Raw genomic sequence first — 115,343 nt, 5'->3', positions numbered from 1 at the left:
GTCGCAATTAAAATAAACATTACCTTTGCCCTCCCAAATTGAGGGGTAATAAAGAAGAAGTTCATTGCATATGTCTCAGAGAATTAGAATCAAGCTGAAGTCCTACGATCACAATCTGGTGGATAAATCTGCCGAGAAGATCGTTAAAACCGTGCGTAACACGGGTGCCGTGGTAACAGGTCCTATTCCTTTACCTACAGAGAAGAAAATCTTTACGGTACTGCGTTCTCCGCACGTTAACAAAAAGGCGCGTGAGCAATTCCAACTGTGTACGCATAAGCGTTTGTTGGACATTTACACCTCTTCTTCCAGGACGGTGGACGCGTTGAGCAAGCTCGACCTGCCTTCCGGGGTTGAAGTGGAGATCAAAGCGTAGGAGAAAGGACCTCAGCAGGGTGAGCATCAGCAGAAGTTTCATTGATCCGCTAAAAGGGTGGATAACTGCGAGATAATAAGCCCGCCCGGGGTTGTTTTATGACGACAGCATCAACAATAGGCTACGCCTTCCGGGTAGCCGCCCAATAGCATTTAAACCGCTCATCCTGAGGATAGCTAGAGATCCCTCAGGCGCTGGGCTAAATTATATAACACAATGAAAGGTATTATTGGTAAAAAGATTGGTATGACCAGCATCTTCGAGGCCAACGGCAAACAAACAGCCGTTACCATTATCGAAGCCGGTCCCTGCGTGGTTACCCAGGTGAAATCCCAGAGCACCGACGGGTACGACGCTGTTCAGGTAGCATTTGGTGAAAAGAAAGAAAAGAACACCACCAAAGCAGAACAGAATCACTTCGCGAAAGCACAAACCTCCCCTAAACGTTACGTTACAGAATTCCGCAACCCGGATGCATCCGTGGCTAAAGCCCTGGGTGAAACTCTCACCTGCGAGATCTTCGCAGAAGGTGAGAAAATTGACGTTGTGGGTACTTCCAAAGGTAAAGGTTTCCAGGGTGTTGTAAAACGCCATGGTTTCTCCGGTGTGGGTGAAGCTACGCACGGCCAGCACGACCGTCAGCGCGCTCCCGGTTCCGTAGGTGGTTCTTCTTATCCTTCCCGCGTTTTCAAGGGCATGCGTATGGCTGGCCAGACCGGTAATGAAAGGGTGAAAGTGAAAGGTCTGAAGATCGTTAAGATATTCCCTGAGAAGAATTATATCCTGGTAAGTGGTTCCGTTCCCGGCCACATTGGTTCAATCGTTTTAATCCAGAAGTAACATGCAACTTGATATTTTAAATATAGAAGGTAAGAAAACCGGCAGAACCATCGAGCTCCCTGAAGAGATCTTTGGCGTGGAGCCGAACAATCACGTGATCTACCTGGCTGTTAAGCAGTATTTGGCTGCACAGCGCCAGGGTACTCACAAGGTGAAAACCCGTGCCGAGGTGAAAGGTGCTTCCCGCAAGCTGCACAAACAGAAAGGTACCGGCGGTTCCCGTAAAGGTAACATCCGTAACCCGCTCTATAAAGGCGGTGGTACCATCTTCGGTCCCAAACCTCACCGTTACGATATCAAACTGAACCGCAAGGTGAAAGACGTGGCGAAGATCTCTGCCCTGTCTACCAAAGCGAAGGAAAACAGCATCATCATCGTTGAAGATATCAACCTGGATGCTCCCAAGACCAAGCAGTTCCAGTCTATCCTGACGAAGCTGAACATCAACGTTGCCGGTAAGAAGACCCTGGTGGTGCTTCCCGAATACAACGATAACGTATACCTGTCACTGCGCAACATCCCGACTGTGGACAGCACTGTGCTGAGCGACGTGAACACTTACGATATCATGAACAGCAACTTCCTGGTGTTCACCGAGAGCGCTGCCAAGATCTTTACAGAAGAGGCAGACGTGGTTGAAGCGTAATTAAATTTAAAAGTAAACAAGCCGTGATGCGGGGTAAGACCCGGGGACGGCAATAACAATAAGAACAGATGAGACCGCGAGGTCCCATCAGTCCGATAACAAATCAAATAAGAGCTGATGAAACTGTCTGATGTTTTAATCAAACCGGTGATTTCGGAGAAGGTAAACAAAGCTACCGAGAAGTTCAACCGCTTTTACTTCATTGTTGACAAAAAGGCCAACAAACTGGAGATCAAGAAAGCTGTGGAAGATTTCTACGGGGTGACCGTTGCAGAAGTGAACACCATGGTAATGCCCGGCAAGAACAAGACCCGTTTTACCAAAGCAGGTTTTATCTCCGGCCGCAAGCCTTCTTACAAGAAAGCTGTGGTTACCCTGGCAGAAGGAGAATCCATCGATCTGTATGCTAACATATAATATACCAGTGCCGTTAGCGGCGTAAGCCGTTAACCTGGATGTATATACAGATCAAATTATAATAGTCTATTAAATCATTGAATTAAGTAGAAAATGGCACTGAAAAAGTACAAACCGATTACAGCCGGTACCCGTTGGAAGATTGGTAATGCGTATGCAGAGCTGACCACGGACACTCCTGAGAAGAGCCTGCTGGCTCCGGCACAGAGAACCGGCGGTAGGAACGCACAGGGCAGAAGGTCTATGCGTTACATCGGTGGCGGACACAAAAAACAATACCGTATCGTGGATTTCAAGCGCGATAAAGTAAACATCCCCGCTACTGTAAAAACTATTGAGTACGATCCGAACCGTACCGCATTCATCGCCCTGCTGAACTATGCAGATGGTGAGAAGCGTTACATCATTGCCCCGCAGGGCCTGCAGGTAGGTTCTACCGTATTGAGCGGACCTGAAGTTGCGCCTGAGCTGGGTAATGCGTTACCGTTGAAAAATATGCCCCTTGGTACCGTTGTTCACAACATCGAGCTGCAGCCTGGCAAAGGCGGTGCTATTGCACGCAGCGCCGGTGCTTATGCACAGCTGAGCAACAAGGAGGAAAAATATGCTGTTCTGAAAATGCCTTCCGGCGAGCTGCGCAAAGTGCTGAACACCTGCATGGCTACTGTGGGTACCGTTTCTAACTCAGACCATGCGCTGCAGTCTATCGGTAAAGCAGGTGCCAACCGCTGGAGAGGTATCAAGCCCCGTAACCGTGGTGTAGCGATGAACCCTGTGGATCACCCGATGGGTGGTGGTGAAGGTAAATCTTCCGGTGGTCACCCCAGGTCCAGGACAGGTAAATATGCGAAGGGCCTGAAAACAAGGAAATCGCATAAGAGCTCTGACAAACTGATCATCAGCCGCAAGAACGGTAAGAAATTATAATTACGTATAACAGGTTCAGCCCTGGGCAACCGGGGTTGATCTTAAATAAACAAACACATGGGTCGTTCCATTAAAAAAGGTCCTTACGTAGACTTTAAATTAGAAAAGAAGGTAGAAAAACAGAACGAAGGCACCAAGCGTACGGTTATCAAAACCTGGAGCCGCCGCTCTACGATCACTCCCGACTTTGTGGGCCACACTTTTGCCGTTCACAATGGCAACAAGTTCATCCCGGTTTACGTAACCGAGTTCATGGTGGGTCACAAGCTGGGTGAGTTTGCGCCTACCCGCAACTTTAAAGGACACGCTAACAAGAAAATGTAGTATCCGTTTTTAAAGTTTCCCGTTTTCGGTTCCGCTGAGACAAACAGTTAGGAGAAAAGAAAGCCACAGGAAACAGCGAGGCCGGAAGCTGAAACAAGAAACTTATATAACACAGAAACAAATAACAATGGAAGCAGTAGCTAAGCTGAACAATAATCCAACCTCCACCCGCAAAATGCGTTTGCTTGCAGACCTGATCCGCGGCCTGGATGTTGAGAAAGCTTTGAATATTTTGAAATTCCATCCTAAACACCCGAGCACTCCGCTGGAAAAGCTGTTGCTGAGCGCAGTGGCCAACTGGAAAGTGAAGAATGAAGGCGCAAGGGTAGAAGATGCCAACCTGTTCGTTAAGACCGTGTTCGTAGACGGTGGCCGCGTTCTCAAAAGGATGCGTCCGGCGCCGCAGGGCAGGGGTTACCGTATCCGCAAGAGAAGTAACCACGTAACAATTGTTGTAGACGGCCGTGCTGCACAATAAGGCAAACTGTAGGAAAAATTATATTTAAACTCATAGACAAATAAAACCAGAACATGGGTCAGAAAACAAATCCTATTGGTAACAGGTTAGGTATCATCAGAGGATGGGACTCTAATTGGTATGGCAGCAAAAAAGATTATGCTGTCAAGCTGATCGAAGATAACAAGATCAGGACTTACCTGAACGCACGTATCAACAAGGGCGGTATTTCCCGCGTGGTGATCGAGCGCACGCTGGGTAAGCTCATCATTACCATTCATACCTCCAAACCTGGTATCATCATAGGTAAAGGCGGTAACGAAGTGGATCGCATCAAGGAAGAGCTGAAGAAGCTGACCGGTAAAGAAGATGTTCAGATCAACATCCTCGAGATCCGTCGCCCTGAGGTGGATGCTACCATCGTTGCTGAAACGATCGCAAAACAGATCGAAAGCCGCATCAACTATAAACGCGCCATCAAAATGGCGATAGCTACCGCGCTCCGCATGGGTGCCGAAGGTATCAAGGTGAAAGTAGGCGGCCGTTTGGGCGGTGCTGAAATTGCGCGTTCAGAAGAAATGAAGCAAGGCCGTGTGCCCCTGCATACTTACCGTATGGACATCGACTACGCTTCCCTGTTCGCTCTCACCGTTTACGGTAAGATCGGTATCAAAGTATGGATCTGTAAAGGTGAAGTACTGGGTAAACGCGACCTGAACCCGAACGCAGTTTCCGGTAAGGAAGAAGGCGGGCGTACAGGCGGCGGCGAGCATCGCGGTGGCGATCGTGGCGGCCGTGGCGGAGAAAGAAGAGACAGGCCCGGTGGTGGTGACAGAAGAGGTGGTGGAGACCGTGGTCCGCGCAAATAATCACACAGCCGTTAGAAATATCATTTAAACAACTTTTTAACAACATAAACGATGTTACAGCCCAAGAGAACGAAACACAGGAAGATGCACAAAGGCCGCATCAAAGGTAACGCAAAGAGGGGCGCAGCTCTTTCTTTCGGTTCATTCGGCCTCAAAGCATTGGAACCTAAGTGGATCACAGACCGCCAGATCGAAGCTGCGCGTGTCGCTCTGACCAGGCATATGAAACGTGAAGGTAACGTGTGGATCCGTATATTCCCCGACAAGCCTATCACGGCCAAACCGCTGGAAGTGAGGATGGGTAAAGGTAAAGGTGCTCCTGACCATTGGGCAGCCGTAGTGAAGCCCGGTCGCATCCTGTTTGAAGCAGACGGTGTTCCCCTGCAGGTAGCTAAAGAAGCTATGGAGCTGGCGGCACAGAAACTGCCGATCAAGGTGAAATTCGTTGTGCGCCGCGACTTTGTTGCCTAATGCATGGTGGCCAACGCCTGATCAATTAAACAAACCTGATAACCAGAAACAAAATTTAATACAATGCCTAAAGTAGCAAAACTGGATCTTAAAAGCCTGAGCGACCAGGATCTGAAAGACAAACTGTCCGAAGAATCGCTGCGCCTGAAAAAGATCACGTTCAGCCACGCGGTTACACCGATCGAAAATCCCATGAGCATCCGTTTCATGAGAAGGGAGATCGCCCGTATCCAGACTGAAATTCGCAGAAGAGCGCTGGGATTCTAAGGGATCCTTGCCGGGAGGGGAGATAGTGATAGCTATTGCAACCAGCAAACAATAAACAATTTTATAGCCGCGTAACAGCGGTTTGGAGGTAAAATAACTTTCAAAATGACCGAAAGAAAATTAAGAAAAACCAGGATTGGCGTAGTATCCAGCAACAAAATGGATAAGACTGTTTCCGTAAGCGTTGAGCGTAAGGTGAAACACCCGATCTATGGTAAGTTCGTAAAGAAAACCACCAAATTCATGGCGCACGACGAAAAAAACGAGTGCAGCATTGGTGATACCGTACGGATTATGGAAACCCGTCCGCTGAGCAAGAACAAATGCTGGCGCATGGTGGAGATAATCGAAAAAGTAAAGTAATTATTCATTTGTTTCAAGCTGCCGGAGCCGTAAGGTACCTGTAGCCTCTGCCAAACAATTAACAAACGTATTACGATGATACAACAAGAATCAAGGCTGAACGTAGCTGATAACAGTGGTGCCAAAGAAGTACTCTGCATCCGCGTGCTCGGCAACTCCGGACAGGATTATGCCGGTGTAGGCGATAAGATTGTAGTAACGGTAAAAGATGCTATCCCCGGTGGTGGCATGAAGAAAGGCACCGTAACCAAAGCTGTTATAGTTAGAACGAAGAAGAAGCTCCGTCGCCGCGACGGTTCTTACATCCGCTTCGACGACAATGCCGTTGTATTGCTGAACAACTCCGACGAGCCCCGCGGTACCCGTATTTTCGGTCCGGTTGCCCGTGAGCTTCGCGATAAAGGATACATGAAGATCATCTCCCTGGCGCCTGAGGTGCTTTAAGGAGTCGATATAACGGTTTCGGATCTGGGATTCAAGTTGTGACGGTAAAGGGATTATGTATACAGAAAACCTTTATTTGAAAGCTGGAATTCAAGATCCGAAATCTTTGCATATCTTTGCAGCCCGTTTAAAAAACGACATAATATTAATCAAGCGGAGCAAAAGTTCTGCTTGGCGTTTAAACAAACAAACAGATGAAAACTAGATTTAAGCCTAAGTTCAACATTAAGAAAGGCGACCTGGTGGTGGTGGTAACCGGCGATGATAAAGACCGGACCAAGCCCCGCAAGGTGTTGGAAGTAATTACCGACAAAGCCCGTGTATTGGTGGAAGGCGTGAACATTATCACGAAACATACCAAGCCGACTGCCCAGAATACCAAAGGCGGTATTGTAAAGCAGGAAGCGCCGATCGCTATTTCCAACGTAATGTTGTGGGACGCTAAGGCTGGCAAACCTACTCGTGTGGCCCGCCAGAGAGAAAACGGTAAAGTAGTTCGTATCGCTAAAAAATCAGGGGAGGTAATTAAATAATGGCAAACACATCATATCAACCCAGGCTGCAAACCAAATACCGTGCAGAGGTAGTGAATGCTTTGCAGAAGAAATTTAACTATAAGAGCGTAATGCAGGTTCCCCGCCTTACCAAGATCTGCCTGAACCAGGGCATCAACGGTGCGGTGAGCGACAAGAAGCTGGTGGATATCGCAGTAGATGAAATGACCCGCATCGCCGGTCAGAAAGCTATCGCGACCATGTCTAAAAAGGACATCTCCAACTTCAAACTGCGTAAGAACATGCCGATCGGTGCACGTGTGACCCTGCGCGGCGTGAACATGTACGAATTCCTGGACAGGCTGATCGCCGTATCCCTGCCCCGCGTGCGTGACTTCAAAGGTGTGAACGAAAAAGCTTTCGACGGCCGCGGTAACTATACCCTGGGCGTAACCGAGCAGATCATCTTCCCGGAGATCGACATCGATAAAGTGACCAAGATCACCGGTATGGATATCACTTTCGTGACCACTGCCCAGACCAACGAAGAAGCTTACGAGCTGCTGAAAGAACTGGGTATGCCGTTCAAGAACATCAAAAAAGATAATCAATAATATCACATGGCAAAAGAATCCGTAAAAGCCAGACAAAGAAAGAGAGAGGCAATGGTAGCCAAGTTCGCTGAGAAACGCGCTGCGCTGAAAGCAGAAGGTAACTACGCAGAACTGGACAAACTGCCTAAAAACGCATCTCCCGTTCGCCTGCACAACCGTTGCCAGCTGTCCGGCCGTCCGAAAGGTTATATCCGTCAGTTCGGCATCTGCCGTAACATGTTCCGCGACATGGCGCTGGCTGGTAAGATCCCCGGCGTTCGCAAAGCTTCCTGGTAAGCAGTGCCGAAAGGCTCAAGTAGTATTTGATTTTCCTTTCTATATCGATTGGATATCGCATTGTAATAACTTATTGTAAACTAATTCAAACAATGGTTACTGATCCAATAGCAGATTTTCTTACACGTATCCGCAACGCCCAGATGGCAAATCACAGGATCGTGGAAATCCCGGCTTCAAAACTGAAGAAACGTATTACCGAAATCCTGTACGACAAAGGTTATATCCTGAAGTACAAGTTCGAAGAGGACAACAAACAGGGCCTCATCAAGATAGCGCTGAAGTATGACCCGCAAACCAAGGTGCCTGCGATCCAGGACCTGCAAAGGATCTCCCGTCCCGGTCTGCGCCAGTACTCCAAGCCCGGCGAATTCAAACGCATCAAGAATGGCCTGGGCGTGGCTATCATCTCTACTTCCAAAGGTGTAATGACCGACAAGGAAGCAAAAGCACAGAATGTAGGTGGCGAAGTAGTTTGCTACATATACTAATATATTTTTCCCGTCCCGGTTCAACCCGGGACGGGATACGGCATATCTGACAATTAAGCCTTCTATACGGGCTGAACACGGGATGCCGGAATCACAACAATAAAACTGACTGATTATGTCACGTATAGGCAGAGCTCCTATTAAATTGGCCAGCGGTGTTACCGTAAACGTATCCGCTGCAAACGAGATCACCGTGAAAGGCCCTAAAGGCGAACTGAAACAGGTGATCGACCGCGATATCAAAGTGGAAGTGAAAGACGGCGAACTGAACGTGATCCGTCCTACCGACCAGATCCGCCACCGCGCCCTGCACGGTTTGTACCGCGCGCTGATCTCCAACATGGTGACCGGTGTTACCGAAGGTTTCAAGAAACAGCTTGAACTGGTGGGTGTAGGTTACAAGGCTGCGAACGCAGGTCAGTTGCTGGACTTATCTTTAGGTTATTCCCACAACATCATTTTCGAGGTTCCGAAAGAGCTGAAAGTAACCACGCTTACTGAAAAAGGCCAGAACCCGAAGATCATGCTGGAAGGGATCGACAATCAACTGCTGGGCCAGGTTGCCGCCAAGATCCGCAGCCTCCGCAAACCCGAGCCGTACAAAGGTAAAGGTGTGCGTTACAGCGACGAAGTGGTACGCAAAAAAGCAGGTAAATCTGCCGGTAAATAAGCGTAGCCTCCGGCTGACACTAAACAGAATTATTAAACCAGCAGCAAATACCGGGATAGCAATATGCCGGTATTTGCTGAACATAGTCCCGGCAGCATCGGGCCTTAAATACACTTAGTAATGATTACAAGACTTAACAGAAGACAGAATATCCGCTACCGTATCCGTAAAAAGATCAGCGGAACTGCACAAAAGCCGAGACTGTCTGTATTCCGCAGTAATTCAGACATCTATCTGCAATTGATCGACGATACCAACGGCACTACCCTGGCAGCAGCCTCCACCCGTGAGAAAGCGATCGCCGGCGCAGCTGGTACCAAATCAGAGAAAGCCAAATTGGCGGGCGCAGCACTGGCTGCAAAGGCTGTAGCGGTAGGCATCACCACCTGTGTATTCGACAGGAGCGGTTACCTCTACCACGGCCGTGTAAAAGCAACTGCTGACGGCGCACGCGAAGGTGGCCTGATGTTCTAGTCCGGTAAAAAGGATTAGAAGAATAAACAATCTGATATCGTAATTCTTATTAAATAAAAATGGCAAAGAATTCATTCAATAAAGTAAAAGCTGGCGATCTGGAGCTGAAAGAAAAGGTTGTGGCTATCAACAGGGTTACCAAAACCACCAAAGGCGGCCGTACTTTCAGTTTCTCCGCGCTGGTAGTTGTAGGTAACGAGAACGGTGTAGTGGGTCACGGTCTTGGTAAAGCCAAGGAAGTGCAGGAAGCGATCACCAAAGGTATCGACGACGCGAAGAAGAACCTGATCAAGATCCCGGTACATCACGGCACTATTCCTCACGACCAGCTGGCGAAGGAAGGAGCTGCGAAAGTGCTGATCAAACCGGCTGCCCATGGTACCGGCGTGATCGCGGGTGGTTCTATGCGCGCTGTGCTGGAAAGCGCCGGCATCACGGACGTTCTGGCAAAATCCCTGGGTTCCGCTAACCCCCACAACGTGGTGAAAGCGACCTTCAAAGCCCTGGGCCTGCTGCGCGAACCGATAGCGATCGCTAAAACGCGTAACGTGTCCCTGAAGAAAGTATTCAACGGATAAGCACCTGATTCCAAATCCCGGTTCCGGCTGCGATGCCGGCGCACGGTATTCTTCATTGGAAATATTATAGAAAAAATGGCAAAGATCAAGATCACCCAGGTAAAGAGCGGTATCGATCGTCCGGAACGTCAGAAGCTGACCCTGTTGGCTCTCGGACTGAAAAAGATGAACAACACCGTAGAAGTGGAAGCTACCCCCCAGATCCTGGGTATGGTACGCAAAGTAAACCACCTGGTGAAGGTGGAAGAAGTGAATGCATAATGTAAAATTTTCATTTTTATATTGGCATCTTACTTTTTTGAATTATCATTGTAAAAGCGAGCGGTTGATTTCCGCGTAAGTAAAACAATTCAATCATGAACTTACAGAATTTAAGGCCTGCAAAAGGCGCAGTACATAAGGAAAAACGTTTAGGTCGTGGTGAGGCATCCGGTAAAGGCGGTACTGCTACGAAAGGTAACAAAGGTGCGCAATCCAACACCGGTTACTCCAGCAAAAGAGGCCACGAAGGCGGTCAGATGCCTATCCAGCGCCGTTTGCCCAAACGCGGTTTCATTCCCATCACCCGTACTGAATATAAAGTATTCAATGTTGGCCAGCTTGAGCAGATCATCGAGAAATACGGTATCCAGGAATTCTCCCTCGAAAACCTGTATATGAACGGCCTGATCAGCAAGACCAACAAGGTGAAAGTCCTTGGTCACGGAGAACTGAAAAGCAAAGTAACGCTGAAAGTGAACGCGATCAGCGAGAAAGCCAAATCAGCCATCGAAGCAGCCGGTGGATCTGTAGAACTGGTTTAAGAAATTACGATAGAGAAGGCGCCTACGGAGTAGTGCGTCTTTTCGAATTTTACACGCGTTATTAAACTCTTATCTTCCTGTGAAGAAATTTATCGAAACCATAAAGAACATCTGGAGCATCGAGGACCTGCGTAAACGCATTCTCACCACGCTGCTCCTGGTACTTGTGTACCGTGTGGGCTCCTATATCACCCTTCCCGGTCTCGATCCCAACCAACTGGCCAACTTTTCAGAAACATCCCAGAAAGGTATTCTCGGGCTCTTCAACATGTTCGCCGGCGGATCCTTCTCGCGTGCATCCATCTTCGCACTGGGCATCATGCCGTACATCTCGGCGTCCATTGCCATACAGCTGCTGACCATCGCTGTTCCCTACTTCCAGAAACTGCAGAAGGAAGGAGACAGCGGCCGCAAAAAGATCAACCAGTACACCCGCCTCCTCACCGTGATCGTAACCGCCTTCCAGGCCAGCGCATATGTTGCCTACCTGAGAACGCAGTCTGCCGCGGCGCTGATACCAGAATACGGCACGTTCCTGTTCTGGCTGTCCACCACGGTTGTGCTCACCGCCGGTACCCTGTTCGTCATGTGGCTGGGTGAAAAGATCACCGATAAAGGAATTGGTAACGGTACTTCCATCATCATCATGACCGGTATCCTTGCCCGCCTCCCCGAAGCGCTGCTCCAGGAGTTTACCCTGAAAACAACCGGCGCAGGCGGCGGCTTGCTCATCTTCCTCGTGGAGCTGGCATTCTTCATCCTGATCACCATCGGTCTCATCCTGCTGGTACAGGGCACACGCAAGATACCCGTGAACTACGCAAAACGTATTGTCGGAAACAAACAATATGGCGGGGTACGCCAGTTCATTCCCCTCAAGGTGAATGCAGCCGGTGTAATGCCCATCATCTTCGCACAGGCCATCATGTTCATCCCGGCTACCGCTATAGGCTTCGCCACTCAAAGTGAAAACGCATCCACCTTCATCCGCATCTTCAGCGACCATACCAATCCCTGGTACAACGTGATCTATGCAGTGCTCGTGGTAGTGTTCACCTTCTTCTATACAGCGCTCATCTTCAACCCCACGCAAATGGCGGATGAAATGAAAAAGAACAACGGCTTCGTGCCCGGCGTTAAACCCGGTAAAGCGACCGCGGACTATATCGGCGCTGTGATGGACCGCATCACCCTGCCCGGCGCGTTCTTCCTCGCCCTGGTAGGTATCATGCCCGGCATCGCCGCTGCGCTCCGTATCAACAGCAATTTCGCAACCTTCTTCGGTGGTACCTCACTGCTGATCATGGTAGGCGTAATCCTGGATACCCTGCAGCAGATCGAAAGCCAGCTGCTCATGCGCCACTACGATGGCCTGATGAGCTCCGGCCGCATCAAAGGCAGGACCACGCCGGCCAACGCTTAATAGCTTCTTACACAATATTGACAGCCATCCGGAACCAAAGTTTCAGGATGGCTGTTTTGTTATAAGGCATTCCGCGCCGCGGTGCCGTACCGAATCACCAATTTTACCTAATTTCGCGTGTTATGATCCATTATAAGACGAAAGAAGAAATAGAACTGATCCGTGAAAGCGCACAGCTCGTTAGTGCCACCCTGGCTGAAGTAGCCTCCAGGCTGAAGCCGGGCATGAGCACGCTGGATGTGGACGCCATCGCCGAAACATTCATCCGCGATCATGGGGCGGTGCCCTCATTCAAAAACTATAAAGGTTTTCCCAATACCTGCTGCATATCCGTGAACGAAGCCGTGGTGCATGGCATTCCCAACGCATACACGCTGCGGGAGGGCGACATCGTGTCCGTAGATGTGGGCGTGTACAAGAACGGGTTTCATGGTGACAGTGCGTATACCTTTGCCATTGGCGAAGTGCCCACACATGTGCAGAAACTGATGGCCGCTACGAAAACCGCGCTGGCCAAAGGCATTGAGAAAGCAGTGGTGGGTAACCGCGTGGGCGATATTGCCTATGCCATCCAGGAGTACGTGGAGAAGGAGAGGGGCTACGGCGTTGTAAGAGAGCTGGTAGGCCATGGCCTGGGGCGTAACCTTCACGAAGACCCGCAGGTGCCTAATTACGGCCGCAGGGGCAGTGGCGCGGTATTGAAAGAAGGGCTGGTGATCGCGATAGAGCCGATGGTGAACCTGGGCACCCGCGATGTGGAATACCTGGAAGACGGCTGGACGGTGGTAACGCGCGACCGCAAGGCGAGCGTGCACTACGAGCATACCGTGGCGGTAGCGAAAGGGAAACCTGATGTATTGTCAACCTTTGCCGAAATAGAAGTTGCCGAGAAGGCAAATGCTGCGTTATTTTCCGGGCATATAGCCGCGGCCGTGTCCTGATGCGGGCTGCATTTATGACAGGGAAATCGGTATATTTGCTGCCTGTTGGGGAAAAACGGGAGAAATACCGGGTGGGGCCCGGCCAATGATTATATAGTTTTCAACTTTATAACTATCTGGGACTGAATAACTTTTATCAAGTCTACAGGATAATTCTAAAAGTTATCCACATGGTTGGGCTTTTTAAAAGATTATTTCGGGTATTTTTTTCGGTTTCAGAAACTTTTATGGTATCTTTGCATTCCTAAAAATTTTTATGGCGAAACAGGCATTGATTAAACAGGATGGTATAATTCTGGAAGCCTTATCAAATGCGATGTTCAGGGTAAAACTGGAGAACGGACACGAGATATTGGCTACCATTTCTGGAAAAATGAGGATGCACTATATTCGCATCCTGCCGGGAGATAAGGTTGGCGTAGAGATGAGCCCTTACGATTTGAGCAGGGGTCGTATAATTTTCAGGTATAAGTAAAAAACAACTCTGGTAGATTTATAACTATTGACTCATGAAAGTAAGAGCTTCCATCAAGAAAAGAAGTGCAGACTGCAAGATCGTTCGCCGCAAGGGTAAATTGCTGGTGATCAACAAAAAGAATCCCCGTTTTAAACAACGCCAGGGTTAATCAGCATCTGTATCTCAATTAAACGAATAAAAACTAAACAATTAATATGGCACGTATAGCCGGTATTGATCTTCCTAAAAACAAAAGAGGTGAAATTGGTCTGACTTATATCTTTGGTATTGGTCACTCCACCGCCGTATATATCCTGGACAAAGCAGGCATTGATTTGAACAAAAAGGTGAAGGACTGGAATGACGACGAGCAAGCCGCCATCCGTAACATCATCAACAGCGAACTGAAAGTAGAAGGCCAGCTCCGTTCCGAGGTGCAGATGAATATCAAGCGCCTGCTGGATATTGCCTGCTACCGTGGTCTGCGTCACAGGAAAGGTCTGCCGGTTAGAGGCCAGCGTACCCGTACCAACAGCCGTACCAGGAAAGGTAAGCGTAAAACGGTTGCAGGTAAAAAGAAGGCACCGAAGAAATAGTAAGATCCCTTTGCCGGGTTTACTCTTTCCAGATCAGGGGAGTTGCGGCATAAAGGGTTTTTATATCAACGATCTGGAATTTCATAGTTGGAATTTTAACGAATTATGGCAAAAGCAACTAATACAAAAGCTGCCGCTAAAAAGAGGGTAGTAAAGGTGGACAACTTCGGGGATGTACATATCTCTGCAAGTTTCAACAACATCATCGTGAGCATCACCAACAAGCAGGGTCAGGTTATTTCCTGGTCTTCCGCTGGTAAAATGGGTTTCAAGGGTTCTAAGAAGAACACTCCTTACGCTGCCCAGCTGGCTGCATCCGATGCTGCTAAAACCGCTTTTGACGCAGGTCTGAAAAGAGCAGATGTATTTGTGAAAGGTCCCGGCGCCGGCCGTGAGAGTGCGATCCGCGCTATCTCCAATTCCGGTATCGAGGTAACCCTGATCAAAGACGTGACTCCGCTGCCGCACAACGGTTGCCGTCCTCCCAAGAAGAGAAGGGTATAGTCAACGCATTTTCTTGTACGAATTATCCGTTACAATGAACATTTGTATCGGGTAATTCGTATTCGTAATGAATAAGTAGTATATTTATTAATCACAGTGGGTGTGCGATCGAATTTTAAGATTTTTAAATGAGCGTACACCGGAACTAAAAATCTGAACCACAGAACATGGCAAGGTACACAGGTCCCAAGACCAAAATCTCCAGGATCTTCGGAGAGCCTATCTTAGGCAATGGCAAGTATTTAGGCAAGAACAGCAACCCTCCCGGTCAGCACGGCGCACAGCGCAAACGTAAGCAACTGGGCGAGTACGCGCTGCAGCTGAGAGAAAAACAAAAAGCAAAATACACTTACGGTGTGCTGGAAAAACAATTCCGCAACCTGTTCGAAGAAGCTAACCGCAGGAAAGGCGTTACCGGTGAGGTATTGATCAAACTGCTGGAAGCCCGCCTGGACAACACCGTATTCCGCATGGGTATCGCTCCTTCCCGCCCCGCAGCCCGTCAGCTGGTGGCTCACAAACACGTAACCGTGAACGGCGTGATCGTGAACGTTCCTTCTTATCAACTGAAACCCGGTGATGTGGTAGGTCTGAAAGAAAAGACCACCGGCAACACTTCCCTGACCAGCGCTATCCGCGGTAAAAACCCGAAATTCAGCTGGCTGGACTGGAATGAGAAAGATATGAAAGGTACTTTCATCGCGTATCCTGAGAGAGAAAGCGTTCCTGAGAACATCAAGGAGCAGCTGATCGTGGAATTGTACAGCAAGTAATAAGTTATAGCCACCTTAACGGGTGGCTTTAACCATATAACATACGTTAAAACTCAAAAATCAAGCATATCAATGGCAATTCTTAATTTCCAAAAGCCTGACAAGATCGTTTTGCAGAAGTCTACCGACTTTGAAGCTCAATTCGAATTCCGTCCATTAGAACCAGGTTATGGTGTGACAATCGGTAACGCGCTCCGCCGTGTACTGTTGTCTTCATTAGAGGGCTATGCCATTGTGGGAATAAAGATTGAAGGCGCCGATCACGAGTTTGCCACCCTGAAAGGGATCACGGAAGACGTGACTGAGATCATCCTCAACCTGAAACAGGTACGATTCAAAAAGATCGTAGAGAATGAAGTAAGCAGCGAAAAGATCCAGATCTCCATCAAAGGCAAAACCGAGTTCAGGGCTGATATGATCGAGAAAGCCACCAACTCTTTCCAGATCATGAACCCCGAACTGCTGATCTGCACCCTTGACCCTTCCGCTAAGCTGGACATTGAACTGACCATCGGCAAAGGCCGCGGTTATGTGCCGGCTGAGGAGAACAGGCCCAAAGATGCCATCTTCGGCTATATCGCTATCGACTCTGTATTTACGCCGATCAAAAACGTGAAATACAGCATCGAGAACACCCGTGTGGAACAAAAGACCGACTACGAAAAGCTGATCATGGAAGTGATCACCGACGGTACCATCCACCCGGAAGAAGCGGTAAAACAAGCTTCCCGCATCCTGATCCAGCACCTGATGATCATCACCGATGAAAACATCAGCTTCGATACGAAAGATGCTGAGAAAGAAGATGTGGTAGACGAACAGACCCTGCAGCTGCGCAAGATCCTGAAAACTCCCCTGGAAGACCTGGACCTGAGCGTACGCGCATTCAACTGTCTGAAAGCCGCCAAGATCAACTCCCTGAGCGAACTGGTACAGTACGAACAGGAAGAACTGATGAAATTCAGGAACTTCGGCCAGAAGTCCCTCAGCGAAATCGAACAGGTTCTGGGCGAACGCGGTCTGCACTTCGGTATGGACCTGTCCAAACTGAAACTGGACGAAGAATAGTAAACATATTATCCGGATCGCGATGCCGCATGGTGTCGCGATCCGTTTTTTAATAACAAGTACCTTGTAATTCCTGACACGGTGCAAGGGAACACAAAACAAATGTCATGCGTCACGGAGTAAAATTAAACAGGCTGAGCCGTACTTCCGCTCACCGTAAAAGCCTGATGAGCAACCTCGCCATCGAGCTGATCAGTCACAAACGTATTCAAACCACCCTGGCAAAAGCTAAAGCACTGCGCGTTTACATCGAGCCGCTGCTGACCCGCGCCAAAGTTGACAGCACTCACAACCGTCGTACCGTGTTCAGCTACCTGCAGGATAAAGAATCCATCCAGGAACTGTTCGGTACCATCAGCGAAAAGATCGCCAACCGTCCCGGCGGTTACACCCGCATCATCAAACTCGGCAAAAGGGTTGGTGACAACGCGGAAGTAGCCCTGATCGAACTGGTAGACTTCAACGAGATCTACGGTAAAACTGCAGCTGCCGAAAAAGCGCCTGCCAAGAAGACCCGTCGTGCAGGTGGTGCTAAAAAGAAAGCAGACGAAGCCGCCCCGGCCGCTCCCGCTGCTGAAGAAAAAGCCGCTGAATAGTTTATCTGAACGATATACAAAAGGGATAAAGCATGTGCTTTATCCCTTTTTTTATGTTATAATGTTGAGTTACAAAGCTTCCCGGAGAAAGAATGCTTTTCTTTCCCGCTTAAATGGATCATTACCTTAAAAGATATATCAAAAAATCGTAATTTAGCTTTGAGCATGACCAACACCTATACCCTATGTATTACCTGAAATGCAGTCATTGCGCGGAAATGAGCGCCATGAAATCCGAATACATCACCTTCTGCGACCACTGCGGCAAAAAGTTCCCGCTCACATATGCCGACTGGAAAGCCCAGCACCCTGATGGCACGGTTGACGGATACCGGCAGGAGCAGGGGATACCCGAAGAAAAATACCAGGCCATCCTGAAAAAGCGCCACCGCCACCGCTTCGACCTGAAAGGCAAAGCCGCGCTGATCACCGGCATCGCAGTGCTCATCGCCTGCGGCACCCTGAGTGCATTTTATGGTCCCGAACTGGTGAAGATGTTCCGCGAGCCGAAAGTATCGCAGGCTATGCTGGAGATGGAGAACTGGCGCACTTTCAGGGGCAATATCCTCCGCATCCAGAGCCCGTTGTCATTATCCCCCGCGTCAGTAAACGATGCGCTTAATATGCGCAAAAAGGCTTTTAAAGGCGGCAGCTACGCGGATGGGCTGGTGATCTCGATGGAAGAAGCAGTGCACCTTTCACAGTCACACCTTGAGCTGCAAACAACAGCGCAGGAAATAATGGTGGCGATGGAAAAAACAGCCGGCGTATCCCGGTTCAGCTATAAGGCCCGGGAACTGGACCTCAACGGCCAGCGCGCGCAGCTGCAGCAGGGCAGTTACATCCTCCAGCAAAATTCACCGATGGAATTCACCAGCCTGGTAGTGGTAAACGGCGGATCGCGCGTACAGCTGCTGGTGACGCACCCGGCTAACGATGAAACCGGCCGCCAGGTGGCGGAAAAGATCATGCGCTCCGCGCTGATGAATTAGATCGTAAAAACCTGTTCAAAATTCATAATCTTGCCCTAACTTTGCACAGTTTTAACCGTCCCTTCCGGGGACATAAAAAAAGAAAGGGTAAGAAGAAATGCCGCAGACTACCAGATCCACACAGCCGGCCATGCTGTTGTTAGAAGATGGCACCGTATTCCATGGCAAAGCGTTCGGGAAAGTTGGAACCGCAGCCGGGGAACTTTGTTTTAACACCGGGATGACCGGGTACCAGGAGGTATTCACTGATCCTTCCTACAAAGGGCAGGTGCTGATCATGAACAACTGTTACGTGGGTAACTATGGTACCAAAAATGAGGATGTGGAGAGCAGCAGTGTGAAGATCAGCGGGTTGATCTGCAAGAACATCGCCCATAATTTTTCCCGCAAAATGGCCGACGAATCGCTGGCCCAGTTCCTGGAAGAAAATAACCTGGTAGCCATCCACGAAGTGGATACCCGCGCGCTGGTTTCACATATCCGCAGCAAAGGCGCGATGAACTGCATCATTTCCTCTGAAATATTGGATGAGAAGGCGTTGCAGGCCAAGCTGAAAGAAGTTCCTTCCATGGAAGGGCTGGCACTCTGCGCGGAAGTATCCACCAAAGAGCCTTACTACGTAGGCGATCCGAATGCGGAGATCCGCATCGCGGTGATGGATAATGGTGTGAAGCGCAATATGCTGAAATGCCTGTCTGAAAAAGGCGCTTACCTGAAAGTACATCCCACGCAAACATCTTTCGAAGAGTGCGAAACGTTTAAACCGCACGCATACTTTATTTCCAATGGTCCTGGCGACCCTGCGCCGCTTACTTACGCGGTAAATACGATCAAAAAAGTGCTGGAAGCTGGACGCCCCCTGTTTGGCATCTGCCTGGGCCACCAGCTGCTGGCCATGGCCAATGGCATCCCTACTTACAAGATGCACCACGGCCACCGCGGTCTGAACCACCCGGTAAAGAACCTGCTCACCGGCAAATGCGAGATCACGACGCAGAACCATGGTTTTGCAATTGATGCAAAAGCTGTTGCATCATCTGAAAATGTTGAGATCACGCATGTGAACCTGAACGACCAGTCGGTAGAAGGTATCCGGATCAAAAACAAACCTGCGTTTTCCGTGCAATACCACCCCGAATCCACCCCGGGCCCGCACGATTCCCGCTACCTGTTCGATGATTTCTTTACGATGATCCGTGCGAACATGCCGAAATAAGAGGCAAATAATTCACAAATACATTTGAGAAAGGCTTCCGATGGGAGCCTTTTTTCATGCCCTGGAAGCCGCACGCACAAAGGTGTTTGAAAGAATTACCATCTTTTAAAAACGGCGAACGGTCCTGAGGAATCAGGACCGTGCATTTTAAAATTCCACGTTATGAAAACTAGCGAAAGGTACTATGCGGTTTAAGCACAATACCCACCTTGTCTTTTCATTACATGACAATAATATGAAAAAAATGGCGAGTTGCTCTTGCAAAAAGGGGGTAAGTTTTCTTGAAATAGAGGAATTACAATTGCAATCGGTTGGAAAATGAAATTAGTTGAGAAAGGAGGAAAAAAAATACGGCTCTGTGAACAGAGCCGTTTGCCTTTATAAATTCCACGTTATGAAAAACTGATACAAAAATATGTTGTTTAGCTAAAACGTTTTAGTTTGTCGCTGTATTTTTTACTTTCAATTGATAATGCAAAGGTCGTGTCATTTTCCCAATTGTCAAAATTCTACAAGTTAAATTTTTGCTAAGCAGGTTTAGATTTTTGCAGAACTTGTATGTTGTTTTTTCAGCATCTATTTCTTTTCTCACCTTTGCGTCCCGATTACACAGTAAAAATAGCTATAAAATTCAAATTACAAAACTCTATTTCTAAAAATTTAAGGCTTCAGTGTCTAAAAACATTATATAGAATTTTTTATAATGCGAATTCGTTGTATTGACAAGCATTCCAGCCTCCGATTTTGAAAACATGATTTTTGTCAGGTTTTGAAAGGGTAATGTTTTTTTAACATTATTTTAAAACTTTTTGCCGGGTTTATTGTACGCGGCCGGGGTATACTTCCAGCGCTTTTGCCAGGCATCCCATCGCTTTTGCGATATTTTCCCGGTTCAAAACGTAGGCAAGCCTTACTTCCTGCTTCCCGAGGCCGGGAGTAGCGTAAAAACCTGTGCCAGGAGCGAGCATCACCGTCTGCCCTTCGTGCGAAAAGCCCTCCAGCAGCCACTGGCAGAACTTATCCGCATCGTCGATCGGGAGCCGTGCCATCGCGTAGAAAGCGCCGCCGGGATTGGGGCAGAACACGCCCGGGATCTTGTTCAGCAGGCTCACCAGCAGGTCGCGGCGGCTCTGGTATTCTTCCTTGATCTCGTCAAAATAGTTGTCCGGCAGGTCCACAGCGGCTTCTGCAGCGATCTGCGCAAAGCTGGGCGGGCTCAGTCTTGCCTGCGCAAACTTCATCACAGCATCCAGGATGGCCCGGTTGTGGGTTACTACCGCGCCGATCCTCGCGCCGCAGGCGCTGTACCGCTTGGAAATGGTGTCGAACACCACGACGTTGTTGTCCAGCCCGCTGAGGTTCAGCGCGGAAATATTTTCCCCGTCGTACGAAAACTCGCGGTAGGCTTCATCGGAAAAGAGGAACAGGTTGTGCTTCAGGCAGATCTCTTTCAACACTTCCATTTCCGCGCGGCTGTAGAGGTAACCGGTAGGATTGTTTGGATTACAGATCATGATGGCCTTGGTCTTCGCCGTGATCAGCTTCTCGAAATCGCCGATAGGCGGCAGCGCAAAGCCGGATTTGATGCCGGAAGTAACAGGCACTACCTTCACTTCCGCTTCAACGGCAAAACCGTTGTAATTGGCGTAAAAAGGCTCCGGAACGATCACTTCGTCGCCGGGGTCCAGGCAGGCCATAAAACCGAACAGGATCGCCTCGGAACCACCAGTGGTCACGATGATCTCGGTATGGTCTACTGTAATGTCGAATTTCTTGTAATAACCGGTCAGCTTGCGGCGGTAGCTTTCATTGCCGGCGCTGTGACTGTATTCAAGGATCTTGAAGTTGGAGTTCCGTACCGCATCCAGTACGGGCTTGGGGGTTTCGATGTCTGGTTGGCCGATGTTAAGGTGGTAAACCGTAACTCCTTTCTTTTTAGCGGCTTCCGCATAGGGAACCAGCTTGCGGATCGGAGAAGGCGGCATTAGTTGACCACGTTCGCTGATGTTAGGCATTTTGCTGTCTTTTTTTGCGTTGCAAAGTTAAGGGAATGAAATGTTCTATAACAAAAAGGCCCCCCGATTATTGATCGGGAGGCCATTATGCAGAATTATTGTTCGCTTTAATTCTCTACTGTACCGGTGAGGAACAGTTCTTTTTCCTGGTCTACCCCTTTGAGCTTTACATAAACCGTTTTCATCGGTTTGCCCACCTGGTTGGCGCTGTAGGTCGCGGTGATCGTGCCGGTTTTGCCAGGCAGGATCGGCTCCACGGTCCATTTCGGAGTGGTGCAGCCGCAGCTGGGTTTCGCAGCTTCGATCAGCACGGGCTCTTTGGAGATATTCGTGAATTCAAAAGTTACGGTAACGGGTTTGTTGAACTTTGTTTTCCCGAAATCAACGGTTTCCTTTTTGAATTTCAGCTTGGCATCCACAGCGTTAGCTGCGCCGCCACCCTGAGCCTGTGCCCACACAGCGGTGGTTACCAGTAAAGTCGCAAATAGGGATACGATAAACTTTTTCATTTTCAATTGGGTTTTAAAACGATTGGTTAAAACGTGACGTTCTTTCCAGTTTCCAAAATCAAATTTACGGCCAAAAATTGATCCGTAGCTATCAAGATATTAAAAATTTCTTAAAAATTAATTATGAGCGGTTTCCGGGAGGCATTTACCCATTCATCAATTTCCCCTACATTTGTGCTTTAACACGGATGGCATGATCGAAAACAACGAATTAGCTATGAATTTGCAAAGCCAGTTATCATTTGAAGAGTTCCGGAAAGAGGTGCTGAATGATTTCCGACTGGCTTGCATCAGCAGGGAAGTAAGCCTGCTGGGCCGCCGGGAGGTACTCACCGGCAAGGCCAAATTCGGCATCTTTGGCGATGGAAAGGAAGTGGCGCAGATCGCGATGGCCAAATATTTTAAACCGGGCGATTTCCGTTCGGGGTATTACCGGGACCAGACCTTTGCCTTCGCCAGCGGCATCGCCACCGTGGAACAATTCTTCTCGCAATTATATGCCGACCCCAGCATTGAGAACGACCCGTTTTCCGCAGGGCGGCAGATGAATTCGCATTTCGCCACGCCAAATATTAATGCCAATGGCGAATGGCTGAACCTCGCTTCCATGAAGAACACCGCGGCAGACATGGCGCCTACCGCCGCACAAATGCCGCGCGCGCTGGGCCTGGCCTATGCGTCCAAGCTCTTCCGCGAAGTGCCGGAGCTGAAGGAATACCAGCATCTTTCCCACGAAGGCAACGAAGTTTGTTTCGCTACTATCGGCGACGCCTCTACGAGCGAAGGCCATTTCTGGGAAACCATCAATGCCGCCGGCGTATTGCAGGTGCCGCTGGCCGTTTTCGTATGGGACGATGGCTACGGCATTTCCGTTCCGAGAAAATACCAAACCACCAAAGGCTCTATCAGCGCAGCTTTGGAAGGGTTCCGCAAAACAGAGGGCACCAACGGTTTTGAAATATATAACGTAAAAGGCTGGGATTATGCAGGCATGTGCGAAGCATTCGAAGAAGGCATCCGCAAAGCCCGCGAAACCCACGTGCCAGTGCTTTTCCACGTGGAAGAGATCACACAGCCGCAGGGCCATTCCACTTCAGGCTCACACGAACGGTATAAAAGCAAAGAGCGCCTGGCATGGGAAAAAGAATTCGACTGTAACCTGAAGATGCGCCAGTGGCTGCTGGAGAACGCCCTGGCAGATGAAAAAATATTGCAGCAGATAGAAGCCGAAGCTAAAACTATCGCGCAGGACGGCCGTAAAAAAGCCTGGGAAAAATACATCGCGCCGATCAAAGACCAGGTGCAGGCTTTCCTCGGGCATTGCCAGCAGATCGTGGATGAAGGCCGCGGAGACGTTGAATTTGTGAACAGCGTGATGCAGGAACTTTCCGCCAACCGCGAACCGCAACGGAGAGACATCCTGAAAGGCGCTGCAGGCATACTTTTCCGGCACAAACGTAATTTCTCCGGCGCGCTGGATGAATTGCAGCTGTATTACGACAACCTGCTGCTGCTGGAAAAAGAAAATTACAATACCTACACATATGCCGCCGGCGCCAATTCAGCGCTGAACGTGGAAGAAGTGCCCGCTATTTATGCGGACGATGCGCCTGTTATCAATGGTTACGAAGTGCTGAACAAGTATTTCGACCAGCTGTTTACCCACCACCCGCTGGTATTCGCTTTCGGGGAAGATGTGGGAAAGATCGGCGACGTGAACCAGGGCTTTGCCGGGCTTCAGCAGAAACACGGCAAGCTGCGCATCGGCGATACCGGCATCCGCGAGCTTACCATCATGGGGCAGGGGATCGGCATGGCTTTGAGAGGTCTGCGACCCATTGCGGAGATACAGTACCTGGATTACCTGCTGTATGGCCTGCAACCGCTCAGCGACGATGTGGCTTCATTGCAATACCGTACCAAAGGCACGCAGTTTTGCCCGATCATCGTGCGCACGCGCGGCCACAGGCTGGAAGGCGTCTGGCATTCAGGCTCGCCCATGGGTATGATCATCAATTCCCTGCGCGGCATGCACGTATGCGTGCCCCGCAATATGGTGCAGGCTGCGGGCATGTACAATACATTACTGCAGGCGCACGAACCGGCGATCGTGATCGAATCGCTGAACGGGTACCGCCTGAAGGAAAAACTGCCGGAAAATCTCCACAACTTCACGGTGCCCCTGGGCATCCCGGAAGTGTTGCACAGCGGGTCAGACATTACGATCGTTTCCTACGGCTCCACCCTGCGCATCATCGAAGAAGCCATGCAGATCCTTGCCGTACAGGGCATTTCCTGCGAGCTGATCGATGTGCAGACCTTGCTGCCGTTCGACATAGCGCATTCCATCCTTGATTCGCTGAAGAAAACAAACCGCATACTTTTTGTGGATGAAGACGTACCCGGCGGCGGTACCGCTTACATGTACCAGCAGGTAATGGAGAACCAGGGCGGCTACCGCTGGCTGGACGTAGCGCCCCGCACGCTCGCGGCGCAACCGCACAGGCCTGCATACGGTTCCGACGGGGATTATTTCTCCAAGCCGAATGTGGAAGATGTGGTGAAAGTTGTAATGGAAATGATCAGGGAGTAGCCTCCTGCATATATTTTTTATGATGGCAGCGCCCCCTGTATAACCTACAGGGGGCGTGATTTTTTAACAAGCGCTTCAATTTGAGTGTTATTATAACAGGCATATGGAATACAAGGATTATTATAAAATACTGGGCGTAGATAAAAAAGCCAGCGCCGCCGACATCAAGAAGGCGTACCGTAAGCTGGCCGTGAAATACCACCCAGACAAGAACCCGGATGATAAAATTGCCGAGGAAAAATTCAAGGAGCTGAATGAAGCGTACGAAGTATTGGGCGATGACGAGAAGCGGAAGAAGTATGATGAATTCGGCGAGAACTGGAAGTATTACGAACAGGCGGGCCAGAACGGCGGGGATTTTGATTGGAACCGATGGAGGGCTTCGCAGGGCGGGCGGCAACAGCAGCAGTATGAAGACATGGAAGGCATGTTTGGCGACAGCGGGCAGTTCTCCGATTTTTTTGAGCATCTTTTCGGCGGCGGTTTTCGCAGCCGCGCGCAGCAGGGGAGGCCCAGGAGCCGCCGTGGCAGCGATCTTCAGGCAACCATGCAGGTAAGTCTTGACGATGTATACCTGGGCGCCACGCGGCAGATCGAAGTGAACGGCCAGAAGCTCAACCTGAAAATAAAACCCGGCACTTATAACGGGCAGGTATTGCGGTTGAAAGGAAAAGGGCGGCCGGGGCAGAACGGCGCTGAGGCGGGCGACCTGCTGATAGAGGTGGAGATAGCGCAGGATGCGCGGTATGAGCTGAAAGGGAAAGACATTTATATGGATGTGCCGCTGGACATGTATACGGCTGTATTAGGCGGCAAGCTGCAGGTGGCGGTGCCCGGAACCCCGCTGCAGTTAACGGTTCCGGCGGGCACAGACAGCGGGCGGCTGTTCCGGTTGAAAGGCAAAGGTCTTCCCGCGCCGGAAGGCAGCAGGGATGCGCCGGGCGACCTGTATGTGAAAGTGATGATCGCCGTACCGAAGAACCTAAGCGAGCAGGAGAAAGAGTTGTTTACGCGTCTGGCGGAGATGAGAAAGTAACCTGAAAATCTTACGCATATGTTACAGACTATCGATTACCTGGATGAGATCCTGGAGCGGCAGCACCGGGCGGCGGCGGAGATGGCGCCGGAGTTTTATGCCAGTGAGTTGCTGGAAGCGCTGGGTTACCGGCTGGCGGAGGCTTCGGGGGCGATAGAGCGGGCGATGCGGGCTTGCGCGGCATTGCATATCCCGGTGGAGTTGAATTTCAGGAGAACGTATTGTTGTAATGAGGGCGGGATGGAGGAGGATTGGTTATTGAGCGGGCTGGCGGGGTATTTCCTGGTGGTGAATTGCGATCCGCGGCACCCGGCTGTTGCGCGGGCTCAATTGCTCCTGCTTAATAGACGTTATTCATTTTAATTCGTACAGAATTGTTTTTCAATATATTGGTTGTTCATTTTACTACTAATGTTCATTCCCCGTTCATTGTACCGTCACACATCCGTGGGATACTGGAAAAGGATAAATTGCAATTCATTAACAAATAACAAAATTGCTTAGACGGTTCAAATAGGCTGAAAACGGGGGCCGTTTCTCTACGGGGCGGCCTTCCTTCAGTTTCTTTTTCCTTTGAAACGGTATGTTTATTAACAACCTTAGTAGGCAGAAGAATCTTAACCATTCCTTTGATAACTATTAGTCAGAACCTGGCACCTGGTTTTTAAAAATTGTTTAACCATCATCCTTTGATTGCTGGCGGAAAGTCAGAAAAAACAGGTCCAGGTTTTTTAACCCTCCGGGATTTTTTCTCCACTTTAGCAGTATACAGGCATGAGCGCGTGTTTGGTAATCCGTTTTAGATATGCATACATGCAGACATCTGAGTGAGGAAAAATTCAACCAAAATAAAATGTAAACTGAATTATGGAAGCCAGATGTATCAGGTGCAGCACTATTGTACATTCTCACAAGAAGCTTTCTGAATTGAAATGCAAATGCGGCGGTCAGCTCCAAAGAATGCGTTTTATAAGGCTTATAGAAGGCACTCATCCGCTCGGGAAAGAACACAATCTTGAATTGAACGGCAAACTCTGCTACGGGACCTACCGATCGGTATTCGGCAACTTCGTGATCGATAAGGTCAACAATACCTTCCAACGCGTCAACTTATTGCGGTAACATCTTTTTATAGCAGGCAGTCCCTGCGTTCCTCCGGAGGCTATTATTAACCAGGCTAACAACCAGCTATCGCAGGAGGAACGCAGGGTTTGCCGTGTCCTCTTCCATCCCTTCCCGGAATTCATTACTTTTATCCCTTCACCATCCTCACTTCCATGAACATCACAGTACTGGACGGCTTCACCCTCAACCCGGGAGACCTCAGCTGGGACGCGCTGAAAGCCCTGGGCAACGTAAAGGTATTCGACAGAACGCCGCCTGAAATGGTGGCGGAGCGCGCAAAAGGAGCTAATATCGTGCTTACCAACAAAGCCGTCGTCAGCGCGGAAACGATCAATGCATTGCCGGAACTGCGATACATCGGCGTGATGGCAACTGGCTATAACGTTGTTGATATCCAGGCGGCCAATGCGAGGAATATCACAGTTTCCAATGTGCCCGCTTATAGCACCGCTTCCGTGGCGCAACTTACTTTTGCGCTGCTGCTGGAACTTTGCCAGGGCGCGGGCCTGCATTCATCCAGCGTGCATAAGGGCGAATGGGCCGGTTCAGGGGATTTCAGCTACTGGAAAATGCCGTTGACGGAACTGCAGGGTAAAACCCTTGCCATTATTGGCTTCGGGCAGATCGGGCAGGCGGTGGCGAGAATTGCTATGGCCTTTGGTATGAAGGTGATCGCCAGCCACAAACATCCTGAAAGGGATAAAATGGAAGGCGTGGTTTTTAAAGACCAGGCTGCCTGTTTCAAAGAAGCGGATGTGGTGTCGCTGCATTGCCCGCTGAATGCGGAGAACAAAGGTTTTGTAAATGCTGCGCTGCTTTCAGTCATGAAGCCTTCCGCATTCCTTATCAACACCAGCCGCGGCCCGCTCATCAATGAAGAAGACCTGGCGCAGGCGCTGAACGGCGGTACGATCGCCGGCGCCGGCCTCGATGTATTGACCACCGAGCCGCCCCCGTCGGGCAACCCTTTACTTTCCGCTAAAAACTGCGTAATAACGCCGCACATTGCATGGGCCAGCAAAGAAGCCCGCGGCCGGCTGATGGAAAAAGTGGTATCGAATGTAAAGGCCTTCCGGGAAGGGAAGCCGGCGAATGTGGTGAAATAAGATACTTTAAAATAAAAAGGCCGGAAAGCAATGCTCTCCGGCCTTTTCTTTATCAGGAATTTTTTTATTTCAGGTTGTGGAACACCTGCTGCACGTCTTCGTCCTGCTCCAGGCGGTCTACCAGTTCCAGTACTTCCTTGGCCTGCTCTTCGTTCAGCTCTACCGTGTTGGCGGGGATGCGCTTCAGTTCCGCGGTGATCACGTTCAGCCCCTTTTCTTCCAGCGCTTTGGCCATGTTGCCGAATTCGGTGAAAGAAGCGCGGATGATGATATTGCCTTCGCTGTCTTCGCCAATTTCTTCCAGGCCGAAATCGATCAGCTCCAGTTCCAGGTCTTCCAGGTTCTGCCCTTCATTTTTTACTTTGAACTCACCGATGCGGTTGAACATAAATCCAACGGAGCCGCTGTTGCCAAGGCTGCCGCCCATTTTATTGAAATGCATGCGTACGTTCGCAACGGTGCGGGTGGTATTGTCTGTAGCGGTTTCCACCATTACGGCCACGCCGTGGGGGGCATATCCTTCGTACACCACTTCTTCGTAATCCGTCTTGTCTTTACCCATAGCGCGCTTGATAGCGGCTTCCACGCGGTCTTTCGGCATGTTCACGCCTTTGGCGTTCTGGTAGCAGCGGCGCAGCGCGGGGTTATTCTCAGGGTCGGGGCCGCCGTTCTTTACCGCAATTGCAATTTCTTTACCGATACGGGTAAACTGTTTGGCCATGCGGTCCCAGCGGGCGAACATGGTATGTTTTCTTACTTCAAAAATACGTCCCATAAAATGTTGTAGTTATACTTCCCGGGCTCAATGCGGAAAGACGGGTGCAAAAATATTAAATTCCGGGCATTTCCCTGCCCCCGGAAACAAAAATCCCGCCCGGGCTTAGCCAGGCGGGATGGAATATGATATAACCGGAAATTATAAATTGTTTCCCAGTTTGCTTTTGTTTTTGCTGTAGGTGAAATACACTACCAGGCCAATGCCCATCCACACAGCGAGGCGGATCCAGGTATCCAGCGGGAGGGAAGCCATCAGCGCAATGCACACCAGGATGCCGATGATCGGCAGAACGGGTACCAGCGGTACTTTGAAGGCCCTCGGCGTTTCCGGGTTGGTTTTCCGCATCACGATCACGCCAACGCATACCAGTACGAACGCGAACAGCGTGCCGATGCTCACCATTTCGCCCACGATCCTTACCGGTACGAAAGCGGCAAAGAGGCTCACGAACAGCATGAACAGCAGGTTGGATTTGTAAGGCGTGCGATATTTGGCATGCACCTGTGAGAAAACTTTCGGCAGCAAACCATCCAGCGACATGGAGTAGAACACACGGCTCTGGCCCATGAGCATCACGAGGATCACAGAGGTATAACCTGCCAGGATAGCGAGGATGATAGCCTGCTGCAGCCAGTGGTAAGGCGTTTTCGCGATAGCGATGGCCACGGGAGCCGCGCTGTCCTTAAACTCGGTGTAGTTGGCCAGGCCCGTCATCACATGTGCAAACAGCACGTAAAGAATGGTACAAACGGCCAGTGAGCCCAGGATGCCGATCGGCATGTCCTTCTTCGGGTTGCGGGCTTCCTGCGCTGCGGTGGAAACAGCATCGAAGCCGATGAACGCGAAGAATACCACGGCAGCGCCGCGGAACACGCCGGAAATACCGAAGTGGCCGAAAGCGCCTGTATTGGCAGGAATATAAGGATCGTAGTTCGCAGGGTTTACGTGGCTCCAGCCTATTGCAATGAAAACCAATACCACCGCAACTTTCAGGGCAACCAGCAATCCGTTCATGAAAGCGGATTCTTTGGTGCCGCGGATGAGCACGAGGGAAAGGAATACAATGATCAGCACGGCGGGAAGGTTCATAAAGCCGCTCACCACGGAACCGTCTGCCATCGTTACCGTTTCAAACGGCGAACAGGTAAGCTGCGCAGGCAGGTGAACGCCGATGGAATGAAGGAACTTGACCAGGTACTGGCTCCAGCTGATGGATACGGTAGCCGCGCCGAGAGCGTATTCCAGCACAAGGTCCCAGCCGATGATCCATGCGAGGAATTCTCCCATGGTGGCGTAGGAATAGGTGTAGGCGCTTCCCGCAATAGGGATCATGGAAGCAAATTCTGCGTAACAAAGTCCTGCAAAAGCACAGCCTATCGCGCCGATCACGAAAGAAAGGGTAACGGCAGGGCCTGCGTTGTTGGCGGCTGCAAGACCGGTCAAAGAAAATAACCCGGCGCCGATGATGGCGCCAATTCCCAAAGCAACTAGGTTGGCAGCGGATAGAGATCTTTTTAAGCCCTTTTCACTTTCATTGGCTTCAGCCAATAACTGGCCGAGGGGCTTTTTGACAAAGAGTCTACTCATACAGTGATGTTGTGGTTGATACTAGCTTGTTTAGATTTTTTTTTACAGATCGTCAAATATAGTATGTAAAATCATAAAGCCGTATTTTATTTTACCAGTGCCCGCTTCGGGGGCTAACGCCCGGCGGCTCAACGCATTGTCGCCATCCGTCAACATTTGTGTGAACTTTGCGGCGATAACCTTATTTTTGGGCAATTTTTACCCATGGGGGCCAGGGCTGGTTTCCCTATGTCCAACAAAACTAAATCACCTCTTTCAATGAACAAGAAACTGGCAGCCATTATTGCGTTGATCATTTTTACCATCGTTTCGGGTATGCATACCCTTGACCACCTTGGATGGCTGACCATTTCACCTGTTGTGCTGATGGTGTTCCGCTGGATGGCGGTGGCTTCCGTGATCTGGTTCGCCATCAACAAAAGATCCCTTACCACCTGGATATTAGTAAGCATGGTGATAGGCGCGGAGCTGGGGCATGATTACCCGGCTATCGCGGTGAACTTCCAGGTGCTGAGCAAAATTTTCCTGCAACTGATCAAGACCGTGATCGCGCCGCTGCTCTTTGCCACTCTGGTGGTGGGCATTGCCGGCCACTCGGATATCAAGCAGGTGGGCCGTATGGGCTGGAAGTCGCTGGTGTATTTCGAGATCGTGACCACCATCGCTTTGTTCATCGGCCTGGCCGCCATCAATATCAGCCAGGCGGGCGTTGGTATTAAAATGCCGCCGGACGCCCTGCACGAAAAGCTCCCGGAAACCAAACCGCAAACCTGGCAGGAAGTAGTGCTGCATGTGTTCCCCGAGAATATCGCGAAATCCGTTTATCATGGGGATATACTGCCCATCGTGGTATTCAGCGTGATCTTCGGCATCTCGCTGCTGCTTGTGAAAGAGAAGTTCCGCGGGCCGATGCTGGGTTTCTGCGAAAGTTTGTCTGAGGTGATGTTCAAGTTCACCAACATCGTGATGTACTTCGCGCCGATAGGCGTGGGCGCGGCCATCGCCTACACGGTGGGCCATGGCGGTCTTTCCGTGCTGGGCAACCTGCTGCAATTACTGGTCACTTTATATGTGGCGCTGGCGGTGTTCATCCTGCTGGTGTTCGTGCCGGTGGCGCTGATCATCAAGCTGCCCATCGGCCGGTTCATCAAAGAAATTTCAGAGCCTGTGTCTATCGCCTTTGCCACCACCAGCTCCGAATCAGCCCTCCCCAAAGCCATGGAGGCCATGGAAAGAATGGGCGTTCCCCGGAAGGTGATCGCTTTTGTAATGCCGACGGGCTATAGCTTCAACCTGGATGGGTCTACCCTGTACCTCGCGCTGGCTTCTGTATTCGTGGCGCAGGCCTCGGGCCATCCGCTGAGCATTTCCCAGCAAATTATTATGGTGTTTACATTGATGCTGACCAGCAAAGGGGTAGCGGGCGTTCCCCGGGCCACGCTGGTGATCATCCTGGGCACCATCGCCAGTTTCCATTTGCCTTCCTGGCCGGTGTTCCTCATCCTGGGCATAGACGAGCTGATGGACATGGCCCGCACTTCCGTGAACGTGATCGGCAATTGCCTGGCCACCGCGGTGATCGGGAAATGGGAAGGAGAGGTGGACTTCCAGAAGTTGCCTGCCCCTGAAACGAAAGCCTAGCGCCCTTTTTCAGGAAATATTAACTTCCTCTTGACATTAAATAGCTTATTTTTAGCCGCTCTAACTATATAAACATTAGCATGGATCAGATTATTGAATTTTTTAAACATTTAGTTGACCCGAAGTGGATCATTGAGCATGGTGGATTGTATCTGATTTTAGGGATCGTGTTCGCAGAAACCGGCCTTTTCGTTGGGTTTTTTCTGCCGGGAGATTCTTTGCTTTTCGTAGCAGGTATTTATGTCGAAGAACTGGCCGCGCACTTTTTTAATGTGCCTTATATGGTGATCATAGCCATGATCGCTTTAACCGGTATCATCGGGAATATGGTCGGGTATTGGTTCGGTAAAAAATCCGGGCCCCTTTTGTTTAAAAGAAAAGACACTTTCCTTTTTAAAAAGAAACATCTCTGGCAGGCCAAGGAGTTTTACGACAAATATGGCGGCGGCGCCATCTTCGTTTCCCGCTTCCTCCCTGTTGTCCGTACGTTTGCGCCTATCGTGGCCGGCATTGTGAACATGGACAGGAAAAAATTCATGTTCTGGAATATCGTCGGCTCCATCTCCTGGGTGTTTTCCATGATGCTGGCAGGGCATTTCCTGAACAAAGCCATCCCCACGCTGAAAGATCACCTGGAATGGATCATCCTCATCATCATCGTGATCACGACCGCGCCGGTGGCCATCAAGTTCATTTTCGGGAAGTCGCCCATCCATAAGCATTTCGACGAATTCGGGAACCCGATTGAGCAACCACCCGTTAAAGAAGAAATAAAATCATAAATTATCATAAATTGTTTTGATTTTTAAAGAGGCGCAATTATTTTGCGTCTCTTTCCTTTTTGGGGAAGTTCTGATATATCAACCTTAATAAATTCACGTCGTTTATGAATTCCGCCAACAAACCGGTCAGGCTGCTGAATGCCGCAGTGATCGTAGCTTCCCTGGGTTATTTCGTAGATATTTACGATCTCCTGCTCTTCGGCATTATCCGCATCAAAAGCCTGCAATCCCTGAACCTGACCGGCGAAGAAATAGACCGGGTGGGTATGTGGCTCATCAATATCCAAATGGTGGGCATGCTGATCGGCGGTATTATCTGGGGTGTGCTGGGCGACAAAAAAGGCCGCCTGTCCGTACTCTTCGGGTCCATATTATTGTATTCGGTGGCTAATGTGGCCAACGGCATGGTAGGCGGTGAGCATGCGATAGCCTGGTATATGGTCTGGCGTTTCCTGGCGGGCCTGGGCCTGGCGGGAGAGCTGGGAGCGGGCATCACCCTGGTATCTGAAGTGCTGCCGAAGGAAAAACGCGGCCTGGGCACAATGATCGTAGCGAGCGTGGGTATCTCCGGGGCTGTGGTGGCTTATTTCGTGTCCGAATATTTCGGGGACAACTGGAGGGTTTGTTATTACATCGGCGGCGGGCTGGGCCTTGCTTTGCTGGTCCTGCGCATCAGCGTGGTGGAATCGGGTATGTTCAATAATATCAAGGATGCGAGCAACGTGAGCAGGGGCAATTATCTTTCTTTTTTCACCAATAAGGAAAGGTTTTTCCGGTATCTCAAATGCATTATGATCGGCCTGCCAACCTGGTACGTGGTGGGCATCCTGATGACCTTCTCCAATGCTTTTGCAAAAGAGATGGGTGTGCAGGGGCCGATCGATCCGGGGAAAGCCATCATGATCTGCTACGCCGCGCTTACTGCCGGCGACTTTGCCAGCGGTTACCTGAGCCAGCTGATGCGAAGCCGGAAAAAAGTGCTGTATATTTTTTACGCGCTGGTGCTGGTGAGCGTGATCTGGTACTTTAACGCCTACGGCTATACGGTAAACGGCTTCTATACAATTTGCGGGGTAATGGGCTTCAGCGTGGGCTTCTGGGCGATATTCGTGACGGTGGCGGCTGAGCAGTTCGGCACCAATCTCAGGGCTACGGCGGCTACCACGGCTCCCAACTACGCAAGGGGACTGCTGCCTGTGATCTCCATTCTTTTCGGCGGCCTGCAAAGCGCCGGCATGTCTTACCTGCAAAGCGGCCTTATTACGGGCTTGATCTGCATCCTGCTGGCCTTTGTATTTGCGTTCACCATGGAGGAAACATTCGGGAAAGACCTGGATTACGTGGAAGAAGTGTAGGGTCAGGGGTAATTGCTCAGCATTTTGTCCAGCAACTTGTTCAGCTGCACTACTTCCTTGTCTGTCATAGCGTTTTTCAGCATGTCTTCCAGGACGAAGATCTCGTCGTCTATGACCCTGAGCAGCTGCAGGCCTTTGGGGGAGATCTTCACGTCTACCGCCCGGCGGTCTGCCTCGCAGCTCTTGCGTTCTACCAGCTCTGCTTTCCGCAGGCGTTCCACCAGGCGGCTCACATCGCTCATCTTGTCCAGCATCCTTTCCTTTAAAGTGTTGATGCTGGCCGATTTGGGGTGCTGACCGCGAAGGATGCGCAGTATGTTGAACTGCTGCATGGTGATATCGTACTTTTTGAAGAACAGTTGATGCTTCGAAATGATCCAGTTTCCCACGAAAATGAGGCTGACAAGGCTTCTATGGTGTTCACTGGTAAAACTTTTATTGGCTATCAATTTTTCAATATTGGACATATACGGCAAAAAATATTACGCAAAATTAACTTATAAGGGAATATAAAGCGTAATCGCTAACGCTTTCATCCTGTATGTGTTACTGCCTGATGAATTCAAGTTTAAGTTCAATGTTCACCATCTTGTCCACCACCATGCCGCCTCCTTCAGTCATTTTATCCCATTTGAGGTTATAATCGAACCGGTTGATATAGGTATTGGCCTTGAAACCCGCTCTCAGCTTGCCATCAGCGTCTTTGGCCGTTCCTCCGTAGGTTACGTTGAACTTCACGTTCCTGGTTACATCGCGTATGGTCAGGTCGCCTTCCAGTAAATATTTCCCTTCGGTGATCCGGGTGAAGGCAGTGCTTTTAAAGATCATCTTAGGGTATTTTTCGGCGTTAAGGAAGTCGTTGGACTTCAGGTGGTTATCCCTGGGATCGTTGCCTGTGCTGATACTGAATACGTCCACGCTGAAATTGATCACGGCGTCGGAGAAGTCCGGCTTTGCGGCCCTGAGCTCTCCCTCGAAATTCTTAAAGTTGCCTTCTACTTCGGATATCACGAGATGGGTCACGGAGAAAGACACTGAAGAGTGATCCCGGTCAACCTTCCAGTTAGCGGCCTGTGCGCCGGCAAAAAGCGGGCTGTGCAGCAGCAGGGCAAACAGTAGCTTTTTCATGATATGGTTTTTTGGGATGAAACGTATGACAGTGTAATTCCTTTCTAATGGTGTGGTTCACAACCTGATAGCTCTCTGTTGCAGTAAAGTTACGGAATATCGGCTGTTATAACAGCAAATGACTGGTTAACCCGGGAAAACAAAAAAGCACCCCATTTTTGCGGGATGCTTTATGCGTTGAAACGGTCCGGGATTAAGCGGGCGTTTTCATATTGTCCAGCACGTCCATCACTTCTTTCACGTGTTTGGCGGAAGTTTCCAGCAGTGCTTTTTCTTCGTTGTTCAGGTCCAGCTCGATGATCTTTTCGATACCGGCTTTGCCCAGTACCACGGGTACGCCGAGGTAGATGTCTTTCAGGCCGTATTCGCCGGTGAGCCATGCGCATACGGGGAAGATGCGTTTCTCATCTTTCACGATGGCTTCTACCATCTGGGCTGCAGCCGCGCCGGGAGCGTACCAGGCGGAAGTACCGAGCAGGTTCACGATCTCGCCACCGCCTACTTTGGTGCGTTGGATGATGGCGTCCAGCTTGTCTGCGGCTACGAGTTCAGTAACAGGAATGCCTGAAACGGTGGTATAGCGGGGCAGGGGCACCATGGTATCGCCGTGGCCGCCCATAAGGATGGCCTGGATGTCTTTGGGGGAGCAACCGATCTCATCCGCCAGGAATGCGCGGTAGCGCGCAGTATCCAGGATGCCGGCCATGCCGAATACCTTGCTGCTGTCTTTCTTGGCAGTGAGGTAAGCGCAGTAGGTCATTACGTCCAGCGGGTTAGACACCACGATGATGATCGCGTCGGGAGAATATTTAGTAACGTTCTCGGTAACAGATTTTACGATGTTGGCGTTGGTGGAGATCAGGTCGTCGCGGCTCATGCCCGGTTTGCGGGGCAGGCCGGATGTGATAACCACTACATCGCTGTTGGCAGTTTTGGTATAGTCATTGGTTACACCGGTCACTTTGGTGCTGTAGTAATCAATGGGGGCTTGCTGCCAGGTATCCAGGGCCTTTCCTTCTGCAGTGCCTTCCTTGATGTCAAGCAAAACAACCTCCTGCAGAAAATCTCTGTGGGCCAGCACGTTAGCGCAGGTTGCGCCCACATTTCCAGCTCCTACAACAGTAACTTTCATCGTATCTGAGTATTTTAAAAAGGTGAAGAATTATTTGGGAAACAAAAATAGGGTATCGGATCGTTAATTTCGGCGGAAAGTGCTAAAATTTCCCGATCGGTAACCTGCCCGTGGAAAATTTACAAGTGCTTTAACAATGTGTCCAGTTTAACGGTACCTTCGTACCCTGCCTGGAAGCGGTGCTTTTTATCGTAGGTATAACAGCCGGGGAAGTTTTTCAGGTCGTAATAATAAAGGATCTGCCGCGTGGGCTCGGCGGCCATGATGATGTTCGGGTATTTGCCGATATTGTACTGGTCATACCAGGCCTTCATGCGGTCCAACCTGAAGGGCGTAACCATGAGCAGCGTGGTTTTCCCGAATTTATTGATGTTCTTTAAAATATCTTCCGTCATGTGGGCGCAATGATCGCATTCCACGCTGAACAAAAACAGGAGCACGGGTTTATTTTTGGGAAGATCGTTCTTGGTAAAGGATTGGCCGCTGTACAGCAGCATGGGAAGCGGCGAAATGATGGAATATTGCTTAAAAGGCGGGATATTTGCCGGATCGTTCGTATTGGATTGGGCTTTGAGCAATGCTGGAAAGAGCAGGAACAGGCAGAGCCACTTTCTCATATTATATTTTTTAATTGTTAAAGTGATATACAGACCGTGTATGTTTCGCCAAAACTATACCGCTTTTGTGGGAATTCCGGTAAGTTTTGTTTGTTCATATGCGAAAATTTTTACTTTTGCAATCCTAATGTAAATTTTTAACTTTAAATCAGTGACCTTTTATGGCTACCACCGCAGATATCAGAACAGGATTAATCATTAAGCTGGATAACAGCTTGTATTCTGTTGTAGAGTTTGGTCAGAATAAAACCGCCCGTGCAGCCGCGAAGGTATGGGCAAAATTGAAGGGTGTTGACAATAGCCGTTCCATCGAGCATACCTGGAACTCCGGCGACACCATTTACCCGGTTCGTGTAGAGAAAAAATCGTTTCAGTTCCTGTACCAGGATGATAGCGGATATAATTTCATGGATAAGGAGACCTTCGAGCAGATCGTGGTGGCCGAGGCGCTGGTAGATGCGCCGCAGTTCCTGAAAGACGGCGACGAAGTGTCTATCGCTATCAATACTGAAACCGAGCAGCCGATGGCTGTGGAACTGCCTGATAAAATTGTGCTGAAAGTGACCTATTCAGAGCCCGGCATGAAGGGCGATACCGCAACCCGTACCCTGAAACCTGCAACTGTTGAAGGCGGCGCTACCGTGATGGTTCCCCTGTTTGTGAATGAAGGCGAGCTGATCCGCGTCAACACCAAAACCGGTGAATACATCGAGAGAGTAAAAGAATAACCATATACTTACATTTCTTTCATTAGCGAACCAGCAATTACTAAAAACCAAAAACTGTCTACATGGACTTTAAACAGATTCAGGAGCTGATTAAAATGATCAATAAGTCAAATATCAGCGAACTGAGCATTGAACAGGACAAGTTTAAGATTACCATAAAGCAAAAGGAAAGCGAAGTACAGCAGATCGTAACAGTACCGGCGGTAACGGCGGTTCAACCCGTGGCAATGGCTCCTCAGCCTGCAGCTGCCGCGCCTGCGCCTGCTGCGGCCGCACCTGCTGCTACGGCTCCTGCGCCGGCTGCTACCAACCTCATCACCATCAAATCTCCCATGATCGGTACTTTCTACCGCAGCGCCGGGCCTGATAAACCGGCATTTGTAAGCGTGGGCGACGATGTGGCGCCGGGCAAGGTGGTGTGCATTATTGAAGCCATGAAACTGTTCAATGAAATCGAGAGCGAGGTGAGCGGAAAGATCGTGAAAGTGCTGGTAGACGATGCGTCGCCCGTGGAATACGACCAGCCCCTGTTCCTGGTAGAACCGTAAACTCTTTAATAGCGGTGGAAGGTTGTAAGGTTGCTTGCAACCTTTTCCTTTTTTTCGATTTTTAACCTATAAGAAAAACATGTTCAAAAAGATACTCATCGCCAACCGTGGCGAGATTGCCCTGAGGATCATCCGTACCTGCAAAGAGATGGGGATCAAAACAGTGGCAGTGTATTCAACCGCTGATAAAGACAGCCTGCACGTCAGGTTTGCGGATGAAGCCGTGTGCATTGGAAAACCACAGAGCAGCGATTCTTACCTGAATATACCGCACCTTATGGCCGCAGCGGAGATCACCAATGCGGACGCTATCCATCCCGGCTATGGCTTCCTCGCCGAAAACGCCCGCTTCGCGGAGATCTGCGGCGAGCACGGCATCAAGTTCATCGGCCCCACCCCGGAAATGATCCGCAAAATGGGGGATAAGATGACCGCCAAGGAAACCATGATCGCAGCGGGAGTACCCGTTATCCCCGGCTCCGAAGGCCTGCTGGAAAGCGTGGAACAGGCCAAAGCCCTCGCAAAGGAAATGGGCCTGCCCGTGATCATGAAAGCCACTGCCGGCGGCGGCGGTAAAGGCATGCGCGTGGTATGGGACGAGAACGAGATCGAGAACGCCTATACCATGGCCAAAACGGAAGCTAAAGCAGCTTTCAGCAACGACGGCATCTACATGGAAAAATTCGTGGAAGAGCCCCGTCACATCGAAATACAGATCGCCGGCGATCAATACGGCAAAGTATGCCACCTCAGCGAGCGCGACTGCTCCATCCAGCGCCGCCACCAGAAGCTGGTGGAAGAATCGCCTTCCCCCTTCATGACCCCCGAGCTGCGTGAAAAGATGGGCGAAGCCGCCATCAAGGCCGCCGGCGCCATCAATTACGAAAGCGTGGGCACGATCGAGTTCCTGGTAGACAAGCACCGCAATTTCTATTTTATGGAAATGAACACCCGCATCCAGGTGGAGCACGGTGTAACGGAAGAAGTGATCAATTTCGACCTGATCAAGGAACAGATCAAGATCGCAGCGGGCATACCTATTTCCGGAAAAAATTACACCCCGCAGATGCACGCCATCGAATGCCGCATCAACGCGGAGGATCCATATAACGACTTCCGCCCGTCTCCCGGCAAGATCACCGTGCTGCATACACCCGGCGGCCATGGCGTAAGGGTGGATTCCCACATCTACGCCGGTTACGTGATCCCGCCGTACTACGATTCCATGGTTTCTAAAGTGATCGCCGTAGCGCAAACCCGCGAAGAAGCCATCAACACTATGGAAAGGGCATTAAGCGAATTTGTGATCGAAGGCGTGAAAACAACCATTCCATTCCATCAGCAGCTGATGCAGGATGAGAATTTCAGGAAAGGGAACTTCACCACCAAATTCACCGAAGGCTTTAAACTGCAATAACAACGGCAGTTTCAGGATACTAAAAAAGGCTTCTGCGTTTGCAGGAGCCTTTTTTGTCATTTACCCGTGCGGGCCTGTTTCTACGCTTGTTACAACGTATCCGTTATTGGATGAAAATGCCCGGTAAAGACACATTGATCTGTATTGCAAAAAACAGGCCACCCGGAGGCAGCCTGTTCTCTTAAACCTTAAAACCTTTTCAAAATAAAATGTCAGATATGTATTGTATGCTGATGAAAAGCATGCCGCATGAACCATGTGCGGCACCAGTTCAGTTCATCACTGGTTAGTGGCGGGCGCCTTTTTCTTTCTTTCCTTCATGCCGTCCCTGAAGCCTTTCATCCTTTCTTTCTCCCAGGCTTCGTATTTGCCGTAATTGTCTTCGCCCAGGGCCGATTTGATCTTTTCCTGCCGTTCGTCTTTCAGCGCCTTCATTTTAGTCCTTTTCTCATCTTTATCCAGTCCTTTCAGTGCCATGGCCTTGGTCATGTATTCCTTGTTGATGGCTTTCAGTTCTTCGCCCTGGCTGTCTGTCAGTCCCAGTTCTTTTACCGGCACTTCGTGCATGCGTTTGCCTTTTTTGCCGGCGCGGTGTTTATAGTGATCGGCCCGGGCAGTGGCCTGCTCGCGGTTTTGCTGCCATTTGGCGTATTGTTCCGCGTCCAGCACTTCTTTGATCTTGCCACTGCGCTCGGCCTGCAGTGCATCCAGCTTTGCTTTCTGTTCTTCCTTGCTCAGGTCCCTGTTCCTCCGCACTTCCTGTGTGCCCTGCATATAGGATTTATTGATATCCTGTAAAGCCTGCGATTGTTTCTCATTCAGTTTCAGGTCTGCATTCGGCCTGATCTTCGCTTTCGTTTTCACGGAATCCTGCGCATAGCCGGTATGAACGGCGGCTGCGAGGATCATCAGCAATAAGATTTTCTTCATGGTTATCCTGTTTTGCAATAATAGACTAAGAGAAGCACCGAAGGTTTAAAGGAAGTTATGAGCGGTTCACGGTGTTTAACATTTTTTAACCTGATCAGCCATGGTGGCGCGTTAGTGACGATCTTTCTTTTCATCCCGAAGGGCTGTACATGGGATAACCGGTGATACGGCTGTTCACAGCAGATCGCTGATCGCTTTAACCACCGCGTCCGGTTCACTGGGGCGCGGGGCCTGGTTGGTGACAAATTTTCCTTCTTTATCGATGATGATATAGGTGGGAAAGCCGCCGTAGAGGTATTTTTTTTCGATCATGGACTGCTGGGCGGCGGGCAGGTTGAAGTGAACAACATTGTCCCCGGTGATCGCATGTTGTTTGATGGCATTTTTCCAGGCGGTTTCGGGAGATCGGTTGGCGAGATAGACAAATACCACGTCTTTGCCTTTCAGCCGCTGTTTAAGGACCGGCGTGTATTTCATCTGTTCGCGGCAGGGCATGCACCAGGTGCCCCAGATATCCATGTAGATCACTTTCCCTTTAAACCTGGATGCGATATGGGCCAGCATTTCTTCCGCGGAGGCAGATTGGGGAATGGAGGTAATGAGACGGGTGTTTTCCAGCAGGCGGTCGTCCTGCGCGAGCATGACCAGCTCGTTGTTTCTTGCGTGTATTTCGGAACGGAGGAACGGATTTTTGACCTTAGTCTCAAATGCTTGCAGGGCGCTGTCTTCCAGGGGATTGGAAGCCGCCAGTTTCAGGCTGAGATCCCAGGTTTTGGAAAGTTCCTTTTCAACAGGGTTATCCAGGAGAGGATTTAAAACGGAATCGATGTTCTTCGTTTTGTTTTTTGACGCGGTCATGTAGGCGTGAAATTTTATGTCGCGCAGAACGGTCATATAATCGCCGGTAAAAAATCCCCCGGATTGCGCCAGTGCTTTAATGGAATCGAGTGTTTGAAAATAGCCGTTACCGGAAAGATCGCGGGGGCTATCGCTGAGCGTACGTGAAAACTGAGACAAGGCTGCCACAGCCGCATAACGGAGGTCTGCTTCCAGGAATTGCCTGGAATGCTTGTCCAGGCGACGTTTCCCGGCATATTCATCCAGCGTGCGGAGACTACGTTGCAGGATGCCCGTTACACTGTCCCTGAATGCCATGCTGGAAGTGACATGATCGCGCAGCTTGTAAAATTCCTCGCCGGGGAATTTTGACACATCCTGCCTGTATCGCATGATACCCGCATGCATGTTGGCATTGATGCCTTCAAAACGTGTGTTAACGGGCTTTTTCCCGTTTTTATATTCATCAAGGTCCGCATAAAAGCGGATAGTTTCACCGGGCAGGGCGCCATTTACTTCTCCAATGCGGTCCCAGTCCAGCAGGATATCGCCCGCAACAGGAAAAGGAAACCTGATGCTGAATTTTCCTGAAGCATCGATGGGCGCGGAATATTTTTTCTGGTAGGAACTAGTCCAATCGTATACAATCACAGAAAAGACGTTCCCGGGCTGATGAGTGTAATGGCTGTATTGCCCGGCAACGGTCACTGAATCGATTTTCAGTTGCGGCTGGGCTGTGGCTTTAAAAGCGCAGGAACAAAGGATAAGGGCAATGAAGGATCTAAACATATAAAGAGCATTTACAACCTAAATTACGACTTTTCCGTAAATAGGAAAAGATTCGTAGGTTTATTTAAAAAAAGAACCCCCGGTAAATACCGGGGGCCATCATACACCAAAACAATCTTACGGTTTTTATCGCAAGAAAAGCAGCTCTCTGTATTTGGGGAGACCCCAGATCTTGTCATCAACCAGGAACTCCAGTTTGTCGGAGTGGTAACGGATCACGTCGAAGTAAGGCTGTTTGATCTTTTCACAGTAATCGATCGCTTTCTGGCGGCTGTCTTCCAGCTTGTTCGCCACTTTGCGGGTTTCGATCATCGCCTGTACATTCTCACTGATGACATTTATGTGTTCAGATATTTTCGTTGCAATCTGGAGCTGGGCTTTATAAGCGCCTTCTCCGAAACCTGCGTCTTTCAGGCCTTTGATATTGGCCAGCAGTTCGTTCTGATATTTGATCGCTGCGGGCAATACGTGGTTGGTGGCCAGGTCGCCGATCACGCGGGCTTCGATCTGCACTTTTTTCACGTAGTCTTCCAGCAGGATCTCATGACGTGCGTGCAGTTCTTTTTCGTTGTACACACCGGTGCCTACGAACAGTTCGGTTGCTTTTTTGGTAACCATTGCGTCCAGGGCGGTAGGGGTGGTCTTTACGTTGGGCAGGCCGCGTTTTTCAGCTTCTTTTTCCCATTCTTCGCTGTAACCGTCGCCTTCGAAGAGGATCTTCTCGGAATCAACGATGTATTTGCGGAGGGTCTGCATGATGGCGATCTCTTTCTTTTCGCCTTTTTCGATCAGGCCGTCTACTTCTACTTTGAAGTTAGCCAGGGTCTTGGCCATGATGGTGTTCAGCACGGTCATAGCGGAAGCGCAGTTTGCGGAAGAACCTACGGCGCGGAACTCGAACTTGTTGCCGGTGAAGGCGAAGGGAGAAGTACGGTTACGGTCGGTGTTGTCCAGCAGCAGCTCCGGAATGTGGCGGTGCAGGTCCAGTTTCAGGATGGCTTCGTCCTGTTCGTCGAATTTGTTATTAACACGGCTCTTCACTTCCTGGAGTACTTCAGAAAGGTATTTACCGGTAAATACGGAGATGATCGCGGGAGGAGCTTCGTTTGCGCCCAGGCGGAAGTCGTTGCTCGGAGAAGCGATAGCCGCGCGCAGCAGGTCAGCGTAATCGTGTACGGCTTTAATGGTGTTCACGAAGAAGGTGAGGAACATCAGGTTGGTCTTCGGTGTTTTACCGGGAGCCAGCAGGTTCACGCCGGTATCTGTAGCGAGAGACCAGTTGTTGTGTTTACCTGAACCGTTGATGCCTGCGAAAGGTTTTTCGTGGAGCAGTACTTTCAGCTTGTGGCGTTTGGCAACTTTGCTCATTACGTCCATCAGCAGGGAGTTGTGGTCTACTGCGATGTTCACTTCTTCGAAGATGGGAGCGCACTCGAACTGAGCGGGAGCCACCTCGTTGTGACGGGTCCTTAAAGGAATACCCAGCTTGTAGGATTCTTCCTCGAAGTCGCGCATGAAAGAATATACACGTTCAGGAATTGCGCCGAAGTAGTGGTCTTCCAGCTGCTGGCCTTTTGCAGGAGCGTGGCCAACCACGGTGCGGCCTGCGAGTACCAGGTCAGGACGGGCGTTAGCCAGGCCTTCGTCTATCATAAAGTACTCCTGTTCCCAACCAAGGGTAGCAGTTACTTTGGTTACGTTCTTGTCGAAATAGTTGCATACGTCTACCGCAGCTTTATCCAGCGCAGACAGTGCTTTCAGCAGCGGAGCCTTATAGTCCAGCGATTCGCCGGTGTAAGCCACGAAGATGGTGGGGATGCAAAGTGTTTTACCTGTACCCTGTTCGATAATGAAAGCAGGAGAAGAGGGATCCCATGCAGTGTAGCCGCGTGCTTCGAAAGTAGCGCGGATACCGCCGTTGGGGAAAGAAGAAGCATCGGGCTCCTGCTGAACCAGCGCGTCGCCGTCGAAAGTTTCGATGCTGGAACCGTCACCTTTGATGGTGAAGAAGGAGTCATGTTTTTCAGCGGTAGTGCCGGTGAGGGGCTGGAACCAGTGGGTATAGTGGGTTACACCTTTCTTCATCGCCCATGATTTCAAACCGGAAGCGATCTGATCGGCCATTTTACGCTCGATCTTATTACCACCTTTAATAGAGTTCATCAGGCTCTTGTAAGCCTCATCACTCAGGTTTTCCCGCATTGCTTTGCCGGTAAAAACATTGCTGCCGAACACGTCTGTGATCTTACCATTCAGTTCGGGCTTTACTTTGAAGTCAACGCCGGTCAGATTTTCCAGCGCTTGAAAGCGTAACGATTGCATGATGTGAAAAATTTTAGTACAAAAGAACGCCAGTTTGCCCGAAAATGCAAGTTGTTTCGACTTTTTTAACCAAAAAATTGCATTTCTCGTTTAAAAACCCTATATTTTTAATTTTTGGCCAAATATTCGGTCCTCCGGTCCTTTAAAACTGATATATTAAAAATAACATAATACGTATAGCTGCATTAAAGTCTCTTTGTTGTCAATTGCCGGAAAACTATGTAGTTTTGCATCTTCTTTTTAAACCTTCATCAATTCATGCAAACCACAGTAGAAACCGCCGAACAGTTAGGACTTACAGCAGACGAATTTGAACGCATAAAATCCATCCTGGGCCGCACCCCGAACTTCACCGAACTGAGCATGTACTCCGTGATGTGGAGCGAGCATTGCAGCTACAAGAATTCCATCGTATGGCTGAAGAGCCTCCCCCGCGAAGGCGGCAGGCTGCTGGTGAAAGCCGGTGAGGAAAACGCCGGCCTCGTGGATATTGGTGACGGATGGGCCTGTGTTTTCAAGATCGAATCCCATAACCACCCCTCCGCGCTGGAACCCTTCCAGGGCGCAGCCACAGGGGTAGGCGGCATCCACCGCGACATTTTTACCATGGGCGCACGCCCCATCGCAGCGCTCAACTCCCTGCGCTTTGGTAATATCAATGATAAAAAGAACCAGCACCTCCTGAAAGGCGTGGTAGACGGCATCGGCCACTATGGCAACTGCTTTGGCGTACCCACCGTGGGCGGTGAAGTATATTTTGAAGACTGCTACGGCACCAACCCCCTCGTAAACGCTATGAGCGTGGGCGTGCTGAAAGTAGGCACCATGGTTTCAGCCACCTCTTACGGTCCCGGCAACCCTGTATTTATTGTAGGCTCCGCTACCGGTAAAGACGGTATCGGCGGCGCCTCCTTCGCTTCCGCGGACATTACCGAGGAAAGCGCCAAAGACCTCCCCGCCGTGCAGGTGGGCGACCCCTTCCAGGAAAAGAAACTCCTCGAAGCCTGTCTTGAGGTCGTAAAAACCGGCGCCCTCGTAGGTATGCAGGATATGGGCGCAGCCGGTATCACCTGCTCCACCGCCGAAATGAGCGCCAAAGGCGAGCATGGCATGAACATCCACCTGGATAAAGTGCCCACCCGCCAGCAGAATATGAAAGGTTGGGAAATGCTGCTCTCCGAAAGCCAGGAACGCATGCTCATCGTGATCCACAAAGGCCGCGAGAAAGAAGTGCTGGACATTTTCGATAAATGGGACCTGCACTGCGTACAGATCGGCGAAGTGACCAAAGAACCCATCCTGCGCTTCTATATGAACGGCGCACTGGAAGCTGAAGTACCCGCGGAAAGCCTTGTGCTGGGCGGCGGCGCTCCCCAGTACCACCGCGCTTATGTGGAGCCCAAATACTTTGAAAAGATCAAAGCTTACGATATCCAGAATATACCTGACATCACCAATGCCAGGTCTGTTGCGGAAAAGATCGCGCAGCTGCCTAACATCGCGTCCAAACGCTGGGTATACACGCAGTACGACAGCATGGTAGGTACCGCCAACGCCAGCACCAATGCCCCCAGCGACGCATCTATCGTAGTCGTGAAAGGCACCCGCAAAGCGCTGGCCGTTACCACGGATTGCAACAGCCGCTACGTGCATGCAGACCCGCATACCGGCGGGCAGATCGCAGTGGCCGAAGCAGCGCGCAACATCGTGTGCAGCGGCGGCGAACCGGTGGCTATCACCAACTGCCTCAACTTCGGCAACCCCTACGACCCGGAAGTTTATTACCAGTTCGTTCACGCCGTTCAGGGTATGGGCGAGGCCTGCCGGAAGTTCAACACCCCCGTAACCGGCGGTAACGTGAGCTTCTACAACCAGAGCCCCGACGGCCCGGTATATCCTACCCCCACCATCGGTATGCTCGGCGTGCTGGACAGCATGGACCAGCGCATGACCCTTGATTTTAAACAGGCCGGCGACCTCATCTACCTGGTGGGCCGCAGCTATAACGATATCAGCAGCTCAGAATACCTCCACAAGCTGATCGGCGTGGAATACAGTCCCGCTCCTCACTTCAACCTGGAGGAAGAGCAGAAGCTGCAACAGGCCATCACGAAACTGATCGGCGCAGGACTCATCCAGTCCGCACACGACGTAAGCGAGGGCGGCCTCTTCACCACCCTGCTGGAAAGCGCCATGGTGCGTGGTTTGGGCTTCGATGTACATACCAATAAACATTTCCGCAAAGACGCCTACCTGTTCGGCGAATCGCAGAGCCGCGTGGTGGTAAGCGTGAGCCCGGCGGACAAAGAGAAGTTCGAAGCCCTGCTGCACGGCCTGGTGGATGCTTTAGACCATTCTGTTCGTTACGAGCTGATCGGAACCGTGAAAGGGGAGAACCTGGTAGTGGACGGCGAAGACTGGGGTGTGGTATCCGAGTGGAAAGGCAAATATGACACCGCGCTGGAGAATCATCTTTGATCTCCGGCATAACGCATAATAAAAAAGACCGCCCGTTGAGGCGGTCTTTTTTATTGATAGTATTTTACCACTTGCCGTGGATAGGGGATACTTATAGGATAGATAAAGGATGGATATAGGATAGCTAAAGGAGAGAGCCGGTAAAATAGCATCATTTTCTTGCCAAAAACTTCCGCCGCCACCAGATCAATATGCCTGAAAGAGCCAGCAGCCCCGGGGCCAGGCCCAGCAAGGTCCAAAGGATTTTTAACGGAATTCCGCCGAAGTTCCCGAAATGCAGCTGCAATACGCTGGCATTCAGCCTCTGGGAAATAGTTGCTGATTTAAAATCCACTTTTTTTATGACCAATCCGTTTTCCGGCTGCAAGGTTACCGTGCTGGCATATTCCCCGAAAACAGCCGCTTCCCCCGCATTGCCGAGGAACAGCACAGGCCCGCCTTCCGCCCGTGGCGGGCGGATGCCCAGGATCGCGATACCCGGTATTTCGGCGCGGGCCGCATTCAGCAGGCGGTCGTAATCGATGGGCTGCCGCACGGCCACTGACGCCGCTTTTTTACCCACCCGGGCGCCTACTACTTTCCATTGTATCAGGATGCCGGTGATGACCATCAGCAGGTTGAACACCAGCGCCCATACCCCGATCACGCGGTGGAGGTTGCGCCAGCGCCTGCGGCGGTGCTTCCATTCTATCTTGTCGCGGAAGGTGAGCACCTTGCCGAGATGTTTGCGGTATACATACAAACCGGTTGCCAGCGACACGAGCATGATAAAAGACACGCAAAGGATGATTACAGACCCATTGCGGCCGCTTAGCAGTGTGAAGTGAAGGTAGAGCAGGAAACCGGTGAAATAGCCTTTATTGCCCCTCCTGTGCAGTACTTTGCCGGTATAAGGATCCAGGTATACGTATACTTTGTTGTCAGCAGAATATTCCGCCCGCATGATCAGGCTTTCACCCGGCGCCTGGGGCAGGCGCAGGAAAGTGAGGTACGGCCTGCCGGGATTGGCAGCCAGCCCTTTTTCGTACAGCGTGTTCAGAGGCAGGGGCGTGCCGCCGGGCTGCACCTGGTAAGCGTTTTTATTGAGCGCGTGATCAATTTCGTCGCTGAACACCAGTATGCTGCCCGTAAAACTCAAAAGCAGGAGAAAAACTCCTGCTATCAAGCCCGTGATTCGGTGAACCCGGAATATTTGTTTAGTGAGCACTGTCAGAATTTATAACTGTAATTCAGGTTGATGCGCGCGCCGGTGCCTTTAACATAATTCTCATTGCGCGCATTCCACTGCGAAGTTACGGTATAGTAGTCAGCGTTGAAAAGGTTTTCCACGCCCAGGCCCAGGCTGCTATGCTGGTCCAGCTGCAGGCTGCCGAGGAAGCTGAAGCTGGTGAAGCCTTCCACGGGACCGGTACCGTAAGAATACAGGCCGTTCACGCGCTCAAAGCGTTCGCGTTTGCCGGAATGCAGCATTTGCAGGCGGAGGTTCAGTCTTTCGATGGGCGCGTAACGGACATAGGCGGTCACCTTGGGAGGCGCAATGCGGTCGCTGCCGAGGTATTTATCAGCCGCATCGCCGTATTTGCCATTGTCGTCTATATCCTGCTTGCCTTCTATGTATGAGTAGGAAGCGCCTGCGCCGAGGTTGTGCAATATCCTGGCGTCTGCCGCGATCTCGAAGCCATACACTTTTTCAGGCGCGCGCTGTATCTCGAATTTGCCGTTCTTTTCCAGGAAGGAAGAACCGAGCTTGGAGGTGCTGATATAGTAGCTGCCTTCCAGTTCAATGGGGCCAAGGGTGCTGTTGAAACCGGCTTCGTAGTTGTTGGCGATCACGGCTTCGGTTTTCAGCTGCGACACGGTGTTTTCCTTTGCCGCGCGCAGGATGCGGCCCAGTTCCATGATGGAAAAGCTTTGTGAGTAGCTGATGAAGGGTTTGAAGAACCTGAATTTATTGTAACGGAGGCCCGCGTTGTATACCAGCGCATTGTAGCTGAGGTCTCCGCCGGCAACGCTTACGCCGCCTTCGGTGAATTCGCCGGTTACGCGGTTCAGCTGTTTAACGGTAGTGTAGTCGGGGATGCCGATATTGATGTTCTCGAAGCGCGCGCCTGCTTTGAACACGAAGTCTTTGAACAGGTTGAGCTTCACCTGCGCGTAAGGCGCATAGTTCTTCATATCCATCTCGGGCACCCAGGTGCGGCCGTCTACCAGGCTTTGTGCGGTTACATCGTTCATATAATCGAGCCCGTATACGAGGGACAGGTCATAGTTTGCCGAAATGTGCACCGGGCTGCTGAAGTTCACGCGCACGCCCTGTTTCCGGGAGGTGATCTGCGACTGGCCGCCAAATTCGAAGGTCGGCCCCCAGCTGTACACGGTTTTGAAGCGCTGCATGTAAACATTCACATCCAGGTCCGTACCGCCGATGATGCCTTCGCTGCTCCAGTGCAGGCTGGCGTTGTGGTTGTAGGGTGTGCCTTCGGGGTCGCCCGGGCGTTTGCCGATGATGCCGGTGGCGGCTGAATCCAGGTATTTACCGGGTTTCAGGATGTAGTCGCTGCGCTGCTGGCTGCCGAAGAAGTTGTACATCAGCTCCAGGCGGTTGCGCTGGTCGATGTCGTACCCGATCCTGGTAAAGCCGTTCCAGATCTGTGATTCGCCGAGACTGTACTCGGGTGAGTTCACCACGCCATTGGCGTCTTTATATACGCCGGTCTGCTCGTAATGGCCGGATACTACGAAATCCCATTTCTTATAAGCGCCTGAAAGCAGTTGCCCTGCGGAAAAACCGCCGGTATGCTGGGCTTTCACCAGCTGGGTATTGGCGCCGATGCTCGTTTGGCCGTGGATGCCGGTTTTACTTTTATCGCCTTTTTTGGTGATATAATTGATCAAACCGCCGTCTGCGCCATTGCCATAAATAGCGGTGGCGCCTTTGATCACCTCGATGCGTTCGATGGCTGAGGGGTCGATGGTACGCATGTCCCTGCCGCCGTTGCGCAGCGGGGTAGACTGCGGGATGCCGTCTACCATCACCAGCACGTTACGCCCGCGCAGGGTTTGCCCCGTGTTGCCGGTGGTATTATCGTTAATAGCCAGGCCCGGTACCGTATTGGCCAGGATGGCGGTAATATTATTATTAATTCCTTTTTGAGCCTCCACTTCGCGGGGACTTACGATAGTAACGGAAGAAGGTACCTCATCCAGGGTCTCTTTTTTACGGCTGGCCGACACGATCACTTCCTGCAGGTCTGCGGATTGTTTCATGGTCACGTCCTGCACCGTGGTATCTGCCGAGAGGGAAACCGACTGTTCCGTAGTGGTGAAGCCTACGCCGGAGAAACGCAGGGTATGGGAACCGGCGGGGGCGGCCAGTACATAAGCGCCGTTGGCGCCGGCCACTGTCCCTTTTTTGATGCCGGGAATGCTGATATTGGCAAATGGCACGGCCTGGCCCTGTTCGTTGCGGACGGTGCCTTTAACAAAGCCCTGGGGCTGCTGTTGTGCGAAAGTGGAAAGGGAACCCGCGGCCAGTATGGCGATCGTTAATATTATCCTCATTGAAATTGTTAAGAAAATCCGGCGCAAAGTTACCCTGTGAGGGATTACGTACCTTTACGCAATGCGGAAAATGAATGATCAAATCGGGAAGAATCGCTATGGCGGCGGGGTTGTGAAAGTTACAACGTATAAATACTTTAACAGTGTGTTAACAAAATACAACGTTAGTGTGATGTTTTTCCCGTAGAACTACGTTATTTTTGGTTAACATATTTAAAATTAAAGCAAAGTTCGGGAAGCGGAAAGAGCTAACACTTCAATTTCAATACTCAGGATTTCCATTAACTTATAGATACAAACTGACTAATCATAAAATATTCCATGGGTAACATATATGTGTATATCCATATTCTATGATGGCCCAAACTTTTTATTACCATGTCCTACTGAACGATCGATTCTTAAGATCATGTATTACACCTAGTGAAAGAACGATTTGTTTGCCGGGGCTGACTAACCATCAGCCCCCTTTTTTTGCCTATAAGTGAAGGAGGGGAGCCCGGCTTCTTCTCTTCCATCCGGCCGCCGTTGCGTCGCACTCTTCAGCTTTTTATCTTTTTTCAACAATAAAAAAAGAGCGCCCTGGTAAAGGCGCTCCTGCTATTTCTACTGTACTTACTTTCTGGATTTACACCATCGGGATCTCCGCCACCGCGTAAGCTTTTTGATCCAGCTTCTGCTTGGTTTCGGTGAAAGCCTTCAGCGTCAGCTCGATATCCTCATCGGAGTGAGCGGCGGTCGGTATCAGGCGGTAAATGATCTGTCCTTTCGGGATCACAGGGTATACCACGATGGAGCAGAAGATATTGTAGTTCTCGCGGAGGTCCAGGCACATGGCGGTGGCTTCCGGGATGTCGCCCTGCAGGTAGATGGGGGTAACGGGGGAGTTGGTACGCCCGATGTCGAACCCTCTGTCGCGCAGGCCTTGCTGCAGTTTGTTCACATTGCTCCAGAGCTTTTCCTTCAGCTGCGGCTGCTGGCGCATCAGTTGCACGCGCTTCAGGTGGCCGATCACGATCGGTAAAGGAATGGATTTGGCAAATATCTGCGAGCGCATGTTGTAGCGCAGGTAGTTGATAATGGCTTTGTCGCCGCTCATGAATGCACCGATGGAAGCGCCGGATTTCGCGAAGGTGTTGAACACCAGGTCGATCTCGTCCTGCACGCCCTGCTCTTCACCGGTACCCGCGCCGGTTTTGCCCATGGTGCCGAAGCCGTGCGCATCGTCTACCAGCAGGCGGAATTCATACTGCTCTTTCAGCGACACGATCTCTCTCAGCTTACCCTGGTCGCCGGCCATGCCAAACACGCCTTCGGTGATGACAAGGATGCCGCCGCCGCTGGTTTTGGTATATTCAACTGCACGTTTCAGCTGTTTTTCACAATCTTCGATATCGTTGTGTTTGAACACGTAACGGTGCCCCTGGTGCAGGCGCAGGCCGTCCACGATCGAAGCATGGCATTCCGCATCGTACACGATCACGTCGCGGCGGTTGCAGATAGCGTCGATGGCGCTCATAATGCCCTGGTAACCGTAGTTCAGCAGCGTCGTGTCTTCCTTGCCCATGTAATCGCTGAGCTCTCTTTCCAGTTGCTCGTGGAAATTAGTGTTCCCGCTCATCATGCGTGCGCCCATAGGTGCGGCAAGACCATATTCGGCAGCCGCCTTGGCATCTGTAGCCCTCACCTCGGGATGGTTGGCCAGGCCCAGGTAGTTGTTAAGGCTCCAAACGATCTTCTCTTTACCCCGGAACTTCATCCTGGGACCAATCTCGCCTTCCAGCTTGGGGAACGCGAAGTAACCGTGGGCTCTGTCTGAGTGCTCCCCGATAGGGCCCATATGCTTCAGCAGTTTCTCGAATATATCCATATGATTATTAAAATGAAATTAAAATTCGACCACAAAGATATTAAAATATTATTTTTTGTAAACTTAGGCTACTTTTACGGACATTTTTTTCCACGTTCAGAACGGAGCTATATAAAGGAACAAATTAAAGAGCAATATGAGCCGAATTAAAATTCTGGCCGTCGTACTGATGATGATGACGGCGCCGGCGGCATTTGGCCAGAAGGCCACTTCGCCTACAACCGGTTTTCCGCCCAACTATGGAAAGAAAGCGCAAAAAGAAGTGTCCCGCCCGAAACTCGTGGTGGGAATGGTGGTAGACCAGATGAGATGGGATTTCCTCTACCGTTACTACGACCGTTATACCAACGACGGTTTCAAACGCCTTGTAAATGAAGGCTTTTCCTGCGAAAACACCCTCATCCCTTACACACCGACCATTACCGCATGCGGCCATACCTGCGCCTATACCGGCTCAGTGCCCGCCATTCACGGTATTATCGGCAATAACTGGTATAGCCGTGTGCTGAACCGCAGCGTGTATTGCACCGAAGACACCATGGCCGTAGCCGTTGGCGGCAGCGACGCCGCAGGCCGCATGAGCCCCCGCAACATGCTCACCACCACCATTACAGACGAGTTGCGCCTGGCCACCAATTTCCGCAGCAAAGTGGTAGGCGTGGCCATCAAAGACCGTGGCGCCATCCTGCCCGCAGGCCACAGCGCTACCGCCGCTTATTGGTTCGACGGTACTACCGGCAATTTCATGACCAGCAATTATTACATGACCAGCCTGCCCGCCTGGGCACAGGCCTTCAACAGGCTGGGCCTGCCTGCAAAATACCTGAGCCAGCCGTGGAATACGCTTTATCCCATCGAAACATACAAACAAAGCACTGCAGACGACAAGCCTTACGAAGGCCGCTTCAGGGGCCAGCAGAACTCTGCTTTCCCGCATGAGCTGGCCGGCACCATGGGCAACAGTTTTGGCCTGCTGTCTTCCACCCCCTTCGGCAACACCTTTACCCTGGAGTTTGCCAAACAGGCGCTGGAAGGCCATGAGCTGGGCAAGGGCCCCGTTACGGACTTCCTGGCCGTAAGCCTTTCCTCTCCCGACTACGTAGGCCACCAGCATGGGCCCAATTCCATAGAGATCGAAGATACTTACCTCCGCCTCGACAAAGACCTGGGCGAGTTCTTCAAATACCTTGACAGGAAAATCGGCAAAGGCAACTGGCTGTTCTTTATCACGGCAGATCATGGCGTGGCGCATGTACCGGGCTTCCTCGAAGAGAACAGGCTGCCCAACGGCCTCTGGGACGATGCGGCAATGATGAAATCTCTCAATGCCGCTGTTGAAAAAGAGCTCGGCTACAAAAAAGCGATCGTATCTTCTTACAACTACCAGTTCACCCTCGATATCGACGGGCTCGAAAAAGCAGGCAAGCTCGATGCGGTGAAAAAGCTCATCCTGAAAGAAGCTCTGAAAACGCCCGGCATTGCTAACGCCGTAGACCTTCAGCAGCTGGGTTCCGCAACCCTGTCCGAACCGCAGAAATCCATGATGACCAATGGCTTCAACGCACAGCGCAGCGGGGACATCATGGTGATACTGCAGCCAGGGTGGCTGGACGGGGGCAAGACCGGTACCACTCACGGCCTCTGGAATCCTTACGACGCGCATATCCCGCTGGTGTGGATGGGCTGGGGCGTAAAACCCGGTAAAACCAACCGCACCACACATATGACGGACATTGCACCTACCATTGGCGCCATGCTGCGCATCCAGATGCCGAGCGGCAACGTAGGCCACGTGATCGAAGAAGTAACAAAATAACCGCGGCGCCGTTTTTTGAATGGCCGGCAACCCTTGTGGTGAAACAGCCGTAACCAGACAACAGGGCGGTTTTCCAACTAAATAATTTGATTCAAAAAGCCTCTGTTCCGGCAGAGGCTTTTTGTTTCCAGGATGTTATACATGTGTTATATTCATTAAAAATAATTCGCTTACATTTGGATCATGCCTGGTATCACGTATCATATTGCAGACAGGATTGCCACTATTACCCTTAACCGCCCGGAGAAAAGGAATGCATTGAACGGAGAAGTCGTAAGGGAATTGCGCGAAGCATTTGCCGCTGCCGCGGCGGACGCCGGTGTGAAAGTGGTGGTGCTGGCCGGGAACGGGAAAGCCTTTTGCGCCGGCGCGGATCTTGATTATCTCCGGCAATTGCAGGCCAACAATTTCGAGGATAACCTGGCAGACAGCCGGGAGCTGATGCTGCTGATGCAGGAAATATACAGCATGGAAAAAGTAGTGATCGCCAGGATAGAGGGAGACGCGATTGCAGGCGGCTGCGGATTGGCTACCATTGCCGATCTGAGCTATGCCGTTCCCGAAGCGCGCTTCGGGTATACCGAAGTAAAGATCGGGTTTGTGCCCGCACTGGTGAGCGTATTCCTGGTAAGGAAAATAGGAGAGGGCCGTGCGCGCGACCTGTTGCTGACCGGCAGGCTGGTGACCGCGGAAAAAGCGGCCGCCCTGGGTCTTATCAACGACACTGTGCCTGCGGACAAGATCAGGGACTATGTGCAGCAGGTAGCGCTCAGCCTGTGCAACGATGCTTCCGCCAATTCATTGGATCAAACTAAAAAACTGATAAGCAATGCGCTGGAAAACACGCTCACAGAAGCGTTGGAATCAGCCGCCCGCATGAACGCGGAAACAAGGCAGCATCCCGATTGCCGCAAGGGCATCGGGGCATTTTTGGATAAGCTAAAGCCAGACTGGTAAAGGGTTTTAACCTTTGGCACAGATTTTTCACTTACACCTATGTATTAACTCAAAGCATATGCTGAAATTGTCTCAATTCTGGGTATTGCTCGCCGCCTGCATCACAGGCCTGGCAACCCCGCTGCAGGCACAAAGGACCATATCCGACGCAAGGATCGAATACAAGCTGGAGCTGCCGCCCGAGCAGTTGCAGATGGAAGCCATGTTTGCCGGCAGCTCCATGACCCAGTATATCAGGGGTAACCTGAGCAGGATAGACATGAACTTCAATGTCGTGAACTATATCTATCTCATCAATGCACAAACAGAAGGTTTGATCACGCTGCTGGATAATCATGGCGACAAATACCTGATCCGTACCGACAAAAAATCGTACGAGGAAGACATGAAACGTTTCCAGTCCACCACGTTTACCGACCAGGCTGAAACTCGCGAGATCGCTGGTTTCAAATGCCGCAAGGCGATCGGTAAAATGCAGGATGGCAGCACGTTTGACGTGTATTATACTGTAGACATCATCCCGGAGAACCGCTTTTACAACCGGCGTTTCCTGAACCTGAAAGGCATTCCTTTGGAATACGAGATCGTGATGAAATCGGGTTCCAAAATGAAAGCGGTTGCAACGAAAGTGGATCTGAGTCCCGTGCCGATGTCTGTATTTGATGTACCGAAAGGTTATAGAGAGATCACCGCTGATGAGTTGAAAAAGATCAGGGGTTAAACGATATTTTCACCATGAAACCGAAGGCCGCAGGATGATACTGCGGCCTTCTTTATTTTTTGATAATCAACACGTTATGTTGTTTTTGATGTAAGTTTGTAAAGTGGATAAATAATGATCGTGTTTGAAAATCTTTGTGTTTGATTAATCTTTAAATTGAAATTTTATGAAAGAAAAAATGAAAAAGGAAAATGTTAACCCCGAAGAAAAACCATCGGTGCTGTTTTTATGGTGTAAAAAGATGCTCAAAGCAAAAAAGGAGATAGCTGATCATCTTGACAGTGGCGGTGATTTCGCTGAGTTACATGATAAGTATCCTTTTGTTAAACCATTTACAGAGGAGCATTTCAACAGGCGCATCACGGCTAAATATGGAAGAAGAAATTGAATTCTTAACCTTAAAAACTGGCAGTTTGTTCAACCCATATCCTCTCAGAAAAACGGAGTCATTTTCTTATGAGTTTATCACGGATCATGGAATAGCATACAGGATTTATTTCATGAAGAATAATTCTCTATTCGAAAATGATCCGGTCGTAGGGCAATACATTTACACCTGCAATATCAACGTGTTGTCTGGAGAAACGACACAAAGTGGTGTTGATCCCGTATTGCAGATACTGTTTTTGAAGTAATTATGGATTTTTTGGATGAAAAGAGGAAGGCATTTGTTTATATCTGCGATTCATCCGATTCACGAGAGCTGGCGCGTAGACGCAAATTCGATCTTTGGTTCGCTAAGTACAGCAAGGATTTGTTTGCGAAATGTGAATATGAGATGGTCTTCAAGGAAGAAAAGATTTACAGCTCTATGGTTGTGCCGCTGGAAAATAAAATCTGGCCTAACTACTTAGTCACTTACCATCAGCTAACCAGCAGGATTGAAGGAAGTAAGAACGAAGAAAAAGAGAACGCTGAGATCAACTGACAATTTCACTCAAAAACAAGGAAGGCTGCCAACCGGCAGCCTTCCTCATAAAAATCTCTTTCAAATTCAACCTAACCTTTCCGGAACGGTAACCTCACCTGCAGGTGATGATATTGCATGTCCGCCTGTGGGGCCGGAGTTTGCACCTGTACGGAATAAGGAAGGATATAGGTAACATTGCCCTTCCTGTAAGTCATGACCGACTTTACGCTCACGGCATTGTCAGAGCTCAGTTTAAAAGTATTGTTCAGAAAACCATTTGCCTTAAATCCTGCATCAAGGCTCAAATTGGTCTTCGGCATGGCGGTAAGCCGGTATTTGACCTCGGTTTTCTTGCCCAGTTTGTCGTCGTTGCTGTCCAAATTACCGCCCAGGTCACTGGCATGCACACGGAGCGCCACTGTTGAAAGTGCCACTACCATGAGACAACTCAGTGATAATGATTGGATTATGTAATTTAGCTTCTTCATCTTACTGCAAATATACGAAAAAATTATCTATCATAACGGAATCTTAATGCAAGATAACCTGTTATCTTAAAAAAATGTTAAAAACTACATAAGCGGTAAAGGCCCGGGTGTTTGGTGACAGCATCAAAATCACATATATTTACACTAATGAATCACGACTTCCCATCATTTAACGAGTTTAACGAGGATTTTGAAGATTTGAGGGACCTGCTTCAGCAATTTGAAAATCTAAAGGAGGGACGCTCCCACGCCTTCCTGGACGAGGATTCCTTTGAACAGATCATCGACTATTACGATGAGCACGATGAGCTCAACAACGCCCTCCAGGCCGTAGAAATAGCCATCGAGCAATTCCCCTTCTCCTCGGCCCTTCTCCTTAAAAAATCTGCCTTACTGATCGAAACCAAAAAATACCGTGAAGCCCTTGCGCTGCTCGAAAAAGCCGCCTTGCTGGACAGTAACGATATTAACCTTTATATCCTCAAAACAGACGTGTACCTGGCCATGAACCAGCACGAAAAAGCCGCCGCCCTCCTCGAAGAACAGATCAGGGTGTTCGACGGCGAAGACCGTACAGACCTGCTGCTGGAACTGGCGGACGTGTACGACGACTGGGAGGAATTCGAAAAAGTGTTCGACTGCCTGAAACTCCTGCTGGAATACGATCCCAATAACGAGGAAGCCCTTCACAAGATCTGCTTCTGGACCGAGTTTACCGGCCGCAACGAGGAAAGTATCCGCCTGCATACCAATATCATCAACGAGCATCCCTACAACCAGCTCGCCTGGTTCAACCTGGGCACGGCCTACCAGGGTCTCAAGCTCTACGAAAAAGCCATAGACGCCTACCAGTACGCCGTCGTGATCGATGAAAAGTTCGATTACGCCTACCGCAACATGGGAGACGCCTACATCCACCTGCGCAAATACAACGAAGCCATCGAAGTGCTCCAGAAACACCTGGAGATCGCCAAGCCGGAAGACGTCATCTATGAAGCCATCGGCCATTGCTACGAAAAAATGCGCAAGTTCACCCAGGCCCGTTATTACTACCGCAAGGCATCGCACCTCAGCCCGCACGACGACAAGCTGTACCTGAAGATCGCCAAAGCCTACATGACGGAAGAAAGCTGGGAAAACGCCATCAAGTCCCTCCAATCCGCCCTGCGCATCAATAAACACAGCGCGGAATACAATATCACCCTCGGCCAGTGCTACCTGCAGCTGGGTATGGACAAAGAAGCCCTCGTGCAGTTCCTCAGCGCCGTACGCCTCAGGCCCAACAGCGCCCAGGCCTGGAAAGAGTTCATCCGTGGCCTCTATGCCGCCGGCCACGTAGAAGAAGCCCTTACCCAGCTGGAAGCGGCGGAAGCCAAGATCGGCCGGAAACCCGTGTTCCTGTTCTACAAGGCCGCCATCCTGGTGGCGATCGGTAAAACCAAGGAAGGGCTGCTGCAACTGGAAACCGCCCTGCAACTGCATCCCAGGCAGGTCAAAAAAATGGTCGAGCTGGACCCTTCCATTTTGCAGCATACCGCTGTGGTAGAGCTGATTGCAAGATACAGGCGTAAGCGTTAAGTCATTTTTTGCTTCTCCTATCGGTTTACTTCTTATTTTTGCCGCGGTTTTTTATTTTGGGGCACCAAATGAAAACCGGGAAAACCAATCAATACAGGTAGGCATAGCTTTGTATATAAGTTGGTAGGAAATGACCATTAAGAAGAATAAAATCGTGAAAAATGAATTTTAATCTGACGCAAATTCCTGAAAGAACCAGCAAGCCCCGCAGCCATGGCCTGACCATGGTGATGGACAAAGGGCTGAGTGTTGAAGAAGCGAAGAACTTTTTATCTGCGGCAGCGCCACATGTAGACATCGTTAAGCTGGGATTCGGAACGTCGTTCGTAACGCCTAACCTGCGCACAAAGATCGAACTGTACCAGGCAGCCAACATTCCGGTGTATTTCGGCGGAACCCTGTTTGAAGCGTTCCTCATCCGCAACCAGTTTGATGAATACGTAAAAGTGATCAAAGACTACGGTATTTCCTGGATGGAAGTATCCGACGGTTCTATTACCATCCCTCATGCTGAGAAATGCGGTTACATCGAAAAGCTTACCCAGCATGGCACTGTGTTGAGCGAAGTGGGGTCCAAAGATGCAGAGCACATCATTCCTCCCTACAAATGGATCGAGCTGATGCGCGCTGAGCTTGAAGCCGGCGCCACTTATGTGATCGCTGAAGCCCGCGAAGGCGGCAACGTAGGTATTTACCGCGGTTCAGGCGAAGTTCGCGAAGGGCTGGTGCAGGAGATCCTGACCCAGATACCCGCTGAAAAGATCATCTGGGAAGCGCCCCAGAAAGACCAGCAATTGTATTTCCTGGAGCTGGTAGGCTGCAACGCCAACCTCGGCAATCTTGCCCCGCATGAAGTGATCCCCCTGGAAGCCATGCGTGTAGGGCTTCGCGGAGATACCTTCCACCTGTTCCTCGACAAAGAATAAATTTCATTATACAGGATTGCCGGCCCCCGGCAATCCTTTCATTTTGTAATCAGACCCATCGTGCGTTTATTCGGCCTCATCGGTTTCCCGCTCTCTCATTCCTTCAGCAAAGGTTTTTTTGCGGAGAAATTCCGCAATGAGGGCATTTCCGGTTGTGTTTACGAAAACTTTCCCATTCCTTCCATCGAAGAGTTTCCCGGTTTATGGAGTCAATATACCGAGCTGGAAGGCCTCAACGTCACCATTCCCTATAAACAGGCCGTGATCCCTTACCTGGACGAACTGAGCGATGCCGCGAAAGCCATTGGTGCGGTGAACTGCATCCGTAAAAAGAACGGGAAGCTCACCGGCAATAATACAGACGTGACCGGCTTCAGCCGCTCGTTGCAGCCATTGTTGCAACCGCATCATACCAAAGCGCTCATACTGGGCACCGGCGGCGCGGCCAAAGCGGTGAAATATTCGCTGGAGCAGCTTGGCATCCGATACACGGAAGTAAGCCGCAGCGGCCCGGTTACCTACGATGCGCTGAACGAGGCTATTATGCGGGAACATACGCTCATCGTGAACACGACACCGCTGGGCATGTATCCCAACGAGATCGATGCGCCGCCCATCCCGTACGAGTTTACCGGCGCACAGCATCTTTTCTACGACCTGATCTATAACCCGGCCGAAACGCAGTTTATGAAATATGGCGCCGCACAAGGCGCCGCGGTGAAGAACGGCCATGAAATGCTGGTGCTGCAGGCAGAGGCGAGCTGGGAGATATGGAATGCGTAAGCAGTAATTATTCCCCCTATGATATTAGCTTCCATTGATGAAAAGTATGAAAGGCTTAGCGCCAGGCTGCTGCCGGCCGCTAAAAAAGTGCTGGTGGCCATTGCTGTCGGAACGTCTGTTCTCGTGTTGCTGAATCAAATCCAGCCCCAGGCCTGGACGCTGATCTTTATCGTTGCGGCGGCGGCTATTGCCTATGGCTTCTACCTTTCCTATAAAACCCTTTACAGTATTGCGTTTCACGAAACCGGCGGATATTATGAGATAAAGATGCTGAGGGGCAATTCCATTTCAACAACGCAACTCGAAAAAGACGATGTGGAGATCAAAGTGACGCGCAGCCCGGGTTTTACGATGGCGCTTGAGATACAGATCTTCTACCAACAGCGGCGCTGGTACATTCAGAAGGAATCGGCTTTATGGTCGAACGAGAAAATAACAGCGCTGAAAAACCTGCTCGAACAAGGTAGTTTCAAGCCATGAGATACTAAACCTTCGGTTTTATCATATAATACATGCACGTCGTAAAGAAATTCCGTACGAAAGGGATTCCCTTCATCCAGCCGAATTGCTCCCTGGGCTTGAGTTTGAACTTGTATTTATAAATGGGGTTGATAAGGTAATATTTCCTTTGCGTGATCTCATACCCGGTTTCCTTCGCGATCTTCTCGAATCTTTCAATGGAAATGCCCGTATCCACCAGCTCCATCAGTTCCTGGATGGTGCCGTCGCTTTCGCCGGCTGCCTTCAGCAAGCCACGGTAAAGCGGGCGGGGCAACAGGTGAATGTAAGGCAGGAAGCTGAGCACTTTACTCCGGCAGATCTGCTGGTGGCCGCCGTGCGGCATGTACCAGGGCGGGAAACCGAAATACACCTGTCCGCGCGGGCTGAGCAATTGTTTCAGGTAGGAGATGAGCTTATGCTGATCGGGAATATGCTCGATCGCGTCTTTGAGAATGATAATGTCGAATGCATGCTGGAATTCCCCGAAGAAATCCACGTCGTAAATATTTTTAGCGATCAGGCGCAGCTGGCCATTGTCTATATAATTACCGAGGAAACCTTTCGCCAGCTCGATGCGCTCCGGCCAGAGGTCTACCCCCACGCAGGCGCAGCCCTGCTCCAGGAAAGGAGTGAGCACGCCGCCTTCCCCGCAGCCTATTTCCATTACGCGGAGGCCGCGCAGGTCCGGGAACTCCCGGGCAATGAAAGGCAGCACATAATTCCTTGAATTCTCTACCTGCTGCTGGTAGCGCAGGGTGGCGTCTGTATGTTGCGGTAATGACATGCGTTGTTGCTAAAATTCCGTGAAAATAGAATTTTTTTTCAAGTGTCGCTACCCGGCATGCCGCATTTCACCGAAAGATACCATTCATGGCCGGTAAGGGCCTCCGTTACAAAATCCGCCCGCATCATTTGCATTCCTTATTTTTGGAATGGTTTTAGCCTTTTCAAGAACATGCTGAGAACGATCTTCCTTTTATTACTGGCGCTTCCTGCCGCCGCGCAGCAAAAGCAGGTGGCGTACATCACCGCCGCATACGATTCCGGTTCCGTAGCCGAACTGTACAGCACCACGCCCATCGGGCTGGAGGTGACGTATGCGGATAGCAGCAAACGCAGAACAGCCGGGCTTTTAAAAGGAGATATCCGCTGGAGCCAGGTAAAGGTGGAATCGCCTTTCGGCGAATGCAGCAACGGCGTGCTCCGCTTCAACCGCAACGCCATACGGCCGGATAATTACCGCATGCGCCTCCTGGTAACGCTGGCTGAGCAACCCGGCAAACAGCATGAGGTATACCTGCAGCTGCCGTACCTTACCGCTATCCGTTTTCATCATTATGCAGACAGCCTGAAGCGGGGGATCCACTTCTACCTGAACGTGGAAGGCATTTACAACAGCGGCCGCATTTACCCGCTGGATACTTCCCGCGTGCGGCTGTTTGCCGACAAAGGGAAAATAATCGGGCAGGACCTGCTGATACCGCAGGACGACAGCAGCACGCGCAGCATTGCAGTGAAAGCAGTATACCGCGGCAATGCAGACATCAACGCCGCGTCTGAAATCCCCGTAAAACGGCTGCCGGACGATGAATCGCTGATCATCCAGGATGCGCGGGATCTTTACAAAAAACCTTCAAAGAAGAAAAAAAGCAACTGATCCCTGAAAAACAGCGGTGGAATATTTGCAAATTACTTCTCATTGAGTTACCTTTGCAACGGCAAGTCTTATACGACCAGCTCCTGCTGAACTCCCCCAGGACAGGAATGTAGCAAGGGTAGGCGGTTGTAGCGGTGCGATATAAGTAACTTGCCATTTTTTTTTCCCTTTATGGCAGTTTGCTCTCCTTATTATTTCCGAAATTAGTTTGTTGGTTTGCTTGAATTGCCCGGAATGTTTCGGAGAAGGGCGCCACGTGATCTTTATAAAAACAACAAGCATAAAATCATTTCAATATGAAATTCTTTATTGATACAGCAAACCTGGCACAGATCCAGGAAGCGCACGACCTGGGAATTCTCGACGGCGTTACCACCAACCCCTCCCTGATGGCAAAAGAAGGGATCAAAGGCGAAGCGGCAGTGATGAAACATTACGAAGCCATTTGCGAAATGGTGGAAGGCGATGTGAGCGCAGAAGTACTGTCTACCGACTTTAATGCCATCGTGGAAGAAGGTAAAAAACTGGCGGCCATCCACCCGAACATCGTGGTGAAAGTGCCGATGATCAAAGATGGCGTGAAAGCCATCAAATGGTTCACCGAAAACGGCATCCGCACCAACTGTACCCTCGTATTTTCCGCCGGCCAGGCCATCCTGGCTGCCAAAGCCGGCGCTGCATATGTATCTCCCTTCATTGGCCGTATAGACGACAGCAACTGGGACGGCGTTGAGTTGATTGCCCAGATCGCGCAGATCTACAGCATCCAGGGCTTCAAAACCGAGATACTGGCCGCTTCCATCCGCAACGCCCTGCACATCGTAAAATGTGCCGAAGTAGGTGCCGACGTTTGCACCTGCCCGCTGGATTCTATCCTGGGCCTGCTGAAACATCCGCTGACAGACATCGGCCTGGCGAAGTTCCTGGAAGATGCCAAGAAGATGTAATCCCGAGCGTTTAATTTTTCATGTATAGAGGGGCCGTTCTGCTGAATGGCCCCTTTTTTTATATCCCGGCTTTCATATCCTTTCACTATTTCAAAAGATATAACCCCCGGCGGGAGCTGCCTTCAGCGCTTTTACCGAATGTTAATCCCTATATGTTGCCCCTTCCACGAATTTTTTTTTACTTTTAATTTATTACTAGTATCTTACTACCTCGTAAACCAAGGTACCACGTTTAACTATACTTAAATAACACTAAAAATAGCCAGAACACTTTCGATGGAAGCAAAATTCATTATGGCCCTCGACCAGGGAACCACCAGCTCCCGCGCTATTATCTTCGACCGTGCCGGGAACATTGTAGCCGTAGCGCAGAAAGAATTTAACCAGATCTATCCCCAGCCGGGATGGGTGGAGCATGATCCCAACGAGATATGGTCCACACAGGCGGGAGTAGCCGCCGAAGTGATCGTAAAAGCCGGCACCACCGGCGACCAGATCGCGGCCATGGGCATTACCAACCAGCGGGAAACCACCATCGTGTGGGATCGCGCAACGGGCAAGCCGCTTTACAATGCCATCGTCTGGCAGGACCGCCGTACCGCAGCTTATTGCGATGAACTGAAAGCCAAAGGCCATGCCGACGATATCCGTTCCAAAACCGGCCTGATCGTAGACGCCTATTTTTCCGGCACCAAAGTGAAGTGGATACTCGACAACGTGGAAGGCGCCCGCAAAAGGGCTGAGGCCGGCGAGCTGGCTTTCGGCACCGTGGATTCGTGGCTGATCTGGAATTTTACCAAAGGAAAACTGCATGTCACCGACGTGAGCAATGCCTCCCGCACCATGCTGTACAATATTCACAAACAGGAGTGGGACAAAAGCCTGCTGGAGCTGATGGACATCCCTGCTTCCATGCTGCCGGAAGTTCGCGCTTCCAGCGAAGTGTACGGGCATACTGAAGCTACGCTTACGCCGTTTGAGATCCCCATTGCAGGCATCGCCGGCGACCAGCAGGCGGCGCTTTTCGGGCAGATGTGCATAGAGCCCGGCATGGTAAAAAATACCTACGGCACCGGCTGCTTCATGATGCTGAACACCGGCGAGAAAGCCATCACTTCCAAAAACAACCTGCTGACCACCATTGCATGGCGCATCGGCAACACCACGCATTATGCGCTGGAAGGCAGCATCTTTATCGGCGGCGCCGTAGTGCAGTGGCTCCGCGACGGCCTTGGCATCATCCGCCATTCTGCAGACGTAGAACCGCTGGCAGCGCAGGTGGCAGATACTGATGGCGTGTACCTTGTGCCCGCATTCGCCGGTTTGGGTGCGCCTCACTGGAACCAATACGCCCGCGGTACCATCGTAGGCATGACGCGCGGCACTAAAGACGCCCATATTGCGCGCGCTGCACTGGACAGCATCGCCTACCAGACCATGGACGTGCTGAAAGCCATGGAAGCGGATGCAGGGATGAACATCCAGGAGCTGCGGGTAGACGGCGGGGCTACCGCCAACAACCTGCTGATGCAGTTCCAGGCAGACATACTGGACACCCAGGTGGTTCGCCCCAAAGTGACCGAAACTACGGCCCTGGGCGCCGCTTACCTCGCGGGGCTGGCCACCGGCTTCTGGGACAGTGTGGACACCATCCGCAAACAATGGCAGGAAGACGCGCGGTTCAAGCCTGCAATGCCTGACGAAAAAAGAACCTCACTCACCAAGAACTGGGAGCGTGCCGTGAAGGCCGCCAAAGTATGGGCTGAACAATAATCCTTAAAAGTAAATACCGACCAAAATGTCAATTTTCCTGGCAGAACTTATTGGAACCGCCCTGCTGATCATACTGGGCGACGGCGTGGTGGCCAACTGTGTGCTCAACAAAAGTAAAGGGCAGAACGGCGGCTGGATCGTGATCACCATGGGCTGGGCCATGGCCGTTTTTGTAGGCGTGTTTGCCGTGGGAGCCTACAGCGGCGCCCACCTGAATTCCGCCGTGACCCTCGCGCTGGCCGTTACAGGGGCTGTTCCCTGGGAGCAAGTGCCGGTGTACATTGCCGCCCAGATGCTGGGCGCTTTCCTGGGCGCCTGCATCGTATACGCCAGCTACAAACAGCATTTCGACATAACGGACGATGCAAACGGCAAACTGGCCGTTTTCTGCACCGCGCCTGCTATCCGCAGCACCATACCGAACCTGGTAACGGAAATTGTGGGGACTTTTGTACTCATTTTCGGGGTGTTTTACATCGCGAAAGGAGAGGTAGGCCTGGGCGCGGTAGACGCGTTGCCGGTTGCATTGCTGGTATTGGGCATCGGTTTGTCCCTCGGCGGCCCGACCGGTTACGCTATCAATCCCGCCCGCGACCTTGGCCCGCGTATCGCACACGCCCTTTTGCCAATCAAAGGCAAGCGCGACAGCGACTGGGGGTACGCCTGGATCCCCATTGCAGGACCGGTTATCGGCGCTTTGCTGGCAGCGGCGCTGCATATGGCATTGAAATAGAAGATATTGGCTTGTATGCCGGGGCGCTCATTCAGAGCGCCTTTTTTTATTTAACGAAGCTTTATTTTCAAATCTTTCATTTTTTACTGAAAGTATTGTACTTTTGAGAAATATTTCCGATGGTATGGCATTTGTGGCCAGGATGTTATACTATCCTAAAACACATAAGTCATGATACAACCGAACATTCCGGACACAGACCTTCCCCGGGTCGTAATCGTTGGCGGCGGATTTGCTGGCATTAACCTCGCGAAGGCGCTGAAAGGGGCTCCCTTGCAGGTGGTGCTGCTGGACAGGAACAATTACCATCTTTTTCAGCCTCTTTTGTACCAGGTAGCCACGGCGGGCCTGGAACCGGATAGCATTGCATTTCCCCTCCGGGGCATCTTCAAACGGCAGAAGAATTTCGTTTTCCGCATGGCGGAAGTGAAACATATCAACCGGGAGCAGAACACGCTGGAAACCAATATCGGCGATATCCGGTATAATTACCTCGTGTTGTCAACCGGCAGCAATACCAACTTTTTCGGCAATAAGCTGATCGAAGAGCATGCCATCGGCATGAAATCGCTGATCGAAGCTGTGCAGATCAGGAACTACGTGCTGAAACAATTCGAAGAGTCATTGCTGCTCAAGAATGAAGCGGACATCCGGCCCAAGCTCAATTTTGTGATGGTAGGCGGCGGCCCCACCGGCGTAGAGCTGGCGGGTGCTTTTGCGGAGCTGCGCAAATACATTCTTCCCAAAGATTATCCTGAACTGCCGCTTCACCTGATGAACATCTACCTGGTGGAAGCCGGGCCGCGCGTACTGGCGGGCATGTCTGAAGAAACCAGCCGGAAAACGCTGGCCAGCCTGGAACACATTGGTGTGAAAGTGTTGCTCAATATTGCGGTGAAAGATTATGACGGCCAAAAGCTGCTGCTGAGTAACGGAGATGTGATAGAATCACAATCCCTCTTATGGTCTGCCGGCGTGAAAGGCATGGCCCTCCCGGGTTTGCCGGAAGACTCGGTGCTGCCCAACGGCCGTGTAAATGTGAACGACAGGAACCTGGTGAACGGTACAAGTAATATTTACGCGATAGGCGACATTGCGCAGATGCTGAACGACGAACGTTTCCCGAAAGGTTACCCCATGGTGGCGCAGGTAGCCATCCAGCAGGGCAAGTTGCTGGGCAAGAACCTGAAAGCCGGCCTGGAACAGAAAAGCACGAAACCCTTCAAATACAAAGATCTCGGCAGCCTGGCTACGATCGGCCGCAACCGCGCAGTAGCAGACCTTCCCGGCATCCGCCTCAGCGGTTATATCGCATGGATAGTCTGGATGATAGTGCACCTGCTGAGCTTACTGGGTTTCCGTAACAAACTGGTGGTGCTCATCAACTGGTGTTACCGTTACTTTACGTACGACCGCGGCACGCGCATCATCATCAAACGCGGCGCCGCCAACATTGTGAAGCTGCGGCAAAGCGTGTATGCCGTGGATCCTTTAACTCCCTGAAACGTCTTAAAACAGGAACTGCATGCGTAAGCATGCAGTTCTTAATATTGGCAGGAGGCGCAAAAAAATTACCGCATCCGGTTGATCAGCGAGTTCATCCGCAATTGGCCCACCAGCTCGTCGTGGCGGCCGCCAAGCGCTTTGTAGTATACGAGCACGGTATACGCATTCTCCGTTTCCCACCAGTTGCCCTCCGTCAGTTCGGTGCTGAACTGGTTGTTGCTCTTGTCTATCAGGCCGTACACATAATTGTAATACCCCTGTTTCAGGAATAAAGCGCCTTCGTATGCCTGCTTTTCACCATTCCATGTCATTTTATTGAGGTCGCTCCACTCGTAATCAGTGAGCTGGCCGAAGATGTACATATCGTAACCGGCGTAAGGTTCTTTCATGGGGAATGTAAAATCCACCCGCGCATAGTCCCCTTCAAAATTAGGATCATAATCTTCTATGGTAGCGGGATAGAACATGCCGTTGATGTCTTTGAGGAATTGATACACCTGGTTGTCTCGCGGGAAATCGGGCATTACGTGCACGTCGGTGCCGTTACGTTTGTAGTCTGTTTTAGCCACCCGTTCCGTTTGCAGGCGGAAGCTGCGGAGGTCTATCCAGCGCCATTCTTTCATCGCCGGAAAGATGCAATCCTGTTCCGCATTGTATTCTATCACATCGCCTTTGATGAACATGGGTTTGATGCCGGTAATGGCATTGTCCCACCGGAAGTTCTGCATGATCACCACCTTCAGCTGGTCGAACGGGTTCTGGATGTTGAGTCCCTTGGTGTTTACCTGCACGTTCAGTTTCTGGCTGTTCCTGAAGAGTTTGGGATTGGTGGGCTGCGATATCCAGCCGGTAACGCCGGCCCTGTTATTGATCACCATCAGCCTGCGGGTAAAGGCGAGGCGGGTGGTATCCCCGTCCAGGTAAACTTTCAGGATATAATTGCCGGCCCTGGTGGGCTGGCAGGTCTGGTTGGGGATGCTTACTTTATAGTGCACATATTTCTGCAAAGCGATGCTGGAGAAGCGGTAATCCCTGATCTGGTTTTCCGAGAAGCCGCGCAGGTATTCGATGGTATTGAGCTGGGCGGGCGTCCAGTCTGCATTGCAGAGCACAAGTGTATAATAATACGTCCGCACTTCATTGATCAGGTCATCAAAATGCAGCTCAAGGGTTTCGCCGCTGTTGAGCGCGATAATGGGGAGCCCCAGGTAGTCTCCGGGCGGGGTGAACTTGACCGTTTTGATGTTCTGGTGATAAATATGATCCGGGGTTATTTTGTTTTCCTGGGCCTTTACGCCGGGAAAAACGAACATCGCCATAACGGTGAAGCATACAAGTGCAACTGTCCTCATAAGTGTAATTTACAATGAATTTCTAAATTGTTAAATTGCAGCATGCGCGTATCCATGTTTATCGCCGGCAGGATTGCCTTCAACCGGTTCTCGTCCTTTACCAAATTCATTATCAACATCGCCATGATCGCTACTGCGTTCAGCGTGGCGGTCATGATACTGGCTACCGCAATGATCAACGGCTTCCAGCAGGTGATCTCTGAAAAGATCTTCAGCTTCTGGGGCCATATGCACGTAACCCAGTACCAGGCGAACGCCGGCCCGCTGGCAGAACAGGTGCCGTTCCCGCAGGATTCCGCCTTCCGCAGGAAGGTGCTGGCCCTGCCGGATGTGACCGCCGTGAATGAATTCGCCACCAAATCGGTGATCGTGAAAAAAGGCCGGGAAACGGAAGGGATGATCTTTAAAGGCATCAGCCCCGGCGCAAAAATGGAATTCCTCCAGGAAGGCCGCCCTATCAGGTTTACAGACAGCGGGTATGCTCCTGAAGTGATCATATCCGCCAACACCGCGGCGCTTTTGCAGCTGAAGCTGAACGACGCTGTGATCGTATATTTCGTGCGGGGCGACGGGCTTCCGCCGCGGGCCCGCAAGCTCAGCATTTGCGGCATTTACAAAACCGGCATCGAAGAATATGATAAAACTTACCTGGTAGGCGACATCAACCTCATCCGCCGGCTGAACGACTGGGCGCCCGACGATATTGGCGGCTACGAAATATACCTGAAAGATTACCGGCAGACGGAAATCGCCCGCGGCCGCATCGGCGAGCTGATGCCCGATGAGCTGGCCCTTCGCAGCATGCAGGAGGTATACCCCAATATCTTCGACTGGCTGGGCCTTCAGAATAAGAACGAGATCATTATCCTCATCATCATGACCATTGTAGCGGTGATCAACATGATCACGGCCATCCTGATACTGATACTGGAGCGCACCAATATGGTAGGCATCCTGAAAGCCCTGGGCATGCGCAACACGGCCATCCAGGGGATATTCATCTACCAGGCGGCCTACATCACGCTGGCCGGCATCATTATCGGGAATGTGCTGGGTATCGGGCTGGCACTGCTGCAGCAGTACACCGGCTTTTTGAAGCTGCCGGAAGAATCCTATTACATGTCCGTGGCGCCCATCGCCATCCAGTGGTGGAAAGTGGCGTCAATCAACCTGGGAACCCTGAAGATATGTGTGCTGATATTGATCATCCCGAGCCTGCTGATCCGGAACATCCTGCCGGTGAAGGCGATCCAGTTCAAATAAGCAGCCTGCCGCAGATAATACCGGCGGCCACGGCAGCGTTCAAAGATTCGGCCTGGCCCGTGCGGGGGATGGTGATGTGATGGCTGCTCCGTTTCAGCACTTCTTCGCTAAGCCCGCGCGATTCGTTGCCGATAAGGATGATGCCTTCGCGGATGGTTTTGGTGTGAACGATATTGTCGCCATGAAGGGTGGCGGCATAGGAGGGGATCTTCGGGTATTTATCCAGCAGCTCCGTGATGGAGTGAACGATCACGGGTACACGCATAATGCTGCCCATGGTGGCCTGGATGGTTTTGGCGTTGTAGGCATCCGCGCTGTCTGGCGAGCAAACGATCTGCCGGATACCAAACCAGTCGGCTATACGAATTATAGTGCCCATATTACCCGGGTCCTGGATGGTTTCAAGGGCAAGGGTGATGCTGCCTTCGGGTTGAAGGGCCGGGGCTTTGGGAATGTTTACCAGGGCAAGGGCGCGGTTGGGGGTGGAAAGGGAAGACAGTTGCTTAAGCACTGCCTCATCCACTTCCTGTATATCAATGGCAGCGGCACTTTCAGCCAGTTCCCGGTGATCCAGCAGCCAGCTGCGCGTGGCATACACGGCTTTTACATCCCGGTGGCCGTGCAGCAGCTCCTGTACGATCTTGTCTCCCTCAGCCACAAACTGGCCAAATTTTTGACGGTATTTTTTGTGCTGTAATGAGACAATATATTTAATTTGCGCCTTTGATAACATGGGGTCAAACCTACAAGAATTCCGGCATTCAGCCAACAACCCCTGTATACCGGCGCTGAAGCATACCCGTTTAATTCAATGAACAAGTGAAGAAAAAGACATACCCATCATACTTGAATGTGCCGGGACCGGTAGTGTTGCTGATGGTATGCCTGTTGCTGAGCGCCTGCTCCAACACCCGTTACCTGCAGAAGGATCAGAACCTGCTGATCAAGACCGGGGTGGAGATCACGGGGAAGCTGCCTTCCACTGAAAAAACAGACCTGAAGAATGACCTCAATTCCCGTTCGCTGATGTTGCAGCAGCCCAACCAGAAGATAGCGGGCACCCGCCTGAAAGTATGGCTTTACAATCAGAAGAATTACGAGAAAAAAAGCAACTGGTTCTGGAACCTCGCGCTCAGCGAGCGTAACCTCCAGGCGCCGGTGATATATGATTCCCTCAAAACGAAGGAATCTGTGGACAGGATGGTTTCCTACCTCAACAACCAGGGTTATTTCTACGCCACCGTCGGGTATAAAGAGCAGATCAAAGGGCAGAAAGCCTCCGTGACCTACCAGGTGAACACGGGCAAGAATTTCGTGATCAAAAAGATCACCTACGATATTCCCGATACCGCGATCGCGCGGGTGGTAAAGGAAGGAGAACGGTTTTCGCTGCTGCATGTGAATGCGCCCTACAAAGCATCTGACCTGAGCAGCGAGCGCGAACGCCTCATGCGCCTCATCCGCGATGCGGGGTATTACAAATTCAACCGCGACCTGATCAATTTCACGGTGGATACGCTGAATAAATCGCTCTTCGTGGACCCCCTGAACCCTTTCGAGGTGATGCCTTCCGTGCTGAGCGCCGATCAGAAGCCTACGCTGGATGTGGAAGTAACGATCAAAAACCCGGAAGATTCGGCCAATGACCTTACCAAGTTGTTTTACATCAACAAGATCTACGTGTTCCCGGATATCCAGTTGCAGGAAAGCGTGACGGATTCCACGTTCAGCACTACCAACAGCCGCTTCCTGACCATCAAATACCACCAGAACATCATCCGCCCGCGGGTGCTGACGCGCGCCATACAGCTCCGGCCCAACGCGCGTTACTCCACCGAGGAATACAACAACACCGTGAACCGGCTGTTCGATCTCAACATCTGGCAGTTTGTGAATGTGCAGTATAAAGACGTGAAAGACACCGTGCAGAAACTTGATGCCTACATCCAGCTTACGCCCCGCAAAAAGCAGGAGCTGAGCGCGAACATAGACCTGACCACCGGCAGCCAGTATTTCCTGGGCAGCAGCGTGTCGCTGGGTTACCGCCACTTCAACCTCAACAGGGCGGCGAATGAGCTGCACATCACGCTTAATGGCGGCCTTGAAGTGATCAGGAATGAAGAGAACAAGTTTGAAATGCAGGCGCAGGAATACGGCATCAATGCCGATCTCGTTTTTCCCCGTTTTATCCTGCCTTTCCGCGTGCGGCAAAACAATCGCTCTACGTCCAAAACCAGGCTCTCAGCGGGTTTCAACAACCTGCGCCGTATCGATAAATTCAATATCCGCACCGTGAATGCGGCATTGGGTTATGAGTGGAGGGAATCCATTTACAAAAGCTGGAACCTGAAACCATTTACCCTGAATTACGTGGGCGTATCGCTGAACCCTAATTTCAAAGCTGATGTGGTAGACCAGAACCCTTACCTGCAGCGCAGCTTCGAGCCTGCGTTCATCGGCGGCGAAGCGGTTACCTATACTTACAGCAACAACGACCTGTTCCATAAAAAGCAGAACACCTTCTTCAGGGCAACCGTGGAAGAATCTGGCCTGTGGCTGGAAGGCGTGAACAGTTTGGTGAACGGCGTAACCAGCGGCAGGGAAAACCTGGAATCGCTGGCGAAAGTGACGATCTCCCAGTTTGTAAGGCTGGAAGCGGATTACCGCCATTACTGGAACTACCCGAAAACTTCCGTGGCCACGCGCGCCTATGCCGGCGTAGGCATTCCTTATGGTAAAAGCGATGTATTGCCTTATGTGCGCCAGTTCACCGCCGGCGGGCCCAACAGCATCCGCGCATGGCGGCTGCGTACGCTGGGCCCGGGTTCTTTCGTGGACACTACGAAAACAGCCCAGCTATTCCCCGACCAAACGGGCGACCTGAAGCTGGAAGGCAACGTGGAATACCGTTTCGACCTGTTGCGCCTCTTCGGCGGCAGCATGTACCTGAAAGGCGCAACCTTCCTGGATGTCGGCAATATATGGATGCTGAAGAAAGATACCCTGCGCGCGGGCGCTGAGATCCAGTTCAAGAATCTTTACAGGCAAATGGCGATCGGCACCGGCGCCGGCCTGCGCCTCGATTTCAGCTATTTCGTGATCAGGCTGGATTGGGGCATACCGCTTAAAAAACCATACCCCACACAAAATAAAAGCGGCTGGTACATCGGCGAATGGATGCTGGGAAATGGCCGCTGGCGCCGCGACAACATCATCTGGAACGTGGCGATCGGTTACCCGTTCTGATGATCAGCCTGCCCCTGCGCTTTTTTGTAGCGCTCGATAAACTCATTTACATCAATAGCGTCTTCCAGCCTGAACTCCCCGATGCGGGTACGGCAAAGACTGCTCAGGTATGCACCGCAGCCAACGGCTGCACCGAAGTCGTGCGCCAGTGAACGGATGTAGGTGCCCGTGCTGCACTGCACCCTGAAATGCACCACCGGCAATTCCACCGCGGTGATCTCGAATGCATGTATGACGATGGAACGCGGTTCCACTTTCACTTCCACGCCTTTGCGGGCCAGGTGGTAAATCGGTTTGCCGTTCTGCTTGATGGCGGAATGGATGGGAGGGAGCTGCTGCAGCGGGCCGGTGAACTGGCTGGCGATGGCCTGCAGCGCGGCTTTGTCCAGCGGGGGAACGGGCTGATGATCCTGGGGTTCGGATTCGAGGTCGTAGGTGGGCGTAACAGCGCCGAGGGTGAAGGTGCCGGTGTATTCTTTTTCCTGCGCCTGGTATTCATTGATCTTTTTGGTCATTTTACCGGTGCAGCAAATGAGGAGGCCGGTGGCCAGCGGATCCAGCGTGCCGGCGTGGCCTATTTTGGCTTTGGTGGTGTTGCGGATCTTGCGCACCACGTCGAAGGAGGTCCATGTTAAAGGCTTGTTGATCAACAACACGGCACCTTCCTGGAAATTTTGTGTTTCGGGCATTTTGCAAAGATAATGTGTATTTGCACGGCAGCGAAAATTTGGCTGAAGAGTGCGACGCAACGGCGGTTGAGAAGAGGGGGCCAAAGCCGGTTCCATCATCATTTTTAGCGGAGCGGGCAACATGGCCGGTTTTGGAATATTTACAGCCCGGGAGGACTTTTCTTTTTCCCTGCCAGGAACGTGATCATCAATCCCATGACGGCGATGCAGGCAAAGGAATACCTGATGCCGGCGAACTGTGCGATGAACCCGATAATGGGAGGCCCTGCGAGGAACCCGAGGAAACCCAGGGTGGAAACGGCTGCCAGCGCCATGCTCTGCGGCATGGCGGTGCTTTTTCCCGCAGTGCTGTACACCAGCGGGATGACGGTGGAAACACCCAGCCCTACCAGGAAAAAACCAATGGCCGCGGGGATAGGCAACGGGAGGAAAACAGCCAGGAGGAGTCCTGCCGCGGTGAGCAGGCCGCTTCCGCGAAGCATGCCCGTAATGCCATAACGCCGCGTAAGCCAGTCACCATTGAGCCTTCCGAAAGTAGTGGCCAGTGTGAACGCGGTAAAGCCCATCGTAACCTGCCCCGGTGCGGCCTCAACGGCTTTCACGAAGTAAACTCCGCTCCAGTCATACATCGTGCCTTCGCAGATCATGCAGCAAAAGGCGATAATACCAAGGCTGATAAGGGCTTTGTCCGGCTTTACAAACACCGGGGGCCGCGAAGCATTCACCTGTGCCGGCTCCGGCAGCGTATACCGGTAAGCGACGGCGGTGGCGGCCAGTGCAAAGAGCGAAATAAAAAAGAAATGCGTGGAAGGCGTAATGAAAAGATTCACCATCAGCGTGCCGATGCCGGCGCCCGTAAGCCCCGCCAGGCTCCAGGTGGCGTGAAAGGACGACATGATGGTCTGCCCGTATAACACTTCCACCGATACGGCCTGTGTATTCACGGAGATGTTGCCCAGGTTGCCGATAAAACCGAATGCGAACAAAATGATCCCGAGAATGAGCGGGCTGCCCGCGATGCCTATGAGAGAAAGAAAAACCGCGTACAACAAAGCGGCAGCCAGCATGACGGGCCTGCTGCCCGTGCGGGATACGAGCCAGCCTGCAAACGGCAGCGACAGCAAAGCCCCGACAGGGATACAAAGCAGCAGGGCGCTGAGCCCGGCTTCGCTGAGCCCATGCCGTTCCTGGATGGCCGGGATGCGCGAGCCCCAGCTTGAAAAGCACAAGCCATTCAGGAAAAAGAACGCGCTCACCGCCAGCCGGGCGTGCCATTTGTTGATGATCATATTATCTGAAGGCCTGTAAAGTTTCGTTGTATTCTTCCATCAGCCGGGCAACGATCTCTTCCACAGGCATGATGTCGTTCACCAGTTCCACGCTCTGGCCGGCGCTCCACAGCTGGTGGTAGTTGTTGGGTTTCACGGCTTTTTCCAGGATCTTCATGCCTTTCATCTGCACCATCATTTTGAAATACTTGCGGGTGCGCGGGTTGCGGCCCAGCCATTTTTCCCAGCCCGTTTGTTTGTAGCCCATCTTTTGCGCGGCGGGCGTATTGATGATGTTGCAGGGCGTGCCGGAGAGGCGTTCCGTGAGCACGATGTCTTCCATGCCGTGTTCCAGGATCGCTTGTTTGTAATCCTCGCTCACCGTGGCTTCGCGGCTGGCAATGAAGCGGGTGCCGATGCTCACTGCGTCTGCCCCGAGCACCATGGCGCTGGCCATCTGGCGGCCGGTGGCGAGGCCGCCTGCGGCTATCACGGGTATTCCGGGGAAGGCATTCTTGAGTGCAGGCACCAGCACATGCATGGGGTAGGGGCCGGCATGACCGCCCGCGCCCGCGCATACCGCGATGAAGGCGTCTGCACCGTTCTGCACGGCCTTTTCGGCATGCACCAGGTTGGTCACGTCGCAGATCACTTTGGCGCCGTAGCTGTGCGCGGCATCGGTCACGTCGCGCGGGTTGCCGAGGGAGGTGATATAAAAGGGAACCTGCGCTGCTACACAGGCGTCCAGGTGTTTTTTATAGAGCGGGTTCGTTTTTTGCACAATGATATTCACGCCGTAGGTGCCCTGCGGGTGCTGTGCTTTCGTTTCGTTGAGCCTTTCCAGCAGCGCGGGCAGTTCGCCTTCCTTCCGGTAGTTGAGGGAAGGGAAGGTGCCTGCGATGCCGCTGCGGATGGCTGCTTTCATCATGGGCTCGTTGCTCACGAGGAACATCGGCGCCATGATGAGCGGGTATTTCATGCCCAGGCTCTGCGTGATAGATGGATTCATGCTGTTATTTAATGGCTTTCGCGCGTTTTCAATTGCCGGGCAACATATTTGCCCAGGATGTCGAATTCGAGGTTCACGGTATCGCCGGGCCGCAGGTACTGGATATTGGTGTGCTGGAAAGTGTACGGGATGATGGCAACGGTGAAGGCATCGTTGCTGATATTGAACACGGTAAGGCTAATGCCGTTGAGGCAGATGGAGCCTTTTTCCACGATCAGCGGCGCAAACTCAGGCTGGAAGCGGATGCGGTACAGCCAGCTGCCGTCCTGCTCCGTGACGGATTCGCAGATGCCCGTACCGTCTACATGGCCTTGTACGATATGCCCGTCTATCCGGCTGTTGAACACCATGGCCCTTTCCAGGTTCACGGCCTGCCCGGGCTTCAGTTTGCCCAGGTTGGATTTTTGCAGGGTTTCGGTAACCGCCACTGTTTTATACTGCTGCTCTTCCACCGCGGTCACGGTGAGGCAAACGCCGTTGTGAGACACGCTCTGGTCTATCTTTAATTCCTGTGCCAGGGGGGAGTGGATGGTCAGCTCCAGGTTGCCGCCGTGCTGAACGGCGCCGGCAACGGTCCCCATTGTTTCGATGATTCCTGTAAACATAATCATCAAAGTTACTGACGAATTGGGTAATTTTGTTCCCCCGGCAAAGGCAGGAGCGGAGGGAAGAAGCAGGCGGAAGAAATTTTGGCGATAAAAAGGGAGAAATTTTGCAAATAAAAGCGGATTGCTTATCTTTGCCGTCCGTAAAAAACTTAAAGGAGATTTATGTTAATTATCGATTCCAAAGATTGCGAAAACATTGACAAAGCGCTCAAAAAGTACAAGAAGAAATTTGAGAAAGCGAAAATTTTGCTGCAACTGAGAGAGCGTCAGTCATTTACGAAGCCGTCTATCCGTCGCCGCACCCAGGTGCTGAAAGCTGTTTACAAGCAGCAGGTGGCTACCGGCAAGTATGACGCATAGTAACGAGCCAGTATTTAAATTCTAATACATAAAATTGATGATTGTAAGGTTTTCGATAACTTTACAGTCATCAATTTTTTTGTGTTGGGTACAACAGGTATGAATGAACTTCCGCCAATTGCACAGGGATTCCTGGCTTACCTTGAGCTGGAGAAGCGGTATTCGCCGCATACGGTGCAATCTTACGGGCTGGACCTCTTCCAGTTCTTCCGTTATCTTTCCGAACAATACGGTGAGCTGCCGTTAACCCGGCTCACGCATTTCCATATTCAATCCTGGCTGGCCATGGGGCTGGAGCCGAAGCAGCCGTCCGGCAAAAACAAAAAGAAGCAGGCCGAGCCTGTAACGCCCGCAACTATCCGGCGGAAGATGTCGGCCCTGAAATCCTTTTTCAAATATGCCATCCGCAAAGGCGAGCTGGCGCAAAGCCCGATGGCAAAAGTGGTGAGCCCGAAGATGCGGGGCCGCCTGCCCATGTTCGTGGATGAAAAGGCCATGCAGCAGGTGGAGGAGAACCATGCAGAGGGTGAGGTGCTGTTTGGCGATGATTTCGACGGCGCCACGCAGCGGCTGATAATTGCATTGCTGTACCAGAGCGGCATCCGCCGGGCGGAGCTGATCGGGCTGACGCACCGCAGCATGGACCTGAGCAACAGCCAGATGAAAGTGCTCGGGAAAGGCAATAAAGAACGCATTATACCGCTCAGCCGGCCGTTGATGGCAATGATCAGGGAGTATGACGAAAGGCGGCGGAAAGAGGTAGGGAATGCGGAAACAGGGCAATTGCTGGTGAGGGCCAACGGGAAAGGGGTAACGAAGTCGTTTGTATACAGTACGGTGCGAAAGGCGCTGGATAAAGTAACGACCATCTCAAAACGCAGTCCGCATATACTGCGGCATACCTTCGCCACGCACCTGATGAACAACGGGGCGGATATCAACGCGGTGAAGGAGTTGCTGGGGCATGCGAGCCTTGCCAGCACGCAGGTTTACACCCATAATACGATCGAAAAGCTGAAAAAAGTGCATCAGCAGGCGCATCCCAAGGCATAGGCTGATGAATATCAATTAATTTATTGACAAAAAAGTGTATCGCGGCTGACGGAGGTCATCGGGGGCGGGTGGAATATTGGCTAGTATTGCATTAGAATGATTTTAACAAAATTTTTCAGGGCGGAATAGGAAAGAGGGTGAAAGTTTATTAAATTAGTAATCCAGTTCTTTACATAAAAAATACGCCTATGAACGATGACTACATGCTAGAAACTAGATTGTTAAATGTTAAATTTTAGTGCTATGAATGTTCAAATTCAAACTGTGCGTTTTGATGCGGACGCCAAACTCATTGATCACGTGAATAAGAGAATTCAGAAGCTATCCACCTTTTATGACCGGATCGTCAATGTTGAAGTGTTTTTAAAATTAGATCAGTTAGCCCACCAGGTTAAGGACAAGATTGCAGAAATTAAAGTACACATACCCCGCCACGACTTCTTCGTTAAGCATGAGAGCAAATCCTTCGAAGAGAGCTTTGACCTTGCGTTTGATAGTTTAGTAACCCAGATCAAACGTCAGAAGGAGAAGAATTTACATTAAAATCCTAAAAATATTTTGGAATTCATTTTCTCTTTACTACCTTTGCCATCCCGATTCAAAAAGGGATCGGCGAAGGTAGTAAAGTTCTTTACTGTAGGGCATTTTAGCCAACTTGGATCAGGTTGGAGGATTGCATCCGGGGAGTGAAAAAAATATTTGTTTCTTAAAAAGATTCACATTTATTTTGCGCTTCCTTTTACAGGGTGTGAAACTTTTTCTTGACAGAAAATTGCCAGCATAGCTCAGTTGGCCAGAGCTACTGATTTGTAATCAGTGGGTCGGGGGTTCGAATCCCTCTGCTGGCTCGCAGGTGTTCCGGGTGTAAGAGCCAGGTGCGAGAATTTTTAAGTTGGGCAGGTTCCAGAGCGGCCAAATGGGGCGGACTGTAAATCCGCTGTCTTTCGACTTCACAGGTTCGAATCCTGTCCTGCCCACACCAATTATTACTTTCACACGAATTACGTTGGATTGGTCAATTGAAGAGCGGATTGCTTGGAATTGATGGATGAGCGTAATTCGTAATTGAGTATGCGGGAGTAGCTCAGTTGGTAGAGCGACAGCCTTCCAAGCTGTAGGTCGCGGGTTCGAACCTCGTCTCCCGCTCAAAAAAGAATATGCTGTTGTAGCTCAGGGGTAGAGCACTTCCTTGGTAAGGAAGAGGTCGTGAGTTCAATTCTCATCAACAGCTCAAAGAGTAGAAGGTGAAGAGGGAAATTGCTTTGTGAATTCAATTTTCATCAGCAGCTCAAAAAGAGTTTCGGATGCGGGGTTATAGCCGGCGTCCGAAATTTGAAGTTTAACTAAGCCGGTAAGCTCAATGGGTGAGCATCCCGACCGTAATCGGGGAGGAGCGGGTTCAATCCCTGCAATTGGCTCAAGTTTGTTATCGGATTTGCTTTATTCTAAAAAATAGTATCAAAAAGTAAACTTTACAAACCATCTTAAAAAAAACATACAATGGCAAAAGAAACCTTTAAGCGGGATAAACCCCACGTTAACATTGGTACCATCGGTCACGTTGACCACGGTAAAACTACCTTGACTGCTGCCATTACTACAATTCTGGCAAACAAGGGCTTGGCTGAGAAGAAAGGTTATGACGAGATCGATGCGGCTCCTGAAGAAAAAGAAAGAGGTATTACTATCAATACAGCACACGTTGAGTATCAGACAACCAATCGTCACTATGCGCACGTTGACTGCCCTGGTCACGCCGACTACGTGAAGAACATGATCACCGGTGCTGCCCAGATGGACGGTGCTATCCTGGTGGTTGCCGCTACTGATGGTCCGATGCCGCAAACCAAGGAGCACGTACTGCTGGCCCGCCAGGTTGGTGTACCCCGTATGGTTGTATTCATGAACAAAGTTGACCTGGTTGATGATCCGGAACTGCTGGAACTCGTTGAGATCGAACTCCGCGACCTCCTGAACTCCTATGGCTTTGATGGCGATAATGTGCCCATCATCCAGGGTTCTGCTACCGGCGCTCTCGCCGGCGATCCGAAATGGGTTGCCAAGATCGAAGAACTGATGGACGCTGTGGATTCTTACATCCCGCTGCCTCCCCGTCCTGTTGATCAGCCGTTCCTGATGTCTGTAGAAGACGTATTCTCTATCACCGGTCGTGGTACTGTTGCTACCGGCCGTATCGAGCGCGGTCGCATCAAAGTTGGTGAGAACGTTGAGATCGTAGGTCTGCAGCCTGAGTCACTGAAATCTACCTGTACTGGTGTGGAAATGTTCAAAAAACTGCTGGACGAAGGTGAAGCTGGTGACAACGCCGGTCTGCTGCTCCGCGGTATTGAAAAGACCCAGATCCGTCGCGGTATGGTTATCTGCCAGCCCGGTTCTATCACTCCGCACACAGACTTCAAATGCGAAGTTTATGTACTGAGCAAAGAAGAAGGTGGCCGTCACACGCCGTTCTTCCAGAAATACCGCCCCCAGTTCTACTTCCGTACCACAGACGTTACCGGTGAGGTTGAACTGCCTGCAGGTGTTGAAATGGTTATGCCTGGTGACAACATCAGCCTGACCGTTAAACTGATCCAGCCGATCGCTATGGAAAAAGGTCTGAAATTCGCTATCCGCGAAGGTGGCCGTACCGTAGGCGCTGGTCAGGTAACTGAGATCCTGAAATAATCAGTAGCAATACTGACACATAAAAAAAGTCCATTAGCAAGTAACAAGTAATCAATAGTAGATTATATTTGCTTAGACGAACATTACGGCTAATGGCTTTTTAAATACGGGTATGGTGCAACGGTAGCATACGGGTCTCCAAAACCTTTGATCTGGGTTCGAATCCTAGTACCCGTGCGGAATAAAAAAATGAATTGCCGGAAAGTTAAATTGCTGGTTTTTTACGGAACACCTGCAATTTTTCTCCACGGCAATTTTTATCGTTCATATCAGGATAACTTATTACCATGAACAAAATCTTCAGCTATTTCAGGGAATCATATTACGAACTGGTTCATAAAGTATCCTGGCCCACCTGGCGGGAGCTGCAATCCTCTACCATGATCGTACTGATCGCCACTATCATCATCACCCTGATGGTATGGGGAATGGATAGTGCTTCCCACCTTGTTTTAACGCAATACTATAAACTGTTTTCATAATGGACGAAGCACAAGTTCCCACCCAGGAAACCAAATGGTACGTGCTGCGCGTGGTGAGTGGTAAAGAGAAAAAAGTAAAGGAGTATCTGGACATCGAAGTTCGCCGCGGCGACTGGGGTGGTATCATCACCCAGATCTTCCTGCCCGTTGAAAAAGTTTATAAAGTGCAGGCCGGTAAAAAGGTGATGCGCGAAAAGAACTTTTACCCCGGTTACGTGATGATCGAAGCCATTGACGGTAAAATGAACGACGAAGTGATCCAGGCCATCCGCAACGTTTCCGGCGTGATCCACTTCCTCGGGAAAGAAAAACCCATCGCTCTCCGCAAATCAGAAGTGAATAAAATGCTCGGTAAAGTAGACGAGATCTCCGACCAGGGCATCACTATGAGCGAGCCTTATATCGTAGGCGAAACCATCAAGATCATCGACGGTCCGTTCAACGACTTTAACGGTGTGATCGAAGAAGTGCTGGAAGACAAAAAGAAACTGAAAGTAACCGTGAAGATCTTCGGCCGTGCCACACCGGTAGAGCTGAACTTCATGCAGGTAGAAAAGATCAGCTAAGGCTGTTCAGCATATTAAAAACAAAAAGCCGTCCCGGTCCGGGGCGGCTTTTTTAATTCGTTGTATCACTGCTATTTGCGGGTAAACTTCAGCTCCATACTCTTATATTCTGTACCGTTCGACATCTGGTACATTTCCATCACCTGGTTGTTATCGTCCACCCATTTAAAGACTTCCCTTACCGGCATTGCTTTCCCGGCAACGGCATCCGTCATGTTGCCTGTGAAGGTGATGGAGCGGGTGGCATCGTCCCATTTTCCTTCGAGGTACATAATGCCTGTGCCCATGTTGTCCAGCCAGGTGGAAACAAATACTTTCCGGACGTTGTCGTAACCCAGCATGCCTACGCCTTCAAAAGGCTGGCCGTCCATCGAACTGGTGAAGCGGCTTTCCTGGTACCGGCCGCCCATGACCATTTTGTTGGTGCAGGTGCCTGTAGTGGTCATCGGCGGGGCGCCGGGAGCCATCCAGAAGGTCATATCTGTTTTCCAGTTGCCGTCTGCCATAGCGATCATCTTTTGCATAGAACCGGGAGTGGCGTAGTCCATCCAGGCTTTCATGGCCGCCTCGTCCTGTGAGTGCGCGGAGAGCGCAGTGATCATTGCTGTGAGTGCTAACAATATGCGTTTCATAATCGGGGTATTTTAGGATTACGAAGGTACGCAATAGTTGTTTCAGCAACTTTTTAGATGGTGCCACATCTATTTTGTTACCAGGCTTTTATTCCACCCATTTCAGACAAACCGGTGCGGGTATGGAGAGCTCTTCACCGGTAGCAGTGAGCAGGCCGGTTTCCGCATTCCTTTTGAAGATCACGATCGTATTGCTTTTCTGGTTGGCGGCCAGCAGGTATTCACCGTCCGGCGAGATCAGGAAGTTGCGCGGTTCCTTACCCAGAGTGGGTTGGTGACCGATGAGGCTGAGTGTGCCGTCTTTTTCGCTGATGCGGTAAATGGAAATGGTGTTGAGGTCGCCGCGGGAGGACATATAGAGGAATTTCCCGTCGGGGGAAACATGAATGTCTGCGCTGCCGAAATTGGAGCCGCTATAATCCGCGGGAGCGCCTGAAATGGTTTGCAGCAGCGTAAGACGGCCATTGGCGTAGCTGAAGGCGGCGGTCTTGCCGTTGATCTCCAGTACGAGATAGGCATAGCGGCCGTTGGGGTGGAAAACGAAATGCCGCGGTCCGCCGCCGGGCTCCGTGCTCACGAAGGGCTGGGCTGCAGGTTGCAGGGGGCGCATGCTGCGGGCGGGATCGAAGTCGTAGATCATTACCTTATCCGTTCCGAGGTCGGGCACGAACAACTGTTTACCATCGGGAGAGAAGTTCACCGAATGTACATGCGGGGATTTCTGCCGTGATTCCACGGGGCCGGAGCCCTGGTGAAGGATCTGCTGGATGGGTGCGCCAAGGCCGCCGTTTGCCTGTACCGGCAGTACGGTGATGCTGCCGCCGTTGTAGTTGCCGGTGAATACAAAGCGGTTGCCGGCATCTGTACTGATGTGGCAGGGGCCTGTGCCTGTGCCGGTCTGCTGGTTGATGGCGGCGAGGGTACCGGCGTTGCGGTCGAAGGCGTATGCGAAGGCGCTACCGGGGCTGTTCTTCCCGAATTCGCTGACGGCGTATACGTATTGCCGGTCGGGGGAAAGGGTGAGGAAGGAGGGATTGGAGATGCCTTCCATCGTATCCGTAGGGGTAAAGCGCCCGGTGGCGGGGTCTTTCATGAAAACGTAAATGCCTTTGCTGCCGGTGGAGGTGTAGGTGCCGACGATCAGGAATTGTTTTTTCTGCATGGGTTTATGGGTTGCGAGTAGTGAAAGAAGGAGGAGTGTGGTGATAATTTTCATGGTGGTGGAAGTTCTTGCGGGATCAAAATACAAAAAATCTCAGGTGTTAACACCGCCCTGGAAAATGGATAGACTGAACGGGGGGATTGTGGGTTGGGAGGGGTAAATTGCAGAAGAATAATAAAAATTGAAACCATTAAATTTGTTGGAAATGTTGATGTACATGAAAAAAGAGGATGTTCTCCGGAAAAAAAAAGAGGATGCTCTCCGGAAAAAGCTGCGTGATTTTGTTGACAAGGCGGATGACAATGCATTACAGGCGTTGGATGATTTTATTGATAACACCGTGGATATGACGTTCAGCGGGGCATGGTGGGATGATAAGGCGTTTATGGCTGAAATGAAGCGGCGCTGGAAGGAATATGTGCAGGGGGGGAAAGTATATACACATGAAGAAGCGATGGAAATGGCAAGGAAGGCCATTAAAAGTGTAAAACGGAAGCCGGCATGATGATTTACAGACTGGCTTATCACCCGCTAGCAGTGGAAGAATTAAATGACGCGGTTATTTGGTATGAGACAAAACAGGAGGGTAGGGGGGTAAAATTCCTGCAATATCTTGAGGGCCAATTGGCCCAGCTTTGCGGACGTGCCGAAAGTTATCCGTTTACCAGGGGATATTTCAGGGAGTTTCCTATAAGGCTGTATCCTTTTATCATTGTATACCGTTTAAAAAAGCGGGAGAAGATCTTATTTATAAACTCCATTTTTCATATGAGCCGAAATCCTGCTCAGAAATACCGGAAATGACGTATCTTTGACCTTTACTTTCTCAGAGATATGCTGTTGATCTTCAAATAATTAACCATTAAACTTAATCCCAATCCCCGCATAATAGCAAAAAAAATGCCGAACTCCAAACATTTTTTGCTATTCATTTAAAATATACCTACCTTTGCATCCCCCTTAAAATGTCTTTCTGAGACTTTTGAGTTTTGGGAGTTTTGCCCCGGCAACGGCGGTGGAACGTTTAACCAAATTAAAAACAGACTAATGGCTAAAGAGATCGCAACGTACGTGAAATTGCAGGTTAAAGGCGGCCAAGCCAACCCTGCGCCTCCGATTGGTCCCGCCCTGGGTTCCAAAGGTGTGAACATCATGGAGTTCTGCAAACAGTTCAACGCCCGTACCCAGGATAAAATGGGTAAAGTGCTGCCTGTATTGCTGACCGTTTACACAGACAAATCATTCGACTTTGTAATTAAGACGCCTCCGGCTCCCGTACAGCTGCTGGAAGCTGCCAAAATTCAAGGTGGTTCTAAAGAACCTAACCGTAATAAGGTGGGTAAAGTATCCTGGACGCAGGTAGAGGCAATTGCCAAAGACAAAATGCCTGACCTGAACTGCTTCACGCTGGAAAGCGCCATGAGAATGGTGGCTGGTACCGCCCGCAGCATGGGTATTACCGTTGACGGTAAAGCTCCCTGGGAAAACTAATTTGTTCACCCTGTTAAAGCAGGTTAACTTTTAAATCATTGTAGAAATGGCAACTAAGAAAAGAAAAGTGGCTGACGTTAAGGTGGACAAAAACAAATCCTATAGCCTGAAAGAGGCTTCCACCCTCGTTAAAGACATTAACTGCACTAAATTCGACTCTTCCGTCGATTTACATATCCGCCTGGGCGTAGATCCCAAGAAGGCTGACCAGGCTATCCGCGGCTCCGTTACACTGCCGCATGGTACTGGTAAGACCAAAAAAGTACTGGTTCTCTGCACGCCCGACAAAGAAGCGTCTGCAAAAGAAGCTGGTGCTGATTTCGTAGGCCTGGACGAATTTATCCAGAAGATCGAAGCCGGCTGGACCGAGATCGATGTGATCATCGCTACGCCTGCCGTAATGCCGAAGATCGGTAAACTGGGTAAGATCCTGGGCCCCCGCAACCTGATGCCTAACCCGAAGACCGGTACTGTTACCAACGATGTGGCAGCTGCTGTAAACGAGGTAAAAGGCGGTAAGATCACCTTCAAAGTGGACAAAGCCGGTATCATTCATGCTTCCATCGGCCGTATCTCTTTCGCTCCTGAAAAGATCGAAGAGAACTCACAGGAACTGATCAACGCGATCATCAAGCTGAAGCCTTCCACAGCAAAAGGCACATACCTGAAAGGTTTATCCATGGCCAGCACCATGAGCCCCGGTATCGTTATTGACACTAAATCTGTTCAAAACTAATTGACCGCCCGGTAGCCGGAGCCTGCGAGGGCAGAGAAGGCGAAAGCGGACAATGTTAAACAAAAAGCAATGAACAAAGATCAAAAGAATGAGGTAATCGAACTGCTGAAAGGCAAGTTTGCTCAATACAACAACTTCTACATCACCAATACCGAGTCTCTGACCGTGGCGCAGGTGAACCACCTCAGAAGGGTGTGCTTCGACAAGAACGTGGAAATGAAGGTGGCTAAGAACACCCTCATCAAGAAGGCGCTCGAAAGCCTGGACAACGAGAAATATGCAGGTATCTACGAAGCGCTGCATGGCGTAACGGCCCTGCTGTTTTCCGACAGCCCGAAAGAGCCGGCCCTGATCATCAGCACTTTCCGCAAGGAAAACGCTAAACTGGAAAAACCCGTACTGAAAGCTGCTTTTGTAGCTGAAGAGATCTACCTGGGCGACAACCAGCTGGCTAACCTGGTGAAGATCAAGACCAAGAACGAGCTTATCGGCGAAGTTATCGGTCTGCTGCAATCTCCTGCAAAACGCGTTATCGCGGCCCTGCTGGAAAAAGGCAAGAACGAAGGTGGCGCTGCAACTGCAGAAGCTGCTGCACCCGCACCGGATGCCCCGGCATCAGATGCACCCGCTGCGGAGTAATCCCGTGGCCTATCACATTGGCTTCCAAGTCACAATATAAACAAACATCTGTTTAACAACATTTTAAAAAACTACAAAAAATATCATACAATGGCAGACGTAAAAGCATTAGCTGAACAATTAGTAGGTCTTACTGTTAAGGAAGTACAAGAACTGGCAGACGTTCTGAAGAACGAATACGGTATTGAACCTGCTGCTGCTGCAGTAGTTGTAGCTGCTGACGGTGGTGGCGGAGCCGCTGCTGCTGAAGAAAAAACTGCATTTAACGTAGTTCTGAAATCTGCTGGTGCCAGCAAACTGAACGTAGTGAAAATCGTGAAGGATCTGACAGGTCTCGGTCTGAAAGAAGCCAAAGAACTGGTTGACGGTGCGCCGAAAGCAGTGAAAGAAGGCGTTAGCAAGGCTGAAGCTGAAGATCTGAAAGCGAAGCTGACTGAAGCTGGCGCTGAAGTTGAAATTCAGTAATTCTTTGTTTAATATACATCTTTTTTAAGGTCAAAAAGTGCTCCGGTACTTTTTGGCCTTACTCCCTTTGGGAAGGTGTGTTTCCAGGACGTCCGGCAAAACGGGAAATAGGCCGTTCATCTGTGTTGAAATACAATATTTTGGGTGTATTGGCAAAGAATCATTAATTTCCCTTAATCATCAAGTCATATTAACTGCTAACTTCGAATATGTCTCTAAAAAAAGCCCAAACTAACGAAAGAGTAAATTTTGGAAAGATCAAACAAGTTGCTGAGACACCGGATCTGTTGGCTATCCAAATCCAATCTTTCAAGGATTTCTTCCAATTAGAAACCACACCAGACAAGCGTAACAACGAAGGCCTTTTTAAAGTATTCAAGGAAAACTTCCCGATTACAGATACCAGAAATATCTTTAACCTGGAATTCCTGGATTATTTCGTGGACCCTCCGCGTTATACCATCGAAGAATGTATTGAGCGGGGGCTTACGTACTCCGTGCCGCTCAAGGCAAAGCTCCGGTTGAGCTGTAATGACGAGGAGCACGTAGATTTCCAGACCATTGTACAGGATGTATTCCTCGGGAACATCCCCTACATGACCCCCAGAGGTACCTTCGTTATCAACGGCGCTGAACGTGTAGTTGTATCCCAGCTCCACCGTTCTCCAGGTGTGTTCTTTGGTCAATCCATCCATCCCAACGGCACCAAGATCTACTCCGCAAGGGTGATCCCCTTCAAAGGCGCCTGGATGGAGTTTGCTACAGACATCAACAACGTGATGTACGCGTACATCGACCGTAAGAAGAAGTTCCCGGTTACCACGCTGCTTCGTGCCATCGGCTATGAAACAGACAAGGATATCCTGGAGCTGTTTGGCATGGCAGACGAAGTAAAAGCAGACCGCAAGAACCTGGAAAAATACGCCGGCAAAAAGCTGGCCGCCCGCGTTTTACGCAGCTGGGTGGAAGATTTCGTGGATGAAGACACCGGCGAGGTGGTGAGCATCGAACGTAACGAGATCGTCCTGGAACGCGACAGCATCCTGGACGAAAACAACATCGAGCTGATCACAGACATGGGCGTGAAATCCGTATTTGTGCAGAAGGAAGAGGTGAGCGGCGACTTTGCCATCATCTATAACACCCTCAACAAAGATACCTCCAACTCCGAGCTGGAAGCCGTTCAGCACATCTACCGCCAGCTGCGCGGTGCCGATGCGCCGGATGATGAAACAGCAAGGGGCATCATCGATAAATTATTCTTCTCAGACAAACGTTATGACCTCGGGGACGTTGGCCGCTACAAAATCAACCGTAAGCTCGGCCTGCCCACCCCGCTGGACATGAAAGTGCTGACCAAGGCCGATATCATCTCGATCATCAAATACCTGGTGCAACTCACCAACGGTAAAGCCGAGATCGACGATATCGATCACCTGTCCAACCGCCGCGTACGCACCGTAGGCGAGCAGCTCTATGCCCAGTTCGGCGTAGGTCTTGCCCGTATGGCGCGCACCATCCGCGAGCGTATGAACGTGAGGGACAACGAGGTGTTCACACCGGTAGACCTGATCAATGCAAGAACCCTTTCTTCCGTGATCAACTCTTTCTTCGGTACCTCGCAGCTGTCGCAGTTCCTGGACCAGACCAACCCGCTGTCTGAGATCACCCACAAACGCCGTATCTCCGCGCTCGGGCCCGGTGGCCTTAGCCGCGAACGTGCAGGCTTTGAGGTGCGCGACGTACACTACTCGCACTACGGCCGCCTCTGTACCATCGAAACCCCTGAAGGACCGAACATCGGCCTGATCTCCACCCTGTGCGTACACGCCATGGTGAATGAAATGGGCTTCATCGAAACGCCTTACCGCAAAGTAAAAGACGGTAAAGTGGACATGGTGAAGATCGAGTACCTGAGCGCCGAAGAAGAAGATTCCGTAAAGATTGCCCAGGCCAACGCACCGTTGGACGAAAAAGGCGCCTTTACCGGTGATAAAGTAAAATCCCGCGAGACCGGCGATTTCCCGATCCTCGAACCCGGTGAGGTGGAATATATGGACGTGGCTCCGAACCAGATCGTGGGTCTGAGCGCTTCCCTGATCCCCTTCCTCGAGCATGATGACGCCAACCGTGCGCTCATGGGATCGAACATGCAACGCCAGGCTGTGCCCCTGATCTCCCCGCAGGTACCCATCGTAGGTACCGGCCTGGAAGGCAAGGCTGCGCGCGACTCCCGCCTGCAGATCACCGCAAACGGCAAAGGCGTGGTGGAATTCGTTGACGCCAACGAGATCCACGTTCGTTACGAGCGCGATGAAATGCAGAAACTGGTAAGCTTTGAAGATGACCTCGTGATCTACCAGCTGACCAAATTCGTAAAAACCAACCAGAGCACCTGTATCAACCTCCGCCCCGCGGTGAAGAAAGGTCAGCGTGTGGTGGAAGGCGACTTCCTTACGGAAGGTTACGCCACCCGCGCCGGTGAGCTGGCCCTGGGCCGTAACCTGAAAGTGGCTTTCATGCCCTGGAAAGGTTACAACTTCGAGGATGCGATCGTGATCTCCGAGCGCGTTGCGCGTGAGGACTGGTTCACTTCCATCCACATCGACGAATATGAACTTGAAGTACGAGACACCAAACTGGGTGAGGAAGAACTGACGCCGGATATCCCGAACGTGAGCGAAGAAGCCACCAAGGACCTGGATCAGAACGGTATCATCCGCGTAGGTGCGCATATCAAGGAAGGCGATATCCTGATCGGCAAGATCACCCCCCGCGGTGAATCCGATCCTTCACCGGAAGAAAAACTGCTCCGCGCGATCTTCGGTGATAAGGCTTCCGATGCGAAAGACGCTTCACTGAAGGCGCCCCCGTCTACCGAAGGTGTGGTGATCGACAAGAAGCTGTTCTCCCGTGCTAAAAAAGATAAGAACTCCAAGACCCGCGAAAAAGCGGCGCTGGAGAAACTGGAGAAGATCCACCAGAAGAACGAGGAAGACCTGATGGAAGTGCTGATGGGTAAGCTGCTGACGCTGCTGAAGGAGAAAACCTCCGCAGGCATCACCAACACTTACGGTGAAGTGCTGATCTCCAAAGGTTCCAAGTTCTCCAACAAGAACCTGGCTAATGTAGACTTCCAGAACGTAAACCCGCTCGGATGGACTACAGACCAGGACACCAACGACCAGATCAACACCCTGCTCCACAACTACAACATCAAGTACAACGAGGAGCTGGGCCGTTACAAACGCGAGAAGTTTAACATCTCTATCGGTGACGAGCTTCCTGCGGGCGTGCTGAAACTGGCGAAGGTTTACCTGGCCAGCAAACGCAAGCTGAAAGTAGGTGATAAGATGGCAGGCCGCCACGGTAACAAAGGTATCGTAGCCAAGATCGTGCGTGACGAAGACATGCCGTTCCTGGAAGACGGTACACCGGTAGACATCGTGCTGAACCCGCTGGGCGTACCTTCCCGTATGAACCTGGGCCAGATCTATGAAACCGTTCTCGGATGGGCCGGTCAGAAACTGGGTGTTCGTTTTGCAACCCCGATCTTCGACGGTGCAAGCACTGAAGAGATCGCAGAATATATCACGGAAGCCAAGCTGCCCAGCTTCGGCCACACCTACCTGAGCGACGGTGAGACCGGTGAACGTTTCCACCAGAAAGCCACCGTAGGTATCATCTACATGCTCAAGCTCAGCCACATGGTGGATGACAAAATGCACGCCCGTTCTATCGGACCGTACTCTCTCATTACACAGCAGCCGCTGGGTGGTAAAGCCCAGTTCGGTGGCCAGCGTTTTGGTGAGATGGAGGTTTGGGCACTGGAAGCATATGGCGCATCCAACATCCTGCAGGAGCTGCTCACGATCAAGTCCGACGATATCGTTGGCCGTGCAAAAGCATATGAATCCATCGTAAAAGGAGACAACATCCCGAAAGCCGGTGTGCCTGAATCCTTCAACGTGTTGATCCATGAGCTGCGCGGTCTGGGCCTGGACCTGAAATTTGATTGATAATAATATTCCTTCCGTATCCCGGTGCAAGCCGGGATACGGTTATATCAGTTTCAGTTCCGGCAATTATACAGTGAATGTTCGGAAAGCTTAAGGCGGAATACCTGCGGACCAGCTTCACTTACGACATAGAGTTTTCTTTAAAAAACATACAATGGCCATCAAAAAAGAAAATCGTCCTAAATCAAATTTTAGCAGCATTACCATTAGTCTCGCTTCACCGGATACCATCCTGGAGCGTTCTTATGGCGAGGTGCTGAAACCCGAAACCATCAACTACCGTACTTACAAACCGGAGCGTGATGGTTTGTTCTGCGAAAGGATATTCGGCCCTGTGAAGGACTACGAATGCTATTGCGGAAAGTATAAGCGTATCCGTTATAAAGGCATTGTGTGCGACCGCTGTGGTGTTGAAGTTACCGAGAAGAAAGTGCGCCGCGAAAGAATGGGCCACATTCGCCTGGTAGTGCCCGTTGTACATATCTGGTATTTCAAATCATTACCTAATAAAATCGGTTACCTGCTCGGTATGAGCTCCAAAAAACTGGAAACGATCGTGTATTATGAAAGATACGTGATCATCCAGAGCGGGGTGAAACAGGAGAAGGGACTGAACTACGGCGATCTGCTCACTGAAGAAGAGTACCTGGACATCCTGGATACCCTTCCGAAAGACAACCAGATGCTGCCTGACGAAGACCCGAACAAATTCATCGCCAAAATGGGCGCTGAAGCGGTAGAAATGATGCTGGCGCGGATCGACCTCGACGGCCTTTCTTACCAGCTCCGCAACCAGGCGGCTACCGAAACTTCCCAGCAGCGTAAAGCAGAGGCGCTGAAACGCCTGAGCGTAGTGGAAGCTTTCCGTGACGCCAATGGCCGTGTAGACAACCGTCCTGAATGGATGGTGATGCAATACATCCCCGTAGTTCCGCCGGAACTGCGCCCGCTCGTTCCCCTGGACGGCGGCCGTTTCGCATCTTCGGACCTGAACGACCTGTACCGCCGCGTGATCATCCGCAACAACCGTCTCAAACGCCTGATCGAGATCAAGGCGCCGGAGGTGATCCTGCGTAACGAAAAACGTATGCTGCAGGAAGCGGTGGATTCCCTGTTCGACAACTCCAGGAAATCCAACGCCGTGAAAGCTGAAGGCGGACGCGCGCTGAAATCGCTCTCTGACGTGCTGAAAGGTAAACAAGGCCGTTTCCGTCAGAACCTGCTCGGTAAACGTGTGGACTACTCCGGCCGTTCCGTTATCGTGGTGGGCCCTGAGCTGAAACTGCATGAGTGCGGCCTGCCGAAAGACATGGCTGCAGAGCTGTTCAAGCCGTTTATCATCCGCAAACTCATCGAAAGGGGCATCGTTAAAACGGTTAAATCAGCTAAAAAGCTCGTAGATAGGAAAGAAGCAGTGGTTTGGGACATCCTGGAGAACGTACTGAAAGGTCACCCTGTGATGCTCAACCGCGCCCCGACGCTGCACCGCCTGTCCATCCAGGCATTCCAGCCGAAACTGGTGGAAGGTAAAGCGATCCAGCTGCACCCGCTCGTGTGCTCTGCGTTCAACGCGGACTTCGACGGTGACCAGATGGCGGTACACGTGCCGCTGAGCAACGCCGCGATCCTGGAAGCACAGCTGCTGATGCTTTCTTCCCACAACATTCTCAACCCGCAGAACGGTACGCCTATCACCCTGCCTTCACAGGACATGGTACTCGGCCTCTACTACATTTCCAAGGGTAAGAAGACCATGGGCGACGAGATCGTGAAAGGCGAAGGCAAAGCCTTCTACTCCGCGGAAGAAGTGATCATCGCGCACAACGAAGGCCGTGTGGACCTGCACGCACACATCAAGGTGAAAGCCGATGTGCGTAAAGACGACGGCACGCTGGAGCGCAAGCTGATCGACACCACCGTGGGCCGCGTGATCTTCAACCAGTTCGTTCCGAAAGAAGCAGGTTATGTAAATGCCCTGCTCACCAAGAAATCACTGCGTGAGATCATCGGCGACATCATCAAAGCAACAGACATCCCGAAAACCGCGAAATTCCTGGACGACATCAAGCAACTTGGTTTCCGTACAGCGTTCCGCGGCGGCCTGTCCTTCAATATCAACGACCTGATCATCCCCGACGCCAAACAGCTCATGATCGATGGCGCTGCCAGCGAGGTGGATGAAGTGTGGGATAACTACAACATGGGTCTGATCACCAACAACGAACGCTACAACCAGATCATCGACATCTGGAGCCGTGTGGATACCAAAGTGACCGAAACGCTGATCCGCGAACTGGCTACGGACAAACAAGGTTTCAACTCAGTTTACATGATGCTTGACTCCGGCGCCCGTGGTTCCAAACAGCAGATCAAACAGCTGGCCGGTTTGAGGGGATTGATGGCGAAACCGCGTAAGAGCGGTTCCACCGGTTCCGAGATCATCGAGAACCCGATCCTTTCCAACTTCAAGGACGGCCTGAACGTATTGGAATACTTCATCTCCACGCACGGTGCGCGTAAAGGTCTTGCGGATACGGCGCTGAAAACAGCGGACGCCGGTTACCTGACCCGCCGCCTTGTAGACGTTGCACAGGACGTTGTGATCACCGAAGAAGATTGCGGTACCCTGCGCGGTATTGCTACTTCAGCGCTGAAAGACAACGAGGAAGTGGTAGAACCGCTGTATGACCGTATCCTGGGCCGTACTTCCCTGCACGATATCTTTAACCCTCAGAATGAAGACGAGCTCTTCGTTGCTGCAGGCGAAGAGATCACGGAAGATATTGCCAAGAGGATCGAAGACAGCACGATAGACCTCGTAGAGATCCGCTCCGTGCTCACCTGCGAAAGCAGGAGAGGAGTGTGCGTGAAATGTTACGGCAAGAACCTGGCGACCGGGTATACTGCACAACGTGGTGATGCCGTGGGTATCATCGCTGCACAGTCCATCGGCGAGCCCGGCACACAGCTTACACTGCGTACATTCCACGTGGGTGGTGTGGCCGGTTCCGCTTCCGTGGAATCTACCCTCACTGCCAAATTCGACGGTACCGTACAGTTCGACGGCCTCCGTACCACCACCTACGAAAACAACGAAGGTGAAAAAGTACAGGTGGTTATCGGCCGTACCGGTGAGCTCAGGATCATGGACGTGAAAAACGACCGCCTGCTGATCACTAACAACGTGCCGTACGGTTCTACCCTGGTAGTAAAAGACGGTCAGAAAGTAACGAAAGGCGACGTGATCTGCACATGGGATCCGTTCAACGCCGTTATCGTTTCCGAGATCGCCGGTAAGATCCGCTTCGACAGCATCCTGGAAGGTATCACTTTCCGTGAAGAGGCTGACGAGCAGACAGGTCACCGTGAAAAAGTGGTTATCGAAACCAAGGATAAAAACAAGATCCCGTCCCTCCTCGTTGATGGCAATAAGGAAGTGAAGTCTTACAACCTTCCCGTGGGTTCACATATCATCATCGAAGAAGGCGCGCCGGTTAAAGCAGGCCAGGTGATCGTGAAGATCCCGCGCGTGATCGGTAAGCTGAGAGACATCACCGGTGGTCTGCCGCGCGTAACGGAGCTGTTTGAAGCCCGTAACCCGAGCAATCCCGCGATCGTTTCCGAGATCGATGGCGTTGTGGCATTCGGTAATATCAAACGCGGTAACCGCGAGATCATCATCGAAAGCCGTGAAAGCCAGGTGAAAAAGTACCTCGTTCCGCTGACCCGCCACATCCTTGTACAGGACGGCGACTTCGTGAAAGCAGGTACCGCACTGTCCGACGGTTCCATCACCCCGGCAGACATCCTCTCCATCAAAGGGCCTTTTGCCGTGCAGGAGTACCTGGTGAATGAGATCCAGGAGGTTTACCGCTTACAGGGTGTGAAGATCAACGATAAACACATCGAGGTGATCGTTCGCCAGATGATGCGTAAAGTAACCATCGAGGATCCGGGAGATACCCGCTTCCTGGAAGGTGACACGACTGATAAATTCGAATTCTTTGAAGAGAACGACCAGATCTTCGACAAGAAAGTGGTAACCGAAGCCGGTGATTCCGCTTCCATGAAAGCAGGTCAGATCGTTACCCTCCGCCAGGTGCGTGAAGAGAACAGCGTATTGCGCCGTGCAGACAAAAAGCTCGTGGAATACCGCGATGCAGAGTCCGCCACGTCAAGCCCGCTGCTGCTCGGTATCACCAAAGCGTCCCTGGGTACGCACAGCTGGATCTCCGCAGCATCCTTCCAGGAAACCACCAAAGTACTGTCTTCCGCAGCCATCAACGGCAAAACGGACGATATGCTGGGCCTGAAAGAGAACGTGATCACGGGTCACCTGATCCCTGCCGGTACCGGTCTGAGAGAATTCGAGAACATGATCGTAGGTTCCAAAGAAGAATACGACATCCTCGCATCTTCCAAAGAAGTGTTCCAGTTCGACGAAGAAGAATAGGCCCAAAGCCTTTACTGATAGTCCGGAGGCCGTACCATTACAGAGGTACGGCCTCTTTTTTACCATGCTGTTACCATTTCATAAATTCTCCCGCTGCTATTTTGATATATCCGCCCGAGACCGTATTTTGTAACTTTATGTAACAAATATGAAGGCTTAAAGAAATAATCCGTAAGCTTGCGTAACTGATACAAACGAACAGAAAACATCCTACCATGCGTTTACGTTATCGATTCATGATCCCGGCATTACTCGCAGCAGCGGCCGTCAGCGGGCAGGTTCCCGCCCTTCACCTGGACAATTACACCATCCCCACCGGTAAATCCGGCGCCAAGGTGGGCAACATCTACACGCCGCAGGGTGCAGCCAAAGGCGTGCAACTGGCGGAAGACACTTCAGGCCTGTTTGCCATCAGCAAAAAAGGCGTGCTGCAATTAAAAAAAGGTAAAAAGATCGGCGCCGATGCAGCCATGCAATACGCTGTGACCCTTAAGACCGGCGATGCCAGCGAATCTTTCATCCTGGTAAAAGATGAGTTTCACCGCAATAAAGTAGTAGCACACCGCGGCGCCTGGAAAAACAACGCCGGCAGCCAGAATTCCATCACTTCCTTCAGGGACGCCGTGCGCATCGGCTGTGAAGGTTCTGAATTTGACGTATGGCTGTCTAAAGACGGCGTGCCCGTGCTGAGCCACGACCCGCATATCGGCGGCAAAACCGTGGAAGAAACGCCTGTAGCGGAACTGACCACTATTGAATTGAAAAACGGCGACCGTGTGCCCCTGTTTGAAGATTACATCAAAGAAGGCATGCAGCAGAACAAGACCCGCCTGGTGCTGGAGCTGAAACCCTCCAAGACCGGCCGCAGCGAACAGCTGGCGCAAACCTGCATGGACCTGATCCGCAAGTATAAATGCGAAGCCTGGATGCTGTATATCAGCTTCGACTACAGCATCTGCAAGAAGATCGTGGCGATAGACCCGCATGCGAAAGTGGCTTACCTGAACGGCGATAAAACGCCCGAACAGCTGAAGGCAGACGGCATCTGGGGATTTGACTATAATTTCAAAGTGATCGACAAAGATCCGAACATCTTCAAAGAAGCCCGTAAGAATAATATCACGGTGAATATCTGGACGGTGAACACACCCGAGCAGATGACCTCCTATTTCAATGCGGGCGCGGACTTCCTTACAACGGATGAGCCGGAGAAAGCACTGGAGATCGTTAAAAAATAACCAGGAGGAGGGCACTGACCCTCCTTTTTTTCTTTTCCTTGTTTGCGGCTTGCAAACCCTTACCCACACTTTCTTTTCACGAATTTCATTTTAACGTTTTTTTATATCCCAAAAATGTTATTTTAGCCGCCACAAGATTTTCTATTTCAATTTAAAGGGTTAAAATCTACCGATCAACATGTACACTCGTCAACTTTTTGTGAAAAATGGAATTTTCCTGGCGGCGATTGCCGGAGTATTCGCGGCGTGCCAGCAGGGTAACAACAAGACCGCAGCAAAAACCGGTTCTGACTCTTCCGTTCAGACAGCCGGGGCTGCCGGTGCAGCAAGCCAAAAGCTGGCATATGTAGATATTGACTCCCTGGAAGCGCATTACAACTATTTCAAAGAAAAGAAAGCAGAACTCGATAGAAAAAAAGAAGGGGCGCAGAACGACATCGTAGGAAGGGAAAGGCAACTGCAGAACGAACTCTATACGTTGCAGCAACGCGCCCCAACCATGACCCAGCAGGAAGGCCAGGCTGCGGAAGCAGGCCTGCAGAAGAAAGCGCAGCAGCATGAGCAATACAAACAGAACCTGATCGCACAGCTGCAAACGCAGGAAGCGCAGTTCAACGAAGACCTCCAGAAACGCCTGAATGAGACGATCAAGAAGTACAATGCAGACAAGCGTTATGCTTTCATCTTCTCTTACAGGGAAGGGGCCAGCAACATCCTCTACAAGGATGAGGCGTACGACATTACCGCCGAAGTGATCAAAGAACTGAACGCAGAGGTACCGAAAAAATAATGAACGGAAATAACTACATTTAATCCCGGCAATCAGCCGGGATTTTTTTATCAACCATTCATCAACCCTTTATCAACCTTATGTCAGCAATCAACCAGGAAAACTCTTTTAAACCAAGTCTCAGTCTGGTGGACGCCACCATGATCGTTGCCGGTTCCATGATAGGTTCCGGTATTTTTATTGTATCGGCTGAAGTGGCCCGCTCCGTGGGCTCCTCCGGCTGGATGATGGCTATGTGGGTGCTGGCCGGGGTGGTAACCCTGATCGCGGCCCTGAGCTACGGAGAACTGTCTGGCATGTTCCCCAAAGCGGGCGGCCAGTATGTATACCTTCGCGAAGCCTACAACCCTTTCATCGCTTTCCTTTTCGGCTGGACGCAGTTCGGCGTGATCCAGACCGGCACCATTGCAGCCGTTGCCATGGCCTTTGCCAAGTACCTGGGCTACCTGGAGCCGGCTTTGGGCGAGAAGAACGTGCTGTGGTCGGTCGGTAGTTTCCCGGTGAATATGGCGCAGCTGGTGGCCATTGCTTCCATTATGCTGCTTACCTACATCAATACGCGGGGCGTGAAGAACGGAAAGATCATCCAGACCGTATTCACCTTCACCAAACTCTTTTCCCTCTTCGGTTTGATCGTATTCGGCCTTATCCTGGGCGCCAAAGCTGAAATATGGAATGCCAATTGGGAGAATGCCTGGAATAATGCAAACCTCAGCCTGGCAGACGGCCAGGTGGTGACCACTGCGCTCACCAGCATGGCTTTCATGGGCGCCATTGCCGTTTCCATGAAAGGCACCCTGTTTTCCAGCGACGCCTGGAACAATGTGACCTTCATTGCAGGGGAGATCAAGAATCCTCAGAAGAATATCGGCAGGGCTTTGTTCCTGGGCACTTTCATCGTAACCATCATTTACGTGACCGCCAACCTCATGTACCTGGCCGTACTGCCGTTCAACGAGATCGCATTTGCCGAGCAGGACAGGGTAGGCGTTGCCGCCGCGGAAAAGATCTTTGGGGCGGGCGTGGGCGCGTATACGATCGCGGTCATGATCATTATTTCCACCTTCGGCTGCAATAACGGCCTGATCCTTTCCGGGGCGAGGGTTTACTATACCATGGCCAAAGACGGCCTGTTCTTCCGCAAAGCGGGCGAGCTGAACCGCTTCGACGTACCGGGTTACGGCCTTTGGATACAGGCCATCTGGGCCAGCCTGCTCTGCCTCAGCGGCAAGTATGGCGACCTGCTGGCGATGGTGATCTTCGGGGTGCTCGTGTTTTACGTGATCACCATCCTGGGCATCTTTATCCTCCGCAAAACCCGGCCCGACGTACCCCGCAGCTACAAAGCCTTCGGTTATCCGGTACTGCCGGCCATTTACATCCTGGTGGCGCTGAGCCTGGCCATACTGCTGCTTATTTATGAACCAAGATATGCGATTCCCGGCCTGGGTATTATTTTGCTGGGTATCCCGTTATACTTTTTCGCGAAGAAAGAACTGAAATAGCCGTTTCCACTGCGGAAAAAGGGTGCGCTGCGAAAGTGGCGCACCCTTTTTTTGTGGCGCAACTTCCCGGTTTACAATAATTTAGATGTAACAACACTTAATTTTTTCCACTGCGGAAATATTACAGCCGTTCCTCGTAATTTCGATGTATAAGCCTTAAGACAAAGGATATGTTAATGCCAATTTACCCTAACACAGATGTACAGTGATTACTGAATAACCCGAACAATACCTGTTAGAGAAGATATACCATAAAGACACGGAAAATCTCCACCATTGATTTTCCAGCGATATTTATTGACCCATGCATAGTTGTTAGTCATGTTGCCGGCGTCTCCAACATGCTAATAACATGCATGAGTATGAAGATTTTAGCAATTTTAATGATTTTCAAAAGCCCTCTTTAGAGAACCATTGAAAGCCTACACAATTGCATTCTCGAACATTCACATGATTTTATGCCCGGCACCTGTTTCTACAGTGTGCCTTTTTTTTGCCCTGAACCCGCCACAGCCGATGCGGGATTTTCAAAATTCCAGTTTACATTTGCTGCATGTTTACCGCACTTTGTATCAGCACATTCGACCAGAGCATACGGGATTATCACGTTCATGATGATATTCACCGTGTGATTGAAAATCCTTTTGAAAAGACCACTATCGAACATCTTTTATATGCCAAGAACTGGATCGATACGGTGCAGTGGCACCTGGAAGACGTGATCCGTGACCCGGGTATAGACCCCGTGAAGGCGCTGGAAATGAAGCGCTGGATAGACCGCAGCAACCAGGAAAGGACGGACCTGGTGGAGTACATCGACAGTTATTTCCTGGATAAATACAAAGCGGTGATCCCCGTGCCGGGCGCTTCCATTAATACGGAGAGCCCGGCCTGGGCCATAGACCGCCTTTCCATCCTGGGCCTCAAGATCTGGCACATGCGTGAAGAAGCGACCAGGGCCGATGCTTCCGAAGCTCACCGCGAAGCCTGCCGCAAAAAGCTGGACATTTTGCTGGAGCAGCAGCGCGACCTGTCTGCCGCTATTGAAGAACTGCTGGAAGACATTGGCCGGGGCCGCAAATACATGAAAGTGTACAAGCAGATGAAGATGTACAACGATCCTTCGCTTAACCCCGTGCTGTATGGCCAAAAGCCCTGATAAGAATACGATCCTGGCCATCCGTTTTTCCGCCATGGGCGATGTGGCCATGACGATTCCCGTTATGAAACAACTGCTGGACGCACATCCGGAGCTGGTCATCGTGTTCGTAACGAACAAGAACTGGGGCGCGCTTTGCGAAGGCATTCCCCGGCTCGTATTTTTCCCCGCCGACCTGAAAGGAGCGCACAAAGGCCTGAAGGGCCTGTACCGCCTGTTCAGAGCCATCCGCAAAGCACACCCCGGCATCAGCGCCGTGGCGGACCTGCATCATGTGCTGCGCTCGCGCATCGTGCGGACGTTCTACAAATTATCCGGCATCCCCGTATCAGCCATCGACAAAGGAAGGGCGGGCAAAAAAGCGCTTACACGAAAGGAAAACAAGGAATTCAAACCGCTGAAGACCACCATCGACCGCTACCGCGACGTGTTCGCCGGTTTAGGATATACCATCAACCAGGCTTTGCCCGGAACGCTGCCGCAGCAGCCCGTTGCAGGCAAAAAGCAGATCGGCATTGCGCCCTTCGCCACTTACCTCGAAAAGACCTACCCGCTCGAAAAAATGCAGCAGGTCATTGCACAGATACTGCGCGAAGAAGACGTGGAGATCCTGCTGTTTGGCGGCGGGAAAGAAGAAGTAACGAAGCTGGAAACGCTGGCTGCCGGCGATGCACGGCTGAAGGTCGTGGCCGGGAAATATAGCCTGAACGAAGAACTGCGCATTATCAGCGGCCTGTCGCTGATGGTGAGCATGGATTCCGCGAACATGCACCTGGCGTCGCTGTACGGCGTGCCGGTGGTATCCGTATGGGGCGCCACGCATCCTTATGCGGGGTTTATGGGTTTCGGGCAGAAGGAAGAGAATGCGGTGCAGATAGACCTGTATTGCCGCCCCTGTTCGGTATTCGGGAACAAGCCCTGCTTCCGTGGCGATCATGCCTGCATGCAGCAGCTGGCGCCTGAACTGATCGTGGAGAAAGTGCGTAAAACGCTGGCTGAGCGGGCTTTGGCGTAATATTTTCCTGAAAAAAATGTCAACTTTTTTGGAAGAAATAGAAAAAAGTCTACTTTTGCAATCCTAACGAACGATTGCCTCATAGTATAATGGTAGTACGACAGATTTTGGTTCTGTTTGTCTTGGTTCGAATCCAGGTGAGGCAACATATAAAAACAGGACCAATTCGAAATTTGGTCCAAAAAATAAAGAACCCGCTGTCAACGTAAGTTTCAGCGGGTTCTTTATTTTTATGAAACCCTAACTCACCATGAAAGAAACATACAAAGGAATTTACAAGGATAATTCCGGTACCCGGGAAATCGAGATTGAAAATAATTTCAAAACATTGGTAACGGAAATTGATGGGGTTGTATTTAGCGGTTCAGAATTTGATGATCTGTCAGTCGACGATAAGTCGAAGTATACAGCGCAACAATTGACAAGATTTACATTTTTAAAGACTCCCATTTATCAAACAGATGAATTACAGGAAACGCTTTGTAATTGTTCATTTGTAATAGTAGTGCCCCAAACCATTATTGACAAGTCAAATAACAATCAATTTTGGTCGGACTTAAAAATTGAAATTTCTTTAGGGGACAAGAGGAGCGAAGAACCGGGGAGTGGAATAGAACATGAGATCGTGACCCTTTCACTAACAATTGCCGGCAAGACATATACTGGCACAAGTGAATTTTTTGAAGGATCATTTGATCAGATTCGTGACCAGGTAAAGGATAAATATCAATTGAAGAATTGCTATGGTTGCATGTATGGCGATTATAGTGTTTATGGCCAAGGTGCTTTCGGGGCTATGCTTTGCTTCAGGAACCAAAAATCAGCATATAGCAGCGTGACAAATAAAGAGGAATATATGGCGCTTACCCCATCAGGGAATGTACAGGAAATATACTGCTGCGATGAGTATGAAACACGGAAAACGGGAGCCGGTTATCGTGGATGAAATACAACACGATGAAGAGCCCTGGAAGAAATCTTTGAGTGTCTGGAAGATGCGCTTTCCATGAAAATATAACCCATGACAGGCTGTCAGATCAATTACAAAGGGGCTGAAAGGATTTGGATCACAGCACAGGCTTCCCGGTTCACCCCATTTTCAGGTAGGTTCATCCCATTTCCCCTTTTCGCGTCAGCCGTATAGGTATCTTAAAAGGGTAAACACATTTTTTGAAATCTATATCATCATACAATGAGAAATGTAGTTTGGGTTACCCTGATGTTAATATTATCCTTACCCTGCCATTCCCAATCACTTTTCCCGGCGCACAAGCGCGCCCTGATAGACAGCATGATCAATACCTGGCATGATCACGGCATTTTCAACGGCGGTATAACCATCCTACAAAAAGGGCAGGTTGTATACCAGCGGTCCGCGGGTTACGCCAACTTCGAAACTGGCATGCCCAATACAGATACAACCCGTTTCAACCTGGCTTCAGTATCCAAGCCGTTTACCGCGATAGCGGTCCTTCAACTGGTTCATAAAAATAAATTAAAGTTGAGCGATGCGCTTGTGCAATACCTGCCGGACTTTCCTTATCCCGCTGTTACCATTGAGCAGTTGTTGTCGCATACTTCGGGCCTCCCGGAAGCCGACCAGTTTGAAAAGCCGTACATCACAGCACATCCTTCCGAAATATTATCGGACCGGAAGATATACGAAGACCTGGTAGCCTTGAAACCGCCGCCATTGGCTGCCGCAGGGGAGAAGCACTTTTATAACAATCTTAATTTCATATTGCTGGCGATGCTGGTGGAGAAAGTTACCGGGACGCCGTTTGCCAGTTACATGCAGCAAAACATTTTCCGGAAAGCAGGCATGAAAAGTACCTATGTCCGCATGCGCACCAGTCCAAATACCGCGCGCTATTTCCTGCCCACTTTCTATGACACCGTATTCCAGCATGTTGATTCGGTGACCAACCGGAAGATCTATACAGATTATGCATTAGGCGGCACTCAGGGAGACAATAATGTGATCACTACTCTGCGGGATATGGTACTGTTCGACAATGCCCTGGACAGCGGGAAATTGCTGCCGCCCCAGCTTATAAAACAAATGTATCAACCAGTGAAGCTGGTGGATGGGACGAATTTTTTCACTGGCGGCAAAAAAACTTATACGCTTGGCTGGAACGTCAATGAAAAAAATGCATTGGGCCAGTTTGCCGTTTGGCATGATGGCAGCCTCGTTGGGCTCACCACCATGCTCTTCAAAAACCTGACGGACGATATCACATACATCATGTACGAAAACAGGAATGTTCCCGACTTTTTCCGCAGGTACCTGGCTATTTCGAATGTGGTGGATAAAGGAGTACCATCTTCCGTTCCGCTGAAAAGATCACTGGTGAGAGAATATGGCGTGATGCTGGTGCAGAAAGGATCACACCAGGCTGCCTGCAGGTTCAACGAACTGAAAGCAGATACTGGCTGGTATTTTTATGAACATGAAATGAATGAGCTGGGATACCAGCTGCTGCTAAAATCGGGAATCAAAAATCATGTGGAATTGGCGTTGGAAGCATTCAGGATGAACACGCTGCTGTTCCCGGGAAGCGCCAATGTATACGACAGCTATGCGGAAGCACTGATGGCTGCGGAACTGCATGAAGAAGCAGTATCCATGTATAAAAAATCGCTTAGCCTTAATCCCCGTAATGAAATGGCTAAACGTAATATTCAGCGTCTGATGAATAAATAACCGATAAGATTGTGCGGTGTCCGCTTCCGGACAGCAGCTGTATTGAAAATGAACATATGTTATTAAAATTCAAACTATTTTCTACTGCTGTATAGTCTCTCACGGGAATGGTATCCTATTCGTGAAGAGAACCGCACATCATCCCGCATATGTTTAAAAATTATCTCAAGCTCGCCTGGCGCAGCCTTAAAAAGGACCGTCAATCTTCATTTTTAAACCTGGTGGGCCTCTCCACCGGCCTCGCCTGTGCTTTATTTATCTACCTGTGGGTAACGGACGAGCGGCAGGTAGACAAGTTCAATGAAAAAGACAGCCAGGTATTCCGCGTCATGGAAAACCGCATTAAATCAGGCGGCATCTGGACTTCACCCACTACTTCAGGTCCTATGGCGGCGGCGATGAAAGCCGAATTCCCGGAAGTGGTGTATGCCATTGCGGAAATACCTGCGCGGAGATTTACCATTAGCGTGGGAGACAAAAATATCAGGAGTGAAGGGAAATTTTCCGGGAAGGATTTCTTCGATATTTTTTCCTACACCCTGATACAGGGAAACCGCGACCAGGCATTGGCCGATAACAACTCGATCGTACTATCCGAGCCGCTGGCGATGAAATTATTCAATTCCACTGATATCATCGGGGAAACGGTAGAGCTTGAACATGAAGAGCAGTTTACGGTACGCGGCATATTTAAATCCCCGCCGGCCAATGCTACAGAGCAGTTTGATTTTGTGCTGCCGATAGAAAGGCAGTTCGCCAAATACGAATGGATCAAAAGCTGGGGAAATACCGGTGTGAATACACGCATCCTGCTGAGGGAAGGAACGGACGTGGATGCGTTCAACCGGAAGCTGGCGGGTTTTGTAACCGCCAAAACAAATGGCGAAACTACTCACCGTACACCTTTTATCCAGCGTTATTCCGAAAATTACCTGTTCGGCTCTTATGAGAACGGTGTGGTTACCGGCGGGCGCATCTCCTATGTAAGGCTGTTTATTATTATCGGCATTGCTATCCTGGTCATTGCCTGCATCAATTTCATGAACCTTTCCACGGCCAAGGCTGCAAAAAGAATGAAGGAGATCGGCATCAAAAAAGTAGCCGGCGCCAGCCGTAGCTCGCTGGTATTGCAATACATGGGGGAATCCGTATTGCTGAGCTGCATTGCGCTTACCATCGCGCTGCTCGTGGTAGCGTTGTTGCTGCCATCCTTTAATACTTTAACCGGTAAACAGCTGGCGCTCACCTTCGGCTGGAAACCGGCCGTCTCTATCCTGTTGATCGCTTTGTTTACGGGACTGCTGGCGGGCAGCTATCCCGCGTTGTACCTGTCCGGCTTCAAACCCGTTACCGTATTGAAAGGCAGGCTGGCCAACTCTATGGGGGAACTCTGGATACGCAAAGGCCTGGTAGTTTTTCAATTCACGATCTCCGCGGTGCTGGTAGTGTCTGTACTGGTAGTATACAACCAGATAAAATTCGTGCAGAATAAAAACCTGGGATACAAGAAGGACAATGTGATCACTATTTGGCGGGAAGGAAAGCTTTCCTCCGAAGATCATCTCGAAGCATTCATGGAGCAGGTGCGGAAAGTTCCGGGCGTAGTGAATGCCACGTTTATTGCGCACGACATGGTAGGCCACAACAGCGGAACTTCCGGGCTGAAATGGCCTGGCCGCGATCCGGAAGACAAAACCGAGTTCGAAAACGTAGCGGTTTCTTACGGCATGCTGGAAACCATGAATTTTGAGATGAAGGAAGGGAGGGCGTTCTCCAAAGATTATGGGGCAGACAGCAATGCGATCATTTTTAATGAGACCGGCATCAAATACATGGGACTTAAAGAACCGCTGGGGAAAACGGTGGTGCTGTGGGGCGAAACGCGGCAGATCATTGGTGTCGTAAAAGATTTTCATTTTGAATCATTGCACGAAGAGGTAAAACCTTTATTCTTCCGCCTGAACCCCGGCGCAACTTACCAGGCTGCCATCAAGCTGCAGGATGGCAGGGAACAGGAGACGCTTGTCAGCCTGGAAAAACTGTACAGCCGCTTCAACCCGGGCTTTTCGTTCAACTATAAATTCCTTGATGAAGGCTACCAGCGCATGTATGCCGCCGAAAACAGGATCAGCATCCTTTCCCGGTATTTTGCGGGCCTTGCCATCCTCATTTCCTGCCTGGGGTTATTCGGCCTCGCGGCGTATACCGCCCAGCGCAGGCAGAAGGAAATTGGCGTGCGCAAAGTAGTAGGGGCATCCATCGGCAACGTGGTGGTAATGCTCTCACGCGATTTTCTCAAGCTGGTGTTTATCTCGGTGCTCATCGCTTTCCCGCTGGCATGGTGGATCACCGGCCAGTGGCTGGAAGGGTTTGTATATCATATCACTCCCGGCGCCGGTACATTCCTGGTTGCAGGAGGAGCCATGCTGCTGATCACCTGTGTCACCATCAGCTACCAGGCGCTGAAAGCCGCGCTGGCCAATCCTGTGGTGAGCCTGAGAACGGAATGATGAGTCCTATTCAAAAGTAATTTTCCTGATCCTGCTGTTATTAAAATCGGCGATGTAAAAGTTCCCCTGTGCATCCGCGCAGATATCCATCGGCGTGCGGAATTTTGCTTCAGCCAAAGTACCGTCTTTCCAGTCAGACCAGGTGAGGCCGGGCTGCCCGCATAATGTACTGACCGTAAGGTTTGCCGCGAGTTTGCGGATGGTATTGTTCCGGTCTTCCGTCACATAAATTTCTCCCTGCGCGGTAACGATCATCCCGCGCGGGCCGTCGAATTTCGCGGTGGCGGGAGCGCCGTCTGCCCACCCGTAGGTGCTGCCTGCAAGGGTGGTTACCACGCCGGCAGGTGTTATTTTGCGGATCTTGTTGTTGAAATAATCGGATACATACACGTTGCCCTGTGCATCGCATTGCATGCCGCGCGGGGTGTAGAATTGCGCGCCGGTACCAGCGCCGTCCAGGTAGCCGTAGGTGGAGCCGGCCAGTGTGGAAACCACGCCGCCTGGTGTGATCTTTCTTACTTTGTAATTGTTGGCGTCACCGACGTATATATTGCCCTGCGCATCCAGCGCAAGATCTTCAGGGCTGAAGAACCTTGCTGAGCCGCCCGGGCCGTCTGCATAACCATATGGATCTGTCCCGGCAACAGTGCTCACCGCGCCGCCAGGTGTGATCTTGCGGATGCGGTGATTGCCCGGGTCCGCCACGAAAATATTCCCCTGCGGGTCTATTGCAATGCCGGTCGGGTTCCAGAATTTGGCTGCCGCGCCGGTGCCGTCCGCATAGCCGCGGTCGCTGCCTGCAAAGGTGGTCACCACGCCTGCCGGTGTGATCTTGCGGATCTTCTGGTTGTAATGATCCGCTACGAAAAGATTTCCCTGCGCATCTACGCAAACGCCTGCGGGCCCGCTGAAATAGGCGTTGGCGCCGGTGCCGTCCTGGTAGCCTTTCTCGCTGCCGGCTACGGTGGAAACGGTGGCGGTGAGGATGTAAGTGAACGCGGGGCCTGTAGCGGTCTTGCCTTTTACCGTCACTGTAACTGCGCCGCTGCCGGCGCCTTTGGGCACTTCCACGGTAAGGCTGCCGGTTGCTGCTGCGGTCACTTTCGCGGGTTTCCCGTTGATCTTCACATCATTATCCGCAGCCGTGGCGGAGAAGTTGCTGCCGCTGATCACAACGGGCGTATTAAATGGACCATTGTTCGGCGCGATGCCGGTGATGGCCGGTGGCGGCGGCTCTACAGGAGGTGGTGTACCGCCTCCTCCTCCTTTTCCGCAGGAGGAAGCTAAAAAGATGAACAGGATAAATTGAAACACGATGGCTGTGCCTGCTGTTGCAGTTAGGTTTGTGGCTTTCACGGTAAAATATATTCAGGGTAAAAAAATGCTGTGCCGGGATGTCGTTCTGGATTTCGTCTCGGGGTCTCTACAGGGTAAAATTAATGAAAAAAACGAGCCATAGGTATCGTAGAAATACGTCTTTACACAGCGTTAAAATACGGATTCCGCTCCCTTGCCCGCACATCCCCTTAAAATTTGATTTCAGCAAATCTTTCGTATTTTCCCCGGAATGATCCCACTGAAAAGAGCATTCCTGCTGCTGTGCCTCCTCTTTTCCCGCATGGCCGCCGGTGCAGCCGAAGGCCCGCTGTGGCTGCGTTACCCGGCTATTTCGCCGGATGGCAGGACCATTGCGTTCACCTACAGGGGAAACCTCTACAAAGTGCCCGCTGCCGGCGGAACGGCCACGCCGCTCACCATGGACGGCGCCAGCAACAGCATGCCGGTATGGAGCCGCAACGGTGCATTCATCGCTTTCACCGGCAACAGGCACGGCAACTTCGACATATACGTGGTGCCTTCCGCGGGCGGCGAAACCAAACGCCTCACCTGGCATTCGGCAGACGAATTCCCCTACGACTTCACAGATAAGGGCGTTATATTCGGCGCAGTTCGGCTGGATGACCCCGATAACCGGCAGTTCCCGTCCGATGCCTTGCAGGAACTTTATCTTGTGCCCGCCGCAGGCGGCCGCGTTACGCAATTGCTCACTACGCCTGCGGAAGACGCGAAAGTGAGCCCGGACGGGCGTTTTATCGCTTATCACGACCGGAAAGGCCGGGAAAATATCTGGCGCAAACATCAAACCTCTTCCATCGCTCGGGACGTGTGGGTATACGACAGCCGTCTAAAAACGCACCGCAAGCTCAGCCCGTTCGTTGGCGAAGACAGGAACCCCGTATGGGCCGGGCCCGGTGATATTTTTTATCTCAGTGAAAAGAACGGCAACTTCAATATTTACCGCTCCTCCCTTCGTGAAAACGCTGAGCCGCAGCAGGTAACGTTCTTCGAAAAACATCCCGTGCGTTTCCTCAGCACCGGCAACGGCACGCTCTGCTTCGGTTTCAACGGGGAGATCTATGTGAAAACGCAGGACGGGGATCCCGTGAAAGTGAACATCAATATACCCGCGGCGGATAAGAACGACGATGAGAAACGCGTGCCTTTCCCGGACATCACCGAAATGGCCGTGTCGCCTTCAGGCAAGGAAGTTGCGTTCATCATGCGGGGCGAAGTATTTGCCGGCAGCACGGAAGGCAACCTGGTCAAGCGCATTACCCGCACGCCGGGAGCAGAAGCGGGGCTGAGCTTTTCGCCGGACGGGCAGGCGCTGCTCTATGCAGGCGAGCGCAACGGGCGCTGGAATATTTATCAAAGCGAAGTGACCAATCCCGGCGAGCTCTTTTTCTTCAACGCCACCTCACTGAAAGAAACGACGGTGATCGGCAATGAACAGGAGAACTACCAGCCAAAGTTTTCCCCCGACGGGAAAATGATCGCATTCATCGAAAACAGGACCACGCTGAAGATCTACAATACCGCCACCCGGCAAACCAATGCCATCATGGGGCCAGACCAGCTTTACAGCCGCAACGACCACGACCAGTATTTTGAATGGAGCCCTGACAGCCGCTGGCTGCTCGTGAAATACAACGAACCCGGAAGCGGGAACGACGAAGTAGGTATTATCGCAGCTTCAGGGAACGGCAGGCTGGTGAACCTTACCCGCAGCGGCTACAGCGACGCGAGCCCGCAATGGGCGATGAACGGCAGGATGATGATCTGGCAAACGGACCGCAACGGCCTGCACAGCTATGCCAACAGCAGCACGCGGCAGAATGATGTGTACGCGCTCTTCTTCGACCGTGAGCTGTGGAATGGTTTTAATCTTGGTAAAGATGAAGCCGCCCTGCAGAAAGAGCTGCAATCCCGTGCGCCGAAACCGGCCGCGGCAAAGGGACGGGATATAGACTGGGGTGGCCTTGAGCTGCGTAAAGCGAGGCTTACCACACATCCTTCGCTGCTGAGCAGCGCTCTGCTAAGCAAAGACGGCGAAGTGTTGTATTATCTCGCAAAATTTGAAAAGGATTACGATCTCTGGAGCTGCAACCTCCGCACAAAAGAAACCAAACTGCTGCTGCCGCTGAACATCGAAGGCGCTTCCATGCAATGGGACAGGGAGAAAAAATATTGCTACCTGCTGGCAGATGGGAAAATGCTCCGCATCGATCCTGCTGCCGCGAAGAAGGAAAACATTTCCTTTACCGGCGAAATGACCGTGAATACTGCAGAAGAGCGGAAAGAAATGTTTGAGCACGTCTGGCGCAGAACGAAAGAGACCTTCTACACCGCCGGCATGCATGGCGTGAACTGGGATGCGCTAAGAACGAATTATGAAAGATTCCTGCCTTACATCGATAACAATTACGATTTCGCGGAGCTGCTGAACGAGCTGCTCGGAGAACTGAATGTGAGTCATACCGGCGCCAGCTTCAGCGAAGAGAGAAAAGACGCGGATGCGACGGCCTCTCTCGGCGTATTTTACGATCTTTCCTACAAAGGCCCGGGCATGGCCATTCGTGAAGTAATGCAGGGTGGCCCGCTGGATGATCCCGCTTTCGGGATAACGCCCGGGACCGTGATCGAAGCTGTGGACGGCGAAACGGTGAACGCAAAAAAAGATTTTGCAGCCTGGCTGAACCGGAAGGCGGGAAAAAAAATATCGCTCACGCTCCGCTCCGGCAAAGGCGCCCGGCAGGTGCAGGTAAAACCCGTAATGCCTGCGAAAGAATTCGACCTCTTGTATGAACGCTGGGTGAAACGCAACGAAGCCGAAACGGACAAGCTCAGCAACGGGGAGCTTGGTTATGTGCATCTCTACCGGATGAACGATGCCGCGTACCGCCGCACTTACGAAGAAGTACTTGGCCGTTTTCCAGGCAGGAAAGGCATCGTGGTAGACACGCGTTTCAACCGCGGCGGCGACCTTGCTTCGGAACTGATCATGTTCCTCAGCGGCAAAAAGATCCGCAACAATACGACAGACCGCTTCCTGGTATACGGCGAGCCTGCTTTCCGCTGGACCAAACCCTCCGTGGTATTGGCCTGCGAGGCAAACTACAGCGACGGCCACTGTTTCGTGCACGACTACCAGGTGCTGAAAATGGGCAAGCTCGTGGGTATGCCCGTACCCGGCAGCTGCACATGGATGACCGGGCAAACGCTGCACGACAATTCCATGCATTTCAGCGCGCCCACGCTGGGCGTAAAAGACCTGGAAGGGCGGTACCTGGAGAATTCACAAACACAGCCTGATATCGAGGTCATGAACGCATTCGATACAGTGGCCGCCGGCCGCGACCAGCAGCTGGAAGCCGCCATACAGGCATTGATGAAAGAATCAAGCGCAAACCGGTGACAGGGGAAGAAAACAATAATATCGCCTATTGGGAAGGGATCAGGAAAGGGAACAAACAATCCTTTTTTGATCTCTACAACAATACCTATTTCCATCTCGTCAGGTTTGGGTTGAAGATCACGGCCAATGACGAGCTGGTCAAAGATTCCGTTACCCAGCTGTTTTTACAGATATGGGAAAAGCGCCACCGGCTGAATGCCGTGACCCAGGTGAGGGCCTATCTTTTCACCGCGCTCCGCCGCATGCTGGCAGACCAGCTGGAGTATCATGCGAAAATAGAGACCGCCATCCACCGGATGGGCCAGCAGGAAGCCGCCAGCGAGCTGCCTTACGAGGAGATCATCGTGCGGGTGCAGCAGGACGAAGAGCTGAAACGCAGGCTGTACCATGCTTTACAGCAGCTAACCCCGCGGCAGAAGGAGCTGATAGACCTCATGTTCTTTGAAGGGTATAGCTACCAGCAGATCGCCGACCATACCTCCCAAAGCGTGAAAACCGTCTACAACACGATGTACGCCGCCATCAAGCTGCTCCGTGAGCTGCTGAAATGAACTTTCTCAAAAAAAATCCCGGAATTTTTTGGGCAAAACTGCTTTTTCCGCCGTCAGTTAGGGAAAGGTGTATGTAGATGAGCGATCATTACCGCAACGCGGAAGATTTTGTCTGCGACGAATCATTTCAGCGATACTGCCTCGGAACGGACCAGTCCGCCATTGATTACTGGGAAAACTGGATCATGGAGCATCCTGGAGCTTCCGGCGAAATAGCCGAGGCCAGGAAGATGTTTTCCATGCTGAACGGCAACCAGGGCAATCTCCGTGAGCAGGCGCGTGAGCTGAAAGACGGCATGGAACGCGCCATGTTGCTCAAAGAAGAGTTCGGCCAGCGCGAAGCCGCCATACGCAGGCCCCGCAGGGTGCTGTATGCGGGCATAGCCGCTTCTTTACTGGCGGCGGCTGCCTTTTTTACCTGGAACAATTACCGAGGTCAAACACCGCAGCCCCCTGTGGCCGCCACCGTACAATCCGGCAGCGAGCCGCGTAAAACGCTGATGCTGGCGGATGGTTCCGTGCTCACTATGCGGCACAACAGCACTATTTCCCTTTCCGAAGGTTTCAGCAAAACAAACCGGGTGCTCACCCTTTCCGGCGAGGCCTTCTTTGACGTAAAGGCCGATCCTTCGCATCCTTTCATCGTACACACCAAAGACGCCAGCATCGAAGTGCTGGGCACCGTTTTTAACGTAAGCGCATATCCCGAAAACTCTTATACGGAAACTGCACTGTTTAGGGGAAGGGTGGAGGTAACATCCAAAGAGGACCCTTCCCGCAAAACAGTTCTCCTGCCCAGCCAGAAGCTGGTGATACAATCCGGCGGCAAAAAGGATACATCCTTTTCCATACGCCCGCTGGCGGTAGACCCGGTGGACCATAAAGCGAAAGAGATCGCCTGGGTAAGAAGCCGGCTTAAGATACAGGATGAAACGCTGGAGCAGATCGCGGGCCGCTTGCAGAAGTGGTACGGCATTCCCATTATCATAACAGACGAAGAAGTAAAAAAATACAGCTACTCCGGGACATTCGAGAGTGAAACTGTCATCAAGGCGCTGGAAGCTTTGCAGTTATCTTATCCCTTCAATTTTGAAGTAGAGCAAACCAGGATCGTTATCAGCAAATAAAAACAACCAGGGTCAGACTAGTCAGTTAAATATCATGGGGCAACAGGCAGGATTGTTGGCGCAATCGGGCGTGTTGCCGTAATCAACCAGGATCAATTTATAAAATAAAAAATGGGAAGTGTTGGCGCACTTCCCGGTGGTTAGAAAATGTATAAGGCTATTCACTCACTAAACCATAACAAAGTTATGAAACTCCCGCTATTGTTGGCTATGAAACTAATTACGCTATTGCTTCTCCTGGGTTTCCAGGTGTATGCCGTTACCGGCTCGGGGCAGGACAGGATTAGTCTTGATCTGCACAAAAGCAGCATCCGGAATGTTCTCAACCAGGTAGAAAAGCAGACCAGTTACCGCTTCGTATATCACTCGGGCACCCTGCCGGAAAACCAGCGGGTCAGCATTTCCGTGCAGAATGCAGAGCTGTCGCAGGTTCTATCCCGTGCCTTTGCAGGCCTTGGGCTGGATTATGTGATCAAGGAAGACAACCTGGTCGTGATCCGCCCCGCGGGGCAGCCTGCTGTGCCGGACAGGATCGTGAAAGGCCGCGTGACCGGTGCCTCCGGCGAACCCTTGCCGGGTGTGGCCGTTCGTGTTAGCGGTACGAACACCGGCACTGCCACCGATGGCGACGGCAGGTTTGCCATCAGCGTGGGAGACGCCGCCAGGACCCTGGAATTCTCCCTGCTGGGTTTTGTTGCCCAGCAGGTGACCATCGGGCAGCTCACAGAATTCAACGTAGTGCTGCAGCCTTCCACCACCAGCCTGGGAGAAGTGGTGGTAACGGGCTACACCGGTTATAACAGGAGCAAATCCGTTTCAGCAGCCACTACAGTCGGCGGCGATAAGATCAATGAAGTGCCAGCAGCCACTTTTGAACAGGCCTTGCAGGGCCGCGTGCCGGGATTGCAGGTGAACGCAGTATCCGGTCAGCCGGGCACCAGCGCCAATGTGACGCTGAGAGGCATCGGCACCATCGCGGGCAATACTAGCGTGCTGTACGTGATGGATGGCGTGCCTATCGAAGCGGGCGCCTTCCAGGCTATCAACCCCGGAGACATAGAATCCGTTACCGTGCTGAAAGACGCGTCCGCCAAAGCGCTCTACGGTTCACGCGGTTCCAACGGCGTGATCGTGATCACCACCAAAAAAGGAAAATCAGGGAAAGTGGCCGTGGAATACCGTTCGCAATACGGCGTATCCACCCTTACCACGCCCCGTTTCAATATGATGAACTCTGCAGAGAGAAAAGAATTCGAAGAAGGCATCGGCCTGGAGACCGGCGCGGAAGCAGGTCCCTTTTGGACATATTCCAGGCTGAACCCTGACAACAGCGGGTACAACTCGGCCGAAAGAGCGGAAGCAGACCGCATTGTAGACAGTCTTTTACACATGAACACCGACTGGCGCGACCTCTTCATGCGCAACGGCAAGTATATGGAACAGCAAATAAGCGCCAGCGGCGGCAATGAAAATATCAGGTTCTATTCATCCCTAAATTATTTCGACCAGCAGGGGCTTGTAAGGGTTTCCGACATGAAACGTTACACCCTGAAAAACAACCTGGACTTCACAGCGGGCAGGTTCTCCGCCAACCTGAACGCGAACGTAGGGTATTCAAAAAGCAACCTGATCCAGCAGGAAGGCAGCACGGCCGCCAACAACCCGCTGTCTGCCGTGTATTACGCGTTGCCTTATGAATATCCCTACGCGCCTGACGGCAAGCTGGTGACCACTGGCGACGGCGCGGATTATCCCGTGTTGGACCTCCGCGAAGGCAGCGATTCTTATGAAAGAATGCTGAACACTTCCAAAAAACAGAACCAGCTGAAAATGATCCTGAGCACATCACTCAGCTACGAGATCATCAAAGGGCTGGTGGCCAAAACCAGGCTGGGCATAGATTATAAAGACCTGACCACCGAAGACTGGTTCAATCCCGATTCCTACGCCGGCCGCAGGGTATCCAACGGCAACCTGGGAAGCTACGGCGAAGGCGTTTCCCGCCGCACTTCCGTGATCTCCACTTCGGGCCTTACTTATACCAATGTGTTCAACAGCAAACATGAAGTGGAAGCGTCCGGCTACTTCGAATACCTGAAAAATACTTTCCGTTCCTTCGGCTATACCGGTTACGGGCTAGACCCACGGCTGCCTCAAACACCCGCCGGTGTGGGCGATCCCGGCACCTATACGCCTTTGCTGAACGGCGGTAAATCTTCCAACGCCACCGCTTCTTTCATCGGGCTGCTGCGCTACA

At 51.1% G+C, this 115,343-nt stretch carries 109 protein-coding genes, 6 tRNA genes, 1 other RNA gene and 1 pseudogene (1 of these 117 running past the window's edge); 92 read left to right on the top strand and 25 right to left on the bottom strand.

The features are described 5' to 3' along the window. The first annotated feature begins 70 nt into the window (after positions 1 to 70). The 32 genes and pseudogenes from rpsJ (at position 71) to carA (ending at position 19,367) form a co-directional block, all read left to right on the top strand. Positions 71 to 376: a 30S ribosomal protein S10 gene (rpsJ, locus tag R3I13_RS15505; protein ID WP_012789286.1), complete on the top strand. Its 306-nt coding sequence runs from the start codon at positions 71 to 73 to the stop codon at positions 374 to 376. 216 nt (positions 377 to 592) lie between these two features. Continuing rightward, complete coding sequence (gene rplC, locus R3I13_RS15500; protein WP_346318861.1) at positions 593 to 1,216, top strand: 50S ribosomal protein L3; 624 nt, start codon at positions 593 to 595, stop codon at positions 1,214 to 1,216. Between the two features lies 1 nt (position 1,217). Then, entirely contained in the window at positions 1,218 to 1,862 is a 645-nt protein-coding gene (gene rplD / locus R3I13_RS15495; protein ID WP_346318860.1) for a 50S ribosomal protein L4, read from the top strand. 117 nt (positions 1,863 to 1,979) lie between these two features. After that, positions 1,980 to 2,279, top strand: coding sequence for a 50S ribosomal protein L23 (gene rplW, locus R3I13_RS15490; protein WP_120516923.1), 300 nt, complete (start codon positions 1,980 to 1,982; stop codon positions 2,277 to 2,279). A gap of 93 nt (positions 2,280 to 2,372) precedes the next feature. Then, positions 2,373 to 3,206 (top strand): 50S ribosomal protein L2, encoded by an 834-nt coding sequence (gene rplB, locus R3I13_RS15485; protein ID WP_346318859.1) that lies wholly within the window; start codon positions 2,373 to 2,375, stop codon positions 3,204 to 3,206. 57 nt (positions 3,207 to 3,263) lie between these two features. Then, positions 3,264 to 3,530 (top strand): 30S ribosomal protein S19, encoded by a 267-nt coding sequence (rpsS, locus tag R3I13_RS15480; protein WP_120516921.1) that lies wholly within the window; start codon positions 3,264 to 3,266, stop codon positions 3,528 to 3,530. Positions 3,531 to 3,657: 127 nt separating this feature from the next. After that, entirely contained in the window at positions 3,658 to 4,008 is a 351-nt protein-coding gene (gene rplV, locus R3I13_RS15475; protein WP_119078754.1) for a 50S ribosomal protein L22, read from the top strand. 53 nt (positions 4,009 to 4,061) lie between these two features. Further along, positions 4,062 to 4,856, top strand: coding sequence for a 30S ribosomal protein S3 (rpsC, locus tag R3I13_RS15470; RefSeq protein ID WP_346318858.1), 795 nt, complete (start codon positions 4,062 to 4,064; stop codon positions 4,854 to 4,856). Positions 4,857 to 4,907: 51 nt separating this feature from the next. Then, positions 4,908 to 5,327 (top strand): 50S ribosomal protein L16, encoded by a 420-nt coding sequence (gene rplP / locus R3I13_RS15465; RefSeq protein WP_119078756.1) that lies wholly within the window; start codon positions 4,908 to 4,910, stop codon positions 5,325 to 5,327. A 63-nt stretch (positions 5,328 to 5,390) separates the two neighbouring features. Further along, on the top strand, positions 5,391 to 5,594 hold the full coding sequence (gene rpmC, locus R3I13_RS15460) for a 50S ribosomal protein L29 (protein ID WP_346318857.1): 204 nt from the start codon (positions 5,391 to 5,393) through the stop codon (positions 5,592 to 5,594). Between the two features lie 105 nt (positions 5,595 to 5,699). Continuing rightward, positions 5,700 to 5,957 (top strand): 30S ribosomal protein S17, encoded by a 258-nt coding sequence (gene rpsQ, locus R3I13_RS15455; protein ID WP_120516916.1) that lies wholly within the window; start codon positions 5,700 to 5,702, stop codon positions 5,955 to 5,957. A gap of 75 nt (positions 5,958 to 6,032) precedes the next feature. Further along, positions 6,033 to 6,401, top strand: a complete 369-nt coding sequence (rplN, locus tag R3I13_RS15450; RefSeq protein WP_109698268.1) for a 50S ribosomal protein L14 — start codon at positions 6,033 to 6,035, stop codon at positions 6,399 to 6,401. 194 nt (positions 6,402 to 6,595) lie between these two features. After that, the gene (rplX, locus tag R3I13_RS15445; RefSeq protein WP_346318856.1) at positions 6,596 to 6,934 is read left to right on the top strand and encodes a 50S ribosomal protein L24; all 339 of its coding nucleotides are present in this window, start codon (positions 6,596 to 6,598) and stop codon (positions 6,932 to 6,934) included. Then, entirely contained in the window at positions 6,934 to 7,509 is a 576-nt protein-coding gene (gene rplE, locus R3I13_RS15440) for a 50S ribosomal protein L5 (protein ID WP_346318855.1), read from the top strand. Before rplX ends, rplE begins: the two co-directional genes overlap by 1 nt. Positions 7,510 to 7,515: 6 nt before the next feature. After that, on the top strand, positions 7,516 to 7,785 hold the full coding sequence (rpsN, locus tag R3I13_RS15435; protein WP_123848634.1) for a 30S ribosomal protein S14: 270 nt from the start codon (positions 7,516 to 7,518) through the stop codon (positions 7,783 to 7,785). A gap of 92 nt (positions 7,786 to 7,877) precedes the next feature. Continuing rightward, on the top strand, positions 7,878 to 8,276 hold the full coding sequence (rpsH, locus tag R3I13_RS15430) for a 30S ribosomal protein S8 (RefSeq protein ID WP_346318854.1): 399 nt from the start codon (positions 7,878 to 7,880) through the stop codon (positions 8,274 to 8,276). Positions 8,277 to 8,391: 115 nt separating this feature from the next. After that, a complete protein-coding gene (gene rplF / locus R3I13_RS15425; RefSeq protein ID WP_346318853.1) occupies positions 8,392 to 8,946 on the top strand; it encodes a 50S ribosomal protein L6 in 555 nt (184 codons plus the stop codon). Positions 8,947 to 9,066: 120 nt separating this feature from the next. Further along, entirely contained in the window at positions 9,067 to 9,420 is a 354-nt protein-coding gene (rplR, locus tag R3I13_RS15420) for a 50S ribosomal protein L18 (RefSeq protein ID WP_346318852.1), read from the top strand. A gap of 59 nt (positions 9,421 to 9,479) precedes the next feature. Continuing rightward, positions 9,480 to 9,998, top strand: a complete 519-nt coding sequence (rpsE, locus tag R3I13_RS15415; protein WP_346318851.1) for a 30S ribosomal protein S5 — start codon at positions 9,480 to 9,482, stop codon at positions 9,996 to 9,998. A gap of 75 nt (positions 9,999 to 10,073) precedes the next feature. Continuing rightward, positions 10,074 to 10,259 (top strand): 50S ribosomal protein L30, encoded by a 186-nt coding sequence (gene rpmD, locus R3I13_RS15410; protein WP_120516907.1) that lies wholly within the window; start codon positions 10,074 to 10,076, stop codon positions 10,257 to 10,259. 95 nt (positions 10,260 to 10,354) lie between these two features. Further along, complete coding sequence (gene rplO / locus R3I13_RS15405; protein ID WP_346318850.1) at positions 10,355 to 10,801, top strand: 50S ribosomal protein L15; 447 nt, start codon at positions 10,355 to 10,357, stop codon at positions 10,799 to 10,801. A gap of 79 nt (positions 10,802 to 10,880) precedes the next feature. Beyond that, complete coding sequence (secY, locus tag R3I13_RS15400; protein WP_346318849.1) at positions 10,881 to 12,224, top strand: preprotein translocase subunit SecY; 1,344 nt, start codon at positions 10,881 to 10,883, stop codon at positions 12,222 to 12,224. A gap of 122 nt (positions 12,225 to 12,346) precedes the next feature. Then, positions 12,347 to 13,165 (top strand): type I methionyl aminopeptidase, encoded by an 819-nt coding sequence (gene map, locus R3I13_RS15395; RefSeq protein WP_346318848.1) that lies wholly within the window; start codon positions 12,347 to 12,349, stop codon positions 13,163 to 13,165. Positions 13,166 to 13,421: 256 nt separating this feature from the next. Next, a complete protein-coding gene (gene infA, locus R3I13_RS15390) occupies positions 13,422 to 13,640 on the top strand; it encodes a translation initiation factor IF-1 (protein WP_012789309.1) in 219 nt (72 codons plus the stop codon). Positions 13,641 to 13,674: 34 nt separating this feature from the next. Beyond that, on the top strand, positions 13,675 to 13,791 hold the full coding sequence (gene rpmJ, locus R3I13_RS15385; protein WP_072360626.1) for a 50S ribosomal protein L36: 117 nt from the start codon (positions 13,675 to 13,677) through the stop codon (positions 13,789 to 13,791). 46 nt (positions 13,792 to 13,837) lie between these two features. Next, positions 13,838 to 14,218, top strand: coding sequence for a 30S ribosomal protein S13 (gene rpsM / locus R3I13_RS15380; protein WP_346318847.1), 381 nt, complete (start codon positions 13,838 to 13,840; stop codon positions 14,216 to 14,218). Between the two features lie 105 nt (positions 14,219 to 14,323). Further along, positions 14,324 to 14,722 (top strand): 30S ribosomal protein S11, encoded by a 399-nt coding sequence (rpsK, locus tag R3I13_RS15375; protein WP_119078771.1) that lies wholly within the window; start codon positions 14,324 to 14,326, stop codon positions 14,720 to 14,722. A gap of 167 nt (positions 14,723 to 14,889) precedes the next feature. Then, positions 14,890 to 15,495 carry a 30S ribosomal protein S4 gene (rpsD, locus tag R3I13_RS15370; RefSeq protein WP_346318846.1) on the top strand — a complete coding sequence of 202 codons (606 nt, stop codon included), beginning with the start codon at positions 14,890 to 14,892 and terminating at the stop codon, positions 15,493 to 15,495. Between the two features lie 72 nt (positions 15,496 to 15,567). Continuing rightward, positions 15,568 to 16,563, top strand: a complete 996-nt coding sequence (locus R3I13_RS15365; RefSeq protein ID WP_209142585.1) for a DNA-directed RNA polymerase subunit alpha — start codon at positions 15,568 to 15,570, stop codon at positions 16,561 to 16,563. 107 nt (positions 16,564 to 16,670) lie between these two features. Continuing rightward, positions 16,671 to 17,021, top strand: a pseudogene (gene rplQ, locus R3I13_RS15360) (50S ribosomal protein L17); the annotation flags it as partial. Between the two features lie 323 nt (positions 17,022 to 17,344). Then, on the top strand, positions 17,345 to 18,151 hold the full coding sequence (locus R3I13_RS15355) for a hypothetical protein (RefSeq protein ID WP_346318845.1): 807 nt from the start codon (positions 17,345 to 17,347) through the stop codon (positions 18,149 to 18,151). A 130-nt stretch (positions 18,152 to 18,281) separates the two neighbouring features. Then, positions 18,282 to 19,367, top strand: a complete 1,086-nt coding sequence (gene carA, locus R3I13_RS15350; RefSeq protein ID WP_346318844.1) for a glutamine-hydrolyzing carbamoyl-phosphate synthase small subunit — start codon at positions 18,282 to 18,284, stop codon at positions 19,365 to 19,367. An 818-nt stretch (positions 19,368 to 20,185) separates the two neighbouring features. Here the strand turns inward: carA and R3I13_RS15345 are convergent. Together R3I13_RS15345 and R3I13_RS15340 are read right to left on the bottom strand one after the other, a co-directional pair. Beyond that, positions 20,186 to 21,382 (bottom strand): pyridoxal phosphate-dependent aminotransferase, encoded by a 1,197-nt coding sequence (locus tag R3I13_RS15345; protein WP_346318843.1) that lies wholly within the window; start codon positions 21,380 to 21,382, stop codon positions 20,186 to 20,188. Between the two features lie 107 nt (positions 21,383 to 21,489). Next, on the bottom strand, positions 21,490 to 21,891 hold the full coding sequence (locus R3I13_RS15340) for a DUF1573 domain-containing protein (RefSeq protein ID WP_346318842.1): 402 nt from the start codon (positions 21,889 to 21,891) through the stop codon (positions 21,490 to 21,492). 217 nt (positions 21,892 to 22,108) lie between these two features. Here R3I13_RS15340 and R3I13_RS15335 point away from each other — a divergent pair, with 217 nt between their 5' ends. From R3I13_RS15335 to R3I13_RS15315, 5 genes are all read left to right on the top strand, one after another. Next, positions 22,109 to 24,484 (top strand): thiamine pyrophosphate-dependent enzyme, encoded by a 2,376-nt coding sequence (locus R3I13_RS15335; RefSeq protein WP_346318841.1) that lies wholly within the window; start codon positions 22,109 to 22,111, stop codon positions 24,482 to 24,484. 103 nt (positions 24,485 to 24,587) lie between these two features. After that, positions 24,588 to 25,520: a J domain-containing protein gene (locus R3I13_RS15330; RefSeq protein ID WP_346318840.1), complete on the top strand. Its 933-nt coding sequence runs from the start codon at positions 24,588 to 24,590 to the stop codon at positions 25,518 to 25,520. Between the two features lie 18 nt (positions 25,521 to 25,538). After that, complete coding sequence (locus R3I13_RS15325; RefSeq protein ID WP_346318839.1) at positions 25,539 to 25,883, top strand: hypothetical protein; 345 nt, start codon at positions 25,539 to 25,541, stop codon at positions 25,881 to 25,883. Positions 25,884 to 26,480: 597 nt separating this feature from the next. Further along, positions 26,481 to 26,642: a hypothetical protein gene (locus R3I13_RS15320; RefSeq protein ID WP_346318838.1), complete on the top strand. Its 162-nt coding sequence runs from the start codon at positions 26,481 to 26,483 to the stop codon at positions 26,640 to 26,642. A gap of 155 nt (positions 26,643 to 26,797) precedes the next feature. Further along, the gene (locus R3I13_RS15315) at positions 26,798 to 27,751 is read left to right on the top strand and encodes a D-2-hydroxyacid dehydrogenase (RefSeq protein ID WP_346318837.1); all 954 of its coding nucleotides are present in this window, start codon (positions 26,798 to 26,800) and stop codon (positions 27,749 to 27,751) included. Positions 27,752 to 27,815: 64 nt separating this feature from the next. On the opposite strand, the gene R3I13_RS15310 is transcribed toward R3I13_RS15315, so the two are convergent. Further along, positions 27,816 to 28,526, bottom strand: coding sequence for a YebC/PmpR family DNA-binding transcriptional regulator (locus tag R3I13_RS15310; RefSeq protein WP_346318836.1), 711 nt, complete (start codon positions 28,524 to 28,526; stop codon positions 27,816 to 27,818). A gap of 141 nt (positions 28,527 to 28,667) precedes the next feature. Beyond that, positions 28,668 to 30,116 carry an amino acid permease gene (locus R3I13_RS15305; RefSeq protein WP_346318835.1) on the bottom strand — a complete coding sequence of 483 codons (1,449 nt, stop codon included), beginning with the start codon at positions 30,114 to 30,116 and terminating at the stop codon, positions 28,668 to 28,670. Positions 30,117 to 30,374: 258 nt separating this feature from the next. Between R3I13_RS15305 and R3I13_RS15300 the strand changes: the two genes are divergently transcribed. From R3I13_RS15300 to R3I13_RS15290, 3 genes are all read left to right on the top strand, one after another. Beyond that, complete coding sequence (locus tag R3I13_RS15300) at positions 30,375 to 31,757, top strand: cation:dicarboxylase symporter family transporter (protein ID WP_346318834.1); 1,383 nt, start codon at positions 30,375 to 30,377, stop codon at positions 31,755 to 31,757. An 80-nt stretch (positions 31,758 to 31,837) separates the two neighbouring features. Next, entirely contained in the window at positions 31,838 to 32,539 is a 702-nt protein-coding gene (locus R3I13_RS15295) for a VTT domain-containing protein (protein WP_346318833.1), read from the top strand. A gap of 104 nt (positions 32,540 to 32,643) precedes the next feature. Continuing rightward, positions 32,644 to 33,894, top strand: coding sequence for an MFS transporter (locus R3I13_RS15290; protein WP_346318832.1), 1,251 nt, complete (start codon positions 32,644 to 32,646; stop codon positions 33,892 to 33,894). 2 nt (positions 33,895 to 33,896) lie between these two features. Here the strand turns inward: R3I13_RS15290 and R3I13_RS15285 are convergent, their stop codons facing one another. The 4 genes from R3I13_RS15285 to R3I13_RS15270 form a co-directional block, all read right to left on the bottom strand. Next, on the bottom strand, positions 33,897 to 34,361 hold the full coding sequence (locus R3I13_RS15285; RefSeq protein WP_346318831.1) for a MarR family transcriptional regulator: 465 nt from the start codon (positions 34,359 to 34,361) through the stop codon (positions 33,897 to 33,899). A 79-nt stretch (positions 34,362 to 34,440) separates the two neighbouring features. Beyond that, a complete protein-coding gene (locus tag R3I13_RS15280) occupies positions 34,441 to 35,022 on the bottom strand; it encodes a YceI family protein (RefSeq protein ID WP_346318830.1) in 582 nt (193 codons plus the stop codon). A gap of 193 nt (positions 35,023 to 35,215) precedes the next feature. Beyond that, a complete protein-coding gene (mdh, locus tag R3I13_RS15275) occupies positions 35,216 to 36,154 on the bottom strand; it encodes a malate dehydrogenase (RefSeq protein WP_346318829.1) in 939 nt (312 codons plus the stop codon). 119 nt (positions 36,155 to 36,273) lie between these two features. Next, the gene (locus R3I13_RS15270; protein ID WP_346318828.1) at positions 36,274 to 36,771 is read right to left on the bottom strand and encodes a redoxin domain-containing protein; all 498 of its coding nucleotides are present in this window, start codon (positions 36,769 to 36,771) and stop codon (positions 36,274 to 36,276) included. Between the two features lie 161 nt (positions 36,772 to 36,932). Between R3I13_RS15270 and efp the strand changes: the two genes are divergently transcribed. The 3 genes from efp (at position 36,933) to accC (ending at position 39,464) form a co-directional block, all read left to right on the top strand. Beyond that, entirely contained in the window at positions 36,933 to 37,499 is a 567-nt protein-coding gene (gene efp, locus R3I13_RS15265) for an elongation factor P (protein WP_346318827.1), read from the top strand. A 62-nt stretch (positions 37,500 to 37,561) separates the two neighbouring features. After that, the gene (gene accB, locus R3I13_RS15260; RefSeq protein WP_346318826.1) at positions 37,562 to 38,047 is read left to right on the top strand and encodes an acetyl-CoA carboxylase biotin carboxyl carrier protein; all 486 of its coding nucleotides are present in this window, start codon (positions 37,562 to 37,564) and stop codon (positions 38,045 to 38,047) included. Between the two features lie 79 nt (positions 38,048 to 38,126). Then, the gene (gene accC, locus R3I13_RS15255) at positions 38,127 to 39,464 is read left to right on the top strand and encodes an acetyl-CoA carboxylase biotin carboxylase subunit (RefSeq protein ID WP_346318825.1); all 1,338 of its coding nucleotides are present in this window, start codon (positions 38,127 to 38,129) and stop codon (positions 39,462 to 39,464) included. A gap of 279 nt (positions 39,465 to 39,743) precedes the next feature. Here the strand turns inward: accC and R3I13_RS15250 are convergent, their stop codons facing one another. The 3 genes from R3I13_RS15250 to R3I13_RS15240 form a co-directional block, all read right to left on the bottom strand. Continuing rightward, positions 39,744 to 40,394 (bottom strand): hypothetical protein, encoded by a 651-nt coding sequence (locus tag R3I13_RS15250; RefSeq protein WP_346318824.1) that lies wholly within the window; start codon positions 40,392 to 40,394, stop codon positions 39,744 to 39,746. Positions 40,395 to 40,568: 174 nt separating this feature from the next. After that, positions 40,569 to 42,020: a TlpA disulfide reductase family protein gene (locus R3I13_RS15245; RefSeq protein WP_346318823.1), complete on the bottom strand. Its 1,452-nt coding sequence runs from the start codon at positions 42,018 to 42,020 to the stop codon at positions 40,569 to 40,571. A 126-nt stretch (positions 42,021 to 42,146) separates the two neighbouring features. Next, positions 42,147 to 44,342, bottom strand: a complete 2,196-nt coding sequence (locus R3I13_RS15240) for a glutamine synthetase III (RefSeq protein ID WP_346318822.1) — start codon at positions 44,340 to 44,342, stop codon at positions 42,147 to 42,149. Between the two features lie 258 nt (positions 44,343 to 44,600). On the opposite strand from R3I13_RS15240, the gene purL reads away from it, so the two are divergent. After that, positions 44,601 to 46,820: a phosphoribosylformylglycinamidine synthase subunit PurL gene (gene purL / locus R3I13_RS15235; protein ID WP_346318821.1), complete on the top strand. Its 2,220-nt coding sequence runs from the start codon at positions 44,601 to 44,603 to the stop codon at positions 46,818 to 46,820. Between the two features lie 151 nt (positions 46,821 to 46,971). On the opposite strand, the gene R3I13_RS15230 is transcribed toward purL, so the two are convergent. The 3 genes from R3I13_RS15230 to R3I13_RS15220 all read right to left on the bottom strand — a co-directional run bounded on the left by R3I13_RS15230 (position 46,972) and on the right by R3I13_RS15220 (position 52,251). After that, a complete protein-coding gene (locus R3I13_RS15230) occupies positions 46,972 to 48,027 on the bottom strand; it encodes a PepSY-associated TM helix domain-containing protein (protein WP_346318820.1) in 1,056 nt (351 codons plus the stop codon). A 2-nt stretch (positions 48,028 to 48,029) separates the two neighbouring features. Further along, entirely contained in the window at positions 48,030 to 50,381 is a 2,352-nt protein-coding gene (locus R3I13_RS15225) for a TonB-dependent receptor (protein ID WP_346318819.1), read from the bottom strand. Positions 50,382 to 51,009: 628 nt separating this feature from the next. Continuing rightward, positions 51,010 to 52,251 (bottom strand): pyridoxal phosphate-dependent aminotransferase family protein, encoded by a 1,242-nt coding sequence (locus R3I13_RS15220; RefSeq protein WP_346318818.1) that lies wholly within the window; start codon positions 52,249 to 52,251, stop codon positions 51,010 to 51,012. A 136-nt stretch (positions 52,252 to 52,387) separates the two neighbouring features. On the opposite strand from R3I13_RS15220, the gene pafA reads away from it, so the two are divergent. The 5 genes from pafA (at position 52,388) to R3I13_RS15195 (ending at position 56,673) form a co-directional block, all read left to right on the top strand. Further along, positions 52,388 to 54,067 carry an alkaline phosphatase PafA gene (gene pafA / locus R3I13_RS15215; protein WP_346318817.1) on the top strand — a complete coding sequence of 560 codons (1,680 nt, stop codon included), beginning with the start codon at positions 52,388 to 52,390 and terminating at the stop codon, positions 54,065 to 54,067. A gap of 183 nt (positions 54,068 to 54,250) precedes the next feature. After that, positions 54,251 to 55,024, top strand: a complete 774-nt coding sequence (locus tag R3I13_RS15210; protein WP_346318816.1) for an enoyl-CoA hydratase-related protein — start codon at positions 54,251 to 54,253, stop codon at positions 55,022 to 55,024. 58 nt (positions 55,025 to 55,082) lie between these two features. Beyond that, positions 55,083 to 55,745 carry a hypothetical protein gene (locus R3I13_RS15205; protein WP_346318815.1) on the top strand — a complete coding sequence of 221 codons (663 nt, stop codon included), beginning with the start codon at positions 55,083 to 55,085 and terminating at the stop codon, positions 55,743 to 55,745. A gap of 166 nt (positions 55,746 to 55,911) precedes the next feature. Further along, positions 55,912 to 56,133 carry a hypothetical protein gene (locus R3I13_RS15200; RefSeq protein ID WP_346318814.1) on the top strand — a complete coding sequence of 74 codons (222 nt, stop codon included), beginning with the start codon at positions 55,912 to 55,914 and terminating at the stop codon, positions 56,131 to 56,133. Positions 56,134 to 56,355: 222 nt separating this feature from the next. Then, complete coding sequence (locus tag R3I13_RS15195) at positions 56,356 to 56,673, top strand: DUF6169 family protein (protein ID WP_346319152.1); 318 nt, start codon at positions 56,356 to 56,358, stop codon at positions 56,671 to 56,673. A 71-nt stretch (positions 56,674 to 56,744) separates the two neighbouring features. Here R3I13_RS15195 and R3I13_RS15190 read toward each other — a convergent pair whose 3' ends face one another. Next, a complete protein-coding gene (locus R3I13_RS15190) occupies positions 56,745 to 57,095 on the bottom strand; it encodes a hypothetical protein (RefSeq protein WP_346318813.1) in 351 nt (116 codons plus the stop codon). Positions 57,096 to 57,290: 195 nt separating this feature from the next. On the opposite strand from R3I13_RS15190, the gene R3I13_RS15185 reads away from it, so the two are divergent. From R3I13_RS15185 to R3I13_RS15170, 4 genes are all read left to right on the top strand, one after another. Beyond that, positions 57,291 to 58,721, top strand: coding sequence for a tetratricopeptide repeat protein (locus R3I13_RS15185; RefSeq protein WP_346318812.1), 1,431 nt, complete (start codon positions 57,291 to 57,293; stop codon positions 58,719 to 58,721). 161 nt (positions 58,722 to 58,882) lie between these two features. Beyond that, a complete protein-coding gene (locus R3I13_RS15180; RefSeq protein WP_346318811.1) occupies positions 58,883 to 59,647 on the top strand; it encodes a phosphosulfolactate synthase in 765 nt (254 codons plus the stop codon). A gap of 60 nt (positions 59,648 to 59,707) precedes the next feature. Next, a complete protein-coding gene (locus R3I13_RS15175) occupies positions 59,708 to 60,430 on the top strand; it encodes a shikimate dehydrogenase (protein WP_346318810.1) in 723 nt (240 codons plus the stop codon). 18 nt (positions 60,431 to 60,448) lie between these two features. Then, entirely contained in the window at positions 60,449 to 60,910 is a 462-nt protein-coding gene (locus tag R3I13_RS15170; protein WP_346318809.1) for a hypothetical protein, read from the top strand. A 4-nt stretch (positions 60,911 to 60,914) separates the two neighbouring features. Here the strand turns inward: R3I13_RS15170 and R3I13_RS15165 are convergent, their stop codons facing one another. Further along, positions 60,915 to 61,715 carry a class I SAM-dependent methyltransferase gene (locus R3I13_RS15165; RefSeq protein ID WP_346318808.1) on the bottom strand — a complete coding sequence of 267 codons (801 nt, stop codon included), beginning with the start codon at positions 61,713 to 61,715 and terminating at the stop codon, positions 60,915 to 60,917. Positions 61,716 to 61,886: 171 nt separating this feature from the next. On the opposite strand from R3I13_RS15165, the gene R3I13_RS15160 reads away from it, so the two are divergent. The 6 genes from R3I13_RS15160 to R3I13_RS15135 all read left to right on the top strand — a co-directional run bounded on the left by R3I13_RS15160 (position 61,887) and on the right by R3I13_RS15135 (position 67,544). Next, positions 61,887 to 62,588, top strand: a complete 702-nt coding sequence (locus R3I13_RS15160; protein ID WP_346318807.1) for a hypothetical protein — start codon at positions 61,887 to 61,889, stop codon at positions 62,586 to 62,588. A gap of 59 nt (positions 62,589 to 62,647) precedes the next feature. Then, positions 62,648 to 62,747, top strand: an RNA gene (gene ffs, locus R3I13_RS15155) — signal recognition particle sRNA small type. A gap of 137 nt (positions 62,748 to 62,884) precedes the next feature. Further along, the gene (gene fsa / locus R3I13_RS15150) at positions 62,885 to 63,535 is read left to right on the top strand and encodes a fructose-6-phosphate aldolase (RefSeq protein WP_346318806.1); all 651 of its coding nucleotides are present in this window, start codon (positions 62,885 to 62,887) and stop codon (positions 63,533 to 63,535) included. Between the two features lie 276 nt (positions 63,536 to 63,811). Further along, positions 63,812 to 65,308, top strand: a complete 1,497-nt coding sequence (glpK, locus tag R3I13_RS15145; protein ID WP_346318805.1) for a glycerol kinase GlpK — start codon at positions 63,812 to 63,814, stop codon at positions 65,306 to 65,308. Positions 65,309 to 65,333: 25 nt separating this feature from the next. Beyond that, positions 65,334 to 66,041, top strand: coding sequence for an MIP/aquaporin family protein (locus R3I13_RS15140; protein ID WP_346318804.1), 708 nt, complete (start codon positions 65,334 to 65,336; stop codon positions 66,039 to 66,041). Positions 66,042 to 66,212: 171 nt separating this feature from the next. Then, the gene (locus R3I13_RS15135) at positions 66,213 to 67,544 is read left to right on the top strand and encodes an NAD(P)/FAD-dependent oxidoreductase (RefSeq protein ID WP_346318803.1); all 1,332 of its coding nucleotides are present in this window, start codon (positions 66,213 to 66,215) and stop codon (positions 67,542 to 67,544) included. 68 nt (positions 67,545 to 67,612) lie between these two features. Here the strand turns inward: R3I13_RS15135 and R3I13_RS15130 are convergent, their stop codons facing one another. Beyond that, positions 67,613 to 68,899 carry a DUF5103 domain-containing protein gene (locus tag R3I13_RS15130; protein WP_346318802.1) on the bottom strand — a complete coding sequence of 429 codons (1,287 nt, stop codon included), beginning with the start codon at positions 68,897 to 68,899 and terminating at the stop codon, positions 67,613 to 67,615. Positions 68,900 to 68,941: 42 nt separating this feature from the next. On the opposite strand from R3I13_RS15130, the gene R3I13_RS15125 reads away from it, so the two are divergent. Continuing rightward, the gene (locus R3I13_RS15125) at positions 68,942 to 70,162 is read left to right on the top strand and encodes an FtsX-like permease family protein (protein ID WP_346318801.1); all 1,221 of its coding nucleotides are present in this window, start codon (positions 68,942 to 68,944) and stop codon (positions 70,160 to 70,162) included. Here the strand turns inward: R3I13_RS15125 and R3I13_RS15120 are convergent. Beyond that, a complete protein-coding gene (locus R3I13_RS15120; protein WP_346318800.1) occupies positions 70,155 to 70,820 on the bottom strand; it encodes an RNA methyltransferase in 666 nt (221 codons plus the stop codon). The genes R3I13_RS15125 and R3I13_RS15120 overlap by 8 nt on opposite strands. A gap of 161 nt (positions 70,821 to 70,981) precedes the next feature. Between R3I13_RS15120 and R3I13_RS15115 the strand changes: the two genes are divergently transcribed. Further along, a complete protein-coding gene (locus R3I13_RS15115) occupies positions 70,982 to 73,408 on the top strand; it encodes a BamA/TamA family outer membrane protein (protein ID WP_346318799.1) in 2,427 nt (808 codons plus the stop codon). Here R3I13_RS15115 and truB read toward each other — a convergent pair. The 4 genes from truB to R3I13_RS15095 all read right to left on the bottom strand — a co-directional run bounded on the left by truB (position 73,396) and on the right by R3I13_RS15095 (position 76,979). After that, positions 73,396 to 74,097, bottom strand: a complete 702-nt coding sequence (gene truB / locus R3I13_RS15110; protein ID WP_346318798.1) for a tRNA pseudouridine(55) synthase TruB — start codon at positions 74,095 to 74,097, stop codon at positions 73,396 to 73,398. The genes R3I13_RS15115 and truB overlap by 13 nt on opposite strands. Before the next feature lie 140 nt (positions 74,098 to 74,237). Then, positions 74,238 to 75,386 (bottom strand): MFS transporter, encoded by a 1,149-nt coding sequence (locus R3I13_RS15105; RefSeq protein WP_346318797.1) that lies wholly within the window; start codon positions 75,384 to 75,386, stop codon positions 74,238 to 74,240. 1 nt (position 75,387) lies between these two features. Then, positions 75,388 to 76,374: a nitronate monooxygenase family protein gene (locus R3I13_RS15100; RefSeq protein ID WP_346318796.1), complete on the bottom strand. Its 987-nt coding sequence runs from the start codon at positions 76,372 to 76,374 to the stop codon at positions 75,388 to 75,390. 8 nt (positions 76,375 to 76,382) lie between these two features. Continuing rightward, positions 76,383 to 76,979, bottom strand: coding sequence for a riboflavin synthase (locus R3I13_RS15095; RefSeq protein WP_346318795.1), 597 nt, complete (start codon positions 76,977 to 76,979; stop codon positions 76,383 to 76,385). 165 nt (positions 76,980 to 77,144) lie between these two features. Between R3I13_RS15095 and rpsU the strand changes: the two genes are divergently transcribed. The 11 genes from rpsU (at position 77,145) to nusG (ending at position 82,131) form a co-directional block, all read left to right on the top strand. Then, the gene (gene rpsU, locus R3I13_RS15090; RefSeq protein WP_346318794.1) at positions 77,145 to 77,342 is read left to right on the top strand and encodes a 30S ribosomal protein S21; all 198 of its coding nucleotides are present in this window, start codon (positions 77,145 to 77,147) and stop codon (positions 77,340 to 77,342) included. A gap of 99 nt (positions 77,343 to 77,441) precedes the next feature. Then, on the top strand, positions 77,442 to 78,395 hold the full coding sequence (locus tag R3I13_RS15085) for a tyrosine-type recombinase/integrase (RefSeq protein ID WP_346318793.1): 954 nt from the start codon (positions 77,442 to 77,444) through the stop codon (positions 78,393 to 78,395). A 243-nt stretch (positions 78,396 to 78,638) separates the two neighbouring features. Beyond that, positions 78,639 to 78,938, top strand: a complete 300-nt coding sequence (locus tag R3I13_RS15080) for an HPF/RaiA family ribosome-associated protein (protein WP_346318792.1) — start codon at positions 78,639 to 78,641, stop codon at positions 78,936 to 78,938. A 231-nt stretch (positions 78,939 to 79,169) separates the two neighbouring features. Continuing rightward, positions 79,170 to 79,243: transfer RNA gene (locus R3I13_RS15075), tRNA-Thr, on the top strand. A gap of 46 nt (positions 79,244 to 79,289) precedes the next feature. Further along, positions 79,290 to 79,372 (top strand) — tRNA-Tyr (locus tag R3I13_RS15070). Positions 79,373 to 79,468: 96 nt separating this feature from the next. Further along, a tRNA-Gly gene (locus R3I13_RS15065) sits at positions 79,469 to 79,541 on the top strand. A gap of 13 nt (positions 79,542 to 79,554) precedes the next feature. Beyond that, positions 79,555 to 79,626, top strand: a tRNA-Thr gene (locus R3I13_RS15060). Positions 79,627 to 79,895: 269 nt separating this feature from the next. Further along, positions 79,896 to 81,083, top strand: a complete 1,188-nt coding sequence (gene tuf, locus R3I13_RS15055) for an elongation factor Tu (protein WP_346318791.1) — start codon at positions 79,896 to 79,898, stop codon at positions 81,081 to 81,083. A gap of 106 nt (positions 81,084 to 81,189) precedes the next feature. Further along, positions 81,190 to 81,260 (top strand) — tRNA-Trp (locus R3I13_RS15050). Positions 81,261 to 81,370: 110 nt separating this feature from the next. Beyond that, the gene (secE, locus tag R3I13_RS15045; protein ID WP_120516843.1) at positions 81,371 to 81,565 is read left to right on the top strand and encodes a preprotein translocase subunit SecE; all 195 of its coding nucleotides are present in this window, start codon (positions 81,371 to 81,373) and stop codon (positions 81,563 to 81,565) included. Continuing rightward, entirely contained in the window at positions 81,565 to 82,131 is a 567-nt protein-coding gene (gene nusG / locus R3I13_RS15040) for a transcription termination/antitermination protein NusG (protein ID WP_346318790.1), read from the top strand. Before secE ends, nusG begins: the two co-directional genes overlap by 1 nt. Positions 82,132 to 82,202: 71 nt before the next feature. On the opposite strand, the gene R3I13_RS15035 is transcribed toward nusG, so the two are convergent. Together R3I13_RS15035 and R3I13_RS15030 are read right to left on the bottom strand one after the other, a co-directional pair. Further along, positions 82,203 to 82,763, bottom strand: coding sequence for a DUF1579 domain-containing protein (locus R3I13_RS15035; protein ID WP_346318789.1), 561 nt, complete (start codon positions 82,761 to 82,763; stop codon positions 82,203 to 82,205). A gap of 88 nt (positions 82,764 to 82,851) precedes the next feature. Further along, positions 82,852 to 83,979 (bottom strand): lactonase family protein, encoded by a 1,128-nt coding sequence (locus R3I13_RS15030; protein ID WP_346318788.1) that lies wholly within the window; start codon positions 83,977 to 83,979, stop codon positions 82,852 to 82,854. Between the two features lie 127 nt (positions 83,980 to 84,106). On the opposite strand from R3I13_RS15030, the gene R3I13_RS15025 reads away from it, so the two are divergent. The 16 genes from R3I13_RS15025 to R3I13_RS14950 all read left to right on the top strand — a co-directional run bounded on the left by R3I13_RS15025 (position 84,107) and on the right by R3I13_RS14950 (position 106,652). Continuing rightward, positions 84,107 to 84,430, top strand: coding sequence for a hypothetical protein (locus R3I13_RS15025; RefSeq protein WP_346318787.1), 324 nt, complete (start codon positions 84,107 to 84,109; stop codon positions 84,428 to 84,430). Between the two features lie 542 nt (positions 84,431 to 84,972). Further along, positions 84,973 to 85,416 (top strand): 50S ribosomal protein L11, encoded by a 444-nt coding sequence (gene rplK / locus R3I13_RS15020; protein ID WP_346318786.1) that lies wholly within the window; start codon positions 84,973 to 84,975, stop codon positions 85,414 to 85,416. Between the two features lie 46 nt (positions 85,417 to 85,462). Further along, on the top strand, positions 85,463 to 86,152 hold the full coding sequence (gene rplA / locus R3I13_RS15015; protein ID WP_346318785.1) for a 50S ribosomal protein L1: 690 nt from the start codon (positions 85,463 to 85,465) through the stop codon (positions 86,150 to 86,152). 69 nt (positions 86,153 to 86,221) lie between these two features. Then, entirely contained in the window at positions 86,222 to 86,791 is a 570-nt protein-coding gene (rplJ, locus tag R3I13_RS15010; protein ID WP_346318784.1) for a 50S ribosomal protein L10, read from the top strand. Positions 86,792 to 86,881: 90 nt separating this feature from the next. Further along, positions 86,882 to 87,256: a 50S ribosomal protein L7/L12 gene (rplL, locus tag R3I13_RS15005; protein ID WP_346318783.1), complete on the top strand. Its 375-nt coding sequence runs from the start codon at positions 86,882 to 86,884 to the stop codon at positions 87,254 to 87,256. Between the two features lie 209 nt (positions 87,257 to 87,465). Continuing rightward, positions 87,466 to 91,275 carry a DNA-directed RNA polymerase subunit beta gene (gene rpoB / locus R3I13_RS15000; RefSeq protein WP_346318782.1) on the top strand — a complete coding sequence of 1,270 codons (3,810 nt, stop codon included), beginning with the start codon at positions 87,466 to 87,468 and terminating at the stop codon, positions 91,273 to 91,275. Between the two features lie 154 nt (positions 91,276 to 91,429). Beyond that, entirely contained in the window at positions 91,430 to 95,728 is a 4,299-nt protein-coding gene (gene rpoC / locus R3I13_RS14995) for a DNA-directed RNA polymerase subunit beta' (RefSeq protein WP_346318781.1), read from the top strand. A 215-nt stretch (positions 95,729 to 95,943) separates the two neighbouring features. Beyond that, positions 95,944 to 96,966: a glycerophosphodiester phosphodiesterase family protein gene (locus tag R3I13_RS14990; RefSeq protein ID WP_346318780.1), complete on the top strand. Its 1,023-nt coding sequence runs from the start codon at positions 95,944 to 95,946 to the stop codon at positions 96,964 to 96,966. Between the two features lie 178 nt (positions 96,967 to 97,144). Further along, positions 97,145 to 97,756, top strand: coding sequence for an OmpH family outer membrane protein (locus R3I13_RS14985; protein ID WP_346318779.1), 612 nt, complete (start codon positions 97,145 to 97,147; stop codon positions 97,754 to 97,756). Positions 97,757 to 97,836: 80 nt separating this feature from the next. Beyond that, positions 97,837 to 99,261, top strand: a complete 1,425-nt coding sequence (locus R3I13_RS14980; protein WP_346318778.1) for an amino acid permease — start codon at positions 97,837 to 97,839, stop codon at positions 99,259 to 99,261. Between the two features lie 553 nt (positions 99,262 to 99,814). Next, positions 99,815 to 100,420, top strand: a complete 606-nt coding sequence (locus R3I13_RS14975; protein ID WP_346318777.1) for a DUF4254 domain-containing protein — start codon at positions 99,815 to 99,817, stop codon at positions 100,418 to 100,420. Further along, a complete protein-coding gene (locus R3I13_RS14970) occupies positions 100,404 to 101,435 on the top strand; it encodes a glycosyltransferase family 9 protein (protein WP_346318776.1) in 1,032 nt (343 codons plus the stop codon). The genes R3I13_RS14975 and R3I13_RS14970 overlap by 17 nt, the downstream gene beginning before the upstream one ends. 75 nt (positions 101,436 to 101,510) lie before the next feature. Further along, positions 101,511 to 101,581 (top strand) — tRNA-Gln (locus R3I13_RS14965). A gap of 104 nt (positions 101,582 to 101,685) precedes the next feature. Then, positions 101,686 to 102,381, top strand: coding sequence for a DUF6304 family protein (locus R3I13_RS14960; protein WP_346318775.1), 696 nt, complete (start codon positions 101,686 to 101,688; stop codon positions 102,379 to 102,381). 246 nt (positions 102,382 to 102,627) lie between these two features. After that, positions 102,628 to 104,142 carry a serine hydrolase domain-containing protein gene (locus R3I13_RS14955; protein ID WP_346318774.1) on the top strand — a complete coding sequence of 505 codons (1,515 nt, stop codon included), beginning with the start codon at positions 102,628 to 102,630 and terminating at the stop codon, positions 104,140 to 104,142. 149 nt (positions 104,143 to 104,291) lie between these two features. Next, positions 104,292 to 106,652 (top strand): ABC transporter permease, encoded by a 2,361-nt coding sequence (locus R3I13_RS14950; RefSeq protein ID WP_346318773.1) that lies wholly within the window; start codon positions 104,292 to 104,294, stop codon positions 106,650 to 106,652. A gap of 6 nt (positions 106,653 to 106,658) precedes the next feature. On the opposite strand, the gene R3I13_RS14945 is transcribed toward R3I13_RS14950, so the two are convergent. Next, on the bottom strand, positions 106,659 to 108,008 hold the full coding sequence (locus R3I13_RS14945) for an IPT/TIG domain-containing protein (protein WP_346318772.1): 1,350 nt from the start codon (positions 108,006 to 108,008) through the stop codon (positions 106,659 to 106,661). 211 nt (positions 108,009 to 108,219) lie between these two features. On the opposite strand from R3I13_RS14945, the gene R3I13_RS14940 reads away from it, so the two are divergent. From R3I13_RS14940 to R3I13_RS14925, 4 genes are all read left to right on the top strand, one after another. After that, entirely contained in the window at positions 108,220 to 111,408 is a 3,189-nt protein-coding gene (locus R3I13_RS14940) for a S41 family peptidase (protein ID WP_346318771.1), read from the top strand. Continuing rightward, a complete protein-coding gene (locus tag R3I13_RS14935; RefSeq protein WP_346318770.1) occupies positions 111,405 to 111,959 on the top strand; it encodes a sigma-70 family RNA polymerase sigma factor in 555 nt (184 codons plus the stop codon). Before R3I13_RS14940 ends, R3I13_RS14935 begins: the two co-directional genes overlap by 4 nt. A 77-nt stretch (positions 111,960 to 112,036) precedes the next feature. Next, positions 112,037 to 113,086, top strand: coding sequence for a FecR domain-containing protein (locus R3I13_RS14930; RefSeq protein ID WP_346318769.1), 1,050 nt, complete (start codon positions 112,037 to 112,039; stop codon positions 113,084 to 113,086). Between the two features lie 210 nt (positions 113,087 to 113,296). Continuing rightward, positions 113,297 to 115,343 carry the 5' portion of a SusC/RagA family TonB-linked outer membrane protein gene (locus R3I13_RS14925; protein WP_346318768.1) on the top strand. 1,247 nt of this gene lie beyond the right edge of the window, so the window shows 2,047 of its 3,294 coding nt (coding positions 1-2,047); the start codon lies at positions 113,297 to 113,299; the stop codon falls past the right edge of the window.

Source organism: Chitinophaga sp. YIM B06452 (assembly GCF_039655965.1).
Lineage (GTDB): Bacteria > Bacteroidota > Bacteroidia > Chitinophagales > Chitinophagaceae > Chitinophaga.
This window is presented reverse-complemented; position numbering and strand designations above follow the sequence as displayed.

What these genes read in the sequence shown, in the direction of transcription:
- R3I13_RS15165 (WP_346318808.1), bottom strand. Translation starts at nt 61,715, where the DNA reads ATGTCATTACCGCAACATACAGACGCCACCCTGCGCTACCAGCAGCAG.
- rpsC (WP_346318858.1), top strand. Translation starts at nt 4,062, where the DNA reads ATGGGTCAGAAAACAAATCCTATTGGTAACAGGTTAGGTATCATCAGA.
- rplX (WP_346318856.1), top strand. Translation starts at nt 6,596, where the DNA reads ATGAAAACTAGATTTAAGCCTAAGTTCAACATTAAGAAAGGCGACCTG.
- R3I13_RS15245 (WP_346318823.1), bottom strand. Translation starts at nt 42,020, where the DNA reads ATGTTTAGATCCTTCATTGCCCTTATCCTTTGTTCCTGCGCTTTTAAA.
- R3I13_RS15125 (WP_346318801.1), top strand. Translation starts at nt 68,942, where the DNA reads ATGCGCGTATCCATGTTTATCGCCGGCAGGATTGCCTTCAACCGGTTC.
- R3I13_RS14970 (WP_346318776.1), top strand. Translation starts at nt 100,404, where the DNA reads ATGGCCAAAAGCCCTGATAAGAATACGATCCTGGCCATCCGTTTTTCC.
- R3I13_RS14980 (WP_346318778.1), top strand. Translation starts at nt 97,837, where the DNA reads ATGTCAGCAATCAACCAGGAAAACTCTTTTAAACCAAGTCTCAGTCTG.
- tuf (WP_346318791.1), top strand. Translation starts at nt 79,896, where the DNA reads ATGGCAAAAGAAACCTTTAAGCGGGATAAACCCCACGTTAACATTGGT.
- purL (WP_346318821.1), top strand. Translation starts at nt 44,601, where the DNA reads ATGCAAACCACAGTAGAAACCGCCGAACAGTTAGGACTTACAGCAGAC.
- rpsH (WP_346318854.1), top strand. Translation starts at nt 7,878, where the DNA reads ATGGTTACTGATCCAATAGCAGATTTTCTTACACGTATCCGCAACGCC.
- rplF (WP_346318853.1), top strand. Translation starts at nt 8,392, where the DNA reads ATGTCACGTATAGGCAGAGCTCCTATTAAATTGGCCAGCGGTGTTACC.
- rpsD (WP_346318846.1), top strand. Translation starts at nt 14,890, where the DNA reads ATGGCAAGGTACACAGGTCCCAAGACCAAAATCTCCAGGATCTTCGGA.
- R3I13_RS15320 (WP_346318838.1), top strand. Translation starts at nt 26,481, where the DNA reads ATGCGTTTTATAAGGCTTATAGAAGGCACTCATCCGCTCGGGAAAGAA.
- R3I13_RS15160 (WP_346318807.1), top strand. Translation starts at nt 61,887, where the DNA reads ATGCTGAGAACGATCTTCCTTTTATTACTGGCGCTTCCTGCCGCCGCG.
- rplK (WP_346318786.1), top strand. Translation starts at nt 84,973, where the DNA reads ATGGCTAAAGAGATCGCAACGTACGTGAAATTGCAGGTTAAAGGCGGC.
- rpoB (WP_346318782.1), top strand. Translation starts at nt 87,466, where the DNA reads ATGTCTCTAAAAAAAGCCCAAACTAACGAAAGAGTAAATTTTGGAAAG.
- R3I13_RS14955 (WP_346318774.1), top strand. Translation starts at nt 102,628, where the DNA reads ATGAGAAATGTAGTTTGGGTTACCCTGATGTTAATATTATCCTTACCC.
- rplB (WP_346318859.1), top strand. Translation starts at nt 2,373, where the DNA reads ATGGCACTGAAAAAGTACAAACCGATTACAGCCGGTACCCGTTGGAAG.
- R3I13_RS14985 (WP_346318779.1), top strand. Translation starts at nt 97,145, where the DNA reads ATGTACACTCGTCAACTTTTTGTGAAAAATGGAATTTTCCTGGCGGCG.
- rplJ (WP_346318784.1), top strand. Translation starts at nt 86,222, where the DNA reads ATGAACAAAGATCAAAAGAATGAGGTAATCGAACTGCTGAAAGGCAAG.
- rpsK (WP_119078771.1), top strand. Translation starts at nt 14,324, where the DNA reads ATGGCAAAAGCAACTAATACAAAAGCTGCCGCTAAAAAGAGGGTAGTA.
- R3I13_RS15225 (WP_346318819.1), bottom strand. Translation starts at nt 50,381, where the DNA reads ATGAGGATAATATTAACGATCGCCATACTGGCCGCGGGTTCCCTTTCC.
- pafA (WP_346318817.1), top strand. Translation starts at nt 52,388, where the DNA reads ATGAGCCGAATTAAAATTCTGGCCGTCGTACTGATGATGATGACGGCG.
- R3I13_RS15290 (WP_346318832.1), top strand. Translation starts at nt 32,644, where the DNA reads ATGAATTCCGCCAACAAACCGGTCAGGCTGCTGAATGCCGCAGTGATC.
- nusG (WP_346318790.1), top strand. Translation starts at nt 81,565, where the DNA reads ATGGACGAAGCACAAGTTCCCACCCAGGAAACCAAATGGTACGTGCTG.
- R3I13_RS15170 (WP_346318809.1), top strand. Translation starts at nt 60,449, where the DNA reads ATGATATTAGCTTCCATTGATGAAAAGTATGAAAGGCTTAGCGCCAGG.
- R3I13_RS14960 (WP_346318775.1), top strand. Translation starts at nt 101,686, where the DNA reads ATGAAAGAAACATACAAAGGAATTTACAAGGATAATTCCGGTACCCGG.
- rplV (WP_119078754.1), top strand. Translation starts at nt 3,658, where the DNA reads ATGGAAGCAGTAGCTAAGCTGAACAATAATCCAACCTCCACCCGCAAA.
- rplE (WP_346318855.1), top strand. Translation starts at nt 6,934, where the DNA reads ATGGCAAACACATCATATCAACCCAGGCTGCAAACCAAATACCGTGCA.
- R3I13_RS14930 (WP_346318769.1), top strand. Translation starts at nt 112,037, where the DNA reads ATGAGCGATCATTACCGCAACGCGGAAGATTTTGTCTGCGACGAATCA.
- rpmD (WP_120516907.1), top strand. Translation starts at nt 10,074, where the DNA reads ATGGCAAAGATCAAGATCACCCAGGTAAAGAGCGGTATCGATCGTCCG.
- R3I13_RS15210 (WP_346318816.1), top strand. Translation starts at nt 54,251, where the DNA reads ATGCCTGGTATCACGTATCATATTGCAGACAGGATTGCCACTATTACC.
- R3I13_RS15340 (WP_346318842.1), bottom strand. Translation starts at nt 21,891, where the DNA reads ATGAAAAAGTTTATCGTATCCCTATTTGCGACTTTACTGGTAACCACC.
- R3I13_RS15180 (WP_346318811.1), top strand. Translation starts at nt 58,883, where the DNA reads ATGAATTTTAATCTGACGCAAATTCCTGAAAGAACCAGCAAGCCCCGC.
- rplC (WP_346318861.1), top strand. Translation starts at nt 593, where the DNA reads ATGAAAGGTATTATTGGTAAAAAGATTGGTATGACCAGCATCTTCGAG.
- rplN (WP_109698268.1), top strand. Translation starts at nt 6,033, where the DNA reads ATGATACAACAAGAATCAAGGCTGAACGTAGCTGATAACAGTGGTGCC.
- rplW (WP_120516923.1), top strand. Translation starts at nt 1,980, where the DNA reads ATGAAACTGTCTGATGTTTTAATCAAACCGGTGATTTCGGAGAAGGTA.
- R3I13_RS15295 (WP_346318833.1), top strand. Translation starts at nt 31,838, where the DNA reads ATGGATCAGATTATTGAATTTTTTAAACATTTAGTTGACCCGAAGTGG.
- R3I13_RS15300 (WP_346318834.1), top strand. Translation starts at nt 30,375, where the DNA reads ATGAACAAGAAACTGGCAGCCATTATTGCGTTGATCATTTTTACCATC.
- rpsE (WP_346318851.1), top strand. Translation starts at nt 9,480, where the DNA reads ATGGCAAAGAATTCATTCAATAAAGTAAAAGCTGGCGATCTGGAGCTG.
- rpmJ (WP_072360626.1), top strand. Translation starts at nt 13,675, where the DNA reads ATGAAAGTAAGAGCTTCCATCAAGAAAAGAAGTGCAGACTGCAAGATC.
- rpsQ (WP_120516916.1), top strand. Translation starts at nt 5,700, where the DNA reads ATGACCGAAAGAAAATTAAGAAAAACCAGGATTGGCGTAGTATCCAGC.
- R3I13_RS14950 (WP_346318773.1), top strand. Translation starts at nt 104,292, where the DNA reads ATGTTTAAAAATTATCTCAAGCTCGCCTGGCGCAGCCTTAAAAAGGAC.
- rplP (WP_119078756.1), top strand. Translation starts at nt 4,908, where the DNA reads ATGTTACAGCCCAAGAGAACGAAACACAGGAAGATGCACAAAGGCCGC.
- R3I13_RS15205 (WP_346318815.1), top strand. Translation starts at nt 55,083, where the DNA reads ATGCTGAAATTGTCTCAATTCTGGGTATTGCTCGCCGCCTGCATCACA.
- R3I13_RS15030 (WP_346318788.1), bottom strand. Translation starts at nt 83,979, where the DNA reads ATGAAAATTATCACCACACTCCTCCTTCTTTCACTACTCGCAACCCAT.
- R3I13_RS15100 (WP_346318796.1), bottom strand. Translation starts at nt 76,374, where the DNA reads ATGAATCCATCTATCACGCAGAGCCTGGGCATGAAATACCCGCTCATC.
- R3I13_RS15200 (WP_346318814.1), top strand. Translation starts at nt 55,912, where the DNA reads ATGAAAGAAAAAATGAAAAAGGAAAATGTTAACCCCGAAGAAAAACCA.
- rpsS (WP_120516921.1), top strand. Translation starts at nt 3,264, where the DNA reads ATGGGTCGTTCCATTAAAAAAGGTCCTTACGTAGACTTTAAATTAGAA.
- rpsN (WP_123848634.1), top strand. Translation starts at nt 7,516, where the DNA reads ATGGCAAAAGAATCCGTAAAAGCCAGACAAAGAAAGAGAGAGGCAATG.
- R3I13_RS15135 (WP_346318803.1), top strand. Translation starts at nt 66,213, where the DNA reads ATGATACAACCGAACATTCCGGACACAGACCTTCCCCGGGTCGTAATC.
- R3I13_RS15270 (WP_346318828.1), bottom strand. Translation starts at nt 36,771, where the DNA reads ATGAGAAAGTGGCTCTGCCTGTTCCTGCTCTTTCCAGCATTGCTCAAA.
- R3I13_RS15130 (WP_346318802.1), bottom strand. Translation starts at nt 68,899, where the DNA reads ATGAGGACAGTTGCACTTGTATGCTTCACCGTTATGGCGATGTTCGTT.
- R3I13_RS15345 (WP_346318843.1), bottom strand. Translation starts at nt 21,382, where the DNA reads ATGCCTAACATCAGCGAACGTGGTCAACTAATGCCGCCTTCTCCGATC.
- R3I13_RS15105 (WP_346318797.1), bottom strand. Translation starts at nt 75,386, where the DNA reads ATGATCATCAACAAATGGCACGCCCGGCTGGCGGTGAGCGCGTTCTTT.
- R3I13_RS15285 (WP_346318831.1), bottom strand. Translation starts at nt 34,361, where the DNA reads ATGTCCAATATTGAAAAATTGATAGCCAATAAAAGTTTTACCAGTGAA.
- R3I13_RS15190 (WP_346318813.1), bottom strand. Translation starts at nt 57,095, where the DNA reads ATGGTAGTGGCACTTTCAACAGTGGCGCTCCGTGTGCATGCCAGTGAC.
- map (WP_346318848.1), top strand. Translation starts at nt 12,347, where the DNA reads ATGATCCATTATAAGACGAAAGAAGAAATAGAACTGATCCGTGAAAGC.
- R3I13_RS15140 (WP_346318804.1), top strand. Translation starts at nt 65,334, where the DNA reads ATGTCAATTTTCCTGGCAGAACTTATTGGAACCGCCCTGCTGATCATA.
- R3I13_RS14975 (WP_346318777.1), top strand. Translation starts at nt 99,815, where the DNA reads ATGTTTACCGCACTTTGTATCAGCACATTCGACCAGAGCATACGGGAT.
- R3I13_RS15280 (WP_346318830.1), bottom strand. Translation starts at nt 35,022, where the DNA reads ATGAAAAAGCTACTGTTTGCCCTGCTGCTGCACAGCCCGCTTTTTGCC.
- infA (WP_012789309.1), top strand. Translation starts at nt 13,422, where the DNA reads ATGGCGAAACAGGCATTGATTAAACAGGATGGTATAATTCTGGAAGCC.
- R3I13_RS14940 (WP_346318771.1), top strand. Translation starts at nt 108,220, where the DNA reads ATGATCCCACTGAAAAGAGCATTCCTGCTGCTGTGCCTCCTCTTTTCC.
- glpK (WP_346318805.1), top strand. Translation starts at nt 63,812, where the DNA reads ATGGAAGCAAAATTCATTATGGCCCTCGACCAGGGAACCACCAGCTCC.
- accC (WP_346318825.1), top strand. Translation starts at nt 38,127, where the DNA reads ATGTTCAAAAAGATACTCATCGCCAACCGTGGCGAGATTGCCCTGAGG.
- R3I13_RS15185 (WP_346318812.1), top strand. Translation starts at nt 57,291, where the DNA reads ATGAATCACGACTTCCCATCATTTAACGAGTTTAACGAGGATTTTGAA.
- secE (WP_120516843.1), top strand. Translation starts at nt 81,371, where the DNA reads ATGAACAAAATCTTCAGCTATTTCAGGGAATCATATTACGAACTGGTT.
- carA (WP_346318844.1), top strand. Translation starts at nt 18,282, where the DNA reads ATGCTGTTGTTAGAAGATGGCACCGTATTCCATGGCAAAGCGTTCGGG.
- rpmC (WP_346318857.1), top strand. Translation starts at nt 5,391, where the DNA reads ATGCCTAAAGTAGCAAAACTGGATCTTAAAAGCCTGAGCGACCAGGAT.
- rplR (WP_346318852.1), top strand. Translation starts at nt 9,067, where the DNA reads ATGATTACAAGACTTAACAGAAGACAGAATATCCGCTACCGTATCCGT.
- rpsM (WP_346318847.1), top strand. Translation starts at nt 13,838, where the DNA reads ATGGCACGTATAGCCGGTATTGATCTTCCTAAAAACAAAAGAGGTGAA.
- R3I13_RS15310 (WP_346318836.1), bottom strand. Translation starts at nt 28,526, where the DNA reads ATGGGACGTATTTTTGAAGTAAGAAAACATACCATGTTCGCCCGCTGG.
- R3I13_RS15330 (WP_346318840.1), top strand. Translation starts at nt 24,588, where the DNA reads ATGGAATACAAGGATTATTATAAAATACTGGGCGTAGATAAAAAAGCC.
- accB (WP_346318826.1), top strand. Translation starts at nt 37,562, where the DNA reads ATGGACTTTAAACAGATTCAGGAGCTGATTAAAATGATCAATAAGTCA.
- efp (WP_346318827.1), top strand. Translation starts at nt 36,933, where the DNA reads ATGGCTACCACCGCAGATATCAGAACAGGATTAATCATTAAGCTGGAT.
- rplL (WP_346318783.1), top strand. Translation starts at nt 86,882, where the DNA reads ATGGCAGACGTAAAAGCATTAGCTGAACAATTAGTAGGTCTTACTGTT.
- rpoC (WP_346318781.1), top strand. Translation starts at nt 91,430, where the DNA reads ATGGCCATCAAAAAAGAAAATCGTCCTAAATCAAATTTTAGCAGCATT.
- R3I13_RS15035 (WP_346318789.1), bottom strand. Translation starts at nt 82,763, where the DNA reads ATGAAACGCATATTGTTAGCACTCACAGCAATGATCACTGCGCTCTCC.
- R3I13_RS15085 (WP_346318793.1), top strand. Translation starts at nt 77,442, where the DNA reads ATGAATGAACTTCCGCCAATTGCACAGGGATTCCTGGCTTACCTTGAG.
- R3I13_RS15325 (WP_346318839.1), top strand. Translation starts at nt 25,539, where the DNA reads ATGTTACAGACTATCGATTACCTGGATGAGATCCTGGAGCGGCAGCAC.
- R3I13_RS15355 (WP_346318845.1), top strand. Translation starts at nt 17,345, where the DNA reads ATGTATTACCTGAAATGCAGTCATTGCGCGGAAATGAGCGCCATGAAA.
- R3I13_RS15250 (WP_346318824.1), bottom strand. Translation starts at nt 40,394, where the DNA reads ATGAAGAAAATCTTATTGCTGATGATCCTCGCAGCCGCCGTTCATACC.
- R3I13_RS14990 (WP_346318780.1), top strand. Translation starts at nt 95,944, where the DNA reads ATGCGTTTACGTTATCGATTCATGATCCCGGCATTACTCGCAGCAGCG.
- fsa (WP_346318806.1), top strand. Translation starts at nt 62,885, where the DNA reads ATGAAATTCTTTATTGATACAGCAAACCTGGCACAGATCCAGGAAGCG.
- rpsJ (WP_012789286.1), top strand. Translation starts at nt 71, where the DNA reads ATGTCTCAGAGAATTAGAATCAAGCTGAAGTCCTACGATCACAATCTG.
- R3I13_RS15305 (WP_346318835.1), bottom strand. Translation starts at nt 30,116, where the DNA reads ATGAGTAGACTCTTTGTCAAAAAGCCCCTCGGCCAGTTATTGGCTGAA.
- mdh (WP_346318829.1), bottom strand. Translation starts at nt 36,154, where the DNA reads ATGAAAGTTACTGTTGTAGGAGCTGGAAATGTGGGCGCAACCTGCGCT.
- R3I13_RS15315 (WP_346318837.1), top strand. Translation starts at nt 26,798, where the DNA reads ATGAACATCACAGTACTGGACGGCTTCACCCTCAACCCGGGAGACCTC.
- R3I13_RS15335 (WP_346318841.1), top strand. Translation starts at nt 22,109, where the DNA reads ATGAATTTGCAAAGCCAGTTATCATTTGAAGAGTTCCGGAAAGAGGTG.
- R3I13_RS15095 (WP_346318795.1), bottom strand. Translation starts at nt 76,979, where the DNA reads ATGTTTACAGGAATCATCGAAACAATGGGGACCGTTGCCGGCGCCGTT.
- rplA (WP_346318785.1), top strand. Translation starts at nt 85,463, where the DNA reads ATGGCAACTAAGAAAAGAAAAGTGGCTGACGTTAAGGTGGACAAAAAC.
- rplO (WP_346318850.1), top strand. Translation starts at nt 10,355, where the DNA reads ATGAACTTACAGAATTTAAGGCCTGCAAAAGGCGCAGTACATAAGGAA.
- R3I13_RS15240 (WP_346318822.1), bottom strand. Translation starts at nt 44,342, where the DNA reads ATGCAATCGTTACGCTTTCAAGCGCTGGAAAATCTGACCGGCGTTGAC.
- R3I13_RS15080 (WP_346318792.1), top strand. Translation starts at nt 78,639, where the DNA reads ATGAATGTTCAAATTCAAACTGTGCGTTTTGATGCGGACGCCAAACTC.
- R3I13_RS15220 (WP_346318818.1), bottom strand. Translation starts at nt 52,251, where the DNA reads ATGGATATATTCGAGAAACTGCTGAAGCATATGGGCCCTATCGGGGAG.
- truB (WP_346318798.1), bottom strand. Translation starts at nt 74,097, where the DNA reads ATGCCCGAAACACAAAATTTCCAGGAAGGTGCCGTGTTGTTGATCAAC.
- rpsU (WP_346318794.1), top strand. Translation starts at nt 77,145, where the DNA reads ATGTTAATTATCGATTCCAAAGATTGCGAAAACATTGACAAAGCGCTC.
- rplD (WP_346318860.1), top strand. Translation starts at nt 1,218, where the DNA reads ATGCAACTTGATATTTTAAATATAGAAGGTAAGAAAACCGGCAGAACC.
- R3I13_RS15365 (WP_209142585.1), top strand. Translation starts at nt 15,568, where the DNA reads ATGGCAATTCTTAATTTCCAAAAGCCTGACAAGATCGTTTTGCAGAAG.